Source organism: Butyrivibrio hungatei (genome assembly GCF_900101605.1).
GTDB lineage: Bacteria > Bacillota > Clostridia > Lachnospirales > Lachnospiraceae > Butyrivibrio > Butyrivibrio hungatei_B.
The window spans coordinates 1-115,343 of sequence record NZ_FMUR01000012.1 but is presented as its reverse complement, the minus strand read 5'-3'; the positions used below and the strand labels follow the sequence as shown (position 1 = coordinate 115,343).

General features: G+C 41.4%; 116 protein-coding genes, 1 pseudogene and 1 other annotated feature (1 of these 118 running past the window's edge). Of the genes and pseudogenes, 11 read left to right on the top strand and 106 right to left on the bottom strand.

Annotated features, from left to right (window positions below; translation table 11 throughout):
* From BLP87_RS10815 to BLP87_RS10805, 3 genes are all read right to left on the bottom strand, one after another.
* Positions 1-172 carry the 5' portion of a hypothetical protein gene (locus tag BLP87_RS10815; protein ID WP_015550817.1) on the bottom strand. Its footprint begins 62 nt before the window's first position, so the window shows 172 of its 234 coding nt (coding positions 1-172); its start codon is at positions 170-172; its stop codon lies beyond the left edge, outside the window.
* A 107-nt stretch (positions 173-279) separates the two neighbouring features.
* On the bottom strand, positions 280-1,254 hold the full coding sequence (locus tag BLP87_RS10810) for an AAA family ATPase (protein ID WP_015550818.1): 975 nt from the start codon (positions 1,252-1,254) through the stop codon (positions 280-282).
* A gap of 129 nt (positions 1,255-1,383) precedes the next feature.
* A complete protein-coding gene (locus BLP87_RS10805; protein ID WP_013280038.1) occupies positions 1,384-1,620 on the bottom strand; it encodes a hypothetical protein in 237 nt (78 codons plus the stop codon).
* A gap of 159 nt (positions 1,621-1,779) precedes the next feature.
* Between BLP87_RS10805 and BLP87_RS10800 the strand changes: the two genes are divergently transcribed.
* Positions 1,780-2,307, top strand: coding sequence for a helix-turn-helix domain-containing protein (locus tag BLP87_RS10800; protein WP_049973101.1), 528 nt, complete (start codon positions 1,780-1,782; stop codon positions 2,305-2,307).
* 54 nt (positions 2,308-2,361) lie between these two features.
* Positions 2,362-3,414, top strand: coding sequence for a tyrosine-type recombinase/integrase (locus BLP87_RS10795; protein ID WP_074462696.1), 1,053 nt, complete (start codon positions 2,362-2,364; stop codon positions 3,412-3,414).
* Between the two features lie 156 nt (positions 3,415-3,570).
* Here the strand turns inward: BLP87_RS10795 and rpsI are convergent, their stop codons facing one another.
* The 6 genes from rpsI to BLP87_RS10765 form a co-directional block, all read right to left on the bottom strand.
* Complete coding sequence (gene rpsI / locus BLP87_RS10790; protein WP_026515580.1) at positions 3,571-3,969, bottom strand: 30S ribosomal protein S9; 399 nt, start codon at positions 3,967-3,969, stop codon at positions 3,571-3,573.
* Positions 3,970-3,990: 21 nt separating this feature from the next.
* Positions 3,991-4,419 (bottom strand): 50S ribosomal protein L13, encoded by a 429-nt coding sequence (rplM, locus tag BLP87_RS10785; protein ID WP_026655596.1) that lies wholly within the window; start codon positions 4,417-4,419, stop codon positions 3,991-3,993.
* 259 nt (positions 4,420-4,678) lie between these two features.
* Positions 4,679-5,446, bottom strand: a complete 768-nt coding sequence (gene truA, locus BLP87_RS10780; protein WP_074462705.1) for a tRNA pseudouridine(38-40) synthase TruA — start codon at positions 5,444-5,446, stop codon at positions 4,679-4,681.
* 14 nt (positions 5,447-5,460) lie between these two features.
* On the bottom strand, positions 5,461-6,264 hold the full coding sequence (locus BLP87_RS10775) for an energy-coupling factor transporter transmembrane component T family protein (RefSeq protein WP_074462695.1): 804 nt from the start codon (positions 6,262-6,264) through the stop codon (positions 5,461-5,463).
* 19 nt (positions 6,265-6,283) lie between these two features.
* A complete protein-coding gene (locus tag BLP87_RS10770; RefSeq protein WP_074462694.1) occupies positions 6,284-7,132 on the bottom strand; it encodes an energy-coupling factor transporter ATPase in 849 nt (282 codons plus the stop codon).
* A gap of 13 nt (positions 7,133-7,145) precedes the next feature.
* Positions 7,146-7,994: an energy-coupling factor transporter ATPase gene (locus BLP87_RS10765; RefSeq protein WP_074462693.1), complete on the bottom strand. Its 849-nt coding sequence runs from the start codon at positions 7,992-7,994 to the stop codon at positions 7,146-7,148.
* 84 nt (positions 7,995-8,078) lie between these two features.
* Here BLP87_RS10765 and BLP87_RS10760 point away from each other — a divergent pair, with 84 nt between their 5' ends.
* From BLP87_RS10760 to BLP87_RS10750, 3 genes are all read left to right on the top strand, one after another.
* Positions 8,079-8,990, top strand: coding sequence for a M15 family metallopeptidase (locus tag BLP87_RS10760; RefSeq protein ID WP_074462692.1), 912 nt, complete (start codon positions 8,079-8,081; stop codon positions 8,988-8,990).
* A 101-nt stretch (positions 8,991-9,091) separates the two neighbouring features.
* A complete protein-coding gene (locus tag BLP87_RS10755) occupies positions 9,092-11,083 on the top strand; it encodes a methyl-accepting chemotaxis protein (RefSeq protein ID WP_074462691.1) in 1,992 nt (663 codons plus the stop codon).
* 16 nt (positions 11,084-11,099) lie between these two features.
* Positions 11,100-12,092: a substrate-binding domain-containing protein gene (locus BLP87_RS10750; protein WP_074462690.1), complete on the top strand. Its 993-nt coding sequence runs from the start codon at positions 11,100-11,102 to the stop codon at positions 12,090-12,092.
* 107 nt (positions 12,093-12,199) lie between these two features.
* Here BLP87_RS10750 and BLP87_RS10745 read toward each other — a convergent pair whose 3' ends face one another.
* The 32 genes from BLP87_RS10745 to rpsJ form a co-directional block, all read right to left on the bottom strand.
* Complete coding sequence (locus tag BLP87_RS10745; RefSeq protein ID WP_074462689.1) at positions 12,200-12,736, bottom strand: bL17 family ribosomal protein; 537 nt, start codon at positions 12,734-12,736, stop codon at positions 12,200-12,202.
* Positions 12,737-12,906: 170 nt separating this feature from the next.
* Positions 12,907-13,866, bottom strand: coding sequence for a DNA-directed RNA polymerase subunit alpha (locus tag BLP87_RS10740; protein WP_026655607.1), 960 nt, complete (start codon positions 13,864-13,866; stop codon positions 12,907-12,909).
* Between the two features lie 48 nt (positions 13,867-13,914).
* On the bottom strand, positions 13,915-14,508 hold the full coding sequence (gene rpsD, locus BLP87_RS10735; RefSeq protein ID WP_026655608.1) for a 30S ribosomal protein S4: 594 nt from the start codon (positions 14,506-14,508) through the stop codon (positions 13,915-13,917).
* 144 nt (positions 14,509-14,652) lie between these two features.
* Positions 14,653-15,060 (bottom strand): 30S ribosomal protein S11, encoded by a 408-nt coding sequence (gene rpsK / locus BLP87_RS10730; RefSeq protein WP_026655609.1) that lies wholly within the window; start codon positions 15,058-15,060, stop codon positions 14,653-14,655.
* A gap of 83 nt (positions 15,061-15,143) precedes the next feature.
* Positions 15,144-15,512: a 30S ribosomal protein S13 gene (rpsM, locus tag BLP87_RS10725; protein WP_026667352.1), complete on the bottom strand. Its 369-nt coding sequence runs from the start codon at positions 15,510-15,512 to the stop codon at positions 15,144-15,146.
* 137 nt (positions 15,513-15,649) lie between these two features.
* Positions 15,650-15,763 (bottom strand): 50S ribosomal protein L36, encoded by a 114-nt coding sequence (gene rpmJ, locus BLP87_RS10720; RefSeq protein ID WP_013280022.1) that lies wholly within the window; start codon positions 15,761-15,763, stop codon positions 15,650-15,652.
* A 133-nt stretch (positions 15,764-15,896) separates the two neighbouring features.
* On the bottom strand, positions 15,897-16,709 hold the full coding sequence (locus BLP87_RS10715) for a GGDEF domain-containing protein (RefSeq protein ID WP_176756638.1): 813 nt from the start codon (positions 16,707-16,709) through the stop codon (positions 15,897-15,899).
* A gap of 337 nt (positions 16,710-17,046) precedes the next feature.
* The gene (infA, locus tag BLP87_RS10710; protein WP_013280019.1) at positions 17,047-17,265 is read right to left on the bottom strand and encodes a translation initiation factor IF-1; all 219 of its coding nucleotides are present in this window, start codon (positions 17,263-17,265) and stop codon (positions 17,047-17,049) included.
* Positions 17,266-17,288: 23 nt separating this feature from the next.
* On the bottom strand, positions 17,289-18,041 hold the full coding sequence (gene map / locus BLP87_RS10705) for a type I methionyl aminopeptidase (protein WP_074462687.1): 753 nt from the start codon (positions 18,039-18,041) through the stop codon (positions 17,289-17,291).
* A gap of 15 nt (positions 18,042-18,056) precedes the next feature.
* On the bottom strand, positions 18,057-18,701 hold the full coding sequence (locus BLP87_RS10700) for an adenylate kinase (RefSeq protein ID WP_074462686.1): 645 nt from the start codon (positions 18,699-18,701) through the stop codon (positions 18,057-18,059).
* Between the two features lie 87 nt (positions 18,702-18,788).
* Complete coding sequence (secY, locus tag BLP87_RS10695) at positions 18,789-20,108, bottom strand: preprotein translocase subunit SecY (RefSeq protein ID WP_074462685.1); 1,320 nt, start codon at positions 20,106-20,108, stop codon at positions 18,789-18,791.
* A complete protein-coding gene (gene rplO, locus BLP87_RS10690) occupies positions 20,108-20,548 on the bottom strand; it encodes a 50S ribosomal protein L15 (protein ID WP_026655616.1) in 441 nt (146 codons plus the stop codon). The genes secY and rplO overlap by 1 nt, the downstream gene beginning before the upstream one ends.
* Before the next feature lie 117 nt (positions 20,549-20,665).
* Positions 20,666-20,854: a 50S ribosomal protein L30 gene (gene rpmD, locus BLP87_RS10685; protein WP_026655617.1), complete on the bottom strand. Its 189-nt coding sequence runs from the start codon at positions 20,852-20,854 to the stop codon at positions 20,666-20,668.
* Between the two features lie 27 nt (positions 20,855-20,881).
* Positions 20,882-21,391 carry a 30S ribosomal protein S5 gene (rpsE, locus tag BLP87_RS10680; RefSeq protein ID WP_026655618.1) on the bottom strand — a complete coding sequence of 170 codons (510 nt, stop codon included), beginning with the start codon at positions 21,389-21,391 and terminating at the stop codon, positions 20,882-20,884.
* A 17-nt stretch (positions 21,392-21,408) separates the two neighbouring features.
* On the bottom strand, positions 21,409-21,777 hold the full coding sequence (gene rplR / locus BLP87_RS10675) for a 50S ribosomal protein L18 (protein ID WP_074462684.1): 369 nt from the start codon (positions 21,775-21,777) through the stop codon (positions 21,409-21,411).
* Positions 21,778-21,797: 20 nt separating this feature from the next.
* On the bottom strand, positions 21,798-22,337 hold the full coding sequence (gene rplF, locus BLP87_RS10670; protein ID WP_026655620.1) for a 50S ribosomal protein L6: 540 nt from the start codon (positions 22,335-22,337) through the stop codon (positions 21,798-21,800).
* Positions 22,338-22,352: 15 nt separating this feature from the next.
* Positions 22,353-22,754, bottom strand: coding sequence for a 30S ribosomal protein S8 (rpsH, locus tag BLP87_RS10665; protein WP_026655621.1), 402 nt, complete (start codon positions 22,752-22,754; stop codon positions 22,353-22,355).
* A gap of 193 nt (positions 22,755-22,947) precedes the next feature.
* A complete protein-coding gene (locus tag BLP87_RS10660) occupies positions 22,948-23,133 on the bottom strand; it encodes a type Z 30S ribosomal protein S14 (RefSeq protein ID WP_026515606.1) in 186 nt (61 codons plus the stop codon).
* Positions 23,134-23,154: 21 nt separating this feature from the next.
* The gene (gene rplE, locus BLP87_RS10655) at positions 23,155-23,694 is read right to left on the bottom strand and encodes a 50S ribosomal protein L5 (RefSeq protein WP_026515607.1); all 540 of its coding nucleotides are present in this window, start codon (positions 23,692-23,694) and stop codon (positions 23,155-23,157) included.
* Positions 23,695-23,716: 22 nt separating this feature from the next.
* The gene (rplX, locus tag BLP87_RS10650) at positions 23,717-24,046 is read right to left on the bottom strand and encodes a 50S ribosomal protein L24 (RefSeq protein ID WP_026655622.1); all 330 of its coding nucleotides are present in this window, start codon (positions 24,044-24,046) and stop codon (positions 23,717-23,719) included.
* A gap of 12 nt (positions 24,047-24,058) precedes the next feature.
* Positions 24,059-24,427, bottom strand: a complete 369-nt coding sequence (rplN, locus tag BLP87_RS10645; RefSeq protein ID WP_022764361.1) for a 50S ribosomal protein L14 — start codon at positions 24,425-24,427, stop codon at positions 24,059-24,061.
* A gap of 21 nt (positions 24,428-24,448) precedes the next feature.
* Complete coding sequence (gene rpsQ, locus BLP87_RS10640; RefSeq protein WP_013280005.1) at positions 24,449-24,703, bottom strand: 30S ribosomal protein S17; 255 nt, start codon at positions 24,701-24,703, stop codon at positions 24,449-24,451.
* Between the two features lie 33 nt (positions 24,704-24,736).
* Positions 24,737-24,946, bottom strand: coding sequence for a 50S ribosomal protein L29 (rpmC, locus tag BLP87_RS10635; protein WP_026515609.1), 210 nt, complete (start codon positions 24,944-24,946; stop codon positions 24,737-24,739).
* The gene (gene rplP / locus BLP87_RS10630) at positions 24,936-25,373 is read right to left on the bottom strand and encodes a 50S ribosomal protein L16 (RefSeq protein ID WP_026655623.1); all 438 of its coding nucleotides are present in this window, start codon (positions 25,371-25,373) and stop codon (positions 24,936-24,938) included. The genes rpmC and rplP overlap by 11 nt, the downstream gene beginning before the upstream one ends.
* Positions 25,373-26,044 (bottom strand): 30S ribosomal protein S3, encoded by a 672-nt coding sequence (rpsC, locus tag BLP87_RS10625; RefSeq protein WP_022778093.1) that lies wholly within the window; start codon positions 26,042-26,044, stop codon positions 25,373-25,375. The genes rplP and rpsC overlap by 1 nt, the downstream gene beginning before the upstream one ends.
* 19 nt (positions 26,045-26,063) lie before the next feature.
* Complete coding sequence (gene rplV / locus BLP87_RS10620) at positions 26,064-26,459, bottom strand: 50S ribosomal protein L22 (protein ID WP_420314844.1); 396 nt, start codon at positions 26,457-26,459, stop codon at positions 26,064-26,066.
* A 28-nt stretch (positions 26,460-26,487) separates the two neighbouring features.
* Positions 26,488-26,778 (bottom strand): 30S ribosomal protein S19, encoded by a 291-nt coding sequence (gene rpsS, locus BLP87_RS10615; RefSeq protein ID WP_026515612.1) that lies wholly within the window; start codon positions 26,776-26,778, stop codon positions 26,488-26,490.
* A gap of 11 nt (positions 26,779-26,789) precedes the next feature.
* Positions 26,790-27,632 carry a 50S ribosomal protein L2 gene (gene rplB / locus BLP87_RS10610; protein WP_026655625.1) on the bottom strand — a complete coding sequence of 281 codons (843 nt, stop codon included), beginning with the start codon at positions 27,630-27,632 and terminating at the stop codon, positions 26,790-26,792.
* Positions 27,633-27,774: 142 nt separating this feature from the next.
* Positions 27,775-28,074, bottom strand: coding sequence for a 50S ribosomal protein L23 (gene rplW, locus BLP87_RS10605; RefSeq protein WP_026515614.1), 300 nt, complete (start codon positions 28,072-28,074; stop codon positions 27,775-27,777).
* On the bottom strand, positions 28,074-28,697 hold the full coding sequence (rplD, locus tag BLP87_RS10600; RefSeq protein ID WP_026655626.1) for a 50S ribosomal protein L4: 624 nt from the start codon (positions 28,695-28,697) through the stop codon (positions 28,074-28,076). The genes rplW and rplD overlap by 1 nt, the downstream gene beginning before the upstream one ends.
* A 26-nt stretch (positions 28,698-28,723) precedes the next feature.
* Positions 28,724-29,407, bottom strand: a complete 684-nt coding sequence (rplC, locus tag BLP87_RS10595; protein WP_026515616.1) for a 50S ribosomal protein L3 — start codon at positions 29,405-29,407, stop codon at positions 28,724-28,726.
* Positions 29,408-29,578: 171 nt separating this feature from the next.
* Positions 29,579-29,890, bottom strand: a complete 312-nt coding sequence (gene rpsJ / locus BLP87_RS10590; RefSeq protein ID WP_013279995.1) for a 30S ribosomal protein S10 — start codon at positions 29,888-29,890, stop codon at positions 29,579-29,581.
* Between the two features lie 507 nt (positions 29,891-30,397).
* Here rpsJ and BLP87_RS10585 point away from each other — a divergent pair.
* Positions 30,398-31,264, top strand: coding sequence for a class I SAM-dependent methyltransferase (locus BLP87_RS10585; protein WP_074462683.1), 867 nt, complete (start codon positions 30,398-30,400; stop codon positions 31,262-31,264).
* Positions 31,265-31,398: 134 nt separating this feature from the next.
* On the opposite strand, the gene BLP87_RS10580 is transcribed toward BLP87_RS10585, so the two are convergent.
* From BLP87_RS10580 to BLP87_RS10460, 25 genes are all read right to left on the bottom strand, one after another.
* Positions 31,399-32,109, bottom strand: coding sequence for a GTP pyrophosphokinase (locus tag BLP87_RS10580; RefSeq protein WP_083334574.1), 711 nt, complete (start codon positions 32,107-32,109; stop codon positions 31,399-31,401).
* 117 nt (positions 32,110-32,226) lie between these two features.
* Entirely contained in the window at positions 32,227-32,514 is a 288-nt protein-coding gene (locus BLP87_RS10575; protein WP_074462682.1) for a LiaF transmembrane domain-containing protein, read from the bottom strand.
* Between the two features lie 43 nt (positions 32,515-32,557).
* Positions 32,558-33,124, bottom strand: a complete 567-nt coding sequence (locus BLP87_RS10570; RefSeq protein ID WP_074462681.1) for a hypothetical protein — start codon at positions 33,122-33,124, stop codon at positions 32,558-32,560.
* Positions 33,114-33,512: a hypothetical protein gene (locus tag BLP87_RS10565; protein WP_074462680.1), complete on the bottom strand. Its 399-nt coding sequence runs from the start codon at positions 33,510-33,512 to the stop codon at positions 33,114-33,116. Before BLP87_RS10565 ends, BLP87_RS10570 begins: the two co-directional genes overlap by 11 nt.
* On the bottom strand, positions 33,509-34,033 hold the full coding sequence (locus BLP87_RS10560; protein ID WP_074462679.1) for an RNA polymerase sigma factor: 525 nt from the start codon (positions 34,031-34,033) through the stop codon (positions 33,509-33,511). The genes BLP87_RS10565 and BLP87_RS10560 overlap by 4 nt, the downstream gene beginning before the upstream one ends.
* Before the next feature lie 179 nt (positions 34,034-34,212).
* Positions 34,213-36,450 carry an ABC transporter substrate-binding protein gene (locus BLP87_RS10555; RefSeq protein WP_074462678.1) on the bottom strand — a complete coding sequence of 746 codons (2,238 nt, stop codon included), beginning with the start codon at positions 36,448-36,450 and terminating at the stop codon, positions 34,213-34,215.
* Positions 36,451-36,633: 183 nt separating this feature from the next.
* Entirely contained in the window at positions 36,634-37,764 is a 1,131-nt protein-coding gene (locus tag BLP87_RS10550) for a DUF3048 domain-containing protein (protein ID WP_143002131.1), read from the bottom strand.
* Positions 37,751-39,160, bottom strand: coding sequence for a permease prefix domain 1-containing protein (locus tag BLP87_RS10545; protein WP_074462677.1), 1,410 nt, complete (start codon positions 39,158-39,160; stop codon positions 37,751-37,753). Before BLP87_RS10545 ends, BLP87_RS10550 begins: the two co-directional genes overlap by 14 nt.
* Before the next feature lie 2 nt (positions 39,161-39,162).
* Positions 39,163-39,492, bottom strand: coding sequence for a PadR family transcriptional regulator (locus BLP87_RS10540; protein ID WP_074462676.1), 330 nt, complete (start codon positions 39,490-39,492; stop codon positions 39,163-39,165).
* 55 nt (positions 39,493-39,547) lie between these two features.
* Entirely contained in the window at positions 39,548-40,951 is a 1,404-nt protein-coding gene (locus tag BLP87_RS10535) for a permease prefix domain 1-containing protein (RefSeq protein WP_074462675.1), read from the bottom strand.
* 255 nt (positions 40,952-41,206) lie between these two features.
* Complete coding sequence (locus BLP87_RS10530) at positions 41,207-42,592, bottom strand: permease prefix domain 1-containing protein (protein WP_026667364.1); 1,386 nt, start codon at positions 42,590-42,592, stop codon at positions 41,207-41,209.
* A gap of 47 nt (positions 42,593-42,639) precedes the next feature.
* Positions 42,640-42,969 carry a PadR family transcriptional regulator gene (locus BLP87_RS10525; protein WP_074462674.1) on the bottom strand — a complete coding sequence of 110 codons (330 nt, stop codon included), beginning with the start codon at positions 42,967-42,969 and terminating at the stop codon, positions 42,640-42,642.
* 5 nt (positions 42,970-42,974) lie between these two features.
* The gene (locus BLP87_RS10520) at positions 42,975-44,315 is read right to left on the bottom strand and encodes a permease prefix domain 1-containing protein (RefSeq protein ID WP_074462673.1); all 1,341 of its coding nucleotides are present in this window, start codon (positions 44,313-44,315) and stop codon (positions 42,975-42,977) included.
* A gap of 51 nt (positions 44,316-44,366) precedes the next feature.
* Positions 44,367-45,815, bottom strand: a complete 1,449-nt coding sequence (locus BLP87_RS10515; protein ID WP_074462672.1) for a permease prefix domain 1-containing protein — start codon at positions 45,813-45,815, stop codon at positions 44,367-44,369.
* A gap of 26 nt (positions 45,816-45,841) precedes the next feature.
* The gene (locus tag BLP87_RS10510) at positions 45,842-46,105 is read right to left on the bottom strand and encodes a PadR family transcriptional regulator (protein ID WP_074462671.1); all 264 of its coding nucleotides are present in this window, start codon (positions 46,103-46,105) and stop codon (positions 45,842-45,844) included.
* A 51-nt stretch (positions 46,106-46,156) separates the two neighbouring features.
* Positions 46,157-47,608, bottom strand: a complete 1,452-nt coding sequence (locus BLP87_RS10505) for a permease prefix domain 1-containing protein (protein WP_074462670.1) — start codon at positions 47,606-47,608, stop codon at positions 46,157-46,159.
* A gap of 54 nt (positions 47,609-47,662) precedes the next feature.
* A complete protein-coding gene (locus BLP87_RS10500; RefSeq protein WP_074462669.1) occupies positions 47,663-47,977 on the bottom strand; it encodes a hypothetical protein in 315 nt (104 codons plus the stop codon).
* Positions 47,978-48,076: 99 nt separating this feature from the next.
* Positions 48,077-48,406 (bottom strand): PadR family transcriptional regulator, encoded by a 330-nt coding sequence (locus tag BLP87_RS10495; RefSeq protein ID WP_074462668.1) that lies wholly within the window; start codon positions 48,404-48,406, stop codon positions 48,077-48,079.
* Positions 48,407-48,566: 160 nt separating this feature from the next.
* Complete coding sequence (locus BLP87_RS10490; protein WP_074462667.1) at positions 48,567-49,577, bottom strand: beta/alpha barrel domain-containing protein; 1,011 nt, start codon at positions 49,575-49,577, stop codon at positions 48,567-48,569.
* A 31-nt stretch (positions 49,578-49,608) separates the two neighbouring features.
* Positions 49,609-51,066: an MBOAT family O-acyltransferase gene (locus BLP87_RS10485; RefSeq protein ID WP_074462666.1), complete on the bottom strand. Its 1,458-nt coding sequence runs from the start codon at positions 51,064-51,066 to the stop codon at positions 49,609-49,611.
* A 204-nt stretch (positions 51,067-51,270) separates the two neighbouring features.
* On the bottom strand, positions 51,271-52,923 hold the full coding sequence (locus BLP87_RS10480) for a ribonuclease J (RefSeq protein WP_074462665.1): 1,653 nt from the start codon (positions 52,921-52,923) through the stop codon (positions 51,271-51,273).
* Positions 52,924-52,957: 34 nt separating this feature from the next.
* Positions 52,958-53,545 (bottom strand): hypothetical protein, encoded by a 588-nt coding sequence (locus BLP87_RS10475; protein ID WP_074462664.1) that lies wholly within the window; start codon positions 53,543-53,545, stop codon positions 52,958-52,960.
* A gap of 195 nt (positions 53,546-53,740) precedes the next feature.
* The gene (locus tag BLP87_RS10470) at positions 53,741-54,043 is read right to left on the bottom strand and encodes a hypothetical protein (protein WP_074462663.1); all 303 of its coding nucleotides are present in this window, start codon (positions 54,041-54,043) and stop codon (positions 53,741-53,743) included.
* Positions 54,044-54,160: 117 nt separating this feature from the next.
* Positions 54,161-55,198 (bottom strand): hypothetical protein, encoded by a 1,038-nt coding sequence (locus BLP87_RS10465; RefSeq protein ID WP_074462662.1) that lies wholly within the window; start codon positions 55,196-55,198, stop codon positions 54,161-54,163.
* 470 nt (positions 55,199-55,668) lie between these two features.
* Entirely contained in the window at positions 55,669-57,015 is a 1,347-nt protein-coding gene (locus BLP87_RS10460) for a PASTA domain-containing protein (RefSeq protein WP_074462661.1), read from the bottom strand.
* A 383-nt stretch (positions 57,016-57,398) separates the two neighbouring features.
* Between BLP87_RS10460 and BLP87_RS10455 the strand changes: the two genes are divergently transcribed.
* Positions 57,399-58,376: a polymorphic toxin type 44 domain-containing protein gene (locus BLP87_RS10455; RefSeq protein ID WP_074462660.1), complete on the top strand. Its 978-nt coding sequence runs from the start codon at positions 57,399-57,401 to the stop codon at positions 58,374-58,376.
* Positions 58,366-58,893 (top strand): hypothetical protein, encoded by a 528-nt coding sequence (locus BLP87_RS10450; RefSeq protein WP_074462659.1) that lies wholly within the window; start codon positions 58,366-58,368, stop codon positions 58,891-58,893. Before BLP87_RS10455 ends, BLP87_RS10450 begins: the two co-directional genes overlap by 11 nt.
* A gap of 167 nt (positions 58,894-59,060) precedes the next feature.
* Here the strand turns inward: BLP87_RS10450 and BLP87_RS10445 are convergent.
* The 18 genes and pseudogenes from BLP87_RS10445 to BLP87_RS10365 all read right to left on the bottom strand — a co-directional run.
* Positions 59,061-59,684: pseudogene (locus tag BLP87_RS10445) on the bottom strand (type II toxin-antitoxin system PemK/MazF family toxin); the annotation flags it as partial.
* A 64-nt stretch (positions 59,685-59,748) separates the two neighbouring features.
* Positions 59,749-59,922: a hypothetical protein gene (locus tag BLP87_RS16065; RefSeq protein WP_176756637.1), complete on the bottom strand. Its 174-nt coding sequence runs from the start codon at positions 59,920-59,922 to the stop codon at positions 59,749-59,751.
* A 419-nt stretch (positions 59,923-60,341) separates the two neighbouring features.
* On the bottom strand, positions 60,342-61,532 hold the full coding sequence (tuf, locus tag BLP87_RS10440) for an elongation factor Tu (RefSeq protein ID WP_026655662.1): 1,191 nt from the start codon (positions 61,530-61,532) through the stop codon (positions 60,342-60,344).
* A 102-nt stretch (positions 61,533-61,634) separates the two neighbouring features.
* The gene (fusA, locus tag BLP87_RS10435) at positions 61,635-63,752 is read right to left on the bottom strand and encodes an elongation factor G (protein ID WP_074462657.1); all 2,118 of its coding nucleotides are present in this window, start codon (positions 63,750-63,752) and stop codon (positions 61,635-61,637) included.
* Between the two features lie 37 nt (positions 63,753-63,789).
* Positions 63,790-64,260 (bottom strand): 30S ribosomal protein S7, encoded by a 471-nt coding sequence (gene rpsG, locus BLP87_RS10430; protein WP_026515646.1) that lies wholly within the window; start codon positions 64,258-64,260, stop codon positions 63,790-63,792.
* Positions 64,261-64,456: 196 nt separating this feature from the next.
* The gene (rpsL, locus tag BLP87_RS10425) at positions 64,457-64,876 is read right to left on the bottom strand and encodes a 30S ribosomal protein S12 (protein ID WP_026515647.1); all 420 of its coding nucleotides are present in this window, start codon (positions 64,874-64,876) and stop codon (positions 64,457-64,459) included.
* A 125-nt stretch (positions 64,877-65,001) separates the two neighbouring features.
* Positions 65,002-68,721 carry a DNA-directed RNA polymerase subunit beta' gene (gene rpoC, locus BLP87_RS10420; protein WP_074462701.1) on the bottom strand — a complete coding sequence of 1,240 codons (3,720 nt, stop codon included), beginning with the start codon at positions 68,719-68,721 and terminating at the stop codon, positions 65,002-65,004.
* A gap of 53 nt (positions 68,722-68,774) precedes the next feature.
* The gene (locus BLP87_RS10415; protein ID WP_074462656.1) at positions 68,775-72,647 is read right to left on the bottom strand and encodes a DNA-directed RNA polymerase subunit beta; all 3,873 of its coding nucleotides are present in this window, start codon (positions 72,645-72,647) and stop codon (positions 68,775-68,777) included.
* A gap of 300 nt (positions 72,648-72,947) precedes the next feature.
* Positions 72,948-73,322: a 50S ribosomal protein L7/L12 gene (rplL, locus tag BLP87_RS10410; RefSeq protein WP_026655666.1), complete on the bottom strand. Its 375-nt coding sequence runs from the start codon at positions 73,320-73,322 to the stop codon at positions 72,948-72,950.
* 68 nt (positions 73,323-73,390) lie between these two features.
* Positions 73,391-73,969 carry a 50S ribosomal protein L10 gene (gene rplJ / locus BLP87_RS10405; protein ID WP_074462655.1) on the bottom strand — a complete coding sequence of 193 codons (579 nt, stop codon included), beginning with the start codon at positions 73,967-73,969 and terminating at the stop codon, positions 73,391-73,393.
* Positions 73,970-73,993: 24 nt separating this feature from the next.
* Positions 73,994-74,128 (bottom strand) — a sequence feature (ribosomal protein L10 leader region).
* A 48-nt stretch (positions 74,129-74,176) separates the two neighbouring features.
* Entirely contained in the window at positions 74,177-75,421 is a 1,245-nt protein-coding gene (locus BLP87_RS10400) for a CapA family protein (RefSeq protein WP_074462654.1), read from the bottom strand.
* A gap of 103 nt (positions 75,422-75,524) precedes the next feature.
* Complete coding sequence (rplA, locus tag BLP87_RS10395; protein ID WP_026515652.1) at positions 75,525-76,214, bottom strand: 50S ribosomal protein L1; 690 nt, start codon at positions 76,212-76,214, stop codon at positions 75,525-75,527.
* Positions 76,215-76,227: 13 nt separating this feature from the next.
* Positions 76,228-76,653: a 50S ribosomal protein L11 gene (rplK, locus tag BLP87_RS10390; protein ID WP_074462653.1), complete on the bottom strand. Its 426-nt coding sequence runs from the start codon at positions 76,651-76,653 to the stop codon at positions 76,228-76,230.
* A gap of 144 nt (positions 76,654-76,797) precedes the next feature.
* Positions 76,798-77,424, bottom strand: coding sequence for a transcription termination/antitermination protein NusG (gene nusG, locus BLP87_RS10385; RefSeq protein ID WP_081670765.1), 627 nt, complete (start codon positions 77,422-77,424; stop codon positions 76,798-76,800).
* Between the two features lie 12 nt (positions 77,425-77,436).
* Positions 77,437-77,694: a preprotein translocase subunit SecE gene (secE, locus tag BLP87_RS10380; RefSeq protein ID WP_074462652.1), complete on the bottom strand. Its 258-nt coding sequence runs from the start codon at positions 77,692-77,694 to the stop codon at positions 77,437-77,439.
* 33 nt (positions 77,695-77,727) lie between these two features.
* On the bottom strand, positions 77,728-77,877 hold the full coding sequence (gene rpmG / locus BLP87_RS10375) for a 50S ribosomal protein L33 (protein ID WP_026515656.1): 150 nt from the start codon (positions 77,875-77,877) through the stop codon (positions 77,728-77,730).
* A gap of 135 nt (positions 77,878-78,012) precedes the next feature.
* Positions 78,013-79,068 (bottom strand): glycosyltransferase, encoded by a 1,056-nt coding sequence (locus BLP87_RS10370; protein ID WP_074462651.1) that lies wholly within the window; start codon positions 79,066-79,068, stop codon positions 78,013-78,015.
* Entirely contained in the window at positions 79,061-80,968 is a 1,908-nt protein-coding gene (locus BLP87_RS10365; RefSeq protein WP_074462650.1) for a hypothetical protein, read from the bottom strand. The genes BLP87_RS10370 and BLP87_RS10365 overlap by 8 nt, the downstream gene beginning before the upstream one ends.
* Positions 80,969-81,215: 247 nt before the next feature.
* Between BLP87_RS10365 and fliD the strand changes: the two genes are divergently transcribed.
* Complete coding sequence (gene fliD, locus BLP87_RS10360; protein ID WP_074462649.1) at positions 81,216-82,526, top strand: flagellar filament capping protein FliD; 1,311 nt, start codon at positions 81,216-81,218, stop codon at positions 82,524-82,526.
* Between the two features lie 83 nt (positions 82,527-82,609).
* On the opposite strand, the gene glf is transcribed toward fliD, so the two are convergent.
* From glf to BLP87_RS10320, 8 genes are all read right to left on the bottom strand, one after another.
* On the bottom strand, positions 82,610-83,806 hold the full coding sequence (gene glf, locus BLP87_RS10355; RefSeq protein ID WP_074462700.1) for a UDP-galactopyranose mutase: 1,197 nt from the start codon (positions 83,804-83,806) through the stop codon (positions 82,610-82,612).
* A 153-nt stretch (positions 83,807-83,959) separates the two neighbouring features.
* Positions 83,960-84,295: a hypothetical protein gene (locus BLP87_RS10350; RefSeq protein ID WP_026515661.1), complete on the bottom strand. Its 336-nt coding sequence runs from the start codon at positions 84,293-84,295 to the stop codon at positions 83,960-83,962.
* A 366-nt stretch (positions 84,296-84,661) separates the two neighbouring features.
* A complete protein-coding gene (locus BLP87_RS10345) occupies positions 84,662-85,402 on the bottom strand; it encodes a hypothetical protein (RefSeq protein WP_074462648.1) in 741 nt (246 codons plus the stop codon).
* A gap of 36 nt (positions 85,403-85,438) precedes the next feature.
* Entirely contained in the window at positions 85,439-87,055 is a 1,617-nt protein-coding gene (locus BLP87_RS10340) for a glycosyltransferase (protein WP_074462647.1), read from the bottom strand.
* A gap of 112 nt (positions 87,056-87,167) precedes the next feature.
* Complete coding sequence (locus BLP87_RS10335; protein ID WP_074462646.1) at positions 87,168-88,109, bottom strand: NAD-dependent epimerase/dehydratase family protein; 942 nt, start codon at positions 88,107-88,109, stop codon at positions 87,168-87,170.
* Positions 88,110-88,115: 6 nt separating this feature from the next.
* A complete protein-coding gene (rfbH, locus tag BLP87_RS10330; protein WP_074462645.1) occupies positions 88,116-89,498 on the bottom strand; it encodes a lipopolysaccharide biosynthesis protein RfbH in 1,383 nt (460 codons plus the stop codon).
* A 16-nt stretch (positions 89,499-89,514) separates the two neighbouring features.
* Positions 89,515-90,606 carry a CDP-glucose 4,6-dehydratase gene (gene rfbG / locus BLP87_RS10325; protein WP_074462699.1) on the bottom strand — a complete coding sequence of 364 codons (1,092 nt, stop codon included), beginning with the start codon at positions 90,604-90,606 and terminating at the stop codon, positions 89,515-89,517.
* A complete protein-coding gene (locus BLP87_RS10320; RefSeq protein WP_034462050.1) occupies positions 90,606-91,628 on the bottom strand; it encodes a tetratricopeptide repeat-containing glycosyltransferase family 2 protein in 1,023 nt (340 codons plus the stop codon). The genes rfbG and BLP87_RS10320 overlap by 1 nt, the downstream gene beginning before the upstream one ends.
* A 226-nt stretch (positions 91,629-91,854) precedes the next feature.
* On the opposite strand from BLP87_RS10320, the gene BLP87_RS10315 reads away from it, so the two are divergent.
* On the top strand, positions 91,855-92,961 hold the full coding sequence (locus BLP87_RS10315; protein ID WP_074462644.1) for an NHL repeat-containing protein: 1,107 nt from the start codon (positions 91,855-91,857) through the stop codon (positions 92,959-92,961).
* Positions 92,962-93,056: 95 nt separating this feature from the next.
* Positions 93,057-94,139, top strand: coding sequence for a GGDEF domain-containing protein (locus BLP87_RS10310; protein WP_027209483.1), 1,083 nt, complete (start codon positions 93,057-93,059; stop codon positions 94,137-94,139).
* A gap of 569 nt (positions 94,140-94,708) precedes the next feature.
* Here the strand turns inward: BLP87_RS10310 and prfB are convergent.
* The 14 genes from prfB to BLP87_RS16200 form a co-directional block, all read right to left on the bottom strand.
* On the bottom strand, positions 94,709-95,851 hold the full coding sequence (gene prfB, locus BLP87_RS10305; RefSeq protein ID WP_026655680.1) for a peptide chain release factor 2: 1,143 nt from the start codon (positions 95,849-95,851) through the stop codon (positions 94,709-94,711).
* A gap of 68 nt (positions 95,852-95,919) precedes the next feature.
* Positions 95,920-98,484 carry a preprotein translocase subunit SecA gene (gene secA / locus BLP87_RS10300; protein WP_026655681.1) on the bottom strand — a complete coding sequence of 855 codons (2,565 nt, stop codon included), beginning with the start codon at positions 98,482-98,484 and terminating at the stop codon, positions 95,920-95,922.
* A 152-nt stretch (positions 98,485-98,636) separates the two neighbouring features.
* Complete coding sequence (locus BLP87_RS10295; protein ID WP_074462643.1) at positions 98,637-99,176, bottom strand: hypothetical protein; 540 nt, start codon at positions 99,174-99,176, stop codon at positions 98,637-98,639.
* A gap of 894 nt (positions 99,177-100,070) precedes the next feature.
* Complete coding sequence (locus BLP87_RS10290; RefSeq protein ID WP_074462642.1) at positions 100,071-100,862, bottom strand: ABC transporter ATP-binding protein; 792 nt, start codon at positions 100,860-100,862, stop codon at positions 100,071-100,073.
* A gap of 37 nt (positions 100,863-100,899) precedes the next feature.
* Complete coding sequence (locus BLP87_RS10285) at positions 100,900-102,090, bottom strand: ABC transporter permease (protein WP_074462641.1); 1,191 nt, start codon at positions 102,088-102,090, stop codon at positions 100,900-100,902.
* Complete coding sequence (locus BLP87_RS10280; protein ID WP_074462640.1) at positions 102,068-102,481, bottom strand: DUF4418 family protein; 414 nt, start codon at positions 102,479-102,481, stop codon at positions 102,068-102,070. Before BLP87_RS10280 ends, BLP87_RS10285 begins: the two co-directional genes overlap by 23 nt.
* 29 nt (positions 102,482-102,510) lie before the next feature.
* Positions 102,511-103,581 (bottom strand): ABC transporter substrate-binding protein, encoded by a 1,071-nt coding sequence (locus tag BLP87_RS10275; protein WP_026655687.1) that lies wholly within the window; start codon positions 103,579-103,581, stop codon positions 102,511-102,513.
* Between the two features lie 19 nt (positions 103,582-103,600).
* Positions 103,601-104,380, bottom strand: coding sequence for an ABC transporter ATP-binding protein (locus BLP87_RS10270; RefSeq protein ID WP_026655688.1), 780 nt, complete (start codon positions 104,378-104,380; stop codon positions 103,601-103,603).
* Entirely contained in the window at positions 104,374-105,327 is a 954-nt protein-coding gene (locus BLP87_RS10265) for an ABC transporter permease (RefSeq protein ID WP_074462639.1), read from the bottom strand. Before BLP87_RS10265 ends, BLP87_RS10270 begins: the two co-directional genes overlap by 7 nt.
* 201 nt (positions 105,328-105,528) lie before the next feature.
* Positions 105,529-107,304, bottom strand: a complete 1,776-nt coding sequence (locus BLP87_RS10260) for a carbohydrate-binding protein (RefSeq protein WP_074462638.1) — start codon at positions 107,302-107,304, stop codon at positions 105,529-105,531.
* Between the two features lie 419 nt (positions 107,305-107,723).
* Positions 107,724-111,842, bottom strand: coding sequence for a carbohydrate-binding protein (locus BLP87_RS10255; protein ID WP_074462637.1), 4,119 nt, complete (start codon positions 111,840-111,842; stop codon positions 107,724-107,726).
* A 762-nt stretch (positions 111,843-112,604) separates the two neighbouring features.
* A complete protein-coding gene (gene amrS, locus BLP87_RS10250) occupies positions 112,605-113,453 on the bottom strand; it encodes an AmmeMemoRadiSam system radical SAM enzyme (RefSeq protein ID WP_074462698.1) in 849 nt (282 codons plus the stop codon).
* 32 nt (positions 113,454-113,485) lie between these two features.
* Positions 113,486-114,871: an AmmeMemoRadiSam system protein A gene (amrA, locus tag BLP87_RS10245; RefSeq protein WP_074462636.1), complete on the bottom strand. Its 1,386-nt coding sequence runs from the start codon at positions 114,869-114,871 to the stop codon at positions 113,486-113,488.
* Between the two features lie 289 nt (positions 114,872-115,160).
* Positions 115,161-115,343, bottom strand: a 183-nt coding sequence (locus BLP87_RS16200) for a hypothetical protein (RefSeq protein ID WP_074462635.1), incomplete at its 5' end; no start/stop codon positions are given.

Below are 115,343 nucleotides of genomic sequence, written 5' to 3'. Positions count from 1 at the left end.
TCTCCTCTTCTGTGGGTGCTGTCTTGAACTTTGAATAGATTTCATGCCTCACTAGTTTTTCCATCTTGTCTTCAAGTTCTTTTTTGATCAGATCAGTATCTTCATCAAACTCAAAGACCAGTAATCGTACCAGCCTTATAAATAATTCCTGTGATATCTGTACGTTTTTCATTCGTCCCTTTCTTCTAGTCCGCAACAATGCAGTGTCTTTATCTTTTTACAACCTTGCAATCTTAAGAGTGTAACTTCAGATACCTTACATTGTTGCGGTCTTGATTATCATTCGTTCTCTTTCAATATCCAGTACCAGGTATTGTTGATTCTCCTGGCTTTTATCCCAAGTTCATTTTTGGCTATCTCCAGAGTTCTTTTTGATATATCCTCTTCTTTAGCCAGTTCTACTGCCTCGTTACTTGGGATCATATTATGGTCTTCAGCCAATTCTCTCAGAAGAGCTATCGCCTTTTCCTGCTTATTCGCTTTCGGTGCAATTCCTCCGAGAACTTCGTCTGCGGTTATTTCATAATCTCCAATCCACTCGAATCCCTTTTCTGATAATCTGAAGGCCTTTGAATGTCCAAATGCTGCTAAGTTGTTCTTTATTTGGACTATTGCCCTTAGTTCCGGTTCTCCTTCTATCCTTCCTACCAGCAGGACACTTCTTGCTACTGCGTAGAAGTCAATTGATCCCATCCCTCTATAGGCTGCCTTGTTTCCGGAAGCCTTGTTCATGTGTCCGATTAGGATGATTGCACATTTGTACTTCTCCGCCAGAGCTCCCAGCTTCTTAGTCATATCTCTTGCTTCGTTAGCTCTATTCATATCCATTCCGCCTCCGAGATATGCCTGTAGTGGATCCAGAATCAAGAGTTTTGCTCCAGTCCTTATGATTGCCTGTTCAACTCTCTCATCTACCATTGATAGCGATTTATCACTCTCATCTATCACATGGATTTTGGAGCAGTCAGCCCCGGCACCTTCAAGTCTTGGCTTTACTGTATCAGCCAGTCCGTCTTCTGCTGTCTGATATATGATGTTTATTGGTTCCTCACTCTGCAGACCTGTATCTAACGAAATTCCTTTTGATAACTTCGCTGCTGCATTTAGTACAAAAGTTGTTTTTCCATCTCCGGGATCTCCCTGAATGATGGTAAGCTTTCCATATGGTATAAACGGATACCATAGCCAGGAAACTTCTTCAGCTTCTACATCTGACATCTGGATAAGCTTTAATTCTGGTTTGCTTGTTTCCATTTTGATTCCTCCAATCTTACTTTTTTGTTGAACTTGGCCGGAACCCTTGCTATACTTTATTTAATCGAATTTACAAAAGCTCCGGCTTTTCATTCACTCTCTTGTTACCAGCAAGAGAGTTTTTTCATTTTAGACTGCTTCTGGACTAAAGTATCCAATCTCTTCCCATACCTTTCTGTCTGGACAATAGTAGTTGTATTCACTGGAATTCTCTTTCTTCATGGCATATCCAAATTTGAATATCCCCTGCTGGATTCCAATTCTTACGAACTGTGCATCCTTGTGCATTGCCTCGGCAACCTCAGTTATAGGAACATTTCTACCGGTAAATCTTGGTAGTTCTACATATAACTTTTTGTCTTCCATACTTTTCACCTCCCTTCTTTCAAAATACGAATTATCAGTTCGTATTTTGATAATACGTCTTAGTAATTCATTTGTCAACACAAAATATGTATTTATAATTCGTATTACGTTCTTGCAATTCGTATTACTACATGTTACAATTCACACAAGGAGGTCAGTATGATGAATAATAGATCTGATATTGGAAATAGAATTAAGCAGGCCCGCAAAGCTCAGCACCTCAGTCAGACTGAACTGGCTAACAGGCTAGGCAAAACTATGCGTACCGTACAGAAATATGAAAGCGGTGAAATAGAACCTTCAATAGGTATACTGAATGAGATCGCAAATATTCTTAATATCTCCCCAGCAGAACTAATTGGATATCAGAAGAAGAACATCACTTTAGATACTCTCTCAGATGTCCTCTATGTTCTAAACGAATTAAATAAAAAAGCAGGTCTTCACTTCAATATAGACGTAAATCGCCCACCAAAAACTGAAGAGTGGAGCTGTAGCCTTAAATTCATGGGAAACGATGAGATAGCAGAAAACAACGCAGATCTCTGCCTTTTTCTGGAAAGATACGCAGATGAACGAGAAAGCCTTGAACAAGGCCTATCAAATGAAGATAGATTTAATCACTGGTTTGAAACAGAACTTGCATACTACGCAAATGTAGCATTGCCCGATAAGAAAGGTGATTAAGGGACTATCCCCTTTTTCATAAATTACCTGAGCATCAAAGGAGGTCGATAATACTTGAAATTACCAAACGGATATGGAAGTGTTATGAAAATGTCCGGGAAACGCAGAAAGCCCTATATGGTAAGAATAACCACCGGATGGACCATTGATCCGGAAAAAGGTACCAAAAAGCAGACGTACAATGTCATAGGATATGCTGAAACCAAGCAGGAAGGATTGCAAATGCTATCAGATTATCATCAGAATCCATTTGATACAAAAGCAGCCAAAATGACATTCACAGACGTATATAATGCCTGGTCTGAAGCAAAGTATCCTACCATCTCTAAATCCAATGTGCATGGGTATACAGCCTCATATAACGTATGTGGCACCCTTTACAACAAAACTTTTAGAGATATAAGGCTGGCAGAGCTTCAGAATGTCATTGATACCTGCGGAAAAAATTATCCTACACTTCGTAAGATCAAAGTCCTTTTCAATCAGCTTTACGATTACGCTCTTAAGAACGATATCTGTAACAAGGACTATTCCGAATTTGTAGATATCCTCAAGTATAAGGATAAAAATCCAAACAAGGTTGAGAGAGATATCTTTTCAAAAGCTGAGATTGACAGGTTATGGGAACTCAAGGATGATCCGTTCTACCAGACAGTACTGATGCTGATTTACAACGGCTGTAGAATATCTGAACTACTGGATTTGGAAAAGAAAAATGTTCATCTTGAAGAACAGTATTTCGATGTGATACTAAGTAAGACTGAAAATGGTATCAGAAAGGTTCCTATAGCAGATAAGGTTCTACCATTCTACAAAGCCTGGTATGAATCCTCTGACTGTGAATACCTTCTTCACACAGATGACAACAAAAAATTCACCTACAGGAACTATAAAGACAGCTACTGGACACCACTAATAGAAAACCTTGGTATGGAGCACAATCCTCATGATACTAGGCACACCTGCATATCAATGCTGGCGGAAGCTCATGTGGATCCTACAATGATCAAGAAAATCGTAGGACACTCCGGAGCAATGTCTCTGACAGAGAAAGTGTACACACACCTTGATATTCAGTCTCTGGTAGAAGCAATAAATAAAATCTAAGACTTGATAATTTTGCTGTCTACCTGCTGTTTACTCGCTGCTTACGGTACAAAATTTTCTGCGTTTCACCACAACTGAATACAATTATAGATAAAAGAAAAACCCCAGAAACACTGAGTTTCTGAGGTTTGTAAATTCTTTTTGAATCTCGAAAGATTATCTCTTTGAGAACTGAGGAGCACGACGAGCTTTCTTCAAACCGTACTTCTTTCTTTCCTTCATACGAGGATCTCTTGTAAGGTATCCGGCCTTCTTAAGTACAGGTCTGTACTCATCTGAGTCAGCCTGAAGAAGTGCTCTTGCGATACCGTGTCTGATAGCACCGGCCTGGCCTGTTGTGCCGCCACCTCTAACTGTTACTACAACATCGAACTTCTCAGATGTCTCTGTAGCAACAAGGGGCTGTCTAACGATAACCTTGAGTGTCTCAAGTCCGAAATACTCGTCGATAGGTCTCTTGTTGATTGTTATATTTCCATTTCCGGATACAAGGTATACTCTAGCGATTGATTTCTTTCTTCTACCTGTTCCGTAATAATTAGATGACTTTGCCATTTTTACTATTCTCCTCTCCGATTAAAATGTTAATACTTCAGGCTTCTGAGCTGCGTGTGGATGCTCTGCACCTGCGTATACATGGAGCTTTGTGTACATTTCTCTACCAAGAGAGCCCTTAGGAAGCATTCCCTTAACGGCATGCTCGATAACTCTTTCAGGCTTGTCCTGGATCATCTGACGGAGTGAGAACTCCTTGTGATGTCCAACATACTCTGTGTGATGCCAATACATCTTCTGATCAAGCTTCTTACCGGAAACCTTGATCTTCTCAGCATTGATTACGATTACATAATCACCTGTATCAATGTTGGGAGTATAGATGGGCTTGTTCTTACCTCTGAGAACGTTTGCTACGTTTGAAGCAAGACGTCCAAGTGTCATATCGGTAGCATCAACTACATACCACTTCTTCTCAACTGTAGTTGCACTAGGCATATAAGTTTTCATTGTATTTCCTCCAGTAAATAATTACTTGATTGGTTACTTATGTGAAAACCCTTCACCTGATTCTCACATTATATATGATGTACATATTGAAGCTTACCGGGACAACAATATGACATTTTCACCTAATTGTGGACATGACGTCACACAGTAAGATATTATATATCGCATACAGTCTTATTGTCAACACCATTTGCATCAATCAAACTGCCTTGAAACAAAGATTTTAGATATGATCAAATTTACTATAAAAGTCCGCTGTTTATACGGTCGGAACACCATCAAGGAATTTGTATTTTATAAGAAAAAGCCCTTCCGGTGGCGCTGTCGGACCGGCCGCCTTCCTATCTCTACTCTCAAGCATACGTTTAACTTCAGAAGGTTCTTTTTTCCCTCGTCCCACAAGTATCAGCGTACCTGCGATTATGCGGACCATATTATATAGGAAACCGTTGCCGGTGACACTGATTATCACTTCATCGCCGTTTCGGGTGACCGTAATATCTTTTATTGTCCTTACATGGCTGGCCGCCTGCGATTCAACATTACAAAAGCTGGTAAAATCATGCTCTCCCACAAGATACTCAGCCGCTTCCTGCATCTTTTCTTCATCAAGAGGCATACTGAAATGATATGTGTACAATCGCCTTATCGGAACAGGCATCTTGGTGTTTAAAACCCTATATTCATACGTTTTCTCGGTATCACAGTGCCGTGGATGAAACTCCGGCGCAACTTCCATGGACTCAACTACGCGCACGTCCTCCGGAAGTATATGATTAAGGGCAAAAGAAAACCTGTCTCCGGGAATCGTCGAGCAGGTATCAAAAACAGCTACATTTCCGTAGGCATGGACTCCCGCATCCGTCCTACTTGCGCCTATTACCGCAATATCCTCTCCCGTAAGACCATGAATTGCCCTGTTCAGAACACCTTCGACCGTATTAGGAGTTGAACTTTGAAGCGCCCATCCGCTGTAATTTGTGCCATCATATGAAACTGTCAGCATTATTCTGCGCTTTTTTGCCATATCCTTATCATCTCTCAGAATTTCATTCTTCCAACCGCAACACATATTATAAGGAAAAGAACAAGCACAACATATGCCACCTTGTCTTCCTTATGATAAACAAGCGGCTTCATCTTGGTTCTGCCCTCGCCGCCGCGATAACACCTTGCTTCCATTGCCATTGCAAGATCCATCGCTCTTCTGAACGCCGATATAAAAAGCGGCACTAAAAGAGGCACCATATTTTTTGCCCTGTTTATGATCGATCCGCTCTCAAAGTCCGCACATCTCGCCATCTGAGCTTTCATGATCTTGTCTGTTTCTTCGAGCAAGATAGGAATAAATCTAAGCGCGATCGACATCATCATTGAAATCTCATGTACCGGAACATGCACCAGTTTAAGCGGCTTAAGTATACTCTCAAGTCCGTCAGTCAGGTTATTGGGCGTCGTAGTAAGTGTCATAAGCGACGATCCCGTAATCAGAAATACCAGTCTTACAGCCATCTTTGCTGCAAGTTTAAGGCCTTCTTTTGTAACTTTAATCTTCCAAACGGTAAACATCGGATCTCCGGGCGTCAGGAACAGATTAAACAGCACAGAGATCATGAGCAGTAAAAAGATTGATCTCATTCCCCTAAAAATAAATCTAACCGGAACATTAGACAGTTTAATGTTCATGGCAAGAAACAATCCCGCAATAGCATACCCTATCGCGTTGTTTACCATAAAAATAGCCACAAGAAATACGAACGTGCCTACTATCTTAACCCGCGGATCAAGCTTATGTATTATTGATTCAGTTCTGTAATATTGTCCTAATGTAATATCTCTAAGCATCTTTTTGCCTTACACATATTTATTTTGAAAAAACTCTCAATATCTCGTTCTTGGCTTCATCAAGCGTTGTGACATCTATGTCAACATCAAATCCTGAAGCCTTCAGTTCCTGCATAACATATGTAACCTGCGGAGCGGCAAGCCCTATACTCTCAAGTTCCTGTCTGTGCCTGAAGACTTCCTTCGGAACATCGTCAAACACAACCTTTCCCTTGTTCATAACAATTATCCTGCCCACATAATCTGCCACATCATCCATGCTGTGGCTTACAAGTATGATGGTTATGCCTACTTCGTCGTGAAGCTTCTTAATAAGACCAAGAATATCCTCTCTGCCTTTCGGATCAAGACCGGCTGTAGGCTCATCAAGGATCAGTATCTCGGGCTTCATGGCAAGTACGCCGGCTATTGCAACTCGTCTCTTTTGACCGCCCGAAAGATCGAACGGTGACTGATAAAAATAGTCATCATCAAAGCCTACCTGTTTAAGAGCCTCATAAGCCCTAAGCTCTACTTCTTTCTGTGAAAGTCCCAGATTCTTAGGCCCAAAACATACATCCTTAAAGCAATCCGTTTCAAAAAGCTGGTGTTCCGGATATTGGAAAACAAGTCCAACCTTAGCTCTCAATGCCTTTCTGTCAAACTCGGGATCACTTATATCTTTTCCGTCAAAATAAACCGTTCCGCTTGTGGGCTTGACCAGACCGTTCATATGCTGGATAAGCGTAGATTTACCGGATCCCGTATGTCCTATAAGCCCGATAAATTCGCCCGCGTCAATCTTTATATTCACATCCGTCAATGCAGCATGCGCCATCGCGGTATCTTCGTCATATATGTAATTTACATGGTCGAGAATTATAGACATTTCTTTCTCCGTATTATCTCTTTAATTTCTTAAGTTCCTCAACAAACTCTTCCTTTGTGAGGATTCCGTCAGGAAGCGGCAATCCGCTCTTTTTAAGTTCGTGTGCCAAAAGAGTAACCTGCGGAACACCAAGTCTCAGCTCTTTGAGCTTGTCAACCTGTGAAAAGATCTCCTTAGGCGTTCCCTGCATCTCAACATGCCCCTTATCCATGACAAAAACTTTATCGGCGTAGATAACTTCTTCCATATAATGTGTTATCAGGATGACCGTTATGCCCTCAACGCTGTTAAGCGCTCTGGCAGCCCTAATAACGTCTTTTCTTCCGTTGGGATCGAGCATCGCTGTAGGCTCATCCATAATAATGCACTTAGGATGCATTGCTATGACTCCGGCGATTGAAACTCTCTGCTTCTGTCCTCCCGAAAGATGATTTGGCGATGATTTCCTAAAATCAAGCATATTTACAGCTCTGAGGCTCTCATCAACTCGCTCCCAGATTTCCTCCGTCGGAACGCCCATGTTTTCAGGTCCAAATCCAACATCTTCCTCGACAACCTGTCCTATTATCTGGTTGTCGGGATTCTGGAAGATCATTCCGGCCTCCTGCCTGATATCCCATATCTTCTCAGAGTCTCTCGTATTCATTCCGTCTACGATAACTTCGCCATCTGTAGGATATAAAAGAGCGTTAAAATGCTTGGCAAGCGTCGATTTGCCCGAGCCGTTATGCCCAAGAACAGCTATAAACTGCCCCGGTCTGACATCAATATTGACATCATCGACAGCCCTTGTAATGCCCTCGACATTTCCCTCTTCGTCTCTTCTAATATATTCAAAAACAAGCTTATCTGTACGTATCATCTCATTTTACCTACCATATCGAAATATTATAGCATAAATGTGGTAATATTGATTTATAAAATTAACATCGGAGATATATTTAAAATGAATAATAAATATGTAAAAGATCTGATTCTTCTTTTGGGCGTTATCATTTTTTGCGCAATCGCCGCAAGACATCTTGCAGGTCACGAAACTCTCGAAGATTATGCCAATTCCCACTCATCAGAAAAGACACAGGAAAATACCGCTTCTTCCGCATCTTCCGAGGAATCGACAGACGTATCGGAATCGTCTTCTTCCTCTTATGCCGCTACAGACAAAGCATTACTAAGTGCAACTGAATCATCGACTGAATCGGTCAATTCAGATGTCACCCTTGCTCAAGATCTCCCCTACGACAAGGACGTATATGACACGAGAGTCATGTACTCTGAAGGCTTTTACTATGAGGATATTCCGGATTCGATTGTATCAAAGATAACAGACGTATCATATCCTCATGATTGCAAAATCCCGCTTGACGATCTCAGATATTGTGTTATCAGTTATATCGATTTCGACGGCGCGTCGCAGATTGGTGAAATGATATGCAATAAAGCAATAGCAGACGATGTCATGGATATTTTCCACGAACTGTATGAAAACGATTATCAAATCGAAAGTATCAAACTTATCGATGAATTTGGCGCAGATGACAATACATCTATGGAAGCAAACAACACCTCGTGCTTTAACTACCGTCCTATCGGAAACGGGCACAAACTCTCCAAACACGCTCAGGGACTGGCCATAGATATAAATCCGCTTTATAATCCGCAAATTAAATACAAAAACGGCGCGACCGTCATAGCACCGTCAGGCGGCGAAAAATACGCAAACAGAAACGCTGATTTTCCTTATAAAATTGATAAAGACGATCTTGCATATAAGCTTTTTAAAGAACACGGTTTCTCTTGGGGCGGCAATTGGAATTCCTCCAAGGATTACCAGCACTTTGAAAAAAAGAAAAAATGACACAATTTAATGTTTTTATATTATTTCGCACACAAAATCGTAGAATATAGTAAAATATTGTATATAATCTGTTTTTATATAATTTTAAGGAGATTTTTCTAATGGAAAAAGTAAATGGAAAGAGACATGCAAAGATCAAAAACAAGCTTCTTTTGTTCTTAGTCCCTGCCGTAGTTGCCACCATTCTTATTTTGGTGCTCATTTCAGGGTATCTGTCCAGCAGAAGCATGACCCAAATGGCAACATCAGCACTAAATTCTTCTATTTCCAATCAGGCAGACAATATCGAAGCCTGGCTCAATTACAATCTTCAAAATTTTTCCACAGTAAAACAGCTTGTTGAAAAAGATAAGCCATCGGATTCCGAATTATCCGCAATAATGGACGCATATTATGGTTTCAATCCGTATTGCAAAAACGGACCATATGTCGCAACCAAGGCCGGAAAAGTTTTTAAAGCTTCAGAATCAACCAAAAACACGGATAATGTCACAGAACAAGAATGGTTCAAGCAAGGCATGACACGTGTAAACATGGTGTATGGCAGTACCTACAAGGATGTTGACGGAACTAATGTAATAAGCGCTTCAGGTATAATCAACGACGGTTCCGGAGAACTCAAGATCATGGCTGCCGATCTTTCTCTTGACCAGATCAGTATCATTGTAAATTCAAAAGTAAAGATGGATCAGGCTGCATCGTTCCTTGTTGACATCACTGACAAAACTATCCTTGCACACCGTGATAAAAACAGGGTTTCTACCAAGCTTGACACAAGTGACAGCGACAACCTCATGTCCGCTATAGCCAAAAAGGTTAATGAAAGAAATTACTCAACAGTCACACTTGCAAATAATGTAGTTGCATTTAAGCCAATATCCGGAACAGACTGGATTCTTATTTCGTATGTCCATAACAGCACTATCATGAAAGACGTAACAAAGCTTGTTACTACGCTTGCCGTGATAGGCGTTATCGCAATCGTACTTATTGTTTTACTTATCAATCTCATGGTTACCAAGGTTATTGCACCTCTTGGCGGAATCACCAAGAACATTACAGATATGTCAGCAGGTGACTTCACTATTGATGTCAGACACGAAGGCAATGATGAGATCGGTCTCATGAGCGATAAGGTGAGCGAATTCGTTTATTCAATGAGAAATATGCTCTCGGTTATCAATGATGAGTCCAAGAAGCTTAAAGAGCAGTCTGACAACTCTGACACCGTATCAAAGAGCATGTACGAAGCATCTCAGTCACAGTCTGAAGCAATGAAGAATCTTAATTCTACTGTGGATCAGCTCGCTGTTGCAGTTAATGAGATTGCCCAGAGCGCAACTACTCTTGCAATGGTAGTTGCAGATACAAGAGATAATTCAAATCAGGCCAATGAGAGCATGAAAGAAACTGTCGAAATCAGTAAAAAAGGCCGTAATGATATGGAACAGCTTGCTGATGCAATGCAATATATCAAGAGTAGCAACGATGACCTTGTCACTTCCATCAATGAAGTTGGTAAGGCGTCTGAAGAAATCACCAATATTGTCGGTCTTATCAGCGAGATTGCTGAACAGACAAATCTGCTTTCTTTGAACGCTTCTATCGAAGCTGCACGCGCCGGAGAATCCGGAAAGGGATTTGCTGTTGTTGCTACTGAAATCGGAAAGCTTGCCCAGAACTCAGCTTCCAGCGCAGATAGCATTGCCAAGCTGATCAATGATGTAGGAAAAGCAATTGACAGTGTTGTCGCACAGGCTCAGACAAGTGCAAAGAATATTGATACAAACAGCGAGCTTATTCAGACTGCTGTTCAGACATTTGATAGGATCTACCAGAACATTGAAAAGTCCAATGAACTTATCGAGCTCATGATCAAAGATGTTGAAAAGGTTGATGATGTTGCCAGCAATGTTGCTGCTATCTCTGAAGAACAGGCTGCAAGTACAGATGAAATCCTCGAGACCAGCCGCAGAATGGTTGAACAGGCTAACAGCATAACCAAGAACAGCCAGGATGTAGCCGACAACTCCCATGAATTGGCTAACACATCAGAAATGCTTACATCCTATGTTCAGAAGTTCAAGATTTGATAAGGAGATACATATTATGAAAAATCGAATTAAACGCTCAATGGCTTTTCTACTTTGCGCTGTTCTATTAACTGTTTCACTCACAGCTTGCGGCAAATCCGGTTCAGGATCGTTTTCAGGCAACGGCGTAAAGATACTTATGATACTACATGCAGATGATGACGGGTTCCTTAATACTCTTGCCGATGCAATCGTTGCTAAAGCAAAAGAAGTCGGTGCTACAATTGACATTGTTTACAGCCAGAACAGTACAGAAACTCAGATGGAACAGATTGCAGGTGCCGCTTCCGGCGGATACGATGCGATAATCTGCAGATTATGCGATACAAGTACCGCTCTGCAGATGGAAAATGCAGCCGGTGATCTTCCTGTCGTATTTATAAACAACGAGCCTGAAAGCGACTATCTAAAAGGTGATCAGTTTGTCTATGTAGGTTCATACGAGCAGGACGCAGGAGCATTCCAGGCTGAATATATATGGAGCGGTCTCGGAAAGCCTTCAACTTTAAATGTTATTATCCTGATGGGTGAAAAACTTCATGCCGCTGCTCCTAAGAGAACAAATGCCGTTAAATACTATTTCCTTGATAACAAAGTAAATGTAAATTATGTATTTGTTGATAACGGAGATTGGTCCGATTCCGTGGCATATGACAAGCTTAATGTATTTAAGATAACAGGACAGCCGTTTGATTGTATCTTCTGCAATAACGATACTATGGCAATGGGTGCCATTAAATGGATGAAAGATAACGGATATGATACTCACAAATTGCTCGTAGCGGGTATTGATGCCACAAATGAAGGATGTGCCGCTGTAAAGGACGGCGATCTGTATATGACGGTACTTCAGGACACAACCGGTCAGGGTAATGCCGCTGTAGAAAGTGCTGTTGCACTTGCCAAAGGCGGATCCGTAGCATCTGTTTCAGGTGTTTCAGAAGATCACAAATATATTTGGGTTCCATTTGTTCCTGTAACCCCTCAGAACGTCGATCAGTACAATTAATCGATTACATACCGATGTTTAATAAAAATCTAAATAAGCGAAGAAAAAGAGGTTTCAGAGCATATACTCTGAAACCTCTTTTTTATGGTTTAAATAATCAAAAGCTATTAAACAAGCTCAAGAACAACCATCATAGCTGCATCGCCTTTTCTCTGACCGATCTTGATGATTCTTGTATAACCACCCTTACGATCTGCGTACTTAGGTCCGTACTCATCAAAAAGCTTTGCTACAAGGTCAACTTCCTTAGTATTTCTCTTTCTTCCCTTGTTCTCCTGAGGAACATCAACTACAGGGTAAAGAGTCTTAAGAAGCTGTCTTCTTGCGTGCATACGTGTAGGAAGATCCTTCTTGATTTCCTTTGTAACAGTTGTGAACTTAGTAACTTTCTTACCGTCAACAACTTCCTTTACTCTCTTTCCGTTACTATCCTTCTCAGGAATCTTAACTTCAACGGAAACTGTCTCAAAATTGTCCTTTTCCTTAGCTGCAAGAGTGATCATAGGCTCTACGATCTTCTTGATTTCCTTAGCTCTTGCCTCTGTAGTAACAATCTTTCCATTGTAAAGAAGTGCTGTTACCTGGTTACGAAGAAGTGCTCTTCTGGGCTTTGTTGCTTTTCCAAGCTTTCTGTACATTGCCATAATTATTTACATCCTTTCTCATTTGCGGAGTTCCCTCCGCTGTAGGTACATCATAAGATGCGCATCGGTCTTACTCTCACAATGCAGTTTCATAATCCTATGAGAATCCGCATCAGTACACATCGGATTTACCTTCCGCGGACATTCATACTGTTGTATATTTCGTGATATTACTGTTCGCCATCTGACTTAAGTGAAAGTCCAAGCTCATCAAGCTTAGCAAGAACCTCCTCAAGTGACTTACGTCCAAGATTACGAACCTTCATCATATCATCAGAAGTCTTGCTTGCAAGCTCCTGAACGGTATTGATGCCTGCTCTCTTAAGGCAGTTGAATGAACGAACTGAAAGTTCAAGCTCATCAATTGACATCTCGAGAACTTTGCCCTTCTCATCGTCTTCCTTCTCGATCATAACTTCTGCTGTCTTAGCATTCTCAGAAAGGTCGATGAAGAGGCTCAAATGCTCACTGAGTACCTTTGCTGCAAGGCTTACAGCCTCATCGGGAGCAAGTGTTCCGTCAGTGTGAACATCTAATGTAAGCTTATCGAAATCAGTTACCTGACCTACACGAGTATTCTCGATGGTTATATTTACTCTCTCTACAGGTGTGTAGATAGAATCGATTGCGATAACTCCGATTGGAAGATCGCCTGTCTTATTCTTATCAGAGCTTACATAACCTCTTCCCTTTGTGATGGTGAGCTCCATGTAGAGCTTAGCATCCTTTCCGGAAAGTGTAGCGATAACCTGATCAGGATTCATGATCTCAATATCCTGGTCTACCTGAATATCTGATGCTCTGACTACTCCTTCGCCGTTGAACTCGATATAAGCTGTCTTAGGTTCATTAGTATCAGAGGAATTCTTTATAGAAAGATTCTTGATATTCATAATAATTTCAGTTACATCTTCCTTTACTCCGGGAATTGAACTGAATTCATGCAGCACGCCTTCAATCTTAACCTGACTTACTGCTGCACCAGGTAATGATGAGAGCATAATCCTACGAAGGGAATTGCCCAGTGTAATACCGTAACCTCTCTCGAGAGGCTCTACTACGAATTTACCATATTTCTTATCATCTGAGATTTCAGCAACTTCAATATTTGGTCTTTCAAAATCAAACACTGATATACCCTCCTTACGTGACTAGTTAACAAGTTTCTATTTAATAGATTACTTAGAATACAACTCGACGATAAGCATCTCATCAACAGGAACGTCGATTACTTCTCTGGAAGGAAGTTCCTTTATTGTACCCTTAAGTCCTTCCTTGTTAACGTCAAGCCACTCAGGAACAAGTCTGCTTGCAGTGATTTCTGAAATATCCTTAAATCTCTGAATGTTCTTAGCTGCCTCTTTAACTTCGATGACATCACCGGCCTTAATGAGGTATGAAGGAATGTTGATTACTTTTCCATTAACTGTGATGAACTTGTGAAGAACAACCTGTCTAGCTTCTCTTCTTGTTCTTGCAAAGCCCATTCTGAAGATAACGTTATCAAGTCTTGTCTCAAGAATAGTCATAAGGTTGGAACCTGTCTGACCCTTCATTCTGTCTGCTCTGTCGTAGTAATTTCTAAAAGGCTTCTCAAGGACGCCATATATGAATTTAGCCTTCTGCTTCTCGCGGAGCTGAAGTCCATACTCACTCATTTTCTTACCAGCGTTAGCTGATGTTCTCTTAGACTTTTTGTCATATCCAAGAAATGTAGGATCCAAATCAAGTGATCTGCATCTTTTTAATACGGGAACTCTGTTTACTGCCATTTTAGGCTCCTTTCTTTTTCTCAGGCAACAATCTGTTGTCTGATGTTGTTTACAGTGTCATACACCTTCGTCCAACGCGTTAAAAATACATATCTATTTGCACATGTATTCTGCAATGTAGGATCAACGCGATATAGAAATCGATTAAACCCTACGACGCTTGGGAGGTCTGCATCCGTTGTGCGGTACAGGTGTTACGTCTGTGATAGATGTAACTGTGAGTCCACTTGCAGCAAGAGCTCTGATTGCAGCTTCTCTTCCTGATCCCGGTCCCTTAACGAATACATCAACAGTCTTAAGGCCGTGAATAAGTGCAGCCTTAGTTGCTGTCTCTGCAGCTACCTGTGCAGCATAAGGAGTAGATTTCCTTGAACCTTTAAATCCGAGACCGCCTGCACTTGCCCAGCTAAGAGCATTTCCTGCAGCATCTGTCAAAGTAACGATTGTGTTATTGAAAGATGACTGGATGTGCGCCTGTCCGTGTTCAACGTTTTTCTTGACACGTTTCTTTGCAGCTGACTTTTTAGCTGCAGTTGATTTCTGATTTGCCATTTTAAACTAACCTACTTTCTTCCTAATAATTACTGGTTATATTGTTACATCACTGATCTGCCATGCTCAGACATCAAGAAAAATTATTTCTTCTTGTTAGCGATTGTTCTCTTGGGTCCTTTTCTGGTTCTTGCATTTGTCTTAGTTCTCTGACCACGGCAAGGAAGTCCTCTTCTATGACGCATGCCTCTGAAACATCCGATCTCTGTGAGTCTCTTGATGTTCATAGCGATTTCTCTTCTGAGGTCACCTTCTACATCGTAGTCGTTACCGATAATCTCGGCAATTCTCTTTACTTCTTCATCTGTAAGATCACGAACACGTGTGTCCGGGCTTACTTTTGCTGCTTCAAGAATCTTGTTTGAGCTTGTTCTACCGATTCCGTAGATATATGTCAAACCGATCTCTACTCGCTTATCTCTAGGTAAATCTACACCTGCAATACGAGCCATTTTTTATTCCTCCATAACTTAAAATAATATTACTTGTTTGATTGGGGCCATAATCCTACAGCCCAACCGGACAAAGAATGATCCGATCTTTCCAATACACATTGGTATCAAAAAGTAATCCACCTAAACGGCTCGGATTATCCCTGTCTCTGTTTGTGCTTAGGGTTGTCACAGATAACTCTGATAACGCCCTTTCTCTTAATAACCTTGCACTTTTCGCACATAGGTTTAACAGAAGACCTTACTTTCATTGTTACTCCTTTCCTGCATGGTAAACAGTTAATGCTTAAAGAAGGGCATAATAACCCCTCTACCTAAAAAGACCATTTGATATCATAACATATCCAAAGTCAATAATCAAGCTGTTTTTTCAGCTTTTTTCAATCAGGATGTCCTTGAGTTTCTTTTTTCATTTTCTTCGTGAAGATTAAATGTGGCTTTTCCACTCTCTTTAGCTATATACAGAGCTTCATCTGCCTTCTTATACAACTCGGTAAAACTTGCACAATCGTTATCGCTCACAATACCGATACTGCATGTAAGACCTGATACCTGATTGATACGTGCAGTCTTAAACTCGTGAAGAATACTTCTGCATCTCTTTTCCGCAAATCCTTCCGGCATCTCGCCCATCACGAGTACCATAAATTCATCGCCGCCAATCCTTCCCATTATGTCATAGGGATGGAAATAGCTCTGAAGTATCTCCGAGAATTTCTTTAATACGTTATCTCCTGTCTGATGGCCGAATGTATCGTTTACTTCTTTGAAATTGTCAAGATCGAAGATAAACAAAATGCATCTGGCGCCGGGTTTTCTTTTCTTTAAATATTCATTACACTTCTCTTCAAAAGAGAGCTTATTATAAATGCCCGTAAGAAGGTCCGTCGTACTCTTTCTTTCAAGGATACGCCTGTCTTCTCCTTTATTTATCGCAAGATCCACTATCTCAAAGTAGCTGAACAGTGATGCGATAATGGCAACGCCCGCAACGAAGAGATCTCTTTTTACACCATAATGGGGACGAATCATAGAATCCATTATGCAATATATGATGGTAAGCACGATCTTGTACACTGTAGTGGCCAAAAAAGTGTCCATATATATTGCGGTTATCACGATAATGGCACAAGGAAACACAACGCACCTTGATGTCATATTCATGATAATATCAGCATAGGAGTAAGCAAGTATCATTACTCCGTAAAAAAAGAAGGAATACATTCTAGATAATTTAAAGCTCTCAGATATATTACTAAGAAAAACTTTTTGTACCAAATGTATTCCAACAAGAACAAACAATATTGCAATTAGAAAAAAACAAAAATAACTACTTCCCGATAACAGTAAAATAAGAAATAGCAGGAACGCGCTAACACCGGATAAAAACATCACAGTGTCAGCAGTGTTTCGGATATTATCCTCCGCTATCTTATTCTTGTTATAATGTATGAACGAAATACTATCGAAATGCCTATCCAGAATTTTTTGTATCATAAATCCCTCACACACATACAGTCAACAGATTATTATATTACTTGTCTCTCCAAATTATTCTTCCTTTTGTAAGATCGTAAGGTGATAACTCAAGTGTTACCTTATCACCGGGTAAAATTCTGATAAAGTTCTGGCGAAGCTTACCACTTATATGTGCCAAAACAACATGTCCGTTTTCAAGTTCAACCTGGAACATTGTATTTGGAAGCTTCTCAATTACCTTTCCTTCAATTTCAATTACATCAGCCTTTGACATCTACATCTCCTCTTAATTTACTTCTATATTACAGTTAATATCTCCGGTTCACCATCCGTGATGGCTATTGTGTTCTCATAGTGTGCCGCAAGTGATCCGTCAAGCGTAACAACAGTCCAATCATCTTCAAGCCAGCCGATCTTACGGCTTCCCATCGTTATCATGGGCTCTACGCATATGGTCATACCTTTTTGAAGTTTCACACCTCTTGTAAGTTTCCTGTAGTTAGGCACCATGGGATCTTCGTGTAAGCTTGTTCCGATCCCGTGTCCAGTAAGTTCCCTTACAATGCCGTAACCGTGAGGTCTGATATATTTATCGATAGCAGCGGATATATCATGAAGTCTGTTTCCCGCTTTAGCTTTCTTTATTCCTTCAAAAAAGCTCTCTCTGGTAACATCGATAAGCTTCTGAGCTTCATCGCTTATCTTACCGACGCCCCAGGTCCTTGCCGCATCAGAATGATAACCTTTATATATAAGTCCTGTATCGAAAGAAACAATGTCTCCTTCCTGCAGGATGCGCTCACTGCTTGGTATTCCGTGAACAACCTCATTGTTCACAGAAATACACACCGAAGCAGGAAATCCCTCGTAATCTTTGCAATTCGGAATTCCGCCCAGAGCACGGATAGTTCTCTCACCAATCTCATCAAGCTCAAGAGTTGATATACCGGGTCTGAGAGCAGCATGAAGTTCTTCATGAACTTTTGCCAAAAGATGCCCTGACTGTCGCATAAGATTGATTTCTTCATCTGTTTTGATACTTATAGCCATTTTAATACACCAAGATCATGCATTCAATATGCTAACAATATCACTGAAGACTTCCTGCATATCCTTTGTTCCGTCTACAGTTTTCAAAATGTTCTTTTTCTCATAGTAATCAATAAGCGGCTGAGTCTGCTCATGATAAACCTTAAGTCTGTTCTGAACTGTCTCAGGCTTGTCATCGTCTCTCTGAACAAGCTCGCTACCGCACTTATCACAGATTCCATCTTTCTGTGGTTTAATATGTTCAATATGATAGGTTGCGCCACACTTAAGACATGCTCTTCTGCCTGACATTCTGCGAACGATATTTTCATCGGGAACGTCAACATTTATAGCGTAATCAACCTTATCACCAAGCTTTGTAAGTTCTGAATCAAGAACATCAGCCTGGGGAATTGTACGGGGGAAACCATCAAGTACGTATCCGTTCTTGCAGTCATCGTTTGCTACTCTGTCAAGAAGAAGCTCAACTGTAAGTTCATCGGGAACAAGCTGTCCCTTATCCATGAATTCCTTGGCCTTCTTACCAAGTTCTGTTCCGTTCTTGATGTTTGCTCTGAAAATATCTCCTGTTGAGATATGCGGAATGCTGAATTTCTCCGCGATCATCTGAGCCTGTGTACCTTTTCCCGCACCGGGGGCACCCAACATAATAATCTTCATACTCTAATCCCTTCCATAAAGTAGAAACAAGAGGTTGCAGAGCCCACCCCTAGTGTGGGTCTCTGTACCTCTTTCATTAATTTTTAATCAGTCTTCCAAAAATCCCTTGTAATTACGTACAAGCATCTGTGACTCAATCTGCTTAATTGTTTCAAGTACAACGCTTACCACGATGATAAGGCTTGTACCGCCGAAAGAAACACTTGCTTTGAACATACCACTGAAGAAGTAAGGGATTATTGCGATAATAATAAGTCCGCATGCTCCGATAAAGATGATATAGTTCAAAATACTTGTAAGATAATCGCTTGTAGGCTTTCCGGGTCTGATTCCCGGTATGAAACCGCCCTGCTTCTTCATATTCTCTGCAATCTCAATAGGATTGAAAGTAATTGACGTATAGAAATACGCGAAGAAGATAAGCAATAATATGTATACTACAAGACCAATGGAATATTCCCAATGGTTTGGATCAAACCAATTGTCCTGTCTTAAATACTCCAATATCGTTGCCCAAACGCCAGGTCCTTTATAACCTGTAAAGTAGGTTATAACGCTGGGGAACTGGAACAATGACATTGCAAAAATGATAGGCATAACGCCCGCTGTGCTGACCTTAAGCGGAATCTCCGAACGATTACCACCATAAGTTCTTCTTCCCTGAATCTTCTTTGCATACTGAACAGGGATTCTGCGCTCTGCGCCGTTAAGAACCACGATCAGAACTACCAATGCAATAATAACCGCTATAATTATTACAGCTGATACTACTCCCCTTGCAATAGGCTTCCCACTCACAAAACGCTCGAAAAGCGAATGAATGTCTGACGGAATTCTCGAAAGAATATTTATCGTCAGAACTATAGAAATACCATTCCCAACACCGTTTTCCGTGATTCGTTCACCAATCCACATGAGGAATGCACTACCTGCTGTAAATGCAACTACAACCTGAATTGCCAAGAAGATTGATTTATCTGCAAGGGAATCGCCTTTGTAGAAATTAACAGCCATTGCAATGGATTCGATAACAGCCAAAACTACAGTAATGTATCTTGTCATTGCTGTAAGTTTCTTTCTTCCATCTTCTCCATCCTTCTGCCACTCCTCAAACTTGGGAATAGCAATTGTAAGAAGCTGAACAATAATGGAAGATGTGATATAAGGTGTGATATTGAGAGCCAGGATTGAAGCATGCTCAAACGATCCACCTGTAAATCGATCCACAAAGCCAAACGCATCGTTACCGCTCTTTAAACTTTCAAACCAGCTCTTAAAAGCCTGGACATTAATTCCGGGAACCGGAATTGTTGTACCAAATCTGATAACAGCAAGCATTGCAAGAGTAAAGAGAAGTTTCAATCTGATTTCTTTGACTTTTAATGCATTCATTAGGGACTTAAACATTAGATCACCTCTGTTGTTCCACCAAGTGCCTCGATTTTCTCTTTTGCTGCTGCGCTAAACGCATTTGCCTTAACCGTAAGCTTCTTGGTAAATTCTCCGTTTCCAAGAATCTTTACACCATCAAGTTCTTTCTTGATGATTCCCTGATCCTTAAGTGCCTGAACATCTACTACTGCTCCGTTATCAAATACTTCAAGAGCGCTTACGTTAATTCCCACGATGTTTTTATGATTGATATTCTTGAAGCCTCTCTTAGGAAGTCTTCTGAAAAGTGGCATCTGTCCACCTTCGAAGCCAAGTCTGGGAGCACCTGAACGAGCCTTCTGACCCTTATGTCCCTTACCTGCGGTCTTACCGTTTCCTGAAGCATGACCACGGCCTCTTCTAAAATTATCGCTCTGTACAGAACCTTCAGCAGGTCTTAAGTTTGATAATTCCATGATAATCCTCCTTTAATTAACTCCGGAGCTTATACCGCTACACGCAATAAACATTTCTGCCTATCACTCGCGCATACATACTGCAGCTCCGGATACCATTTACTTTTGCTTTTGAGATTAGATCTCTTCTACCTTTACAAGGTGTCTGATCTGCTGAATCTGTCCTCTTGTTGCGGAATTATCAGGAAGTTCAACAGAGCTGTTAAGTTTCTTAAATCCCATTGATTTTACTGTTGCCACCTGCTTAGGAATAGCACCGATAGTGGACTTAACCAATGTGATCTTAAGCTTTTTCTCGTTTGCCATTGATTTATACTCCTTATTTACTAAACCTTAAGCTGTTACTTCAGCAACGGACTTACCGCGCTTAGCAGCAACTTCTTCAGGTGTCTTCAACTGAGCAAGACCGCTGATTGTTGCATAAACAACGTTCTGCTTGTTGTTTGAACCAAGTGACTTTGTTCTGATATTTCTGATTCCTGCATATTCACATACCAAACGAGCAGGACCTCCGGCGATGATACCTGTACCTTCAGGAGATCTCTTAAGTAAAACTTCAGCAGAGCCGAACTTACCTACGAAATCATGTGTAATACTGTTGTTCTCATCAAGAGGAACAGTAATGAGGTTCTTAGTAGCATCTTCCTTACCCTTACGGATAGCATCCGGGATTTCAGTAGACTTACCCAGACCTACACCAACGTGTCCGTTCTTATCACCAACTACTACAAGTGCAGTGAACTTCATGTTACGTCCACCCTTAACAACCTTAGTAACACGCTTGATGGTAACAACTTTATCTGTCAATTCGAGCTGACTTGCATCAACTATTGTACGCTTCATTTGTGTTTTCTCCCTTCTTAGAATTCAAGGCCAGCTTCTCTGGCAGCATCAGCAAGAGCTTTAACTTTTCCGTGGTAGATATAACCACCTCTGTCAAATACAACAGCCTTAATGCCCTTTTCCAATGCTCTCTTTGCTACAACATCACCAACTTTTGTAGCAGCTTCAATATCGTCTGTATTCTTGAGTTCTGCCTTGATATCTTTTTCAAGAGTAGAAGCAGATACAATTGTCTTGCCGGCTACATCATCAATAACCTGTGCATATACATGACTATTGCTTCTAAATACTGCTAAACGTGGTCTCTCAGCTGTACCGCTGAAACGATTACGAATCTTCATATGCTTCTTAGCACGAATTTTCTGTCTTGATTCTTTACTAACCATTTTGCACTCTCCTTATCTTATTACTTCTTACCTGTCTTACCAACCTTACGCTTGATAACTTCATCAACATACTTGATTCCCTTGCCCTTATAAGGTTCAGGAGCTCTCTTCTCTCTGATGATTGCAGCGTGCTGGCCAACAGCCTCTTTGTCGATTCCCTTAACAGTGATTATCTGTCCCTCAACTACTGTCTCTACTCCTTCAGGATCAGCAAGTTCTACGGGGTGAGAATAACCAAGTGTAAGAGAGAGTGTCTTGCCATTCTTAGCAGCTCTGTAACCTACACCGTTAACCTCGAGCTTCTTCTCGAAACCATCTGTAACACCAACTACCATGTTGTTAAGAAGACTTCTTGAAAGACCGTGTAATGCTCTTGTCTTCTTCTGATCGTCAGGTCTCTTAACTTCGATCTGACCATCTGCCTGTGAGAAAGAAATCTCAGCAGGGAAAACTCTTGTAAGGGTACCCTTAGGTCCCTTTACAGTCACCTTATTATTTTCTGCAACTTCTACTGTTACTCCAGCAGGAACTGCGATTGGCATTTTTCCAATTCGTGACATGCCCGTACCTCCAATTTACCAAATGAATGCAAGAACTTCGCCACCAACCTGCAGCTCTCTTGCCTTTTTGTCAGTTACAACTCCCTGGTTTGTTGAAATGATTGCGATACCAAGTCCGCCCAATACTCTGGGAAGCTCGTCCTTGCCTGCGTATACACGAAGACCGGGCTTAGAAATTCTCTTAAGACCTGTGATTACCTTGTCATTTCTATCAGCGCCATACTTAAGAGTGATGTGAAGATTCTTAAAAGCTCCGTCCTCAACAACATCAAGCTTCTTAATATAACCTTCGTCAAGAAGAATGTTTGCAATTGCAAGCTTCATCTTTGAAGAAGGAACGTCAACTGTGTCATGCTTTGCAGCGTTTGCGTTACGAATTCTTGTAAGCATATCTGCAATAGGATCGTTCATTGCCATTTTAAATTGCCTCCTTAATTATTTTTGCTTCGCCTTACTACTCCCCGAATTGAGCAGAGACACGAAGCCGCAATGCGCGCTTATGTGTTTCTCTTTTTATAATTATACGAAGAATAATAACTTTGTAAATACGCGGTTCCCATCCTGAACCGCTTATGTTACATATTCCCCCGAAAGGGGGAATTCTACAGAATTACCAAGATGCTTTACGTACTCCCGGAATTTCGCCCTTGTATGCAAGCTCACGGAAGCAAATTCTGCAGATTCCGTACTTTCTAAGATAAGCATGAGGACGACCACAGATCTTACAACGATTGTACTCACGTGTAGAGAACTTGGGCTTCATCTGCTGTTTCAACTTCATGGATAATTTAGCCATGTGTGCATTTCCCTCCTATTATTACTTTGCAAAAGGCATATTGAACAGTGTGAGAAGCTCACGAGCCTCTTCATCTGTCTTAGCTGTTGTTGTGAAAATGATATCCATACCTCTTGTCTTGTCAATCTTATCATACTCGATCTCAGGGAAGATAAGCTGCTCCTTGATTCCAAGTGCATAGTTTCCTCTTCCGTCGAATGAGTTAGGGTTGATTCCTCTAAAGTCACGAACACGAGGAAGTGCGAGGTTTACAAGACGATCAAGGAAATCGTACATCTTGTCGCCACGAAGTGTAACCTTACATCCGATAGGCATACCCTCTCTCAATTTGAAGTTAGCGATTGACTTCTTAGCCTTTGTGTAAACAGGCTTCTGACCGGAAATAATAGCCATATCATTTGCAGCGTTCTCGAGAAGCTTAGCATTTTCCTTTGCTTCACCAACTGCCATATTGATAACGATCTTGTCGAGCTTAGGCACCTGCATTACGTTCTTGTAACCGAACTTCTTTGTCATAGCATCAACGATCTCGTTCTTATATAAATCCTTATATCTACTCAACGTTAAATACCTCCTTCCTTAATTAGTCGATAACCTCACCGGTCTTTTTTGCGATGCGGTTCTTCTTTACAACCTTACCATTCTCGTCCTTCTCAACCTTGAATCCGATTCTGGTAGGCTTTCCTTTGTGAAGATACATAACGTTGGAGATATCAAGAGCTGCTTCGCTCTCTACAATTCCGCCATTGGGGTTCTTTGCAGAAGGCTTCTCGTGCTTAGTTACCTTGTTAAGACCCTCTACAACAACCTTTCCGTTCTTTGTATCAACAGAAAGGACTTTTCCTTCCTTGTCGATTTCTCTTCCGGCGATAACCTTAACCATATCGCCCTTCTTAATCTTACTTGTTGACATCTGGGCGCCTCCTTATAATACTTCCGGAGCGAGAGAAAGGATCTTCATGAATTTCTTCTCACGAAGTTCTCTTGCTACGGGTCCAAAAATACGTGTTCCCTTAGGCGTACCATCTTCATTGATAACAACAGCAGCGTTTTCATCAAATCTGATGTAGGAACCGTCCTTACGACGTGTCTCTTTTACAGTACGAACGACAACAGCCTTAACAACATCACCCTTCTTTACAACTCCACCGGGTGTTGCTTCTTTTACAGATGCAACGATTGTGTCGCCGATTCTCGCATATCTTCTTGTAGATCCACCCATAACACGGATTGTAAGAAGTTCTTTTGCACCAGTGTTATCAGCGACTCTAAGTCTACTTTCCTGCTGAATCATGATATTTCTCCTTTTTTTGTATTACTTTGCACGTTCAATAATGGATACAAGTCTCCATCTCTTATCCTTGGAGATAGGCTTTGTCTCCATGACTTTAACTGTGTCACCAATACGGCACTCATTATTCTCGTCATGAGCCTTAAGCTTATATGTTCTCTTTACGATCTTCTTGTAAAGAGGATGCTTCACATGGTCCTCAATGGAAACTGTGATGGTCTTGTCCATCTTATCGCTTGTTACTTTTCCAACACGCGTTTTTCTTAAATTTCTTTCCACGATCATTTCTCCTTTTTAAACCAAGCAAAAGGCTTAGTTAGCAGCCTTAGCATTCTGTGTGATTACAGTCTGGATTCTTGCAATATTTCTTCTTACTTCTTTAATTCTTGCTGTATTATCCAGCTGGTTTGTAGCGTTCTGGAATTTTAAATTGAAAAGTTCCTTTTTAGCTGATACAAGCTCAGTCTGAAGTTCATCAGCAGTCTTAGCTTTCAGCTCGTCTACATACTTATTAGTTTTCATTAGATACACCGCCTTCCAAATCAGCCTTTGAAACGATCTTGCACTTGCAAGGAAGCTTGTGTGTTGCAAGACGAAGAGCTTCTCTTGCGTCGGCCTCGGCAACTCCACCGATTTCGAACATTACACGACCCGGCTTAACAACAGCTACCCATCTATCAACAGCACCCTTACCGGATCCCATACGAGTTCCGAGAGGCTTTAATGTGATAGGCTTGTCAGGGAAAATCTTGATCCAAACCTGACCACCACGCTTGATGAAACGTGTCATAGCAACACGGGCTGCCTCAATCTGGTTTGAATTGATCCAGCAAGGCTCAAGCGCAACAATTCCAAATTCACCGTAAGTGATCTTTGTACCACGAGTAATTTTATGAGCCATTGAACCGCGGAACTGCTTGCGGTGCTTAACTCTCTTCGGCATTAACATTATTTATCGCTCCCTTCCTTATCTGAATTCTCACCTGCTTTGGTCGGAAGTACTTCACCCTTGTAGATCCATACCTTAACACCAACCTTACCGTAGGTTGTATCTGCTTCTGCAAATCCATAATCAATATCTGCTCTGAGTGTCTGAAGAGGAATAGTTCCCTCGCTGTAGAACTCTGAACGAGCGATATCTGCTCCACCAAGACGGCCTGAGCAGCAAGCCTTGATACCAAGAGCATCTGTCTTCATTGTTCTGCTCATGCAAGACTTCATAGCTCTTCTGAATGATACACGGTTCTCAAGCTGCTGAGCAATGTTCTCTGCAACAAGCTGTGCATCCTTATCGGGCTTCTTGATCTCTTTGATATCAACAAGAACCTTCTTATCTGTAAGCTTTGAAAGTTCCTTCTTAGTTACCTCGATCTCAGCACCACCCTTACCGATAACAACACCGGGCTTAGCTGTGTAAACGATAACTTTTACTCTATCTGATGCTCTCTCGATCTCGATCTTAGAAACACCAGCTGCATATAACTTCTTCTTCAGAAATTTTCTGATATTGTAATCTTCTACAAGATTATTGGCGAAATCGCCAGATTCAGCGTACCACTTGGAATCCCAATCAGCGATAACACCGACTCTGAGTCCATGAGGATTAACTTTCTGTCCCATTCTTCGCTTCTCCTTTCAATTATCTCTCGTCCAAAATAACAGTCAGATGACTCATTCTCTTGTTGATTCTGTATGCTCTGCCCTGTGCTCTAGGCTGAATTCTCTTCATGATAGGGCCATTGCTTGCAGTACATTCAGCAACGAAAAGATTTGCTCTGTTCATTCCCTTGTTGTTCTCAGCGTTTGCTACTGCGCTGCTAAGGAGCTTGTAGATTACGCTTGAAGCATATCTGGGATTATACTGAAGGATTGCGAGTGCTGACTCAACATCCTTACCTCTGATAGCATCCATGACAAAGCATGCCTTCTGAACAGGTATTCTTGCGTAAGATAACTTTGCAAAAGGTCTTGTTTCTTTATTGTCACGATTTCTTTCTCTTTTAATTTTAGATCTATGCTTGATTTCCATTTCCATGGATTTGACCTCCTTTCATTGGCACTACTTAGTGAACGCTGCTCTTTCTCTCAACGGGAGAACTTCCAGCATGTCCTCTGAATGTTCTTGTGGGAACAAACTCACCAAGCTTGTGTCCAACCATATCTTCAGTAACATATACAGGAATATGCTTTCTTCCGTCATGAACAGCGATTGTGTGTCCAACAAAAGACGGGAAAATTGTAGAACGACGTGACCAAGTCTTAACTATCTGCTTCTGGCCCTCAGCGTTCATAGCATCTATCTTCTTGAGCAGGCTTGCGTCTGCAAAAGGTCCCTTTTTAAGTGATCTAGACATTTTATTCCTCCTTATTTGATGGCCTTACCGTTTCTTCTTCTTACGATCAGCTTGTTAGAAGCCTTCTTAGCTTTACGTGTCTTATAACCAAGAGCGGGCTTGCCCCAAGGTGTGCAAGGGCCTGAACGTCCAATAGGTGCTCTACCTTCACCACCACCATGAGGATGGTCGTTGGGGTTCATAACAGAACCACGAACTGTAGGGCGGATACCCATGTGACGGATTCTTCCGGCTTTACCATAGTTAATAAGGTTGTGATCGCCATTTCCTACAACACCGATTGTAGCTCTGCACTCGATAGGAACCATTCTCATTTCGCCTGAAGGAAGACGAAGTGTTGCATACTTACCTTCCTTAGCCATGAGCTGTGCAGCGTTTCCGGCTGAACGAACCATCTGGCCGCCCTTTCCGGGATAAAGCTCAATGTTGTGTACGTTTTCACCGACAGGAATAGCTGAAAGAGGGAGGCAGTTACCAACACGAATCTCAGCGTTAGCTCCGTTCATAACTGTCATACCGTCTGTCAATCCGTTAGGTGCAAGGATATAAGCCTTTGTGCCATCCTCGTACTGGATAAGTGCGATATTTGCTGATCTGTTAGGATCATACTCAATTCCGATAACCTTTGCAGGCATATCGTCCTTATTTCTTCTGAAATCTACGATTCTGTACTTAACTCTGCCGCCGCATCCACGATGTCTTACAGTGATCTTACCCTGGTTGTTACGACCAGCCTTGCTGTTCTTAGAAACAACGAGTGACTTCTCGGGAGTCTTCTTTGTGATCTCTGAGAAATCAGATCCGGTCATGTTTCTTCTGGATGGGGTATATGGGCCGTACTTCTTAATTCCCATGATTATTTCTCCTTTTTTGTTTATCACGTGACTGATGTTAAAAAACATCTGAATCCCGGACTTTTTATTGGATTCGCACGTATAGTCTTTAGTGGTAATGCAGACTTCGCTAAGTTCGAAACCACCTAGCTAAGTGTTCTGCTTAAAGTCCCTGGAAAATCTCAATATCTTTGCTGTCTTCAGTAAGCTGAACGATTGCTTTCTTAGTCTTAGCTGTGAAACCGATTGTCATTCCACGTCTCTTCTTTCTGCCGTTGGCATTAAGAGTGTTAACCTTAGCAACCTTAGCTCCTTCAAACATTTTCTCTACAGCTTCCTTGATCTGTGTCTTGTTAGCTTCAGGATTAACAAGGAAAGTGTACTTTTTCTCGCCCATGCCGGCCATGCTCTTCTCTGTAAGAACAGGCTTAAGGATTACGTCATAATACTGTAATGCTGCCATTAGCAATACACCTCCTCTATCTTTGTAACTGCGTCCTTAGTAAGAACGAGTGTCTTAGCGTTTACGATATCATACACGTTAAGTGTGTTTGTAAGTGTTGTGCTTGCTTCTGCAAGATTTCTTGCTGAAAGAACAACGTTCTTATCATTGTCTGCAAGAACAACAAGAGCCTTACGTGTAGCCTTGAGGTTGTTCATAACCTCAGCAAACTTCTTAGTCTTGATCTCATCAAACTTGAGCTCGTCAACAACGATAAGGTTGTTGCTCTGAGCCTTGTCTGTAAGTGCAGACTTAAGAGCAGCTCTCTTCTCTTTCTTGTTCATCTTGAAAGAATAATCTCTCGGAACGGGAGCAAATACAACTCCGCCACCCTTCCACTGAGGAGCTCTGATAGAACCCTGTCTTGCATGACCTGTTCCCTTCTGTCTCCAAGGCTTTCTTCCGCCTCCTGAAACTTCAGAACGTGTCTTAGCTTTCTGTGTACCCTGGCGTTTGTCAGCAAGCTGCTGAAGAACTGCCATGTGTACGAGATGTTCGTTTATTTCAACACCGAAGATAGCATCGCTTAAATCAAGCTTACCAACTTCTTTGCCTTCCATATTATAAACAGATACGTTTGCCATCTGTTTGGTCCTCCTTTCGCGTTCTATTAACCGATAACCTTAACGGTTTCCTTGATTGTAACAAGTCCCTTCTTAGGTCCGGGAATAGCGCCCTTTACAAGAATAAGATTCTTGTCTGCATCTACTCTTACAACCTCGAGATTCTGAACTGTTACCTTAACACTACCCATGTGTCCGGGCATTCCCTTGCCTTTAAATACGCGGCTGGGATCTGAACTTGAACCATTAGAACCCTGATGACGGTGGAACTTGGAACCGTGAGCCATAGGTCCTCTGTGCTGACCATTCTTCTTAATAGCGCCCTGGAATCCTTTTCCCTTTGAAATAGCTGTTGCGTCAATCTTGTCGCCTTCAGCGAAAACGTCAGCCTTGATCTCTGCACCAAGTGCATACTCAGAAGCATTCTCAAGCTTGAACTCTCTTACATATCTCTTGCAAGAAACTCCTGCCTTCTTGAAATGTCCCTGCTCAGCCTTTGTTGCTCCATGGCGATGAATAATTGTCTTATTTCCGTTCTTGTCCTTGTTGACAATCTTTTCCTTCTTATCAACAAAGCCAACCTGTACGGCACTGTATCCGTCGTTCTCAACAGTCTTGATCTGTGTTACAACACAAGGTCCTGCCTGAAGAACTGTTACAGGAATAAGTGATCCGTCCTCTTTGAAGATCTGAGTCATTCCGACTTTAGTAGCTAAAATAGCCTTCTTCATGTTTCTACCTCCTTATTACATCTACAGCGGATGCGTACTACGATCGCAATGTCGTTTAATTACCTGCAACGTTTTTGGTAATTCTCCAGTTATCACGGCATCATGCGCCTTGCATCATACTAGTAGAGGTGTGAATAGTTTCTGTATTCGATAAATATGATATATTTTATATCATTTCATCTTTATATTAATATTTACACCTGCAGGCATCTCGAGTCTCTGAAGAGCCTCAACTGTCTTAGATGTAGGTGTGATGATATCGATAAGTCTCTTGTGTGTTCTCTGCTCGAACTGTTCTCTTGAATCTTTGTATTTGTGAACCGCTCTTAAGATAGTAACAACTTCCTTCTTAGTAGGAAGAGGCACCGGTCCGCTAACCTGAGATCCGTTCTTCTTGACTGTCTCGATAATCTTCTTGGCTGATGCATCAACAAGCTGATGATCGTAAGCCTTAAGTGTAATTCTCATTACCTGATTTGCCATAAAAAAAGTCGCCTCCTTTTCGCACTTTTATATACAAGTACGACAAGCGGTGACTGTACACTCTCCCGTGTGTGTCCTATGTCTTAACACAAATTAAGGCCATAGAATCCCTACACGTCGTTTCTGCCTTGGGTTAGTAGGCAGACTTAATTGTCTGTACAGTGACTTGTCGTCAGTTTGTTTGACCACATCAGTGGTCTCTAGACATTCGCTCCACGGAAAACCTGCTTAACTGGATGAAAGCAGCAACCTCACGCTTCATAGCTATCATGTCACAGCGTATATGATTGTAAGACATTTTAAAAGTATATGCAACTACTTTTTATAAATTAATGACTTTTATCGTAAAATCAGCGTTTTTAGCCAGTCTTTCTTGATGTTTTTTAACATTAATACGCAACTCACAAATTCTGCACCATCCGAAAGCTTCTTTATATTATAATAGGACGAAGGTGTCATAGGTAAATCTTGATATCTTATGAAAAGTTTAGTCAAAAGGAAAAAAATATGTGGATTGCAAACGGATGGAAAGACTATGAGGTCATAGATACCTCTTCAGGCGAAAAACTTGAGCGTTGGGGCGACTATATGCTGGTAAGGCCCGATCCTCAGGTAATATGGAAAACGGATAAAAAACATTTCGGATGGAAAAAATGGAACGGCCATTACCATCGCAGCAGCAAAGGCGGCGGTGAATGGGAGTTCAGAAACCTCCCCGAAGAATGGACTATTAATTATAAGGAACTTACTTTTAACCTCAAGCCTTTCAGTTTCAAGCACACGGGACTGTTTCCCGAGCAGGCTGCAAACTGGGATTGGTTCTCTTCATTAATAAAGGAAGCGAATCGTGAGATCAAAGTTCTGAATCTTTTTGCCTACACAGGCGGAGCCACCGTTTCCGCTGCAAAAGCAGGCGCTAAGGTGACACACGTAGACGCAGCCAAGGGTATGGTAGCCTGGGCAAAAGAAAATGCGGCTTCATCGGGGCTTTCGGACGCCCCTATTAGATATCTCGTTGATGACTGCGTAAAATTTGTAGAGCGCGAGATACGAAGAGGAAACAAGTACGACGGAATAATAATGGATCCGCCCTCATACGGAAGAGGACCCAAAGGAGAAATCTGGAAAATTGAAGACTCAGTATTCCCTTTTATCGAACTGACATCCAAGCTTTTGTCAGATAATCCTCTCTTCTTCCTTATAAATTCATACACAACAGGTCTACAGCCCGCCGTATTGTCATATATGCTTCATACCGTACTCGATCCCATCCATCCCGGAACAATCGAAGCAAATGAGATCGGACTTCCCGTTAAATCAAACGGACTTGTCCTTCCCTGCGGCGCAAGCGGACGCTGGACAGCAAAGAATTGATGCGCGCAGGTCGCATCAATAGCGGAGCGTTTTTTATCTAATAGAAATTTCCTCGTGTTCAATAAAAAGCACAACCCCCGTATAGCTCTTTTATAAGCACTACGGGGGTTGTTATATAAATAAAATCTCCTGCACTATTCTTCTTCGCCGTCAATCTTACGACGAATCTGCTGCATCCTTAGATCAAGCTGATTGATAAGATCCGCACTGAACTTAAGATCGTCGGAAATAACTTCCTGATTGATATTGTCTTTTTTATACTTCATCTTATGTTCAAGACTTGCCCAGAAATCCATGGCTATTGTTCTGAACTGCACTTCGACTTTCATGTACTCTTTTTCCTGAACAAGAAAGATCGGAACCTCTATTATGAGATGAAGGCTTCGGTAGCCGCTCTTCTTTGGCTTATCGATATAGTCTTTTCTCTGGAGCACCCTGATATCATCCTGATTTGCAAGACAATCCGCCAACATGTAAATATCGTCCACAAATGAACACACAACTCGTATTCCCGCAACGTCCGATATATACTTATCTATATTCTCAATAGAAAAATCAACTCCCTTGCCGTTTAGCTTCTTGTATATGCTAAGAGGAGTCTTGATCCTCATCTTTATTGCTTCAAAAGGATTTCTGTTATTTCTAAGAGACAATTCCTTGTTTAATACATCAAGCTTGGTACGAACTTCAAGTAGTGCACTGTCATACTTCATCATAAGAGTACGAAACTCTTTCACCTGGTCTTTTTGCCTAAGAAGATTCTCGAGGTCTATTAAAGTAACGTCATCCCAATCATCGTTTTTATTGTAGCTGATTTTTGAATAGTCAAAATGCTCTGCTGCCATAAAACTAACTCACTTTCATGTATTTCTTATATTGTCAGTATATCAGCATACGTTAAACGCAATATGAACGATTTATAAAAATTCTACAAATCTTTGACATAGTTTTTTTATAAAAGATCACAGAAATTCTTGTATCACGCATCTATCCCAGCATGCCATAAACATTGCAAAAGCGATCATCGCAAACATGACCAGCATAGCCGCTTTATCATAGACCACTTTGCTTTTTTCAAAGCTTGAAATAAGTATCTCAACGCCCACACCTATCAATATGATTGGCCACAGTCTTGTTACCATGGTAATCTCAAAATATCCAAAAAAATTAAGAATATAAGCGGCTCCCAAAACTATAAGAGTAATCCCCGCAGTTATTGTACCGACTCTATGTATTCTTACCGTTTCCATCTTTTACCTCCCGCTCAGAATGATCGTACTTTCAAAATACAAGTCAATTATTTTCTCCGGACACATCGGAAATTCCAAGCTCTTTCTTTTTTCCCTTGATAAGTCTGATTCCAACGTATATAAACGCTACCGATATGACGATCTGCGGAACGTTGTACAATATTTCACTAAAAGCGCGCCAGATATCTGCAGAGACATAATTAACAATAATATCGCGAAGGTATTCCAAAATATTGTCCCACAACGCACTTGCCCCGACCAAAATAAATGCAATAGCAAAAACTCTGCGAACCTTTTCCTCTTTTATCTCAAATTCTTTGGGAAGTCCGAATTCCGTCCAGATATACCTGTCCTCCATTCCCATCAGGATATTTCCGCTTAACCTATACATATTCCATGCATGAAAAAAAGCATAGAACCAGGTTACCACGACAAGTCCGGCCGCAAGTCCCGAGAGCAGTGAAAAATCAAGCATTAACCCAACGCAAAACACCATAAATGTTGCCATCAGCGATACACCGTTTTTCATAAATCCCATATACATCTCCACCGCTCCGGGTATAAACGAGAAGCAAAAAACAAAAAATCCGTTTCTTTTCTTATATTCCATCATCAACCTCCACATCACCAGCAAAAATGCTGTATATTTTACTTTTTATATCATCTTTTTTCTTTAAGATCTCATCCCTAAAGGAAACATCTCTTTGAAAATCTGTTTTATCCATTGAACAAAAATCTCTATTTGCAACAGGAACGCCGGGAACAATGAACATTACCACTATTGCTGCAGCAACAGCGAGAGCCACTTTCAGGCTGTATAATCTGTATTCGATTATCTTTTGTTTTTTGGTTTTCGCGATATTACCTGCTTTGTCTGCAGCATCAACTGCATCAAGCACTTTTTTCTGAAGATTTGCAGGCGCCTTGGTCATATCATTAAGCTCAACGTCCATGATAAGCTTCTGCAATTCTTCATCACTCAGATACTCATGACTCATGCCAACAGTTCCTCCTTCCTGATTATTTTCTTTAACATCTCACGTGCTCTGTAAATATGGGACTGCACCGTTTTAAGAGGTATCCCCCTCTCAAGGCTCAGCTCTTTTGCGGTCTTGCCCCGGATAAAGTGGCCGACGGCCGCAGATCTGTACGGCTCATCAAGTTCATTGCAGCGGTCAAAAAATCTTTTTTCCACATCCCTTGCAATGTACGTTTCAAGCGGTCCGTCCCTGCCCACATCCATGGAAGCCTCGAGCTCATCATCGCCCACCGCCTCTTCTTTCATTTCACTGCTTCTTAAAAAGTCGATACATTTATTGCTCGCGATCCTGCAAAGCCATGCCTTTTCATTCTTTCCGTCAAAATCATCAAGATGACTGTATGCAGCAATAAACGTTTCCTGCGTGATATCCTCCGCGGTAAAATAATCGCCGGTAAGTTTAAGGCAAACCGAAAAGACCAGATTTTTGTACCGATCCATAAGTTGTATTAACTTTTCTTTCGAATCAATCTTCCCCAACTTACCCTCCTAATTTTCTCTCTTCATATAATATAACGATTCAAACAGAAAAAAGTCTGCAAACTTTTTCAAAAAAATTTGCAGATTCCAAAACTTCCAACCGATGGCGTGCAGATGCAGCATTTTTAATGCGTCATCATGGGGTTGGAAGTTTTGCTAATCCTTACCATTAACCCTCATCAGCTGTTTTCGGCGATATAGTTGCTGACTCTGTTCTGAATGACCTCGGCAACCTGCTCAGCTGTTTTTTGTCCGGCAAAAAATGATGATGCTTCTTCCAGGACTATACTTGAAACCTGCATATCAATTCCTGCATTTGTGTTTATGGAAACGGCATAGTCATAGAACTTCTTGATATCTTCTTCTGTCAGCGGATTTATCTTTTTCCACTCTCCGCTTACAGGATCGTACAATTTCGCCCTCTTGTTACTATCGCTTGCCTCAACGGCAGCTTCGTGAAGCTCTTCTTCAAACTTAGATTTCACCGAAGAAAAACCATTATCTGATTTCTTATCCGAAGTCATAAGCTCTCTGATAAGATCATAGATAACATCAACGTTTTCCGTCTTACTGTTTACGGCGAATGTTGTCGTATTAAGCGCAGCCAGATTTTTTCCGAGGTTATTTGGAAATCCTACAAGCTCAACATCACCGGCAAGCTGCTTTGTCTCGGCATATTCCCAAATATCCCAATAATTCGCAGCATAGAATATACTTTTTCCCGCTGCAAAATCGTCAAGGATATCATCTCCGATAACATAATCGACAGGTTCTTCATCGGGGAACTTATTGGCAAAATTCAGGAATTCCGTAAACTCAGGAGTATTGAAATTACACTTTTTACTCTTAAGGTCAAAAAACTCATCTCCATACATCATCCAGAAATATTCGCAGATCTGATCTCTGGTGTAATATGAACCAAACGCCGTTTTATAATCCATACCTTTACCGGTTATCAGTTCATCACAGTCCTTGTAGCTCAAAGTCTGCTTTCCGCTTGCATTTTCGGATTTGGTTGCAAATGTAGAAATGTCGAACGTAGGCATAAATGTATAAATCTTATCGTTATACTTCATCATCTCTTTTATATTCGGAAGAATCTCTATATCTCCAAGCGGTCCTCCGTTCTCAAAAGCAGCCGAAAGATCGAGAAGAGTCCCCTTATCGGCATATTTCCTTACAGATGATTCAGCGCCCGAAAAGCATATAATATCCGCAGCTTTGCCCGATGTGATATCAAGATTAAACTGCTTTTGCAACTGTTCAAAATCATCATAGAACTCGCTGTAATCCAGTATCTTGATCGCATACTTATCACTGGACCTGTTAAAATCCATAATCTGTTTGACAATATCCCTGTCAACATACATACCCGATAAGGTGATGACTGTTTTATCACCGACATCTTCCGGATTTACCTTTGTAAGCTTCACAAGAGAGTTGACCTGTTCATCACCTACGGAAGTATCCGCGATTATTTCTTTTTCATTTAATGCAACAAATCCGGCCTGCGCATTCATTTCATCAAAACTTATGGATGCATCCCTGAAATCAAGCAGTTTCACAAGTTTATCCGCTTCAATGTCACATTTGTAGATACCATAGTCATCTTCTGCATACAGATTACCTGCTTCATCCTCAAAAAAGCTATAAAAGCCGTGCTTCTGAAAACCACTGAGCTTTTTATCCACCTTATTATTATCTGCATCGGCTACCACAAATCGCCCTTCGTAACTGCTGTCATCAAAATAATTTATAAACAGCTTATTGTCCGCAAGTTCATCAATACTCAGGATTCCGCCCATGCCATTCATGTTTTTTCTATCCACAAGGACTTTCAGGCCGTTCTTCTCATCAAAGGTCTGGACACCGTCCATAGTTCCGCACAGAAGCCCGTATTTATCCGACCATGCAAAACACCTGATAAAGAACGGATCCTCGTCAAACTCTTTTGAAAAATCATATTTGTAAGCTATATTTCCCGTCGGCTCGATCTTTTCAAGAAATGAACCGTATGAACCATCGGCTTCTTTGCATTCTTTATAAATGACGTAAGCATTTCCGTCTTTATCGAAGGTACCGGTGACTATGTAATCGTCCTTCCCGCCTCCGATCTCGGCAGAATTTACATCCGATCCGTCCGGGTTAAAAGACATATATTTAAACGGTCCTGCCTGAGTCTTACTTACAGCAAGTATCTTATCGCCGTTTCTGCCAAGTACATCCACGCTGTCGCCGGCTTCAAGAATATCCTTAAATTCCTCCTGTTTAAAAATGCAGTTCTTATCAATCTTTTTGATATTCGCAAAATCCTCATCCGTAAGTTTCTTTCCGCCACAGCCTGTAAAGGTCGTGACGCAAAGAGTACATGTCAGGATCACACTTATTGCTCTTCCAATAATATTTCTTTTACTCATCTCTTCTCTCCATTCTGTATACGCAACATTTTCGTTCCGCACAGCATTTGTATTACTGTATTAATTATCTAGTACAATAATACAATACCTCAAGAGAGATTCTTTTGTCAATATGTGTACAGAAAAAGGAACCTCACTTTTTAAGTGAAAGTTCCTCTCTGCATTTGCAATAAATCTATAATTTTATTTCATTGTGAGCGAATCCCACGTATCTGACGGAACAAGTGTGATATATGTCTTACCTGTGTTGATCTGAATCTCCTCACCCTTGTCATCATAAAATCTGGTCAGATGAGTTGCATCATCTTTTACCCATGTGATACTCTTGGCAACGCCGTTTGTGACATACCATCCGGGTTGACCTGCTGCGATACAGTTATAAATAAGATAACCATTCTCATCAAGCTGGTTGAAATCACACTTCTGTATAAATACATTCTTAAAGCTAAGAGGCTCTCCGTCCTCCGCATCCTCATGGCGCGCCCCGTACTCGTAATACTCATATTCCTTAGTTTCGGCATTATACTTAAGTGTAGAAGTATTGTGCCAGAAAGGAAGTCCGATCTCCGTTACGGGATATGTCTTGTCATAAACCTTTGTAAGGTCAACTTCTTTGCCGTAAGGAGCAAAGTTGAAATGACTTCCCTCGTTTCTGTACTCGGTATAAGTTGTTGAATATGCGGGATCCTTCTTCATACTTGAGAAGTTACTCTCCATATCACCCGAACAGACATACTCTGTAAACTCCTTTGGCTTTCCGTTCTTTACTCTGGAGAAAGTTCCCGAAAAATGCTGTGCCCAGGGATTCTTAAAATATGCCGTGATATGAGCCGCGGGGCCTCCGTCATGGCAGAGCACCGCATCCCACTCAGCAGCAAGAAGAATATTGGTGGGACGTGTACTTCTGATACTTCCAAGCTGTTCTATCTTGCCCCAATCCTTTACAATACACATAAGTCTTGTAATTCGGTCATTCTTAGTACTGTTCATTATTTCATAAACAACATCCGCTTCTGCTGTTCCAAAGTGCGGAAGCGCGGTCTTTTCGTTATCAACCATTACAGCGATAGGACGCTGATCTTTAATATCTTCGCTTATTGGCTCACCTGTGATCTCGCTAAGGTACATTCCTTCCGGAATCTCGAAATTCTTCACTCCATCCGATGAAGCTTCCGCAGCAGTATCACCGATAACTACATCTTCGACAGAAATTGAAAGAGAAGAATCATCCGCTTCCTTTTTGCCACAGGCAACATCTGAAAGCACCATTAGCATGCACATTGCAAGCGCAACGATCTTTTTACTTTTTGTCATAGATAATTTCTCCCATTTTTTGTTTTATTAAAGCCTTTTTTTCTTCCTTCACCTCCTTACGTAGTCTGATGTCAAGCTCATAATTCAAAAGTTTCAGTTGAACTCCCGATTGAGCTTTAATGTCTACATGCTGTGAATAAGCATTCTTGTATTTATATATACTGAGAATTATCCCCAGGAAGACATACGATACTATAACATTGCTGTCTGATATAAAAGGAAAAAAAGTATCGCCTACATATGTCGTAGAAAATAATCCAAATCCCAAAAGTAAATTTGCAACAGCATTTGCCGTAAGCCAAATGAGACAACCGCTTCCCATTGCGATTCCCACTTGATTCTTTATCTTAGATAAAGCGATAAATCCAAAAACAATCAATCCGACAACGCTTAAAATAACTGTTAATCCTATAAGCCATCCCCAATCTGAACATATATACAGAAGGACATGCTCTCCTGTCTTTACACCAAAATAACTGCTTGCGGCCATAGTCACATTTTCGCCAAGATTAAGATATACTACCCCGCATCCAAGCGGCTTAAGTCTATCCATAACATGTCTTACATTTATTAATTTACTGCTGGGAAAACAATTCCTTAGTTCAATCATCAAATTTCCGGGAAAAATCGCAAACGCAGCCCACAAATATGCAATCACCTTCTTTTGTGGAATTTCAAACCAGCCCTTCTTTATTGCTATTGTAAGCTGAGCCAGCAAACTTAATGCGATCATCATAACATGCAAGGCCGCATGCCCCTCCAGTCGCGAACTCATATACATGCACGGAATAACAATCCAAAGAACCGCCTTGATCAGCCCTTTATACGCCTGCCCTCTATACCTATAGATTATTCCGGAATATAGAGGAATAAATAAGACAAACAACGTTGTAAAAACAACCCTCGTAATGGAATATGGCTGCCAGAAAAAGTTTCCTTCCGGTCCATGTGAGTAAATAGCCTGATTAAGTACCATTCCCACTATCAATACAGCCGCCAGCAACTTAGAATATTTTAATATAGTCGTATAATCCACAAGAAATACAAGCAACATCAAGGAAATACCAAAAAAAGCATTAATAGCAATTACGAAGTCATCATACTCAGAATATGCTACCGTCATCCTGATCATCGCTCCGACAGCTCCAATGGTCATTGCCGCGATTATCAAGCCCCATGCAATTTGCGGCCTGTGAACCCTGTCAAGCGACATTCCGACTTCCATGGGATCCCCCATGTCCTCGACAGCTTTTTTCTCCGCGGTCACACGGTCCATTCCGTCCGAAACATTCGCTTCTATCTGCTCTTCTATATGCGCCCTGATCTCATCACCTATAGCCTTGTGCGCCTTCTCAAAACGCACCTGCTCCAGTAACATTTTGATATATTCTTCCATACTCATACCCCGTAGGCCAGAACGTTTGCTATCGCGCCGGAATAAACCTCCCACTCCTGTGTCTTTTCCTTTAATAGCTTTCTGCCCTCTTTCGTTATGCTGTAATATTTTCTTGTCTTGCCGAGATACTCCTGCTCGTAAACCTTGAGAACACCTTTCTCCTCCAGTCCGTGAAGAAGCGGATAAAGCGTTCCCGCCTTAAATTCAAAGACATTCTGTGATCTCTTTCTTAATGTGTCGATCATTTCATACCCATACATGTCTTTTTCCGAAAGTAACTTCAGAACCAACATTGTACTGCTGCCTGTTAAAAGAGATTTATCTACTGCCATTTTATCCTCCTTGAAGCGCGACAACGGCGCTAACTTATCTATACTAAACCTTTCCCTAATTATCTTTTAAGGATTGCAATCTTTTTTCCTTATTGCTCCGAGCCTTAATATCAACATGCTGCGGATAGGCGTCCTTATATTTGTACACGCTTATCAGTATCCCCAAGAATACATACGAGATCACAATATTGTTATTAGATATGAATGGGAAAAAAGATGCATAAAACTCCGGAACAATTCCGAATCCCACAACGATATTGGCAATAGCATTTACCGCGATCCACATCATGCAACCGCATCCCATAATCTGTCCGAGCTGGTTCTTTGACTTTGCCATACTGACAAATCCAAAAACAATCAGCGCTGCAACTATCATAACAACCGCAAGTCCTATAACCAGCCCCCAGGTCGCCGAGATATAAGTCAAAACATAACTCCCCGCAGGAGAATTTACACATCCCCTTGACTGCATTGATGCTGCGCCGCCCCAAGTATATATTTTCCCTTCTCCGAATATCTTCATTGAATCCATGATTGTTTTTATTTCATTACTGCCACTTCTTATGAATCCTCCAACCTCAGTCCGGATAAAGTAGACCAGATAAAATACATAAGCCAGCCATATAGATATGATTGAAGGAATCTTTCGCACTTTTATCCAGCCTTTTCCTATCGCATACGTAAGCTGAATAAGCATGCTGCCTACAACTATAAAGGCACGCATATTATAATATCTTGTTGATACAAACGGTATGAGCCTTGGCACAAAAACCCAAAGAAGAGCCTTTATAAGCCCCCCATACGATTGTCCTCTGTATTTGTAGAGAATTCCCGCATATAGAGGAATCAGCAAAAACATCAATGCAAAAGAAACGCTGACACAACCATTTAAAACCCCCATCAGTGATTCCAGTTGGTCATAATTTAACGCTTCTCCGTTTAATTCACTCTTATCCGCTACCAATCTATAAAACTTATAACTTCCGTAGTACGCAATCAGATATCCCGCCACCAATACAGTTGCGATCACTTTGGAATACTTGGCAACAGTTGTGTAATCCACAAGATACATGAAAAACATTGCGCCAATCCCCAAAACAGTAAAAAGGATATAATATCTGTCATCGGCTGCAAAAGGCGGCTCACTTATAGAATCGATCACTAGTTTGTCCTTCGCAATATAGGTATGGATTATTATTCCTATAACGCCGACAAGCACCGCCGCGATTATAACGCCCCACGCTATCTGCGGCCTGTGAACCCTGTCAAGTTCAATACCTGTAGCAACCGGATCTCCCATATCTTCTACAGCTTTTTTCTCCGCAGTATCTTCATCCATTCCGTCTGAAATATTTGCTTCTATCTGATCTTCAATATGAGCCTTAAGCTCATCGTGTATCCCCTGATGAGCCTCACGGAACCTCACTTGTTCCAATAGCTTTTTTATATATTCTTCCATTGTTACAACCTCTGTACCCCTGTAAATCCAACAATACTTATATCATACACCGTATGCCAATACACTTACGATAGCGCCCGAATACTCGTTCCACTCATCGGTCTTAGCCTTTAAGAGCTTTCGTCCCTCTTTTGTTATGCTGTAATATTCTGTCCTGTATTTCCTGATTCGATTTTTTTTGACTTACTGCAAAATTTTATATCTATGCGCTGTAGGTAAGCGTTTTTATATATGCCAAGCACCACAAACATCCTTTTACAGATTCAAATCTTTTAATAAATTTCTTATCCCAAAACGCTCAATTTCCACATCTTGTGAATATGCATCCTTATACTTATATATGCTGAGCAGTATTCCGAGCGCCGCATATGCATAAATAAGAGAATCAGAATTATCAGTTGATACAAACGGCAAAAAAGCACCAACGAAAAACCATTCCGGAAAAACTCCAAATGCAGTGAACACATTAACAATAGTATTTACTGCAAGCCACATCATACACCCCATACCCATAACATGTCCCAACTGATTTTTTGACTTAAATAAATTCATAAATCCCAATACGATTATTCCAACTACAATGGCAATAATCACTATTCCCCAAAACGCTCCGTAAGTCGATGAAATATATGTCAAAAAATATGTTCCAAATGGCCGATCTATAAAGCAACTTGAAGGTTTTTGAAAACCATCGTGTCCGTAATATATTCCTGAGCCAAACAAATATATTGAATCAACAACTTTTTTTAATATCTCCTCTTGCACACTATCTCCATAGCATTTAAACATACGTCCGTAAGACAATGATGTGATTATTATAAATCCCCCATATAGGTGTACCAGTACCTTCTTTTGTAACTTTATCCATCCTTTCATTATTGCAACTGTAAGCTCTGCAAGCATACATATCGCGATTATTGTAGCATCACCCCTTATCAGGTAATCTCCAAAATATATGTAAAAAACAGGAATAAAAATCCACAAAAGCGCCTTCGAAAAAGTCTTTTTTCGTTCCTTATACTCATAAAGAATTCCGGCGTAGAGAGGCACCAATATGAGCATCTTGTCAGAAAGCCTCCATGCAATCTCATTTAAAATACCAATTCCAAATGGCGTTTGCTTAAACGTCAATACTCCTGTATTGATCAATAAAGCATCCGGCAACGATGTAATCAAATAACCTGATGCCCATACAATCCCTATAATTCGGGAATACTTTGCAATAACCGTAAAATCCAAAAAATAAAAAAGGAGCATCAAACATATCCCCATAATGGTATATGAAAAAAAGTTATTAACAATATAATTTCTATCTGGGTTATAATACTGCCCATCTTTTATCAAAACCTGATCATTCCGCAAAAGAAACTGGAATATTGCGCCAACAATCGCAACAGCTAATACTGCTACGATTACCCCCCACGCCATCTGAGGTCTGTGAACCTTATCAAGTGCAATTCCCGTCTCAACGGGATCACCCATATCTTCGACAGCTCTTTTCTCAGCTGTCTCTTTATCCATTCCCTCGGAAATATTTGCTTCCGCCTGGTCTTCTATATGTGCTCTGATTTCATCCCCGATAGCTTTATGCGCTTTTTCAAAACGCACCTGCTCAAGTAATTTTTTAATGTACTCTTCCATTTTGTAAAACCTATCTGTCATTTTTATTTAATGTATTGCTTAGTCTGTCATACACCGTATGCCAATACGCTTACGATAGCGCCCGAATACTCGTTCCACTCATCGGTCTTAGCCTTTAAGAGCTTTCGTCCCTCTTTTGTTATGCTGTAATATTTTCTGGTCTTACCGAGGTATTCCTGCTCGTATGATTTGAGCATTCCTTTTTCCTCAAGGCCATGTAAAAGAGGATAAAGAGTCCCTGCCTTGAATTCGAAGACATTCTGCGACTTCTTCCTCAAGGTATCGATCATCTCATACCCATACATGTCTTTTTCCGAAAGTAATTTTAGAACCAGCATTGTACTGCTGCCGGTTAAAAGAGATTTATCTACTGTCATAATTCTCATCCCCCAAAATCTTTTGATCTTACGTGAAGACTTATGTCTACGTGCTCTGCATATGCATTCTTGTATTTGTATATGCTAAGTATTATACCAAACATTGCATAGGACGCCAGTAATCCATCATAGGCAAGTCCGCCTGAAATAAACGGTAAAAAAGATACACTATCACCGCCGTCATACATTCCAAATCCGCATGCTATATTAAAAATGACTTTTCCGATAAGCCAGATAATGCAGCCACCCCCCATAACAAGCCCCAATTGATTCTTAGTTTTTGTAATAACTATCAGTCCGTAAATGATCAGCCCGAGTACAACGGCTGCAATCGCTATTGCGACTCCTATTCCCATTGTTGTCGATATATATGTCAAAATACTTGTATCTTCAGCCAGTTCAATGTTATCCCCTGATATCATTCCTCTTCCGAATAGCCTTGAAGACCTGATGATTAACAATATTTCATTTTCCCTCCAAAAACATTCATACCTGCATAAAGTTTTGACAATGCCTACAACTCGCAGTATCAGCAATGACCAGATAAAAATAATGGTCGGCGTCTTACGTACCTTTATCCACTCTTTTTTTATAGCAATTGTTAACTGAGAAAGCATAGCTATCATTACTACTATCATTTCCTCAAAAGTATATCTTCCATCCTGGATTGATAACAGATCGGCACTTATGAGCACCCAAAATATTGCCTTTATAAGTCCGCCGTACTTCTGCCCTCTATATTTGTAAAGTATACCTGCATAAATCGGAACCATCAAAAACATAAGCAAAGTTGCCCGACTATGTAATCCATCCAAGAACATCCAGATTTCATAATCTAATGAATCCGGATTATCCATAACTATCCAACAAATCGATATAAAATAAAACGCCAGCAAAATTAATCCGGCCACCTTAGAATACTTGGCGATTGTTGTAAAATCTATAAGATAAAATAGCATCATTACAGCCACTCCAAGTATAGAATAGAAAACAAACATGGTACCCTCTTGAACAATACAATTCGGAGTTATCTGTATAGCTAAGCCCCAACTTAACTGCTTTGTCATAAAAATATGAAGTACCACAGCCAAGAATGTCACAGCCAAAGTTGCAACAACAAACTCCCACGCCAGTTGCGGTCTGTGAACCTTATCAAGCGCAATTCCCGTCTCAACGGGATCACCCATATCTTCGACAGCTTTTTTCTCCGCTGTAGCTTTATCCATTCCCTCGGAAATATTTGCTTCCGCCTGATCTTCTATATGTGCTCTTATTTCATCCCCGATAGCCTTATGCGCTTTCTCAAATCGGATCTGCTCAAGTAATATTTTGATGTATTCTTCCATACAATCCTCCTTAGTACAAACACTTGCTGTCGTGACAAAATATAATTCACACTACTTTAGTTTTTTTAATCTCAGTTTCTTAAGATCAATGCGAAGATTTATATCTATATGCTGTGAATAAGCATTCTTATACTTATAAATACTGAGCAATATTCCAAGTAATGCATATGACTCAACCAACTTATCATTTGAAACAAACGGCAAAAATGCCCCTCCGCCTTGATCATCGATAATTCCTGTTCCAACAAGAATATTAACAACGGTATTTGAAATAAGCCACATCATACAGCCGATTCCGATTACCATTCCCAGTTGATTCTTAGTCTTTAAAACTGTAACAAGTCCATACACAATAAGTCCGACTACAGTAGCTATAACCACTATTCCAACAATCAGTCCGCCTGTCGTCAGAATATATGTAAGGATCATACGGGTTCCGGGATCTGAAATACTATACTGGGCAGGCGAATATGATTTTCCTCCCAAACTGCTTAACAATGCATTTCCAAACAGCTTTACCTGCTTCATATATGCCCTGACTATATCTATATTTGCATTAATGGTTGGTCGTTCATACAGATTTCCATCCTCGCCGCCCCATCTAAGAACAGTTCCGCTTGCGCGCTCATATTCTTTTTTAGCAACAAATCCCAAAAACACCGAGAAGGTAGTCCATAACGTTATAAGTACAGGTATCTTTGATACTTTCAGCCATTCTTTTTTTATTGCAAACGTGAGCTGAACAAGCATGCTGAGCACAAATATCAAACATATTACATAGTTATGTCTATAACTAACAATATAACTTGGAATAATTAACCAAAGAACTGATTTTATAAGTCCATCATACTTTTGTCCTTTGTACTTATAGATTATCCCTGCATAGAGCGGAATAAGTAACAGCATAGGCGGATTCATAAAAGATGAGGTTAAATCCAGCACTTTTATCGGTAACGGAAAGTCTGCGTTTTCCCATCCCGTCCTATGCCCCGTCTTATCGAGCCACTCCAGTTGCATGAAGTAAACTTTATCACGCAAAAAAATTCCAAGCATATACACGGCTATCATACATGTTGCTACTACCTTAGAATACTTTGCAACTGTTATATAATCCAAAAGATAAAGCAGCAACATTACTGATATTCCGCTGACAGTAAACATGATAAATGAACCGATATCATTACGATACTTTAAATACTCTAAAGCCGGATCTTTTGCCATAAGGACATGAATCAATGTTCCCACGATTGCAACAAAAAGAGCTACGATTACAACTCCCCATGCCATCTGTGGTCTGTGAACCTTATCAAGTGCAATTCCCGTTTCAACGGGATCTCCCATATCTTCGACAGCTTTTTTCTCCGCTGTTTCTTTGTCCATTCCGTCTAAAACATTCGCTTCTATCTGATTTTCTATATGTGCTCTTATTTCTTCCCCAATAGCCTTGTGCGCTTTCTCAAAACGCACCTGCTCAAGCAGTTTTTTAATATACTCTTCCATCTTAAAAACCTATCTGTAACGCCTTATTACTCTTCCTGTTTTTCCTCTTTGGCGATACTGTAATACTTTCTCATCTTCCCGCGGCAATATTGCTCATATGAGTTAAGAGTCCCGTTGCTCTCAAGCCCATGAAGCAGAGGATAAAGCATTCCGGCCTTCTTTTCAAAAACATTCTGTGCTCTCTTTCTAAGAGTTTTTATCATCTCATATCCGTACATATCTTTTTCCGAAAGTAATTTTAGTACCACTGATTCGTTATTTTCATTTTCATGAGACAGTTCTTCAGCCATTTCTTCCTTATCCTCCTTGTATCGTGCCATTTGTCATTGTGTCTTTATTATTTAGTCTTGTATTTCACGACTCGAGATTTTTGACTTACTGTAAATTGTTATGTCAATGTGCTGCGGATAAGCATCCTTATATTTGTATATACTGAGTATTATTCCAAGAAAGGCATAGGATGCGACTACCTTGTGGTCTGATATGAACGGTAAAAAAGATGTGTGATAAAATGAAGGCAACAATCCGGTACCTACACCTATATTAAAAATCGCATTTATGATCAGCCACATCATACAGCCACTTCCCATTACAACTCCCAACTGATTCTTTGTCTTTGCGGTTGTTACAAATCCAAAAACGATCAAAGCTACTACAGCGGCAATGACAGCAAATGTCAATGCACCTCCAAGAACCGCCGCAATCTTAGTGATAACATAGCTTTCTCGTTCAATATATTGGGAAAAAACTCCTGAACTTACAAGCGAACTTGTTGATGCAGTCAGCTTTCCTCCGAAGTAACTCACTGTGCCGCTGCCAAAAGCCTTTACACCACTCAAGATCTCTTTTGCCTGATTCTTGGAAGTAGTGGGAGCCAAAAACGCTCTTACAACATCCATTTTATGTACGCTTAAAAGCCTGCTGTTATACATGAACCTGATTATTGCTATGGGAATTATTGCAAATAAAGACCATATTGATACGATGGTCCTTGCTTTCGGAACTTTTATCCATTCTTTCTGTATTGCTATGGTAAGCTCCGCCAGCAAACAAATTACGATAACTGTCGCACGAAATTGCTGATATCTTCCGATAGAAACCAGGCCTATAACCACTATCCAGATAAGTGATTTTATAAGTCCCTTGTATTTCTGTCCCCTGTACTTATAAATTATTCCTGCAAAAAGCGGTACAAGTAAAAAGACTCTTGATCCCGATCCGCTAAAGAATCCTGATAAAGATCTATATATGTTTGGAATCACATCACCGTTTGCTTCTAAATTTGCTATTCTTTTATCTATAAAAGTGTCCATTGAGTAAGAAAAAAGTAGTATAACCGCTATTATCTCGGAATATTTCGCAACCGTTGTATAATCTACAAGATACATGATCAGCATTACAGCGATTCCGTAAATGACATAGTGTATGTAATAACCGGTATCATCTGCAAGTATCATTTTCCCCGGTATGTAAATGGCCATTCCATCGTACGTTGATGAGGGTACATTGCTTAAAAAGAACTTAATTACTATTCCCACGATACCAACGAGAATCGCTGCAACAATAACTCCCCACGCAACCTGCGGTCTGTGCACTTTATCAAGTGCAATTCCTGCTTCAACCGGGTCTCCCATATCTTCGACAGCTGTTTTTTCCGCTGTCTCTTTATCCATTCCTTCCGATATATTGTTTTCTATCTGGTCTTCTATATGCGATCTGAGTTCGTCACCTATTGCCTTGTGAGCTTTTTGAAATCTCACTTGCTCAAGTAACATCTTTATATATTCTTCCATACGAGCCCTCCATCGCCGATGCTTTTCTCTCTTTTCTATATACTATATTTTCTATCAGACTGCTTTTTTATCTACAGTTTGCGGATTACTCCCGCAATCCTCTTCTTGTTCTTCTTTTAGTTTTTTCCTCAATTTAGTTTTATCACTGTCTATATATTTATCTCTCGTTTGTTGTACATTCTTTTCTTCTTTTCGTACAGAATCCTCGGTACAAATTCCTTCAATACTTGCAAGTACGTCACTTCTCATATCATAGCGATCGCCTGTTATACAAAATATACACAACCACACAAGCAAAACAGCTACCAAGAACATCTGACATAAACCTATGCTATTGCCAAACACTATTACCGAAATTAATGCTGACATAACGTTTGCTCCTCCTTAATATTCTCAGTACATCTCTTTTTCTATATCTATCCTCTACTTATATCTACATGCTTCGAATAAGCATTCTTGCCGGCAGACTTATACACCATAAGCCAATACGCTTGCAATTGCGCCGGAATATTCCTTCCACTCCTCTGTCTTGCTCTTTAAGAGCTTTCTTCCTTCCTTGGTGATACTGTAATACTTTCTTGTCTTGCCTAGAAATTCCTGCTCATATGATTTGAGCATTCCTTTCTCCTCAAGTCCATGGAGAAGGGGGTAAAGAGTGCCCGCCTTAAATTCAAAGACGTTCTGTGATTTTTTTCTTAAAGTATCTATCATTTCATATCCGTACATATCTTTTTCCGAGAGTAGTTTTAAAACCAGCATTGTACTGCTACCTGTCAAAAGAGACTTATCTACAGCCATATTGACCTCCTTATATATTGAATACTTATATCGCAAATCTATATATATCGTTCATCTACATACTATATCGGGTTCCGATACATGTCAAGGGTAATATTTTTTAAAAAAAAAGAACCTTGCCTCATTTTTTAATGAAACAAGATTCTCTCATTCTATAGCTTCAGTCGCTTACACTCTTTTTTATCTCACGGCTGTTCTCTTCCCATGATTTATACTTCTTATCTCCGCGGTGGTCGGGAAGATCAAATCTTTCTGTGATATCTTTTCCGAGATACCCTGTAAACTTATCTGCCCCATAATAATTTAGGTGCGATTCATCCATAAAGTCTTTTTCAAAATCAAGTCCTATCTCGTCGTAATCATGGTTGTAGTTTGTAAATCCGATATTATTCTCCTGCGCGATCTCTTTTAACCTGTTATATACAAGCTCCTGTTCATCGGTAACCACATACGGCGTCACGATCATGTACATATCGATGCCTTTTTCCCTCGTATAGTCGATTATCTTCCGAAGGTAGAGCGCGGATTTCTCAGTCAGATCTTCGCTGTTTGTCTGCGTTATCGTCGGCCTTGTCTGCGGCGTCACCTTGGTCATTGGCTTAAAGCCCTTAAAGTTCCTAAGATACTTATATTTTCTGAACGGATATGTGAAGTCATCTGCGGTAAGCCCGCTTAACCTCCCATGATAGACTGCAAAGCTTGGGAAAAACTCAGAAAAATGCTCTTTTTCAACGCTTGCCTTAAACATCTCCATCTTATTTAGCGAAAAGCGCATACCAAGTGCATTTGGAAGCATCCATTTATACTGATAATCATCTTTTTGGAATGCAGGCGAATACATGTCAAGCACAAGAACCTTGGGCTTCTGCGACTTGCATAGTTCCTTCAGATAGTAATATGTGATCCAAAGCGGCTGCTCGGCGGCGCTGTAGTCATATGCCGAAATACCATAATCGTCCCAGAGCTTGCCCGTATCTATCGCATAGTGAACGTGACTTGATCCCATCATCACAACATCAACAGTGCCTCGCGGCTGATGATACATGGCTGCAGCCTGCATAACACCGTCGTCATTTTTTATACTCAAAACGCCGTCACAATACCATACGGAAAAGATTGTGACGATCACAAACAAAATCCTAAATCTATTGTCAAAAAACCTTTTTAACATCTAATTCCACCAACATGCTTTTTATCGCATTTTAAAAATTCACATACATAAAACTGCTTGCATTGTACCCCGGTCCATATATTCCAAGCAGCAGGATTGCCATGATCATTCCATACAAAACAGCATATCGTGCAACATCAGGAATCCCCTGCATAGCTCTTCCTATCCTCTTATCTTTTCTTGCTATCAGCAGATCGAGCGCAAGAACAACCACGCCATAGATCGGTAGTATCATATCTCGTCTCGATGCTCCGATATCTGCCGCCTGTGCCGCAAAAGAATCAACCCCGGGTGTCATTGACAACATTCTTCCGACATAGCAGGCACCACTTCCAATATTTGGCGCACCGAAAAAGATCCATGCAAACGAAACAATCAAAAATGTGAAAACCATTCCTGCAACATTCATGATAGATGCCGGTTCTTTACCGGTCGCTCGCTTTCTTTTTGCTTCAGAATAAAGTCCAAATGCCATCACATAGAATCCGTGAAGCAGTCCCCATGCAAGAAAACTTGCATCTGCTCCGTGCCAGATACCACATATGATAAACACGATCGCGGTATTCAAAAATCTTCGTGCATTTCCCTTCCTGCTTCCTCCAAGCGGAATATATATATAGTCCCTAAGCCACCTTGATAGGGATATATGCCACTTTCTCCAGAACTCGCTGATATTCCTTGAAAGGTACGGAGCATGAAAATTCTCGGTAAGTTCTATTCCAAAAAGATTTGATATTCCTATCGCAACCGCACTGTATCCCGCAAAGTCACAATATATCTGGATCGAATACATGACCATTCCAAGAAACAGCCATGCCGCTCCGAATCTTGCGGAATCATTTAATAATCTTGTTGTAAAAAAAGCCAGTCTGTCAGCCACAACCACTTTAAGGAAGTATCCGTAGATTATGGTTGAAAAAGAAATTGAAAAGCGTTTATTTCCAAATAATCTGACTCCCGAAAGCTCTTTTACCCGCACTAAAAAGGTATCGGATCTCTCAATCGGTCCGCTTACGAACTTTGGAAAATAGCACATATAAAGTGCGAAATTTATCGGATTCTTTTCCGCTTTGGCCTTACGTCTGTACACATCCACAATATAGGATATTGCCTGAAAGATATAGTATGAAAAACCGATAGGTAAAAGGATTTTTATAAGAGCATCATCCCGCTCTCCCCATCTTGCGATATTTTTTAGGGCAAAAAGAAGTACCGCACACAGCACAACGCTTGCCACTACCAAAATCTTCAGTGTAACCTCACTCTTATCTTTCTTTTTTTCTATGCGCTCAATGAGCTTATCTTCTGCGATTCCAACACCGTAAACTATCGCCGTTACCGCCAAAATCCATATAAATGAGCCTACATCAAGGTGATAAATAAATACCAGACTTGCCGCAAGTAATATCACTGCCCTTGCTTTTTTTATCAGATAGAACAATATTAATATTATTGTAACAAATAAAAATGTCTCAATAGAAAATGACATTGCCGCTTCCGCCTTCTTATATCAAAAAAATGACAGAACATGAAAATAAGGCATACTAAGCCCCCTCTTCATATTCTGTCACATATATATATTTCTTTTCACGACTCGAAATACTCGATTCCGAATAAAAAACCGACGTAATCCGCTTCATAAAAGCATTGCCTTTCAGCTATATATTGTAACCAATTCCATTTTGTATACAAATTATAGCATGACATTTGTTACAAAAGCAATAACTATTGGTGTTTTTTCGCATTTTTCTTTGATAAAATTTTCTGCTAAAGCGGTAATGCCATTACTGATGCGCTCATCCCTTACTCCCTGCCCAAGAAACCTTGATATTTCCTTCATTGAGAGGTCCTTTAGCTCGTCCGATATCTCACTGAATTTCTCTTCATCAAGAAATCCTCTGCACCTGATGTTAAGATCTGACACGCATCTTCCGGTTTTTTTATCAATACATATCTCGATTATGACTACGCCTGACTCCGACAGTCTCATTCTGTCGCAGATAACCAGGTTGTCAATCTTACTCTTTTCCCTGCCATCAATAAGTATCTCATTTAAAGGAATCTTGCCTACGATCTCGCATTTGTCCTCTTTTAGCTCAATAATATCGCCATTCTTTATGAGAAATACATCATCAGACGATATTCCCACTTCCATGGCTATTCTCTTGGCTTCACGCCTGTATCTGTACTCACCGTGAGCGGGGATAACAAATTTTGGATGAAGCATTGTAAATAACAGCTTTAGCTCTTCGGCGCAAGCATGTCCCGTAGCATGAAGATCCTGAAATTCTATTCTGGCCCCCTGCTCCTCAAGGCTGTTTATAGTATGACTAAATTCAAGCTCACTTCCATGTATCGTGACCGAACTGAAAAGGACCACATCATTTTTCTTTATCCTGATGACGGGATTATTCCCTGCCGCGATCTCAGAGATACATTTTACGGATTCGCCGTGGTTTCCCGTAGTAAGGAATATCAGCTCTTCATCCTTGCATTTATCAAGCATATCGTTTTCCACAAGCATATTATCGGGAATATTGATATATCCCAGCTTTCGGGCCGCCGAAAAGACATCAAGCAGAAGATCTCCTTCAAGCGCTATTTTACGCCCGTATTTAAGAGCGAGATTTATTATCTGCTGAACTCTTTCCATGTTGGTCGCAAAAGTTACGATGATAAGCCTGTTTTTTCGATACATATTAAAAAATCTGTCGAGCTGATCGTTTACATATCGCTCCGATCTAGAAAAGCCGCTCTGCATGGCATTTGTGCTATCAGATAAAACTGCCAGAACGCCCTTGGTTCCTATCGCCGTTAATCTGGCAAGGTCTGCCGTTTTGCTCATTACAGGGGACATGTCAAATTTAAAATCGCCTGTGTTAAAGATTATTCCTTGAGATGTATAGATTGCCAGCATAGCCGAATCCGGTATGCTGTGATTTCCTCTGATGAATTCGATCTTGAAATCACCTACAACTATTGTACTTCCAAACTTTATCGCTTTCGTCTTTACTTTTTTTATCCCAAAGTCCCGAAATTTCTTTTCCACCATGGCAATCGTAAGCGGAGTGCCATAAACAGGCACATTGATTCCATCAAAAACATACGGAAGCGCGCCTATATGATCCTCATGCCCGTGCGTAAGAATTATTCCTTTAAACTTATCGCTATTCTCACTAAGATAGCTCACATCGGGTATTATCGCCGCAACACCGGGCAGATTATCGGGCGGAAAAGACATACCGCAGTCGATGGCGATTATGCTGTCCGAAGACTCTATCAGAGTTATATTCATACCAATCTTGTCAAATCCGCCAAGCGGAATTATCTTAATACTGTCTTCCATGCATAGTCCTCTGTTTCACATCTCATTTAAAATATCATTCTTTGTTAAGTCCATCCCAGTCATAATTTTCGTTATGGATTTCATGTTCGAAATTCTCGTAACAGGAAATTGCAGTAGCTACATCAGCAAAATAGATAAAGCTCGCCAACGAATATTTGATGCGCTCTTTATCGGTAATAAGTCCTGTCTTGGCAAGAACACTATATACACCCACAGAGCAAATCCCGGTAACAATGATACTTATAAAATCAAAAAATGCCAAAGCCAGCGAGATTCCTATAGTAAAAATCGTTAGAACTCCGATCACACCTGCAATAAAAATAATGACAAATGCCGGTATCTGCGCCACTCTGACAATCATCTGTATTCTTGCAAGTGAAATTGCCTCTTCTCTTCCATATTTACGAGTTGATGTTAAACAGCGCATTGTGGCACCAATCGTCACAATAGCCATGATCATTTCAAACAACAAGCAGACGCTCAGCGGGAAAAAAATATTACCTCCGAAAACATTTTCCCAAAGCCATGCTATCGGCGGTATTTTATGAAAAAACAACGCCAGAAGCATAAAAAGTATCATATATATAAAAATTCCATCTAAAACTATAATCTTCTTTTTCATCGCCCTACTCAAAATATGTATGTATGTTTATATCAAGCAGGTTTTATTATACAGTATTGTTTACATCATTTGTAGAGCGACCGGGATTCAATATAATCTCTCCCTCATAAACATCTTCTACTTCGTTATCTTCCGTCGATACCGTAATTCGGCTATCATATGTTTTCCATTCAAACTGAGACCAGTCAACGCCTTCTACGCTTCTTTGATGAATTTGAGGTTTATGATCACCATTTCCGGATCCGCAAAGTGAATTATAAATGTGTTTTCTTTATCTCCCTTTGATATTCCCAATATATCTTCACCTGAAGTTGCAGTAATTTGATTATCTTGCTGTGCTGCATAAGCTTCATCTGATATTTCAATAGTATCCCCATCTATATCTAATTTATCCTTATTGGTATGAGGAGTACCTCCTCTGTTTTCATTTGAATAATACTCTGCTTTACCAACTTTTTCCCTAAAAATACCATTTACATTCATTAAAAACATATCCATTCCAATACCCCCGTTGATGATTGTAAAGTTTATTCATGTTTTTGTTCCAATATCCTGTATTCTTGTTGTATTTATTTTTTTATATAAAATGTATCGGCATTTTAGAGCCAACGGCCATCACAACTGACTATCTATAGCACTTCCTTTTACATCATTCGAAAGAAGGCTAAGCTTGTTGAGGATATTCGTAATTTCAGAATTAACAGCATTTTGAGTATCCTCCATTGATGCACCCTCAGAAATAACAGTTCTCTGGGCATCCTCTGCTCCAATGCTGTCAGCTTCGGCTCGTTCTCTTCTTGCAACGGCTCGTTTTGTATCAGCACTGGTCCTCTGGCTCTCTGCAGCATGTTCCTTGATGTTCTCTATCATTTCCTGCTGCATAGCTTCTTTTTCGAGTTTCTTTGCTTCTTCCTTCTTCTCTTCTTTCTTCTTTTCGGCAGCTTCTTTGGCTTCTTCCTCACGTTCCTTCTGCTCTTTATCAACATGCTCGACCGCTTCCTGTGTCAAAAGAGCTATAGCCTCTCCGTTAGCCGCCTCCATTATTTCCTCAGCTGCATCCTGGGCTTTTTCCATATCCTGTGACTTAGCTCGCTCTCTTTTCATATCTGCGTAGCCCTGAACATTTCCCATCTGCTGAGCCTTAGCTTTGTCTATATCAAGAGAATTCTGCTGATTTGCTGCCACATAGTAAAGTGCTTTCTGCTGATACTCCGACATTTTACTGATTTCTTCATCATATAATCCGTCTTTGGAATTATTCATCTTGAATGCCAGTTTTGACAGTTCCTTGCTCTCTTCACCATCGGGATCAATACCATATTCTTCCTGAAGCTCTTTTAACTTAGCGTCATTCTCCATAGTGTTCGCTGTTTTTTCGTTGATCTCGTCCTGAAGGCGCTTTATCTCATCTTTAATAGACTGCATCTGAGCATCCAGCTTCTTTTCTCCGCCAAATGCATCGGAAACCACCTTAAGTGCCTGCTTTCTGGCAAGTCCCTGTCTCTGCTGAACAAGACTTTCACCCTTCAGATTAGCACCGGATACTGAGGACAAATTACCATTCTTATTCGCCACTTTGCCATTAGCAATTTTGGCATTGTCCTGATTCTGTAAAGGATTGATTTGAACATCCGTGTTCTGTTGTATTCTCATAAAGCACCTCCAAAATATAAACATCCATGAATATGATGCCGAATTATGGTAGATACAAAAGCAATCATTTATGCATAGTTATAGTTTTCTTTATCTTTTATCGTCATAACTCAATGCATAAATAACCTTATCTGGATAAAAAAAACATAAACTCAATCATTTCGATTTTTGAGTTCAACATAAGTCAATTTGCCACATGCTTTTCATGACTATCAATAGTTAGGATTTAATATAAATCCAAAAAGAAAATATGAAGAATATTTGGCTGAACAAAAAGAATCCGGTTCTCAGAATTAAGGTAATGGTTCATTCTAAAGACACTCCGTCGGGGTGTCTTTCATTTTTTTGAGCCAAAATAGAGCCATTTTAGAGCCAGGCGTCAATTATAGCAAGAAAAAAAGAACACCGAAGTGTTCTTGGTAAATCGGGTACCAAAAAAACAGCCGACATTCCTACACCATCTAGACTCTTTATCTTATATCAAAATGCTCAACTTTTATTTTGGGGACATAATATGAATCCACAGTTTTATTATATGAAAAACCAATCAACAGGCTCCCTTGATACTCTTTCTGCTTAATATCTATAGTGGATTTTCCATCGCCATATCCATATGCTGTTATCTTGTCGCCAACTTTTAACGTAGGCTCCTGAACCGACCTGTCATCGTATAAGATAACTGTCTCTCCTTCGTATGTTGCCCAATATGAAAGATTATAAGTTATTCCAAGTAATCTTGAGTCCTCTATTTTTGTTATTGTTGCATTTATTTTCAATGGGGTCTCTTCATATGTCTCTGGATATCTGTAAAGGTCCTCATATCCTATAACCTGCGTTGAGTCTTTAAATGCTTGCAAGCTTCCTTTTGATACTTCTACATCTACAGAATACTCATCTGACAAATCTGTTCCAGGATCAAATTCAGCTGCAACAATTGTATTTTTGTCACTCTCGCTAAAGATTTCTGTTGTATACATACTAATATCCATATCAGAAAGTAGTTGTTCAGCACTTTCAACATCCATCCCAATTAAATTGGGCATTATTTTTTCTTTTCCCTTCGACGTATATAATGTAACAGTCGCTCCTTCTCCAACCATCGCTCCAGCAACTGGCTCTGTGCGTACTACAACGCCCTTTTCATAAATATCGCTATATACTAATTCTTCATCAAAATCTACATAGCTTCCAAGTGCGTTCCTAATATCACTTTTTGCATCATACTTTTCAAGTCCTAAAACATCAGGCATAATCCTAGTTACTTTTGAAGAATTATAATTATCACTATCAGTATTTGCATTAGCTACCGCTTGCTCATAATTATATTGCGAATTGGTTTCTGTACTATTGCGAGCTTCTATCTGAGTTTGTGAAGCATCGTCCTTTGCATTTGGCAAAAAAACTGACACCCATCCCATGCATCCCAAAAAACCGATGATCATAGCTGCAATAGATAATCCATGTTTATGTTCGTCATCTTTTTTCGCTATATCAATTATACTAAGAATAACAGCTACTGGACCTGTAATGAATAATAATGAACAAACTAATGCAGCCACGCTAATCCATGAGTTCTTCTTTTTTTCCACTTTGCTTGGAGTTTGCTTTGGCTGATTAGCACTTTTTGTAGCATTATTACCATTAACCACAGCTCGATTAGCTGAGGAATTCTGGGGACTTACAGCTCTGCTCTGTGCCGTTCCAGTTGAAGTTGAGGTGCTTCTTTTAAAGCGAGTACCACACTTAGGACAACTGACTGACTGTGCAGGAATTATCGCCCCACATTTTGGGCATTTAGCCATTGCAGTAGTAGCCATATTTCATCAAACTCCTTTCATTCATCTACATCTAAGATTTATCATTGTAATTTGTGATGACCATACTCATCCAATTCAACGTTTCCATCACTTCCAGTAAATTCATACTGTTGTGTCTCAGATTGATTATCATTATAGTTTTCTTCAGAATTGGAGGTATTATCTAGATTTCTAATAACGCAGGTGTTATTAGTTTTTATATGTATATGGATAAAATAAAAAAAGCTAATGATGTTCTTTTAGAATATACAATTTTTGAACCCCAAGGTCAATGACTTTTTTACATCCTAAATATTACTTGATATGGATTACATGTACATGGTATTATCTTAATAATATATTTACAATATTTAATATCTTGATAACTAAGAGAGTACTGATATATGGCTAAAGAAGACAAGGTTTTTATGGATACCGGCGTATTTACAGATATTGTTGAAGATATAAGAGGTGCGGCTTCTGAATGTGTGTTTCCTGATAACGCATTAAGACAGGCAAACCGCATAGGCACTTTTAACGCAGGAAGGAAGATGCAAGAAATCTTAAAAGAGATACACAAAACGGATGAAATGTATAGACGCGAGACATCTGAATCGCTTCCGACAGCTTTTCTTAAGATGCGCGACAGTATGATTGCGATAGACGATGCTTGTGCAAACAGTCTTACAGTTGAAAAAATCTCGGCAAATAATTTATCAGCCGCATCCGCAAGCATTCCGATTGGTCAAAGATATGCTCAAAAGCAATTACAAAAGGGCCTCGAAAAAGGAAAAGAAAAAGCTAAAAAGAATTATGACAACGAATATGATTATAATCGGTCTAAGAACACCGGCAAAACTCTTGCAGAATTGCAGGCGTTAAATATTCCCGATGCCAATCTTCCGGATCACACCGAGATGATTGATAAATGGCTAGCTGATCAAGAAAAATATTTTGACAAACTAAATCCGGGAGATCCTAATCCGATAACTGGTGCGCCTATTGCTGGAAAAGCGGTCCTTACTGTTGCATTTTACAATAAAGTAAAAACCGGTGGTGATATGGATATTAAACAAAAGAGAAAATGGGAGGATGCTTTTGGAATCCCTTATCCAGAAGGAGATAATTCTTATTTTATTTATCATGGGCAAGTCATGGATGCTGCAACTCTTGGTAATGTGACTTATTCATATATAGGTGCAAAATATTATTCTGATTTTGCATTATATTCAGGAGGAGCTGCCGTTCAAACCAAAAGACGTGATCCAAGCGATCTACCATATATGTATACATTGCCTGATTATGGTGATATGCCTGAAGATCATGAGTCAATTGGACTTGGGATAAAATGGAGAAAGGAAGGCTTCCCAAATGGTAATTAATACCCAAAAAACTCCTAAAAGTATAGTGAAGATATGCGTTATCGTTATTGCTATTTTATGTACTGTATTCTTTGTTTATCGACAAGTACATTTTGTGAAATTGTCAGAAGTCAAGCAATACGTAGAAAATAATAATCAATATTTAAACAGTATAGCTGAGCAACTTCTTACCGAACAAGAAGAAACAGTAGAGATATACTATAGCAAAAGTTCTTTACCAAAGAGTATCGATGCTCACAAAATGTATTTTGATTTAAGAGTTCAAGAAATTTTTGTAAAGAAAAATTTTTATGACGATAAGGATACTGTGTGCATTCTTTTAAAAAACAAAAATGGTAACTACTCATGTGGTATATACTACTCGCCTGATGACCTTCTCATGGAATATGGAACACCTAAAGAAGGAACAGGAGATACTTATGAATATGATGGTATGCAAGAAGGAATCCGTCATAGATATAGGTCTGAAAAAATATGCGATAACTGGTACTATTACGAAGATGATACTTGGAATTAACGCTATAAATATGTTTCCTTTACGGATACCGCCTTATGAAGAATACCTGACTGAACAAAAAAAGCAATAATCGAGTGCTCAAAATTGGTAAATCTTCAAGAACGGAATTGATGCTGGCACCGCTTCCGCTGAAAACCTCGAAGGTTTTCGTTCGTTGTAAAAGTATATCACAAACACTTAGTCTTAACAAAGGCAATTATATCATCGTTTTTTTCCATAATTGCCTCATCTGACTCTAAATCTTCGATAGACATCCATTTATACTTATCACCAGATAAGTTATCAGGGATATCGTCAATCTGAACTTTATAAAGCTTATGATTATAAATCTTATCGCTCACAGAATACTTGCAATGTTTAGCAGTTGTAACATAGGTGGTATCTATATCCTTATGAAGCAACTCACTAGCAAAGCTATCCACATTTGCTTTATTATCTTCTGTCGTCCTTGTATAGGGAAACAGCCAGCTTTCCCATCTATCATCATATATTTGCAAGTAGCGACCTTGCACGTCCTGTACTGCTAAAAGTGAAAACTCATGAAATTTTTCAGTTAATATTTCAGCAACTAATTGCAGAATTTTAGTAGAATCATTCTCAGAAAGTGCACCAATCTTACAATCCATAAACATTTCACTAATACTAACTATTCTATCAATGATTGCCCATGATGGCTTTGTAAGCCCTGCACTTTGCCATTCTTCAATAAATATGCTGTAAGGATTATCCTTTTCTTTACTTGTAACCTTTATAGCCAGGATGGCAATTGTCTCATCGTCTACTATAATTGCAGGTCTTCGTTTCTCCTAATCCTTATCTTCAAAAGGAAAATGAACCCACCAAACATCCCCAATTTCATACTTTTCCACGCTTTAAAACCTCTTGTTCATAGATTTCATCCCATTCATCATCGAGAATCCAATCATCATCAGGAGGAAGATCTTCGATTCTTACAGCTTTTTTATGTAATAGTTCTCTGTTGTCTTTAAGAAATTCCTTAAAATCTTGAACAGATCTAATATTAGCCATAGAATCCTCCTTTCTGGATACTCATGAAGAATAAACAATGATTTTAACAACCATTGTTATTTATTTTAACACATAACAAAAACAAGTTGTATATATAATTATTTTCGACAAAACATAGCTAGAATTGGCACCATGACTCCACCTTACAAAGGCGCATAAATACTGAATATAATCAGAGTCAAGACTCGGAAACGAAATCGTTTCCTCGTTGGCGGATATCCGCCAAATGAAAGTATTTCAAAATCCATTTGTTCGAGCGAGCTCGACATATGAATTTTGAAATACTTTCGCTTGACTCTGAATTTATCCAAATTTTTAGAGCCAAATTAGAGCCAAAAACCATTTTTAGCAAGATTGTATACAAAAAAACAGCTTCCAGAGAAACTCTGGAAGCTGCATAAAATCTAGGTTTGTTAAGATTACTCAACGATTGTAGCAACCTTACCTGATCCAACTGTACGTCCACCCTCACGGATAGCGAACTTAAGACCCTGCTCCATAGCGATAGGGTGAATAAGCTCGATTGACATTGTTACGTGGTCACCAGGCATGCACATCTCAACACCATCGGGAAGGTTGCAGACACCTGTAACGTCAGTTGTTCTGAAGTAGAACTGAGGTCTGTAGTTTGTGAAGAAAGGTGTATGACGGCCACCCTCATCCTTTGTAAGAACGTAAACCTCAGCAGTGAACTTTGTGTGGCAAGTTACTGTGCCGGGCTTTGTGATAACCTGACCTCTCTGGATTCCATCACGGTCTACACCACGAAGAAGAAGACCTACGTTGTCACCAGCTTCGCAGTAATCCATTGTCTTACGGAACATCTCGATACCTGTTACAACAGACTTAGATGTCTCTTCCTTGATACCAACGATTTCGATTTCGTCGTTGAGGTTAAGAGCACCTCTCTCTACTCTACCAGTAGCAACTGTTCCACGTCCTGTGATTGTGAATACGTCCTCAACAGGCATAAGGAAAGGCTTATCTGTCTCACGAGTAGGTTCAGGGATGTACTCATCAACTGTGTTCATGAGCTCGATGATCTTGTCACCCCACTCGCTCTTAGGATCCTCAAGAGCCTTAAGAGCTGAACCACGGATGATAGGTGTATCATCTCCGGGGAACTCATACTCTGTAAGAAGGTCTCTGATCTCCATCTCTACGAGGTCAAGGAGCTCTTCATCATCAACCATATCGCACTTGTTCATGAATACGATGATGTAAGGAACACCTACCTGACGAGCAAGAAGAACGTGCTCCTTTGTCTGAGCCATAACACCGTCAGTTGCAGCAACAACAAGGATTGATCCATCCATCTGAGCTGCACCAGTGATCATGTTCTTTACATAGTCAGCGTGGCCAGGGCAGTCAACGTGAGCATAGTGTCTCTTCTCTGTCTCATACTCGATGTGAGCTGAGTTGATTGTGATTCCACGCTCTTTCTCTTCAGGAGCCTTATCGATCTGATCGAATGCTACTGCAGGGCTGAATCCTCTATCAGCAAGTACTGCTGTGATTGCAGCTGTAAGTGTTGTCTTACCATGATCTACGTGTCCGATTGTACCGATGTTAACATGCGGTTTGCTTCTGTCAAATTTAGCTTTTGCCATTTCTAAATATCCTCCTTAAGGTTAAATGTTAAGAGTAACATTTACATACATAATTTCACATACTATATCGATTATAGCCAAATTTTAGCGTTTAATCAATATTTATTTTCCCTTATTCGAAAGAACTTTCTCCTGAACGTTCTTAGGAACGGGCTCATATTTTTCAAAGAACATTGAGTAGTTACCACGACCCTGTGTTCTTGAACGAAGGTCTGTAGCATATCCGAACATCTCAGCAAGAGGAACATAAGCTCTTACGATCTTTCCGCCTCCAAGATCATCCATTCCTTCTACACGTCCACGACGAGAGTTAACGTCACCGATAACGTCTCCCATGTACTCTTCAGGCATTGTAACTTCAACCTTCATGATAGGCTCAAGAAGTACAGGTGATCCCTTAGCCATAGCATCCTTGAACGCCATTGATCCGGCGATGTGGAATGCCATTTCTGATGAATCGACTTCGTGATATGATCCGTCGTATACAGTAGCATGTACACCTACAACAGGATATCCACCAAGTGTTCCGGCCTTCATAGCCTCTTCGATACCTTCGCTGATAGGCTGGATGAATTCCTTAGGAATAGCACCACCGACAACTTCGCTATCAAACTGGTAAAGGTTATCTCCGTTGGCATCCATGGGCTCGAAACGAACTTTACAGTGTCCGTACTGACCACGTCCACCGGACTGCTTAGCATACTTAGACTCGATATCAACAGCCTTTGTAAGAGCCTCTCTGTAAGCAACCTGAGGTGCACCAACGTTAGCCTCAACCTTATACTCACGAAGAAGTCTGTCTACGATGATATCAAGGTGAAGCTCACCCATTCCGGCAATAATTGTTTGACCTGTCTCAGAGTTTGTATGAGCTCTGAATGTAGGATCTTCTTCAGCAAGCTTCTGAAGAGCCTCATCAAGCTTCTGCTGACCGGCCTTAGTCTTAGGCTCGATAGCAAGCTCGATAACGGGATCAGGGAATTCCATAGACTCAAGGATAACAGGATTCTTCTCATCGCAAAGTGTATCACCTGTTACAGTGTTCTTAAGACCAACTGCAGCAGCAATATCACCGGAGAATACCTTATCAAGGTCAGATCTCTTGTTAGCGTGCATCTGAAGAATACGTCCGAGACGTTCCTTATTATCTTTTGAGCTGTTAAGTACGTATGAGCCTGAATTTGCAGTACCACGATATACACGGAAGAATGCAAGCTTTCCTACGAAAGGATCGCTGACAATCTTAAATGCAAGAGCTGCAAACGGGCCATCGTCTGTTGACTCAATCTCAATCTCATTGCCATCCATGTCTGTACCCTTACAAGCAGGGATATCAACAGGTGAAGGCATGAATTCGATAACTGCGTCGATAAGCTTCTGAATACCTCTGTTTCTGTGTGCTGATCCGCAGCATACAGGGAAAGCCTTACATTCGCAAGTAGCCTTACGAAGTGCAGCCTTAAGAGCTTCCTTAGAAGGCTCATTACCCTCAAGGTATTCCATCATAAGATCCTCATCAAGATCACAGATCTTCTCAACGAGTTCACCGTGATAAAGCTCAGCATCATCCTTAAGGTCTGCAGGAATCTCACCGATTGTGATATCCTCACCCTTATCGTCATTGTAGATGTATGCCTGCATCTCGAAAAGGTCAATAACTCCCTGGAACTGATCCTCAGCTCCGATAGGGATTTCAATCATAATTGCATTTTTCTTAAGTCTGTTACGAATCTGCTCTACAGCTCCGTAATAGTCTGCTCCGATGATATCCATCTTGTTGATGAATGCCATACGGGGAACATTAAATCCATCAGCCTGACGCCAAACATTTTCAGACTGAGGCTCAACGCCTTCCTTAGCACTAAATACGCCTACAGCGCCATCAAGTACTCTAAGTGAACGCTCAACCTCAACGGTAAAGTCTACGTGACCGGGTGTATCAATGATGTTGATACGATGCTCAAGAGCACCAGGCTTAGTCTTTCCGTTTTCCTGAAGTGTCCAGTGGCATGTTGTAGCTGCAGATGTGATAGTGATACCTCTCTCCTGCTCCTGTTCCATCCAGTCCATGGTAGCAGTACCTTCATAGGTCTCACCAATCTTATAGTTTACACCGGTATAGTAAAGAATACGCTCTGTAAGTGTAGTCTTACCTGCGTCGATATGCGCCATAATACCGATGTTCCTGGTTCTCTCCAATGGGTATTGTCTATCAGCCAAAGGTTCTTCCTCCTAAAAAATCTGAAATCTCACCAGATTAGAATCTGTAATGTGAGAATGCCTTGTTTGCTTCTGCCATCTTGTGCATGTCTTCTTTTCTCTTTACAGCTGCACCAGTGTTATTGTATGCATCCATAATCTCTGAAGCGAGTCTGTCAACCATAGTCTTCTCGCCTCTTGCACGTGAAAATGTGACAAGCCAACGAAGTGCAAGCGCCTGACGTCTATCGGGTCTAACCTCGATAGGAACCTGGTAAGTAGCACCACCAATACGTCTAGCCTTAACCTCGAGAGCGGGCATGATGTTATTCATAGCTCCCTCGAAAATTTCAAGAGCAGGCTTTCCGCCCTTCTCTTCTACCTGTGCAAATGCACCATATACGATCTTCTGAGCAACACCCTTCTTACCATCAAGCATAACCTGATTAACAAGCTTAGTTACTACCTTGTTATCGTATAAAGGATCTGCTAATACGTCACGTTTTACAATATGTCCTTTACGCGGCACGGTTCTTCCCTCCTTTAGAATCGCTGGTGAAGAAAAAATCTTCACCGCTTACTATAAATCATCGGTACTCACTAATTTAGTGTACGTGCGGTTTTCTAACTTTAGAACAATAATACTGCCCGTAATACAGGCGTGTTACTACTATATCTATACAGAATAGAATCCCAACACTTAAAAAATTAGATCAATTAATAAATTACTTGGCAGCCTTAGGTCTCTTAGCGCCATACTTAGAACGAGCCTGTTTTCTGTCGGCTACGCCTGCAGTATCAAGAGTACCTCTGATGATGTGATACCTTGTACCAGGCAGATCCTTAACTCTTCCACCACGGATGAGAACTACGCTATGCTCCTGAAGGTTGTGTCCTTCTCCGGGAATGTAGCTTGTTACCTCGATACCGTTAGAAAGACGTACTCTGGCGATTTTTCTCAGAGCAGAGTTAGGCTTCTTAGGGGTTGCTGTCTTAACAGCTGTGCAAACACCACGCTTCTGAGGAGAAGCTGTTGCAGTTGCTTTCTTATGAAGAGAGTTAAAACCCTTCTGCAACGCAGGTGCTGTAGACTTCTTAACAGATGTCTGACGACCCTTTCTAACTAACTGGTTAAATGTTGGCATTCCTTTCACCTCCTGTTTTGATGTAAAACATATATGCATACAACAAAGGGGTAAAAAATCACCCCTTTGAAAGTACACGCAATTATAAAGTATAAGTATAAATCAAAATAATGTCAACTTTTTTATTATTCGTCTTCAGATACAGAAACTTCTTCGTCGAAATCATCTTCATTGACAATTACTTCGTCGTCAAGATCTCTCTTCTTTTTCTTAAGAATGAGCTTCTCAGAATCAGCGAAGTTAGCATCGGTATTAAGAGGTGTATTTCTATATCTCTTCATACCTGTACCTGCAGGGATCAACTTACCGATAATAACATTTTCCTTAAGTCCGATAAGTGGATCAACCTTTCCTTTGATGGCAGCATCTGTAAGAACCTTGGTTGTCTCCTGGAATGAAGCTGCTGAAAGGAATGAGTTTGTTGCAAGAGCTGCCTTTGTAATACCAAGTATTACCTGCTTGCCCTCTGCAGGTCTCTTACCTTCAGATGTAAGTGCTTCATTGCTGTCTTCAAAGTCAAGCACATCTACAAGTGTTCCGGGAAGGAAATCTGTGTCTCCGCTCTCGTCAATTCTTACTTTCTTGAGCATCTGACGAACGATAACCTCGATATGCTTATCGCAGATATCAACACCCTGTAAGCGGTAAACTCTCTGAACTTCTCTTAAGAGGTAATCCTGTACTGCACGAATTCCCTTAATCTTAAGAAGATCGTGAGGGTTAACAGAACCTTCTGTAAGTTCGTCACCGGCTTCAATGGTTGTTCCGTCCTGAACCTTGATACGTGATCCGTAAGGAATGAGATAAGCTTTTGACTCACCTGTCTCATCGTTTGTTACGATAACTTCACGCTTCTTCTTTGTATCTCTGATCTCAGCTCTTCCGTCAAGCTCTGAGATAATAGCAAGTCCCTTAGGCTTTCTTGCCTCAAACAACTCCTCTACACGGGGAAGACCCTGTGTGATATCACCACCGGCAACACCACCTGTATGGAATGTTCTCATGGTAAGCTGTGTACCGGGCTCACCGATTGACTGAGCAGCGATAATACCTACTGCCTCACCGACCTGTACAGCCTCACCTGTTGCCATGTTAGCACCGTAGCACTTAGCACAGATTCCGTTATGTGAACGGCAAGTAAGGATTGTACGGATCTTAACCGCCTCAACAGGCTGTCCCTTTGCATTAACACCTACTGAAAGGATCTTAGCAGCACGGGAAGGAGTGATCATATGATTCTTTTTAACAATTACGTTTCCGTCCTTGTCCTTTATAGTCTCACATGAATATCTTCCTGTGATTCTGTCCTTCAAAGGCTCAATGGTTTCCTTACCATCCATGAATGCCTTAACTGTCATTCCGGGGATAACATCCTTATCGGCACAGCAGTCAATGTCACGTATAATGAGTTCCTGTGATACGTCAACCATTCGACGTGTAAGGTATCCTGAATCGGCTGTTCTAAGAGCTGTATCTGACAGACCCTTACGTGCACCGTGAGCTGACATAAAGTATTCCAAAACATCAAGTCCTTCACGGAAGTTTGACTTGATAGGAAGCTCGATGGTACGACCTGTTGTATCAGCCATAAGTCCACGCATACCTGCAAGCTGCTTGATCTGCTGGTTACTACCACGGGCACCGGAGTCAGCCATCATGTAGATGTTGTTGTACTTATCAAGACCTGCAAGAAGCACATCTGTAAGTTCCTTATCGGTCTCCATCCAAGTATCAACAACCGCACGATAACGCTCTTCGTCAGTGATGAGACCACGACGATAGTTTGCTGCGATCTTATCAACTGTAGCCTGTGCTTCATCAAGCATCTGCTGCTTCTGCGGAGGCACTGTCATATCAGCGATTGAAACGGTCATAGCTGCTCTTGTTGAGTAGTGATAACCTGTAGCCTTAATATTATCAAGAACTTCTGCTGTCGCAAATGTTCCGTGTGTATTGATCATAGCGGTAACAATCTGCTTAAGCTGCTTCTTACCAACCATGAAGTCTACTTCAAGCTTAAATGCATTCTCCGGAACGCTTCTGTCTACAAATCCAAGATCCTGAGGAATAATCTCGTTAAAGAGGAATCTTCCGAGAGTTGACTCTACGATTCCGCTCTCAACTGTTCCGTCAGGCTTATTTCTATCCATTCTGATCTTGATTCTGGTCTGCAATGTGCAGTATCCGTTCTCATAAGCAAGGATTGCTTCGTCTACGCTCTTGAAGAACTTGCCTTCACCCATAGCACCGGGTCTTTCCTGTGTAAGATAGTAGATACCAAGTACCATATCCTGTGTAGGAACGTTTACAGGGCCACCATCTGAAGGCTTAAGCAGGTTATTGGGTGAGAGCATAAGGAATCTACACTCAGCCTGCGCCTCTACAGAAAGAGGAAGGTGTACAGCCATCTGGTCACCGTCGAAGTCGGCGTTGAAAGGTGTACATACAAGAGGATGAAGCTTAATAGCCTTACCTTCTACAAGGATAGGCTCGAAAGCCTGAATACCAAGTCTGTGAAGTGTGGGAGCACGGTTAAGCATAACAGGATGCTCTTTGATAACGTCCTCAAGGACATCCCATACCTGCTCGTCAAGTCTCTCAACAAGCTTCTTGGCATTCTTTATATTCTGTGAAATTCCTCTGGAAACAAGCTCCTTCATAACGAAAGGCTTGAAAAGCTCGATAGCCATTTCCTTGGGAAGTCCACACTGATAAATCTTAAGTTCAGGTCCTACAACGATAACCGAACGTCCTGAATAGTCAACACGCTTACCGAGAAGGTTCTGACGGAATCTTCCGGACTTACCCTTAAGCATGTCTGAAAGTGACTTAAGTGCTCTGTTTCCGGGACCCGTAACAGGTCTTCCTCTTCTTCCGTTATCGATGAGGGCATCAACAGCTTCCTGAAGCATTCTCTTCTCGTTGCGAACGATGATATCAGGCGCACCGAGATCAAGAAGTCTCTTAAGTCTGTTGTTTCTGTTAATAATTCTTCTGTAAAGATCGTTAAGATCTGATGTTGCAAAACGTCCACCGTCAAGCTGTACCATAGGACGAAGATCCGGAGGGATTACAGGGATGCAATCCATGATCATCCATGCAGGAAGATTTCCTGATTCTCTGAAGGCTTCAACAACCTCGAGACGCTTGATGATCCTTGTTCTCTTCTGTCCGCTGGAAGTATCAAGGCCTTCTTTAAGTTCCTGATACTCTTTCTCAAGATCGATATCAAGGAGAAGCTCTTTGATAGCCTCGGCACCCATTCCTGCACGGAACTTAGGTCCCCACTCCTCTCTCGCATCCTGATATTCTTTCTCTGAAAGTACCTGCTTGTACTCAAGTGTTGTCTCACCGGGATCGAGTACTATGTATGAAGCAAAGTACAATACCTTTTCAAGTACACGAGGTGAAAGATCAAGGATAAGTCCCATTCTGCTGGGAATTCCCTTGAAGTACCAGATATGTGATACAGGAGCTGCAAGCTCGATGTATCCCATTCTTTCACGACGTACGCTACTCTTTGTAATCTCTACGCCACAACGGTCGCAGACAACACCTTTATATCTAATCTTCTTGTACTTACCGCAGTGACATTCCCAGTCCTTGGTAGGTCCAAAGATTCTTTCACAGAACAAACCGTCTCTCTCAGGCTTTAATGTTCTGTAGTTAATTGTTTCAGGCTTGGTAACTTCTCCGCTCTTGGGATCGTTATCAATTCTATGTGCCCAGCTTCTGATCTTCTCAGGAGAAGCAAGACCGATCTTGATTGAGTCGAAAGTCATCGGCTGATAGGTCTGCTGCTGGGTTGTTCTTCCACTTGAAGCCTCATTTATTGCTTTATTCATTGTTGAATCAGACATTCGTAACCTCTTTTCTTTGCTTTGTTAGTTACTGCAAATCACTCGTCATCAGATGCATCGCCAAAGTCATCAAAACTGTCATCTGAATCAAAGTTTCCGGAATCTTCAACTTCCGATACAAGTTCACCACTTTCATCGAAACGCTGCTGTGTATATCCGTTTGCCTCAAATGATTCCTGTCCATAGTCACGACCTGCGTTATCGCCTTCAATCTCTGTGCGATAATCAGAATCTGTATAATCAACGCTCTCTTTGATTTCAACTTCTGTGTTGTCTTCGCGAAGAACTTTGATGTCAAGTCCGAGTGACTGAAGTTCCTTTAAGAGAACCTTGAATGACTCAGGTACTCCGGGTTCAGGTATATTGTCACCCTTGATAATTGCTTCATATGTCTTAACACGTCCAACAACATCATCAGACTTAACTGTAAGAATCTCCTGCAATGTGTATGCAGCACCATATGCTTCCAACGCCCAAACTTCCATCTCACCGAAACGCTGTCCACCGAACTGAGCTTTACCACCCAGAGGCTGCTGTGTAACAAGTGAGTAAGGGCCGGTTGAACGAGCATGGATCTTATCGTCAACAAGGTGATGGAGCTTAAGGTAATGCATGTGTCCGATTGTTGTCGGGCTGTCAAACTTCTGACCTGTTCTACCGTCACGAAGCTGAACTTTTCCGTCAGATCTTATCGGAACACCCTTCCAGAGCTCTCTGTGATCTCTGTTCTCGTATAAGTAATCCATAATCTCAGGAACTACAAGATCTTTGTACTTAGCTTCAAAATCTTCCCATGAGTTGTTAACGTAATCGTTAGCCATCTCAAGTGTATCCTGAATATCAATCTCGTTAGCACCGTCAAAGATAGGTGTTGCGATATTAAATCCAAGTGCCTTGGCAGCAAGTGAAAGATGTATCTCGAGGACCTGTCCGATATTCATACGTGAAGGAACGCCGAGAGGGTTAAGCACGATATCGAGAGGTCTTCCGTTGGGAAGATAAGGCATATCCTCGATAGGAAGTACGCGGGAAACGACACCCTTGTTACCGTGACGTCCTGCCATCTTATCACCTACGGAAATCTTTCTCTTCTGTGCTATATAAATACGAACTGCCTGGTTAACACCTGGTGAAAGCTCGTCTCCGTTCTCTCTTGTAAATACCTTTGCATCAACGATGATACCGTATTCACCGTGAGGAACCTTAAGAGATGTATCTCTTACTTCTCTAGCCTTCTCACCGAAGATTGCTCTGAGAAGTCTCTCTTCTGCTGTAAGCTCTGTTTCTCCCTTAGGAGTAACCTTACCTACAAGGATATCACCGGCACGAACCTCAGCACCGATACGGATAATTCCGCGATCGTCAAGATCCTTGAGTGCATCATCACCGACACCGGGAACGTCTCTTGTGATTTCTTCAGGTCCAAGCTTTGTTTCACGGGCTTCTGCCTCATATTCCTCAATATGTACAGATGTAAATACATCATCACGTACAAGTCTCTCTGAAAGAAGGACAGCATCCTCGTAGTTATAACCTTCCCATGTCATGAATCCGATGAGAGGGTTCTTACCAAGTCCGAGTTCTCCCTGTGAAGTTGAAGGACCGTCGGCAATAACCTGTCCTGCTTCAACGTGGTCGCCCTTAAATACGATAGGTCTCTGGTTGTAGCAGTTACTCTGGTTAGATCTCTGGAACTTAATAAGATGGAATTCTTCTTTTTCTCCATCATCATATGTCATCTGAATAAGCTTACTGTCAACAAAATCAACAGTTCCGGCTTTTCTTGCGACTACGCAGACACCTGAGTCAACAGCTGCCTTACGCTCCATTCCTGTTCCTACTGCAGGAGCTTCTGTTGTAAGAAGCGGCACCGCCTGACGTTGCATGTTTGATCCCATGAGCGCACGGTTAGCATCGTCGTTCTCAAGGAAAGGAATAAGTGCTGTAGCTACAGAGAATACCATTCTCGGAGACACGTCCATATACTCAAATGCAGTCTTAGGATATGCTGATGTCTCCTCTCTGTAACGACCGGAAACTGTGTTGTTCTTAAAGTATCCGTTTTCGTCAAGAGGTGTATTAGCCTGAGCTACATGATAATTATCTTCTTCATCTGCTGTAAGGTATTCAACCTCGTCAGTTACTCTGGGATTCTCCGGATCTGACTGATCTACCTTACGATAAGGAGCCTCTACGAAACCATAATCATTGACTCTTGCATAACTTGCAAGTGAGTTGATAAGACCGATGTTAGGTCCTTCAGGTGTCTCGATAGGGCACATACGTCCATAGTGTGTATAGTGTACGTCTCGAACCTCGAATCCGGCTCTGTCTCTTGAAAGACCACCGGGTCCCAATGCTGAAAGACGTCTCTTGTGAGTAAGCTCACCAAGAGGGTTGTTCTGATCCATGAACTGTGAAAGCTGTGATGAACCAAAGAATTCTTTAACAGCTGCCTGTACAGGCTTAATGTTAATAAGAATCTGAGGAGAAACTTCCTCTGTATCATGAGTTGTCATTCTCTCACGAACAACTCTCTCAAGTCTTGAAAGACCGATACGATACTGATTCTGAAGAAGCTCACCTACGCAACGGATACGTCTGTTACCCAAGTGGTCGATATCATCGTCATTACCGATACCGTATTCAAGGTTGATGTTATAGTTGATAGAAGCAATAATGTCTTCTCTGGTAATGTGCTTAGGAATAAGATCATGCACACGCTTCTTGATTGTCTCAGCAAGTCCCTCAGGATCGTTCTTAGCTGTGTACTCATCAAGGATTTCCTTGAGCACAGGATAATAAACATCCTCATTGATTCCAAGTTCTGCAGGATCACACTCAATGAAGTGTGTAATATCAACCATCATATTAGAAAGAACCTTTACATTGCGTTCTTCCTCCTGAAGGTAAACATAAGGAATAGCAGAATTCTGGATTTCTGTTGCAAGCGCGCGGTCAACCTTGGTACCTGCAGATGCGATCATCTCACCTGTAAGCTCGTCAACAACGTCCTGTGCAAGCACATGACCATTAATTCTGTTCTTGAAATGTAATTTCTTATTGAACTTATATCTTCCAACCTTAGCAAGATCATATCTTCTTGAATCGAAGAACATTGCATTGATAAGGCTCTCTGCGCTCTCTACAGAAAGAGGCTCACCGGGACGGATTTTTCTGTACAGTTCAAGAAGGCCGCTCTGATAATCCGATGAAGCGTCCTTTGAAAAGCTTCCCTGAATCTTGGGCTCATCGCCGAAGAGTTCGAGAATTTCTTCATTTGTACCTATTCCGAGAGCTCTGATAAGAACTGTTACGGGAACCTTTCTCGTTCTGTCAACTCTTGCGTAGAATACGTCATTGGAGTCTGTCTCATACTCAAGCCATGCACCTCTGTTAGGAATAACAGTACATGCTATAAGTTCCTTTCCAACCTTATCGTATGTGATATCGTAGTAGATACCGGGGGAACGTACCAACTGACTGACTATAACTCGCTCGGCGCCGTTGATAACGAACGTGCCCGTCGCAGTCATAAGAGGAAGGTCGCCCATAAATATTTCATGTTCCGTAAATTCGTTCTTTTCCTTGTTGTGAAGGCGAACCTTTACCTTTAAAGGTGCAGCAAATGTTGCATCTCTCTCCTTGCACTTCTCAATCGTATTCTTATTTTTGTCAATCTCATCCTCGCAAAGCTTGAAATCAACAAATTCCAGACTGAGTTTGCCACTGTAGTCCTCAATAGGAGAGATATCGTCAAAGACTTCTTTCAAGCCTTCGTCGAGAAACCACTGATAGGAATTCTTCTGAACTTCAATCAGGTTCGGCATCTCCAGGACTTCCTTCTGGCGCTGGAAGCTCATTCGGATGTTCTTACCAGAGCCGGTAGGATGTAATCTGTTTTTTTCCATTGACATTCACCCCGTTCTTTAAGTTTTTTTGATATTGATAAAGACTCTTACCTGCAAGACAGTATAAAAATGCACAGTAAGACACACTACACCATAATAGTGCATCATCCATTGTACTTCTATAGAAACTTCATGTCAAGCAAAATTTAATATTTACTTTCAGAAATTTTAGAAAATTTAGATTTTATGAAGCCTAAAGATTATCAGCTTCAGGAACAGAACCCTGAAAGAGCTGATTTAAAGAAAGTAAAAGACGGACTGCTTATAGCAATCCGCCTTTGAATTTGCATAAAAATCAAATTACTTAAGAGTAACCTTAGCGCCTTCAGCCTCAACCTTAGCCTTGATCTCATCAGCCTCAGCCTTTGAAGCGTTCTCCTTGATTACCTTAGGAGCGCCCTCTACGAGATCCTTTGCTTCCTTAAGTCCAAGACCTGTGATCTCACGAACAACTTTGATAACCTTAACCTTGTTAGCACCAACCTCTGTAAGCTCAACGTTGAACTCAGTCTTCTCTTCAGCACCTGCTGCGCCAGCGCCTGCTGCTGCAACTACTACTCCAGCTGCTGCAGATACACCAAACTCTTCCTCGCAAGCCTTTACAAGATCATTTAATTCAAGAACTGTTAACTCTTTGATAGCATCAATAATTTCTGCTGTAGACAACTTTGCCATTTTTATACCTCCGTATAGTTTTATTCATAAATATTATATGTTTCGTTTTTTACGAAGCCTTGCACAGATTACTCTGCTGCAGGTGCTTCAGTTGCAGCTTCTTCTGCTGCGGGTGCTTCAGCTGTTTCAGCCGGAGCAGCTTCCTCTGTTGCAGGAGCTTCCTCGCCACCCTTCTCTGCGATCTGCTTGATAACGCGAGCGAAGTTTGTGATAGGTGACTGCATAGAGCCAAGCAACTTTGAAAGAAGAACATCCTTTGAAGGGATCTCAGCGATCTCAGTCATTGCTGCCGCGTCATAGAATTTACCTTCTATAACACCACCCTTAATCTCAAGGGCCTTAGCCTGCTTAGCGAAATCATAAAGAACACGTGCAGGAGCTGCAGGATCTGTTGTAGATACAGCCATTGCACTAGGTCCGTTGAGGAGATCTCCAAGCTGTTCAAAATCTGTTCCCTTGAACGCGAAGTTCATCATTGTGTTCTTATAAACCTTGTAAGTTACGCCTTCTTCACGAAGTTTCTTACGAAGCTCTGTGTCCTGCGCAACAGTAAGTCCGCGGTGATCTACAAGAACAACTGCCTGAGCGTCTTTGATCTTCTCTGAAATCTCTTCAACTACAGGCTTTTTAAGTTCAACCTTTGCCATTTTTTTACCTCCTTATTAGAATAAAATCCCGAAAAAAAACTCTCGAAGACATCGAGAGTTGAAAAGTCTGAAACTTTAACTTTTCCTCGGCAGGCGAATAATAATCATTATGTTCTGTAAAAGAACACCTGCTGTCTTCGGCTTTAGTTCTGCGTTTTCACACAAAACCTCATATATACTAACACGCAATAGGCGCATTGTCAACATCTATTTAGAACTAATATTACCTTTTTCATCCATGTTTATTCCGGGAGACATACTGCGCATCGAATCCATAATACGTATCTTCTCCTCTCCGCTTGCGGCAAATACAGTGCATCCCTGCTGAATTCCGGGAATAAACTGAAGATTGACGTTTCCGTCATTACTAAATGTTGCTTTCACCATACATGTATCCTGCGTCTTTGAAGTAAAAATATAATTTCCGAGACTATATACAACAGGAACACCTTTGACATAATCTATCGGCTGAAGCACATGCGGATGAGATCCGATTATAAGATTTGCTCCCGCATCTGCAATTTCTACCGCCTGATCTCTCTGGAGATAATCAATCTCTGTGGTACTCTCCGTGCCCCAATGAATGAATACGACAACATATGCATTTTTCGCCCTGGCTTCTCTGATCCTGTCAAGCAAAAGAGAATCATCAAGGCACCTGAAAACTCCGGGTGATGTTTCGGTCGCTTCCTTAGTATCCGGATTTGAAAGTCTCTCAATCTGTGTTGCGCAGATAATCGCGATCTTCATTCCGTTTTCGGTAAAGTAGTATATAGGGTGCGATGCTTCCTCAATGTTTCTTCCCGCTCCTCCGTATATGACACCTGCATTTTTCAGAGCATCAAACGAATCAACAAGCGCCTGCTCCCCATAGTCATACGCATGATTATTGGCAAGCGATACCATATCAACGCCCATCTCTTTAAGAACCTTTGTTGTCTCCGGTCTTGCTCTGAACGTATATGTCTTATCCGGAGTCGGTTCTCCGCCTGTAGAGTAAGGAAACTCATTATTAACGAGCATTACATCAACATTCTTCATCTCAGACAGAAGTCTTTTTCCGAAAACTCCGCGCACGGAATCACCGTGTTTCTTGAATGCCTCTCCAACTGCGTAATTTTCATCAAAGAGAATATCTCCTGCAAAACCGATCGTCACGGTATCTTTGTCTTTTGTTTTGATGAAATACGAATATCCTTCATCACCTTCAGGTATTTCTGCAACATTTCCTGCATTATCTTTTTCGGAAATTGCAGTATTTTTGACCTGACCGGCTTCCGGTATAACATCCCATACCGAAAGGATACTTTCGCTATCATTCGGTGTTCCGCTCAATAAAGCAACTATTCCGATTACAATAATCCCACTAAATACCACAATCAGGAATGTTGCCGCAAACGCGAACGATGCATTTCTTAAAGTTTTTGTGTTTTTAGCAAAATGTTGTCTCATAAAAAAGAGTATACCACAATATATAGTTCAAAGGAACTTCCGCTTGGCAAGTGCTCTGCTCAAAAAAAGAACGAATCTTTCGATTCGTTCTTTAGTGTATTTATCAATATTTGTTTGCTACAACTTTTACGCCGGGGCCCATTGTTGTTGCAAGAGTGATGCTCTTGAGGTACTGACCCTTTACAGATGAAGGCTTAGCCTTTGCGATTGCATCCATAAGTGCGTTGAAGTTCTGCTCAAGCTGTTCCTCTGAGAAAGAAGCCTTTCCAACAGGAACATGAATGATGTTAGCCTTGTCAAGTCTGTACTCGATCTTACCGGCTTTGATATCATTGACAGCCTTAGTTACATCCATAGTAACTGTGCCTGCCTTAGGGTTAGGCATGAGACCCTTAGGTCCGAGAACCTTACCGAGACGTCCTACAACACCCATCATGTCAGGTGTAGCAACTACAACGTCGAAATCAAGCCATCCTTCGTTCTGGATCTTAGGAATAAGCTCCTCACCACCAACGAAATCTGCTCCGGCAGCCTGAGCCTCGTCAAGCTTTGTTCCCTTAGCAAATACAAGAACCTTAACAGTCTTACCTGTTCCGTTAGGAAGAACAACAGCGCCTCTGATCTGCTGATCAGCGTGACGGCTGTCACAACCTGTCTTGATATGAACTTCTACAGTTTCATCAAATTTAGCAGTTGCTGATTTCTTAACAAGAGCTATTGCATCAGCGGCTTCATACTGCTGTGTCTTATCAATAAGCTTAGCAGCTTCTAAGTATTTCTTTCCGTGTTTCATCTCTCATCCTCCATCAGTCTTCTACTACGATTCCCATACTACGTGCTGTTCCGGCGATCATGCTCATAGCAGCATCGATATCAACAGCATTAAGGTCAGGCATCTTTGTCTCTGCAATCTTTCTAACTTCTTCCTTAGAAATTGTTGCAACCTTAGTCTTGTTAGGAACTCCTGAACCCTTCTGGATCTTAGCAGCTTTCTTAAGAAGAACTGCTGCAGGTGGAGTCTTTGTGATGAATGTGAAACTTCTGTCTGCATATACAGTGATAACTACAGGGATGATAACGTCACCCTTGTCTGCTGTACGTGCGTTGAACTGCTTTGTAAATTCACCGATGTTTACACCGTGCTGACCAAGTGCGGGTCCAACCGGTGGTGCTGGTGTTGCTTTACCAGCCTGGATCTGTAACTTAATGTATCCTTCGACTTTCTTTGCCATTTTGGCACCTCCTGAAAATATGTGGTCGGCGCATCATCTCCTGGAAACGATGCTCCCACTCCAGTGACACGCCCTAAAAGGGCTATATATCCAAACGCTCACGCGCTCAAATATCAAAAATAAACTATTGATCTGCTACACAGATCAGCTGTCAATTCTTCTTACTTCAGCAAAGCTGATCTCTACAGGTGTCTCACGTCCAAAGAGATCTACGTTAATGGTAGCTGTCTGCTTACCAAAATCCATTCTCTGAACAACACCCGCCGTATCCTTCCAAACTCCGGCTACAACTGCGATCTCATCACCAACACCGAAATCAACAGAAACTGTATCTGTCTTAATTCCGAGAGGCTTGATCTCAGCATCTGTAAGAGGAACCGGCTTACTTCCGGGACCCACAAAACCGGTAACACCACGTGTATTACGCACTACATACCAGGTCTCATCGTTCATATCCATGTTCACGAGGACATAGCCGGGGAACATCTTTCTCTGAACGTTCTTGCGAACACCATTCTTAACCTCAACCACATCCTGAAGAGGAATCCTTACTTCAAAGATCTGATTCTCAAGATGTCTGTTGATAATGGCACTCTCAAGATTATCCTTAACCTTCTTCTCGTATCCGGAATATGTGTGCACTACATACCAATGAGCGTTTTCGTTTGTATCAGTACTCTGTGTTTCAGCCGCTGCCTCATTATCTGCGGAAGCGGTTGAATCTGATAATACCTCATCAGATTCAAAAGACTTTTCCATCTCTTCTGACATATTATCTCCTTATTATTTAGAAACAGACATTAAAAGGTTAATGCCTTCTTCAAACGCATAGTCCAATACAGCTATCAAGATACAGCAAACAATAGAAGCAACCACAACTGCGGTTGTCTGCTTAACAACATCATCTTTTGTAAGCCAGATAATCTTGCCAATTTCCGCCTTTACGCCTTCAAAAAAGTCTCTGATCTTGCCAAAGAATGACTTACCGGATTTATTTTTTGAAGTTTTGGACTTGTTCTCTACTACCTTGGTCTCTTCCATACCCGCAGTCTACCTCCTATACAAGGCTGAAAATTACTTTGTCTCTTTATGTAAAGTATGAGCTTTGCAGAAAGGGCAATATTTCTTCATCTCAACACGATCAGGATGTGTCTTCTTATCCTTTGTTGTGTCATAGTTACGATTTTTGCACTCTGTGCAAGCCAATGTAATTCTTGTACGCATTATCTCACCTCCGGGCGTAATAGTCGTTGTAACATCAATACTTAAACAACTTATTTTTAAGCATAAAAAAAAGACATAAATCTTTTGTCGCCTACTCAATATATCATACAGACATACCTTCGTCAACGAATTTTTTTATCTATAGATAAACTCCCTCTGCACATAAAAACTGAGAAGGAAAAGTATTCCGTCAACAGCTATTTTTATGCACACTTCCGGGACCATCGGCAAAATGCCGTGTCCGGCCGTTACAAAAAATCCACTTAGCAGCATGATAGCCACCGCCAGCGCAAAATAAGAAACCGCCGCTTTCGATCTTTCTTTTCCACCCGAAAAAACAATTTCATAATTAATAAAGAAATTATATGTTGCGGATATAACTCTCGCCAATATGGTAGAAAGCATGATATATCCCATCTTTACAGGTGCGTTTGCAAATATGGCACAAAAGAATCCGAAAAGCACCATATCAAGAAGACTCGATGAAACAGACGAAAGCAAAAATTTAAAGAAGACCGCATAAATCCTGAGTGAATCCAATAAAGGATTAAAGTGGCTCGACTTATTTTCCTCAAGATATATGGTATCAACCGGAACTTCTATTATTTTGATGTCCTTTTCCTTCGTGGCGATGAGCATATTCGTCTCAAACTCAAAACGCTCCCCTTTTTCGGTCAAAAGATATTTCATAAAGTCCGCACCGATTCCGCGAAGCCCTGTCTGTGTATCACTTATCTTAAGTCCCAGAAGAAGATTCATAACACGACTTGTTGTCTTGTTTCCAAACACGCTTCTTGCAGGGATTCCGGGCTTTCCAAAATCTCTGACACCGAGAATGAGCGACTTAATGTTAGCCGCAAGAACTTCGCCGCACTTGCAGATATCTTTTACCGAGTGTTGTCCGTCCGAATCCGCGGTAACAACCCCCACAAGATCCTCATATTCATTGATACAGTGATTAAAAGCCTCTTTAAGTGCCCTGCCTTTTCCCATATTTACAGCATTTCTCAAGGTCACGGCGCCAAGCTTCCTGACCTCTTCAAAAGTGTGTCCGTACTTTGCCGGATCCGAGCCGTCATCAACCACGATGACCGGTTCCGGTGTTGTTTCAACAAGCTCTTTTACCAATCTGATAAGTTCTTCCCCCGGTTCATACGCCGGAATGACTATAGGAACAGCACCTTTACTCAAGAGTTACTCCCCTCCCACTATTTTCTATTTTGTATATTCTGCAACTTTCGAACTTACTCCCTTCTTTTAAAAGGGGTAAAAAAAGATCTTTCGAGATTTCATCATTATCTTCAATGTACAGATATGAAGCGTGGCTTGCAAGCAATTTACTTACGATTGACGACGGATCATCGGATTCGGTCATAAATACGTCATAAACAAGTGCAACGGGTGACGCCGCCTTGTTGATGTATGCATTGTGAACCCAGTAGGATAAATGCCCGTCACGCATGACAAGAACTCTTTTCCCCGGTAGCTCATCCACAGATGATACGGTATCCACAAGCTTTTTCCCGTTTTCACCGATCATATCCTCTATGTAAGCCCTGTTTTTCTCCGCAACATCTCTGTATCCGTTTATATAAAAAAGAAAACCTTTATAATCCGCAGTCAAAAAGACAAATACAAGAAAAGCCGCCGCAAGCGCCTTTGTATTTTTTAATACACCCGACTCATTATACAATACCCCGGCCAAAAGATACACCCCGCCAAGCATAAACGGGCAACCGTACCGTGCGATTGAAAGTGACATCGCATAAGCATCAAGGTACTGATCTTCCGTCTGGAAAATCGAAATATGCGCAAGGAAAATTATCCCATAAGCCACAAGTGCCGTAGCTACGACAAATATCGCAAGCTTTGCGGTATCTTTTTTGCCCGTCACATTAATATGACACAGATATACAATAAACAAGATCATTACGATCAGCATTGCACCCGCAGAAACATCTATTGTCGGATTGCTGTCCCCGTGCATGGGAAGAAGCCAAAATCCCTTCATGAAAAAGCCCGCTTTATCCATAGTATTTGCAGGGACCACATAGTCGCCCGAAGTTGCAAAGCGTATTCCCGCTCCCGTCAGCTTCGCAACCCTCCTGTTGATAAAGCAAAAGCACAGCCATGAACCGTAGACCATAAAACTTGAAGCAGCGGAAACTATATACTTTCGCATATTCTTTTGCCCAAAAACAATTCCGAAAATAAACGCAAATGCCGCCCATTCGGCTCCGACCGATTTGGTCAAAAGAAGTACCGATGCGTACAAAAAAATCTTTATATAGTAAAAATCTTCGTTTCCCGTGTTCTCTTTGCCGCGTCTGCCGCTCCAAAGTGTCAGAAGAAGCGCCCCGTACACAATTGCCATCGTCACGTCCGCCGGGGTTCCGTAGTAGATTATTCCGTTGAAGATTCCGGGAAAAAGAACCATCGCCGCAAAGCAGAACACCGTAAGCACATTCTTTTTTGCCCCGGAGAACTTATCCGCCGCTTTCTTCACAACTCCAAAAAGAGGCATCATGAATATTGTATTGGTCACGAAATATCCGAGAAACTGCAGGTTTTCTCTGTACTTACCAAGTCCCGTAAAAAGAAACATGCACTTATACAATGAGCCCGCGGGCGGATAATCACCAAACTCAGGCGATACATTGCCATACTTTCCCGCAAATCCGTTCAGATAAAAAATCTGCTTGGCATCCTGTGACCAGAAATTAATGTCATCCCACCACGAAAAAGCAAGTCCCGACGTAAGAAAGCCCATTATCACAGAAGTCACGATAAGCCCGATAACTTCGGGAGATAAGATACTTTTCCCAAGTGCCTCAAGCCTTTTGCTCTCAGCATTTTTCTTTTTATCCATAAAAAAAGAAATAACGCTCAGCACTATATACAGAGAAGCCTCAACAAACACGCCGCGCAGCGTGCCAATGATGGCAAGAACATACATGGTAAGCCCCAGAGCCGCATATGCTACAGGAAGCGTACTTGCCATATTCTCCTTATATCTGTATGAAAAATTTGCAGCCATTAGAATTACTGCGGCCGCGCACAGAATGAATCCGATAAGATTGACAGTCCACATACTATGTTTCCTATTCCCAAATTAGTATTTTCAGATAAAAAGAAAAACAAAATTATTATAGTATTAATATTCCATTAAATCATCGCTTTTCACTATTTTTTCACTAAAAAACGATTGACATTTGCACAATAATATATAAAATGTAAGTAACTAAAGGTGGCTAAGTATGCCCTCGTGCGTCTGATGTCAATGGAATGACAGAATCATTATACCGCACGTATATCAAGGAAGAAAGGAGGGGCATCGCATGGCAGGAATATCTCTAAATGGTGTTTATAACCATTTCATACAGGACCACGTGTCCAAAGATGTTACACAGGCCGACGCACATCGAAAGGATGAGCTTAGGGATGTGTATAAGTCGATTGCAAAAATAAACAAAAACTCCCCTCTTTATTTACTTTCAAATGATGACGATGTGCGTATTGACGCAATAGATATAAAAGAGCGCGCAAGACAGCTTCAAAACAGTATCTTTAACCTCAGCGATCAGGAAGATAAATCTTCCCTGAATCACACTTCTGCTTTCTCGACAGACCCTGATACGGTTGTTGCTTCTTATATCGGCAAGACTCCGAACGAAGATGTCGGAACTGCAGGTTTTGATATTGAAGTATCTCAGCTCGCTTCTCAGCAGGTTAATACGGGACTTATGCTTTCAACGGATTCATCGAGCGTACTTCCTCCCGACAATTATTCATTTGATGTAAAGGTCGGCGAGCAGGAATTTGAATTTCAGTTCAGTATTTACGGTACCGACAAGAATATAGATGTTCTCCAGAAACTCGAAAAACTTATAAACAAGGCTGATATAGGTCTTTCGGCAGAAATAATAGAAGGAACCAACAGCCGCTCCGCACTCCAGATCTCATCGAAGCACACAGGTCTTCATCCCGGAGAACTCAGTCAGTTCGAGATTTATGAGACTGACGGAGAGCTTAAAAGCGGTGCAGTTGCCGCACTTGGTCTTGATATGGTCTCCGCTCCCGCTTCAAATGCGCACTTTGCACTAAACGGTGATGAGAAAACAGCCATTTCAAACCACTTCACAGTCGGCTCCAAGTTCGACATTCACTTAAACGGTGTCACAGAGCCCGGCGATTCGATACATGTCGGTGTAAAAAAAGACAACGAGGCGCTTGTAAACCATATAACCGCCCTAATCGACAACTACAACAGTTTTGTACAGGACGTTGCGCAGGAACACGATTCCAAATACAAAGGTGATAAACTCAGATCTGAAGCAATCTCAATTGCAAGACAGCACATAAAAGATACCGATGCACTCGGAATCAAACTCGAAGGCGACGGTATAATTTCGATAGATACGGACGTGCTCAAGGAAGCTGTTACAACAAGCAATAACACCGACGCACTTGAACCAATCAAGAAGTTCTCGGAATCACTTCTTTCGATGGCAAAAGAAATCTCGGTTAATCCGATGAAGTACGTTGACAGACCTGTCGTTAATTACAAAAACCCCGACAACAAGGAAAATGTGGCATCGCCATACATCACAAGTGAATATTCGGGTATGATGTTCAACAATTATTGTTGAAGCCCGGTTTTACATAGAGAAACAGCCCGCATGGTACATCATCTTAAGATCAAATGCACCGATTGCGGGCTGTTTCTATTTATTTATGCGTTATTCTTACTTAAATCCAGCGCTTCTCTTATGACCTGATCCATATTGTAATACTTGTACTGTCCAAGTCTTCCTCCAAAGAGAATGTTTGGATATTCTTTTGAAAGCTCTGTATATTTCTTAAAGAGCTCGTTATTCTTATCATCATTCATCGGATAATAGGGCTCATCGCCGTGTTTCCACTCAGCGGGATATTCTCTTGTTATAACAGTTCCTTTTCCCGTTCCGTACTCAAAATGCTTATGTTCGATTATTCTGGTAAAAGGAATCTCGCGCTCAGTGTAGTTCACAACTGCATTTCCCTGATAGTTATCGACTTCGGGAAGTTCCTCTGTCTCGAACCTAAGCGATCTGTACTCAAGAGTTCCGAGCTTATATCCAAAGAATTCATCTATCATTCCGGTGAAAAGAATCTTTTCAAAACTGTCACCCGTCACCGAAGTATACGGTTCCGCGGGAACGTTGCCGCTCATATTTACAAAGTCATAGTAATCAACCGATGTCTTTACCGCTATTGTTCCCGAAAGCTTCTCCGAATCTGCACTGAGAAGAAGGAGTTTGGAAACAAGTTCCGTATATCCGCCGATCGGAATACCCTGATATCTGTCATTGAAATAATTGTTGTCATATATAAATCTCATCGGGAGACGTCTTATTATAAATGCAGGAAGTTCCTTGCAATCCCTTCCCCACTGCTTCTCGGTATATCCCTTTACAAGCTTTTCATAAATATCTCTTCCCGCAAGACTAAGCGCCTGCTCTTCGAGATTGTCCGCAGAAAAAGTATCAGTGCCCTTCTCTTTGTTTATTCTCTCGATTTCTTCCTGCGCCTGCTTGTCGATAATAGCCTTTGCTTCTTCGGGAGTCTTTATGCCCCACATCTTGCTGAAGGTATTCATGTTAAACGGAAGATTATAGAGTTCATTTCCATATACGGCAACAGGGCTGTTGATATAATTATTAAACTCCGCAAATCTGTTAACATATTCCCAGACTTCTTTGTCCGAGGTATGAAATATATGTGCTCCGTACTTGTGCACATTGATTCCAAGCTTATTCTCGGTATATATATTTCCTCCGATATGCTCTCTCTTATCAATTACAAGCACATCTTTTCCATTGGCAGCCATCTCATGTGCAAATACAGCACCGAAAAGTCCCGCTCCGACAATCAAATAATCGTATCTCATATCCCCAATTGCATGATATAAGCTAAAACCATGCTTTCCTTTCTCTGATATTCCCCTATTATACCTGTTCTTGTGCAAAAAGCAAAAAACAAACGGAACAAAGAAGAACTCATCCTCTTTGTTCCGCCAATTAATCATTTGTTAAATTTCGAATCAGTCAGCCTGATACTTGTCAAGCTGTGAAAAATCTCCCATCATGTCAAGGATTTTCTTACGTCCTGCTTTATTAAGCTTAACATACTGCTGCATAACACGGTTCTCTACAATCTTCTTTCCAAGATCTGCGCCCTGCTCAAGTGTTGAAAAATCAACAGGGTTAAGATTCAAACGATCGCACATTTTGATAACTGTTCCGTATGCCATTCCCTCAATTCCTCTATCAAGTGCTGTAACCAATGTGCTGTATGGTATAGACATATCTATAGCAAACTGTCTTACGCTCTTATACTGCAGAAGAATTTCCTTCTTCAAAATTTCAGCTTTTGTCATGTTGCATAACCTCCTAAATCTTTTCTCTTTTGCGTCTCTTTTCTTTTGCATCCCCTAGTCTATCACATAGACGTTATTTCGTCATTCCTTTTTAAGAAAATTACCTGCTAAAATTTTCTTAAGAATAACGATACTTTTTCGGCAATTTAACGAAATTGTAGGAGGAAACATTTTTTTGCGAAAGTGTTCACACATTCATCACATTTTATTGTTAAAATATGAGACTTTTTCCCGTTCACCCCCTCCAAAATCTTCCGATATTGCCTAGGATTTCTATATATTATTATACGAAAAAACAAATAGTACGCAAGTACTATTTGTCGTAAATTTTTTTATGCTTTTCTGTTGTATCAAATAGCGTGAACCCTATACCCCACGTACATCTTCAATTCTATTGTTTAAAAAAGACATAACCTCGTTGTATATATCTTTCGGAATACTGTATATTTTGTGAATATTTCCGTCACACAAAATATCAATCGTACCCATTTTCTTTTTTACCGAAACGATATTTTTGAAATCAACGATTTCCTTGCCCATATCATTATTTCCCTTGAATTCAAGGCGTTCCGAAAAAATGCTGAGCACTCCCTCTTTAAAGCCTTCCGTAGCTTTCACCTCATATTCGGGGTCGTCAACTCCAAGAACCGAGTCAAATCCGCGCGCTCCCGTCTCAGATACCATGACAGGTGCCGTAAGATCTGCCTCTCTGACTCTTTTCTCCGATGCCTCTTCATCATCGTCATCAAATTTTATGACATTTGTCTCGATAAGCCCCGACACCGTATTGTATGCCGCTTTAATCGCATATCCCGAATTTACCAGGAGTGTGATATTCTTACTCCTTATCTTTTGCCTGAACTTAAGCGCATGGAATCCCGCCTTGACCGCAAAACATATAGTCTCTCCGGGTTTTACCTCATATAGCTGCCTCTCGTCGAGAAATACCATCATTACATTTCCGTCAGAGCTTCTGTGTCCGGCGCATGCAATCTGGATCAGATAGTCCTTTCCGTCCTCAAAAAGCTTTTTACCACACAGCGGGCAAAAATTTATTCTAAGGCTGATATTATCCGGCAACACTCTTTTACAATTAGGGCAATTCATATGTACTCACCTCATAAGTTTTTTATCTCAAAAAAATCACTCATTAAGCAGTTTATCAAGACGCTCCGAATCAAATCCCGCATCAGCGTTGGATTTTATGATGTCCATAAGCTCGTCATTTTCGTTATTTATCTTCTCGCTGAGGAAAAGACCGTCCGCCTTAAGATACCGCATGATCTGCCCGATACTGACATGTTTTCTCTCTGCTATTACTATGTCAAAAGACCTGTCCGCCCACGGAAGTCTCATGGTATTTATGTCTCCGAATGCCACATCGTCCGCGATAAGTTCGGAAATACCCGCTTCAAATGAATTTGTACAAACTCCTGCAATAAACGTATCGGGGCAACTGCTTTTTATGTAAGATGCATTTGCTCCGAAGCCACAGGTAAAATCGAGAATCCTGAGCCCTTCTTTTCTCTTTTCATATAAGTCTTTGACGGCATTTGCGACTTCAAACCACGGAAGGCAATAACCCCAAATATCAAATCCCCACTTATCCACAAATTTATTTCTGCTCTCCGTCATGGCATTTTCATTTTCCGCAAATCCCGTTCCGCCGTTGTGATAAATAAAAGCATTTTTGCAGACATATTGCTCAAATCCCGCTCTGGCAAGTCTGATTCCCAGATCGTCATCTTCAAAGTATCCCGGAGAAAAAAGTTCATCAAAAACTTTATAATCCTGCGCAACGCACCTTACAGCCTCCCTTGACAGCATCATCGCAAATCCCGTAAGTCGAAACCTCTTGATATATGGCCTTTTCATCGGATATGTATGCTCATAAGCGTAGTCTTTGAATATATTGACACTTCTGTCAACTCCAAGCTTCCTGTGCCAGAGCTCTCCGAGCTCCTCTCCCGCATACGTTGACAGCTCCTCAGGCGTTACTTCCTGAAGTGACGCACTGTTTGAAAGCGCACCGACAGCACCGACGTTTCTATTGTCATAAAGCCCCATTCTCAAGAAAAGTACTGCATTCTGCGTAAGGATTGCATCATTGTTCAGATAAAAAATATCATTGTTCCTGTCACAGCACACGCTTCCTATATTGCAGCCTTTGGGAAATCCCGAGTTCTCGTCGTTTAATATGAGCTTGAACCTGTAATTTACACTCTTGGCTTTTTCTTTAAGATATTCTCTTACACCCTCTTCAGTCGAAGAATTATCCACAACCACGATCTCATATGCACCCTCAGGCACATATTTTTCAACCGAGTCAATGCATCTTTTCAAAAGATCGAGGTCATTGTGCGACAAGATCATAATGCTCAGTTTTCTGACTCTGAGTGCGCGATTTTCTTTAAGTTCGTCCATCGCATTTTTTATGACTTCTCTGTCATTTTCATCCGCGCAATACGCCAAAGCCGCCTCAAAAGCGAGGTATGCCTGATTGACATTGATGTCTGCATAGTACAATCCAAGCATATAAAAAAGCTCGTAGTTACCTCCATCGTAGGCAATTCCTCGAGCTATCGCATCATATTCAGCTGTTGAGTCAGCGAGCGCCTCCCACAAAGAAGCCTCCAAAAGACACAACTTAGCTGCATCCTTCGGCTCTTTTTCACTGATATGTAAATATTCTTCCTGAAATTCGTATAACGCTTCCCTATAGTCTCCTGTCGCTATAAGCTCCGTCAGCTTCTCATACATTTTATTCCCCACCCCTGACATAATCGCACACCGCGGATTACCTTATACTTACATTTATGGTATCTTTTGAAAAAAATAATGTCAAGCGCGATGCCGTTTAAAAGAAATTTGTTTATTGATAATATTTTATTGATTCCTCAAAGCTGACTTTTGGCTCCCAGCCGGTGTCTTTTTTTATCTTTTCACCCGAAACTTCAAGTGATACAAAAGGATTCGCCCTGTTCCCGTAGCTGATAAGGCTTTCATCGGCGCCGACACACTTTGCTGCTCTTACCACAAAGTTCTTTAACCTGTCATAGTCACCGTTTGCGATATTATAAACCTCTCCGGTCACTCCTTTTTCAAAAAGAGCTATTATCGCATCCGCCGCATCTCCGGCATCAAGATAATCCCAGAACTGCTCGCAGGAACTTAAGCTGACTTTTTCGCCTGCCGCAAGTTTCCTGACAACATCGGGAAGCATCCTTCCTTCCGGCTCATATTTGCCGATAAGGCTGAATATTCTGCCCCATATAAAATCAATCCCAAGTATCCTTGCTTTTGACTCCATCAGATAATAAGCTGCCGCCTTGCAACTTCCGTACGCCGAAAAAGGCTCAAGCGAAAGCTCTTCCGTTATAAGTCCGCTCTTAACTCCGTACTCAGCCTGCGAACCTATACCTACCACCCTTATCGAAACGTCCATATTTTTGCTTTTAAGGCATTTTTCTTTAATATCGCGCGCAGAATCCAGCAAGCACAGAGAACCGTCTATATTTCGCCTCTGAGCATCAAAATCATCCCTTTGGCCTCCCCATGACAGATGGAAAAGAGCAATCGCCTCTGCACTTCTTATATCACCCTCGTCGATATAGCCGCATATCTTGTCATAATCTTCCATATCGATGAGCACTTTTCTCAAAGACTCACTCTCCTCAAATCTTTCGTTGTGAGCCGAGCCTTTTCTTCCTATCGCATAAACTTTATACCCATAATCTAACAGGTGCTCTGTCAGATTAGCTCCCGCAAATCCAAAGGCACCTGTCACTATGGCAATCTTACCATTATTTTTCATATTTGATTAAACCGCTCTCCCGCATGCTTTCTTGATAACGTTTGCCATGAACTCGATCTTGTCGTCGTTAAGTCCGGGATATACTCCGATCCAGAACGCATTGTTCATAACATAATCAGTCACGGACAGATCTCCGATAACTCTGTAATCACCGGCATCTTCAACATTCTTCTTGCATACAAACTCATCAAAGCAAGGATGTTTTGTAACATTTCCGCTAAAGAGAAGTCTTGTCTGAATGTTGTTATCCTCAAGAGCCTTGGTAATGGCATTTCTTGTAAGTTCGTTGCCGTTTCCGTCCTTAGCTCCCTCTTTCACGCCCATGATAAATCCAAACCATGAAGGATTGCTGTTTTCGGCAGGTTCGGGAAGAATAAGAACATCGCTGAGACACTCAAGCTTCTCATGAAGCAGCTTCCAGTTCTTTCTTCTTGCATCCGCAAATCCGATCAGCTTATCAAGCTGCGCACATCCGACTGCCGCCTGCATATCGGTAGCCTTGAGATTATATCCCAGATGGCTGTAAACATATTTGTGATCGTATCCAACGGGAAGCTTACCAAACTTGCCGTCAAATCTGTGGCCGCAGAAATTGTCTTTTCCGGGAGGACAGATGCAATCGCGTCCCCAGTCTCTGTAACTTCTTACAAGCTTGTGAAGAAGGGCATTGTCTGTATATACACATCCGCCTTCTCCCATTGTAATGTGGTGCGGAGGATAGAAACTTGATGTTCCTATATCGCCCCATGTTCCCGTAAATGCTGTCTTTCCGTCAATAGTATACTCTGAACCGAGCGCATCACAGTTATCCTCAACAAGCCAGAGTCCGTGCTTGTCACAGAACTCTCTTACAGCCTTAAGATCAAAAGGATTTCCGAGCGTATGCGCGATCATAACAGCCTTCGTTCTTGAACTAAGTGCCTCTTCAAGCATTGTAACGTCAATATTGTACTGAGGTACGGTAACGTCCACAAATACAGGCACTGCTCCATACTGCATGATCGGTGCTACTGTTGTTGGGAATCCGCAGGCAACAGTGATAACTTCGTCGCCTCTCTTTATCTGTCTGTCACCGAGTTCCGGCGCTGTAAGCGCCATAAAAGCAATAAGATTCGCAGAAGATCCGCTGTTTACAAGGCTTGCAAATCTGACATTTAAAAGCTCCGCAAATCTCTTTTCGAATTCATCCGTATATCTTCCCGCTGTAAGCCAGAAATCAAGTGAAGAATCCACAAGATTTATAACTTCCTTCTCATCAAAAACCCTTCCCGAATAAGGGATTCTGTCTCCCTTGGTAAAGCTGTCATTATCTTTTTTCAAAAAACGGTTATAATAATCCGCAACCAGGTTTAAAATCTGCTCCCTGGCCTGCTGTTCGCTATTACTCATCTCTTACTCTTTTCTCCTATACCTGTTTATAATACTCGTTTATCTGATCCATCATGCATTTTACGGCTTCGCCCTTAAAATATGCACAAGTCCACTCTGCGGTCTTTGCCACCGCGTCGTCAATATTCCATTTCGGCGACCACTTAAGTCTACTCTTTATCTTGGAACAGTCAAGTTTTAAGAAATTCGCCTCGTGAGGACCGCCATCCGGCCTTATCACGATCTTTATTTCATGCCCCTTAAAATTCTCATTTCCTGCATTTTCGGCCGCAAGCCTGTTCCATGAGTTGACAAAAGCCTCCGCAAGTCTTCCCGCAGTCACCGCGTCATCGTCATTTGGTCCGACATTGTAATATCCCGCATAAGCCTTATCCTCATACTGCTTCTGCGCCAGCAATATATATGCAGAGAGCGCCTCAAGCACATGCTGGAACGGTCTTGTCGAATCGGGATTTCTAAGAACTATATCATCGCCCTTCTGCGCAGCTCTCACGCAATCAGGAATAAGTCTGTCATTGGCAAAATCGCCGCCTCCTATGACATTTCCTGCTCTCGCTGTAGAAACGGCAATTCCAAGCTCATTAAAAAAAGAATTTATATAAGAATGTGTCACGAGTTCGGAACACGACTTACTGTTTGAATAGGGATCGAATCCGTCCAGCTTCTCATCCTCGCGGTAGCCCCATACCCACTCATTGTTCTCGTATACTTTATCCGTTGTCACATTCAAAAAAGACTTAACACTCGGGCAATTTCTCACACATTCGCACACATTTACAGTTCCCATGACGTTTGTCTCATAGGTATAACGAGGATCCTTGTATGAATCCCTTACAATAGGCTGCGCCGCAAGATGAAAAACGATCTCAGGCTTTGCCTTTTCAAAATATTCCTTAAGCTCCTCATAATTTCTGATATCGCCGATATGTGAATCCATCTCATTTGCAATACCTGAGATATCATACAGGTTCTCTTTTCCCTCTAAAGGCGCAAGAGAATATCCGTAAACATCGGCTCCCGCCATTATCATGATCTTGGAAAGCCAACTTCCCTTAAATCCCGTATGGCCCGTTATAAGCACTCTTTTCCCTTTGTAAAAATCTAACATCATTCACCTTTCTCTATCTCGGCAGCTTCCTTTTCATAATCCGCTGCCTGTTCTTCGTTGCCAAGCGCCTTGTAGCACTTTGCAAGCGCAAGTCTCGGAATTTCCTTGCCGGTCTTGATATCAATTATGCTCGCGCACTCATACGCCGCGTTGTAGAACCAGACTATAGCTTCGTCATAGTCCTCTTTTCCGTAATAATACTCTCCGAGTTCGCAGCACATCTCACTGCACATCTCGGTTGCGGCATCCTTAAGCGAATACTTAAGAAGCGCTTCGGCGTCTTTTTGAAGAACGGCCACATGCGCAAGTACGCAGCTCGCCTCCTTTATTTCATCAACGCTTCTCGTACTGTCTTTTACAGCTTCCGCAAAAAAATCTTTTGCCAAAATAAAATCTTCATCTTTTCCCGCCATAAAAAGCTCTCTGGCGTACATTCCGTGAAGCCTTTTGGAGATGCGTCTTCCGCCGGCAACAGCCTTCCTGAACGAAGAAAGGTCGCGCTCCGCATGGTTTTCTTTTGGCCGATGTATTATCTCAACCTCGCTGTTACAGATAACGGGATCGATGACCACCTGCTCGTGGATTGGATCCTCCCACCTGAAATTCCGCACTCTCTTAAAGAGCTTCGGACGAAGTTCCCTGTCATAATTGTAGACCGTCCGAAATGACAACTGATTGCAATAATACATCTGAACAATATCTATATCAAGTTCTTCAATATCTTTCTTTAGCCTGATGAACCTCTGCCTGTTGTCCTCATCGAGCTCCTCATCTGCATCCGCAGAATAAATGTAATCGCAAGTTGCAAGTGAAAAAGAATAATTTCTGGCCTCGCTGAAATCTCCCGTCCACTTAAAATCATAAACCTTTGCGCCGAACTCTTTGGCAATATCAACGGTCCTATCCTCGGAGCCTGTATCCACAACAATCATCTCGTCAACAATTCCCTGAAGGCTCTTAAGGCATTTCCCAAGATTCTCTTCTTCATTCTTAACTATCATGCAAAGACTGACTGTTATCATATTCTCCTCCGCTTTTTATCCCCTTTTAAAAAGATACCTCTTGCTCCACTTAATAATTTTACCTTAAAAACATATGTCTTTCTATATTTTATTGCCCGCAAAAGTGTATTAATGTACAATTTAAGTTAATGGCTGCATGCAGGTATGTTGACTTTAGATCAATTATTTCGCAGATAATTTATCCGACCGTCACCGTTCCGGCACAGCGGATTTGGTGGAAGGATCGATGATACAAAAAAGTTTTTGCAAAAAAATAATCTATATATTTATTCTGGTATTTGCAGTTATGCCGACGTCTTTTGGCTGTTCAAAACCAACAGAATCCACAGAAGTAAGCGCGCAAAAAGCATTGGAAAATCCTGTGCCCGCGCCTACTCCCTATAACAGCGAAAGTTTCATCGAAGAATCCTCTCTTACATGTGACGGCGAAGATCCAATCGCCGCTGCATCCGAATATACTCCCGGAAAAAATTACGATTCAAAACTAAGCGTTCCGACATACTTAACGAACATCGATGACACATGGTTTATTGTTGATTGTTACCACAACAGGGTGATCTATTCGGATTCGCTCGAAACACCTCTCAACGAGTGGAATATAATGACATCCGATGCCACAAGGCCTCATACGATTGCAAGTGACGGAAAAGTCTACATGATCGACGATACTGACAATAACAGAATTCTTATCTTTGAAAAAGTAGACGGTAAATTCATTCACACCCAGAGCTTCTACGACATAGGAATACGCCCGCACTACACAGTTTACGACGAAGCTACGGATACATTTTATGTGTGGAGTTCAATGACGGGTGAGCTCTTTTGCTTTAGGACCGACTCATCCACAGGCAGAGTTTATCTGACGGATAAAAGAAAGATTGATTCCCTTGACGGTATCTACATCCGCTCATTTTCTGTAATAGACGGCGATATCTACCTTGTATCGGGCGTCTCAGAAGAAGGAGCCGAGGCAACCATTCTTCAATGCGATCTTGCAACATTTGAGGTTAAGCAGATTTACGCCGTTCCCGACGAGCTTGCAGGAATGGTTCAGATAACCAAAATACAGGACTTCTACTACATCTCTGTTTCAACAGACAAGACCGGCAATCAGGATGTTGCGACTATCGTGCGCACCAAGTCTCTTAACGATCTTGCCGCAGGTGAATATGAAGATATCTACTCAAAATATTTTATCGGAGGAGGCACTCCATACTATATTTCTTCAGTAGGTGATACATATTTTCTTACAGAACACCGCCTTAAAGATCATTCTGTCTGGTCTTTCAAAGTTGAAGACAACGAAATCGCAGATGTACAGCCGATTTTCTAATGTACCTTTAAAATATCATCAATTTTTATAAAAATTTAATTTTTTTCTTTATCTCTGAACAATTTCCTAGTAAAATTGAATTAGGAGATATGAAAATGAGAATATTCGCAAACGTCAAAACGTCAATCAATCGATACAAAGACTATCGCACTATGACCAAAGACGATTTAGCGGACTTCTATCAGTCAAAGTGCGACTACTACCAGGAATATGTATGGGTATGCCTGGTAGTCGGAACTATTCTTTCAGTCTTTTACATAGTTCCGGATTATATGCTTAACGGCAGTATTATCCCCACGCTCATACCAAGACTCACGGTATTGGGTATTCTTTTGTTGTTTCTTATAGTCCTTCATTTCTCACACAGCAGGGCTGCCATAGTAACAGCGGACTATTTCCTTGTTCATTCCATAATTGTCACCACAATATGCGCAGCACACTTTCTGGGGCATAAGACTCTTGCAAGTGAATTTTTCCTGATAATGAATCTCATCTTTCTTATTGCCGGCTTTGTTGCAAGGATTAGGGAAATAACCGTTTCATATATCATTTTCTTCCTCGAGATTCTGATATCGCATTTCATCATACGCTATGAGAATTTTCCAATCATTATGATACTTATAATCCCATGTGGTCTTGCAGTCATCTTCTCTCACGTTATCCTGACATTCTTATATCTTGACCATTACAGGCTAAGCCAAAAACTTGAACTTGCAATGATCACAGACCCTCTGACTCAGGTTTACAACAGACATCTTTTGGAAAAAATAGTTACCAAAAATGCTCTTATGAACATGGAAGAACCCATTGCGATCGCAATGCTCGACATAGACAATTTTAAAAAGATAAACGACGAACACGGTCACTACACAGGTGATCTGACTCTCCTTTACATAGGACAGAAACTTTCAAAAGAAACTCATTCGGACGACTACGTTATACGCTTCGGCGGCGAAGAGTTCATCGTGATTTTTAAAAAGTGTGATATAAACAATGCCTGCGCCCGCATGGAGCAGTTCAGACAAGACGTAGAAAAAGCGGAAGATTCACCCGTTCCGTTTACAATATCAGTCGGCGTCTCCAAATACACCGGCGACTTCTCCAAAACAATCCAGAACGTAAATCACGCACTTACCAAAGCCAAAGATTCAGGCCGCAACAGTGTGGTTGTGGTGTAGTGAAGATGTGACGTAACCAAACAGGCAGATGTATATAATCTTTTGCTCAGGTTGTGCTAAACACTCCAATGAGCCCAAAACAGTAATCGATTCGTGCAATGGCACTCACGATTACTTGGTCTCATTTCCGTAGCACAAATTCGCAAAAGATTATATACATCTGCCTGTTTGGTTACTGCATATTCTCACACTGTACTTAACTACATACCAGATCATTTATTCATTTCACAACACTTAAAAATATATTCTTGCATCACTTTACCACTAAATCCTTAGCTAATATGGTTTTCTATATTTCTTCCTATAATATTCCCAAAAAGTCTGCAGTAAATTCAGATTCCCACAGTATTATCTAACGGATACACTCCTTAAGCGTCATAGAGGATGTAATATTTCCCTCTTCTACAACGTAAAAAATCATAGTATATAAGAGTTGAATGGGCCTCTGAGCTCGTCGGTACTTATGCCACGTCTTTTGTGGCATTAGTACCGCTACGAAGCGAGGGGAGCGAAAGCGTCCCTGAAACTCTTATATACTATGATTTTGTATTCTATAGATGTGTAAATTCTTACTCCTCAGATGTGTCTCCAACCGGCTTTCCACCTGTTGCGAGCCACTTAAGGTACGCATTGATGAAAGGATCGAGTTCTCCGTCAAGCACACCGTCTGCATTTGATGCCTTAAAGCCTGTACGTGTGTCGTTTACCATTGTATAAGGCTGAAGCACGTAAGAACGTATCTGGCTTCCCCAAGCATTATCTTTTACCTCTCCACGGATTCCGTCAAGCTTAGCCTGATTTTCCTCCTGTTTCATGATAAAGAGTTTTGCTTTGAGCATCTGCATAGCCTTGTCCTTGTTCTGGAACTGTGAACGCTCATTCTGACAGGCAACTACAACACCTGTAGGAATATGTGTGATACGAACAGCGGATGATGTCTTATTGATATGCTGTCCGCCGGCACCACTTGAACGATATGTATCAATTCTGAGGTCATCGGGATTGATCTCGATATCAACGTCTTCTTCGATATCAGGCATTACGTCACATGATACAAAAGAAGTCTGTCTCTTAGCCTGCGCATTGAAAGGGCTGATACGTACAAGTCTGTGAACGCCGTGCTCAGACTTAAGAAGTCCGTAAGCATTTGTTCCCGAAATCTGGAATGTAACAGATTTGATACCTGCTTCGTCTCCATCAAGAAGGTCAAGTACTTCTGTTGTGAAGCCCTTTCTTTCAGCCCATCTTGTATACATACGATAGAGCATGCTTGCCCAGTCGCAAGCCTCTGTACCGCCTGCGCCGGCGTTAAGTCTAAGGATTACGTCATATTTGTCATAAGGCTGGTTAAGAAGGTTGCTGATCCTGATATTCTCAAGAGTATTCTCAAACTCATCAAGCTCTGCTCTTATCTCTGCAGCCATATCATCATCATCGACGCCCTCTGCGTTCTGCATATCGATAAGGTCGATTATATCGCCGTACTGCTTGTTGAGCTTATCAATTCCCGCAACAAGATCCTGCATGTTCTTAAGATCTTTGGTCTTCTTATTTGCCTTCTCTGCGTTATCCCAAAATCCGGGCTCCTCCATTTCACGGCTGAGCTCTTCTATTATCTTTTTCTTATTATCCAGATCAAGAGAAGCCGTCACTTCTTCAAGTGTGCCTCTGAGATTCTGAATTTCAACTTTCATCTGATCAAGTATTACCATTATGTTCTCCTATGTCCTATTCGCGATACGTTAGATTATTCGGTATTTCTTTTGCCAAAACGTATCACTTATACCCTGCCGCAACAATTCTTGTATTTCTTGCCGCTTCCGCAAGGGCAGGGATCATTGGGATAAACTTTGGCTTCAACTCTCTTAACGGGAGCTTTCTGAGCTGTATCATCCTTATTTGTGCCTGTAACTTTGGCAACCTGCTCACGCTCTACCTTCTCTTCGATATGAACATGGAAAAGAAGTCTCACTGCATCTTCCTTGATTCCCTTTGTCATATCATCGAACATCTCGTAACCGGCAAGCTTATACTCAAGCTTAGGATCTCTCTGTCCGTATGCCTGAAGGCCGATTCCCTGACGAAGCTGATCCATATCGTCAATGTGATCCATCCACTTTCTGTCGATCACTTTCAAAAGAATAACTCGCTCAATCTCTCTTATTGTCTCAGGCTCGGGGAATTCAGCTTCCTTGGCCTCATAGAGCTTAACAGCCTCTTCCTTAAGCTGCTGGATAAGTCCTGACTTTGTAAGATTGTCGATGCGTCCTCTGTTAATCTTCTTAAGAGGAATTGTAGGAAGCAGGATCTCATTGAGCTCGTTGAAATCCCAGTTATCCGAATCAGTCTCTTCACCTACAACAGTCTCAACAGACGATTCAACAATATCTGTAATCATCTTGTAGATGGCATCTCTCATTGATTCTCCGTTAAGAACTTTCTTACGCTCAGCATAAATAATCTCTCTCTGCTCATTGTTTACCTGATCGTACTCAAGAAGATTCTTTCTGATTCCGTAGTTGTTGGACTCGATCTTCTTCTGTGCGGTCTCAATAGCCTTAGAAAGTGATGAATGCTCGATTTCCTGACCATCGGGAATTTTGAGCGCATTAAACATAGCAATAAGTCTCTCTGAACCAAAGAGTCTCATGAGGTTATCTTCAAGTGAAAGATAGAACTTAGACTCACCGGGATCTCCCTGACGTCCTGAACGTCCGCGGAGCTGATTATCGATACGTCTGCTCTCATGCCTCTCTGTTCCGATTATCTTAAGTCCGCCTGCTGCCTTTGCTTCTTCATCAAGCTTAATATCGGTACCACGGCCGGCCATGTTTGTAGCGATTGTTACAGCGCCGTGCTTACCTGCCTCAGCGACGATTTCAGCTTCCATCTCATGGAACTTCGCATTAAGTACCTGATGCTGGATTCCTCTCTTTTTAAGGAGCTTGCTGAGTTCCTCAGATGCCTCGATTGTGATCGTACCAACAAGAACAGGCTGTCCTTTCTTGTGAGCCTCTTCTACAGCATCACAGATAGCCTTAAGCTTTTCTTTCTTGGTCTTGTACATTGCATCCTGAAGGTCCTTACGGATAACAGGCTCATTTGTAGGGATCTCTATAACGTCCATTCCGTAAATATCACGGAATTCTCTTTCTTCTGTAAGAGCAGTACCTGTCATACCACATTTCTTTTCAAACTTATTAAAGAAATTCTGGAATGTGATTGTTGCAAGAGTCTTGGACTCTCTCTTAACTTTAACATGCTCTTTTGCCTCTATTGCCTGGTGAAGTCCGTCTGAATAACGACGTCCCGGCATAACACGACCTGTGAATTCATCAACGATAAGAACTTCGTCATTCTGAACGATATAGTCGTGATCTCTCTGCATTAAGTTATTTGCTCTGAGAGCAAGGATAATGTTGTGCTGGATCTCAAGATTCTCGGGATCTGCAAGGTTTTCAATGTGGAAGAATTTCTCAACTTTGGCAACACCCTGCTCGGTAAGATTAACGATCTTATCCTTCTCATTTACGATGAAGTCACCGGTTTCTTCTCTCTCAATGCCCATGATGGCATCCATCTTGGAGAGTTCTTCCATGTCTTCACCTCTTGTCATCTGCTTTGCAAGAATGTCGCATGCTTCGTAAAGCTTTGTAGACTTATCAGACTGACCTGAAATAATAAGAGGGGTTCTTGCTTCGTCGATAAGAATTGAGTCGATCTCATCGATGATCGCGTAATTAAGTCCGCGAAGAACGCACTGCTCTTTATAAATAGCCATGTTGTCACGAAGATAATCAAAACCGAGCTCATTGTTTGTAACATATGTAATATCACAAGCATAAGCAGCTCTTCTCTCCTCAGAATTCATGCTGTTAAGTACAACACCTACCGTAAGTCCGAGGAATTCATGTATCTTACCCATCCATTCAGCATCACGCTTTGCAAGGTAATCATTTACTGTAACAACGTTTACACCCTTTCCTTCAAGTGCATCCAGATAAGAAGGAAGTGTGGCAACAAGTGTCTTACCTTCACCTGTTCTCATCTCTGCAATACGACCCTGATGCAAGATAACACCACCAATGAGCTGTACTCTGAAGTGCTCCATTCCAAGCACTCGCTTACCGGCTTCACGAACTACCGCATATGCCTCAGGCATGATATCATCAAGTGTTGCGCCATCGGCAAGTCTCTTTTTGAATTCTTCAGTCTTTCCTCTAAGTTCCTCGTCTGACAAAGACTGCATTATAGGCCTCATAGCCTCTATAGAGTCAACCGTGCTACGGATTCTCTTAAGCTCCCTCTCACTATGTGTTCCTATTATTTTGTTAATAATACTCATCTCTTTATTTCTCCCTAAAAAAGGGTATACTGACCCCTTTTATTTAGCAAAAGTCCGTTGTACATTGTAACAGATTTGCATAAACTATTCAACTTTCTACATATAAAAAGCAGCTACAGGAGTTCTGTAGCTGCATATCAACTAATTATCACTTATCCGTGGAAATTTGAGTTACTGTACAAAATGCTTTTTACCTGACCGCCTTTTATTGTGAAACTAAAGCTATAACCGTCGCATTTGTATGCATATATTTCTTCTTTTTTAAGCTTAGTCCTCTCATTAGGATTGCCATAAGCTGCCTCTACCTCTTCTGCCTTGCTTCCTATACCGATTCCTTTTGAAGTCTTAAATTCGCCGCCGTTAACAAGCATTGAACCGATAATTTCATTTCCTTCATCAGCAGATGTCGATATAGACAAGTTATAGTTTTCTCCGTTTTTATCGAAATCATAAGTTTTTCCGCTTGACTCTGCGCCATCTACTTCATCAGCCAATTCCGCAACAGACTTTATAGCCTCCACAACAGTCTGCGGATCATCCGTAAATGAAACGGTCTTTCCGTTATATTCAAAAGACGGATCTGCCTGCGTTATTTCTGTCGATATTGCTCCTGCTGAGCCGTTTCCGCATCCCATAAGTGCAAGCACCATTGCCGAAGCCATAATAATTGTTGTAATTCTTTTCTGTCTCATTTCTCTTTCCTCACTTAAAAATATATTTCACCAAAGGTGTTTTTTAAACTGTACTAATCATTCTAATACACTTATACACCCTCTTCTTATTTCTGTCAACAACCTGAATATTGTGGAGTGTTCTTTTCCAGCGACGATGGATTTGCTTGTATGCTACTTCTAATGCCTATGGCTACGCTTATTTGCTTCTTTCAATGCTTCCGGATTCACCTATGACCGTGAATCCCCCTACGGCAATGCTACTCAAGTATCATCGAGAACTGTAAATTCACGCTTCTCTCTTATACTTTTCATTTATCGCATCTAATCCGATATTGCCACCATTTTCTCCGAAGCAATGTTGCTATCCGTGCACTCCACTTTCCAAAGCACCTATGACCTGTTAGCTGCTTTTTGCTCAAATGGGTCATACATACTCTTGGTTCTGCATTTAATTTTCCACGGGACATATGACCTGTTCTACTCTTTTCCCCCAAAAAGGTCATGTGTACTCTCTGTTATGCGCCCAGATTTCTACAATTCACATGACCTTTTCGCCACTTTTTGCCCAAATGGGTCATGTGTACTCTCTGTTATGCACTCAAATTTCCACAATTCTCATGACCCTTTATCCGCTTTTTGCCCAGAAGGGTCATGTGTATTCTCTGTTATGCACTCAAATTCTAAAAAAAGCTTGATGCAAGGCATCATGTAGAAGACAATTCGCTAAAATGTGAAAAATATGCCTTAAGAAGAGCAAATCCTTAATGTAAGGCATACTTTGTGAAGAAATCGCTGCTCTGTAAAAAGCGTAGAAAGAAAAAAGATGCTGAACTATAGAAAACATGCAAAAAACGGCCCGAAAGCCGTTTTGTATTATCCGTATTAAATGGTATTACCCTTATTTTTTATAAATCAAGTAGTATGTTCAAGTTCATATTTGAAGTCAGCTTCCGCAATAGCTTCCTGCTCGTGGGAGCTTATGATAACGGTACTTCCCTGCGTGCTGAAACGCTTTAGGAGTTGAAGAACCGCCCTGACGTTTTTGCGGTCAAGATTTGCGGTTGGCTCATCCATGATTATGAGATCAGGCTTTGTAATAAGCGTTCTTGCAATTGCGGCACGCTTTATCTCGCCGCTCGAAAGACTCGACGGATACTCGTTCCGGAGCTGACTTAACCCAAGGGCGTCAAGAAGCTCCGCCGAAAAGCTTGTAGGTTCCTCTCCCTCAGGCGACTCCTTGCCAGTTTTATTGCCTTTGCCAGTGTTATTACCATTGCTAATGTTTTCTCCATTACCGATATTATCGCTAGTGTCATCGCTATCGCCAGTGCCATCACCAATAAGATTTTTATTTTTTCCACCTTTGGCACTTATATCATATGCAAGTTTTAGATTTTCAATGAGAGTAAGATAAGGGATAAGCTCGCAGTTCTGCGTCATAACGCCCATAAAGCCGGTCCTTAACTTCGCCAGTTCTTCATCTCCGAGCGCCGTAATCTCCTTTTCCCCGTAATACACCTTGCCTTCCGTAGGTTTACTGAGACCTGCCACTATATTAAGGAGTGTGCTCTTCCCGACGCCGCTGTCTCCGCTTATAACCGTGAACTTCCCCTGCGGCAATGTTACGCTGATATTATCGAGAACCGTAAATTCACGCTTATCTCTCTTATACTTTTTAATTATCGCATCCAATCTGATATCCATACTTATTTCTCCGAAACGATATTATTATCAGTGCACCTCACAAATACACATTCTCCGGGCACAGCTTCTTTATGCTAAACAACGCGCACAGCGGCCCAAGCACCGTGGTAAGCAAAAATGACACAGCCACAACCGCAACTTCTTCACCGATATACGGCGCGGTAAAAGGAATCTTCGTAGCCGCCTCAATAAGCTGCAGCATCACAACAAATGAAAGGAATCCAAACGCTGTACCTATAAGCGCGCCGGGAAACGCTGTCCACAATACTTCGCGCATAAGGAACGCTCCGATCTTCTTCCTACTGATTCCAATCGTCCTAAGTATCTCAACTTCTTTTTTCCTGTCATTTAGTGTGATGTAATGAATTATGAACAGTAAAACAATGCTGATAATTACCATGAGCACGATCACAACCGCATAGACGATGTATGTGTCTTTAAGGCCTGAAAAGAGCTTTGAAGACACGCTCTCTGCAGTAACTATATCGACGTTTTGAAGCCTTGAAAGCCCCGCAACAACCCTTGAAACCTTATCTTTATCCGCAACTTTCACACAGACCGCAGATACGTCTTTGGAATTGACTTCAGCGATAACGCCCTGCCCCGCATTTTGCGCATTTTCCATGATCTCGCCGATAAGATTTCTGCTCACAAAAACAGTCGCATCCATGGAAGATCCGCTCTCATCAAGAGTTGCCGCAACAGGGTATTCTTTTCCAAACATCTTAAATGTCCCGCTTGTCACATTCACCTTGCTTCCGGCAATAAGCGCACCTTCTTCAAGCGACCTTATATACTTCCTGTCGATCCACGGTGTCACGACAAAATCCGAATCCATATCGATTCCAATTATCTGAACAGGCTGATCGCAGCAAGATGACTCAAGTGTCATAAGAAATGTCTGCGGCGACGCCGTTTCTACGCCTTCAACCTCTCTGATGCCGTCAATGACAGAACTGTCCATATAGAAAAAACTCTTTTTCGTGGTCAAAAGAATCCCCTCCATATCATCGCCGTGTCCTTTGGGTGTCACGATTATATCCGCTCCCATGCGCTGTGCGGCATTCTGACTTCCGTGAGCCATGCCGAACGCGGTAAGAGAAATAATCACCATTGCAAAGGACAGCACCAGCCCGATAAGAATCAGGCCGATGCTGCGATATAGTTTTGAGGATATGCTTTTGAAAACCAACTTATCTAATTTATCAAATCTTTGAAGGGTTCCCATTCTTTTTTCCCCTTATAATAAAATCAACAACCGCTACTCCGGCAAGTACAATGCCAACAATCACAAGAAAAGGTCTTGTGTAAACGTAGCAGTGCATGCTCTTCATATCGCACACAGGTGCTATAACTCCGGGAAGGAGTGCAATAAAGATTCCGCCCACAATCTGGATTACTGATATAACTTTTTCCACAAGCAGTTTCTTGGCAAAAATCTGTACCGCCGCCAGAATCGCAAGAACTATACTCGCCGCAATGGCGAGAGCTCTAGTCTTATGACACTTTGCTTCCATATCTCCCATATCACCGCAAACATGTGCAAACGTAAATAAACCAACTATCACAAATGCAAGAATAAGCACTCTTAAAATATTTACAATCACTTTTGATCTCATAGTAATAATCTCCCGGTCCATTTTTTGTCTTAGCTGTTTTCAGTAAATTTCTTGCTTGAAGGATCATAAGTAAATGACTCAGGAACTCCCTCAAGATCTGGGAAAACAGTCTTTGTAAATTCATCCGCATTGAGCGAAGCGTCAAGATCGCCCGTCTTCTGAAGATCGTCGAATGATGCCTTAAATGTCTCTCTTCCAAGCTTTACAGAAGGCTCATAATTAAGACTTGCAAGGATCTCGCCGTATCTTGCGATGTCCTCTTCGCTCTCTGAAGGCATATATCCGTTCTCAACCTGAAGTCTTGCCGCTTCCTCGGGAAGTGCCTGAACGAAAGCTGCTGCCTTCTGGATTGCTCTTGCATACGCAGTTGCACCCTTTGGATTCTTTGCTATAAGCTCCTGTGATACATAAGCCTGGCAGCAATATTCCTTTGAAAAGACCTCGTCCTCACCGATATCAAGTATCTTGATAAAGTCATAGTTCTTCTCTGCGTTGTATGCCACGGGATCGTGAATTCCGATCGCATCTACGGCACCGTTATCAAGCGCTGTCGGAAGGTCTGTCATCGCATATGTCACAAACTGGATATCAGCATCACTTCCGTTTACCTTAAATCCTAAGCTGAACAGCTTTCTCTTAAGCTGAATCGGCGCAGAATCCGACAACGAAGCAACACCTATTGTCTTGCCCTTAAGATCTTCAAGGGAATTTACGCCCGAGCCGTTCTTTGAATAGAACTTTGTACATCCTCTGTGAAGTCCTGTCACAAAAGAGATTGAAAGTCCGTTTGATATAGGCTGCATGAGCGTACCGGTAAGTCCGTAGCCTGCATTGATCTCACCACTTGTTATCTGCTCCGTGATCGTATCTATATTGGAAGTTACAACTTCATACTTCTGCCCGATTGCTTCGAATTCCTCGTCAAAATAGCCGTTTATGATAGCTATATGAACCGGTGCAAGACACAAGCTTTCTTTGTTATTAAGAATCTTTACGGTAAGTTCTTCTCCTCCTTCGCTCTTTTCTGATTTAGCACCGCAGCCTACAAGCAGTGCCGCTGTCATGGTCAAAGCCAAAACACTTGCAATTACCTTTTTCATTTCTTTTCTCCTTAAAAAATTACAAATAATACTCCGGCTCTTTGTTCTCTCCGGCATAGTTCAGAATTTCCAGAATCTTCGTTCTGTATTTGATAAAGTCCGTTCCTCCTCTCGCTCTTGGTCTTCCAAGTTCTATATCAAGCACCTGCTCGATCTTCGCAGGTCTTGGCGTCATTATGACAACTTTGTCAGACAGATAAACAGCCTCGTCAACATCGTGTGTCACCATGATCATCGTCATCTTCTGATCCTTCCATATCTTTAAGATCTCATCCTGCATATTCATTCTTGTGAATGCATCCAGCGCACCGAGCGGCTCATCAAGCAAAAGAACTTTCGGATGTCCCACAAGCGCTCTTGCAAGCGACGCTCTCTGGTTCATTCCACCCGACAGCTGGTGCGGATAGGAATTTTCAAAGCCCGTAAGCCCGACCATTTCTATATATTCTTTTACATCTTCTTTTTTCTCTTTATATATCCCTCTCGCCCTCAGGCCAAAAGCGATATTGTTTTCAATAGAAAGCCACGGATAAAGATTTGCCTGCTGAAAAGCAAATCCTCTCTCATGCCCCGGTGCCGTAACAGGCTCTCCGTCAAGAAATACCGTTCCTTCATCTGCAAGTCCAAGTCCCGCAATAGCTCGCAGGAGTGTTGTCTTTCCGCACCCCGACGGGCCTATAAGCGATATAAAAGATCCGGGTTCAATATCAAGGTTTACTCCATTCAGAGCATTTACAACACTTCCGTCAGGATTTGTAAAACTCTTGGATACGTTTTCAATTTTTATCTCTCCTACCATTTAATTACTCCCTTCTGCCATCCAAGCAGTCTGTCCTTGATCCTGAATAAAAGAGTGATTATCAGGTTACACAATACCGCAAGAAGTATCAGTCCCGCGTAAACGTTGGCATACAGCATCATGCTCTTTTGCCAGTTAAGATACCAGCCGATTCCCGATTTACAACCGAACATCTCGGCTGTCACAAGTGTTACAAACGAGCCTGTCGTCGCATAAAAAAAGCCGAGGAACACGTTGGGAAGCGCCGCAGGAATTCCGACTTTGAAGATTTTATATAACTTATTTGCTCCCAAAGTATCCGCAACCTCAAAATAAGTCTGTTGAACATTCTGTATTCCGTTACTTGTCATGACAGTTATCGGAAACCACACCGACAGTGCTATCATGAATACCGCCGCCTGATAAGATGTGCTAAAAAGTGAAAGCACGAGCGGTGACCATGATGTTGCAGGAATAGGTCCGATTATCTTGGTCAAAGGATTGATCCAATAAGCAACATTCTTGTTGAATCCTATAAGTATTCCCGTTGTAAATCCAAGCGCCGCTCCGACCGCAAATCCTATTATCAACAGCTTTCCGGATGATACTATGCATTCAAGCATGAGCGCTCTGTCATTTACGAATACCGCAAACACCCTGTCCAGAGACGGGAAAAAGAGAACCGGAAGAAGCGCAAATTTACTGCATATAAGATTTATGAAGTTTAGCAGCTGTGCTCCTCCTGCGAGTAGCGGCCCGCTTTTTAAAAGATATTCGTCTGTCATTTTATTAAAGAAGGAAGCTACATATAAACCTATGAATAATGCTCCTACTATATAAAGAAAGTATGTAAAGAACGGCCCTTTTGCATCAGGCTGTTTTGCCGAGTTCGGCACCGCAACCTGGATCAGCAACGTAAATATCACCGATATGATGGGGCTGATCTTCTTTAGTTGTTTTGTAACCAATTACTTTTTCCTCCTCAACTATTAATTATTGTGCTCCCGTTATAGACAACGAAAGCCGGAGGCTTCATTTTATTGAAACCTCCGGCTTTCCGGTCAGCTCAGTGCTTTATGATGTTCAAATCTTATCATACAAAGCACAAGCTGCATAATTCATGAATGTTATAGTTTGCAATCAGTTATTCTTATCACTCAACGTTTTGCTCAATCGTTAAAAGAATAATCCAAACCTCCGCTCGCATCGCCGCTTCCGATTATTCCGAACTCGGTGCTCTGTCCGGGGTTTAGAACAGCATTCCAGGAGAGAGGCGTAAATATGTAGTATTCGCCATCTTCATCCACATTTGTGCACCAGCTCTGCGCGACATTTATATATTTCTTTTTAATCTTTAATGTCCATCCCGAAGACTGCTCTTGTGATATATTGGTAATCTTGAAATTTATCTGATAACCGCCGTCCCAGATATCTCTTGAATATTTAAGTTCAAGCTTGCAGTCGCCCTGAATATCCGGCTGTTCGGGCTCTTCGGGAATCTCAGGTTGTTCCGGTTCTTCCGGATTTTCAGTTTTCTCCGGATCCTCAGGTATTTCAGGCTTGTCCGGGATCTCGGGTGATTCAGGTTTGTCCGGATTCTCGGGTTGCTCAGGTTGCTCTTTTTCCGGATCGTCATTTTCTTCTCCGCCCGATATAGGCTCATTGCCCGGAACCGGCATCATCTTACTCATGACTGTCCATTTATCGATCATACAACTTCCGACTTTGCAAACAAAATAAAGGTCATGTATTCCCTCTATATTAGGAGCTTTGGTTCTATAATGCAGATATTCACCGTCTGTATTCTCAACCTTTATAACGCCGAGAAGTTCTCCGTCAACGCTTCCTTCTCTTACCTCAACGGCTGCCGGCTTTTCACTCTTTGCAACAATAACAACCGATGTAAGGCCATATCTAAAGTTTACTTTTTGGGCTGAGATATATCCGTTTTCCTTGATTGATACAACCTTGTTCCAGTTATCTTCAACTATCTCGGCATTTTCTCTCGGGAAATCAATCTCTGCTTCGACATAGCCGTACGGACTAATCTTTTCACCGGGTGTCGGAAGCGGCCTGTCGGTGTTTCTGGGCGCCGCGCTCCAGGTATCAATGTTGCATTTTCCTTTTTTCCCAACAAAATAAATCTTCTGCATTCCTTCAAGGTTCGCCATTTCTCCCTCAAATGGCTTGTAGGAATCATCCGTGTCACGAAATTCTATCGTGCCGATAAGTTCACCCGCAGGAGAATCTTTTCTAACCTCGATTATTCCGTCATCTTCAGCTCTTGCCTCAATCGTAATGCTCTTTAGTCCCTTTTCGAAGTTGACATCCTTCATAAGGAAAAAATCATTTTCAGAAAAATCGACCAAAACAGTATGTCTTTTGTCCTTAACTACCCCTACTCCCGATGTACCGAAGTTAACTTCCGCCTCATTATCCTTGTACGGATCGATCTGAGGAACATCGCCGCCTTCGTAGATCTTGCCCGGAAGTGCCTTCCATGTCGCAATATCTATCGGATTGTTCGCCTCAAAATATATATCATGAACTCCCGAAACGTTTACTTTCGGAATCCCGGTACTTTGATTAAACGAATAAGCTCTGATAAGTATTCTTGCGATAGGCTCGCTCTTCGGATCATCTATATATACATAAATTTCTGAACCGCCCCATCTTGTCCTTGCCGTCACTTCTATGCCGACAAGCCCCTTTGAAAAATCCACATTCTCTGCTTTCAGTATCTTTGAACCTGAGATTGGCGAATATGATATATCATCCTCATAGAAACCTCCACCGTTTTCCATTATCTCCGTCTGTACTAATTCATACGGGTTTAAAAGAGCTTTCTCATTATTGGGTTCTGCTGCCTTTATTGCCATGCCCTGCAAAATCAGCATGACTGCTGCCGCCAAAAAACTTATTGCTACTCTCACTTTCCTTTTCATATTTTTTACCCCCGATACACTTTAACGACTCTGCTACATAATTTGTAGTCCGAACAGCTAGATTACAGATAACTCATCTTGTTTTCTATTTTCTTATCTGTGTTTTCTCACCTATTTTTCCCACGATGCATCCCTAAATACAGATAACTCATCTTATTTTCTCTCTTCTTATCTGTGTTTTTCATCAATTTATCCCTCTAAATCACAGATAATCGCTTCGTTTTCGCATTTCTTATCTGTGTTTTTATCAATTTTCTCCTGTTAAACCTCCGAAAGTCACAGATAATCGCCTTATTTTCACTTTTTTTATCTGTATAAAGAAAACCCGGTGACCGTCAAAAGACAGCCACCGGATTTCTCACCTTCTTTTAAAGAAGGTCATTAACCGCCCCTTTCTCTCTTTTTTATCTTTCTCTCTTTTACTCAAATACATACTCAATCTGGCTCGGCTCTCCACTTCCGATAATTCCGAATGTGGTAGACTGTCCGTTTCCAAGCGTAGAATTCCATGACATAGGAGTAATTACATAGTAATCACCCTGCTGCTGAATATTTACGCACCAGCTCTGAGTAATATTGATACCGTTTCTCTTGATTTTGAGCTTCCATGTGTTCACCGTATTACCTGAGCTATTGGTAACGGTGAAGTTTGTCTGATAACCGCCCTGCCATGTGCTTGTATTTTGAGTAAGCTTCATGCCTGTCTCAACTACAGGAGGCTCTACAACTTCCTTATAAGGATTTACCTTCCAGGAATCAAGTGTTACAGCGCTTCCACCACTCGGAACTACGAAGTAGATATCCTTCTTTCCTGTGATGTTCTTTGAAGCTGTGATTTTAAACTCTCGTGTGCTGCCGCTTACAGTTGCATATCCGATGAGGTCTCCGCTTGCTGAGCCAACTCTTACCTCAAATCTTGTAGAACTTGTTGCTCCGGCATTTACGATAAATTCTGAAATACCGTCAGAGAATACAACATTCTTTGCAACTGCATATCCGCCTGCACCAATGCTTACGCCCTGCTTATTAGGTGTAAGTCTTGCATTGCTGAGATCTGTAGATGTCTCACCCTCAACAGTGTTGTAAGGATTGATATCTTCGTAAACAGGAGGATCAACTATTGTGCCTGACGAAGGCATTGCCTGCCATGCATCAAATGTTGCTGCACCACCCTTTGCCTCAAAGTAAACATAATGCTTACCTGTGATATCTGTTGAAACTTTTACAAATGTTTCTTTTGTAATATCAGTACCAACGCTGATCGAGCCGATAGGTGTCTGCGCATCATCAATATAGATATTAAGCTTAACCTTAGGCTGTGATGCACTTGCAAGTACCTTGAATCCTGATATTCCCTTCGAGAAGTCAATATTCTGCACAAGGATATATCCGCCATCACTGATGACTATCGACTGCTTGTTAGGTGAAAGCATTGCATTTGTAAGATCCTTGGATACTTCTGCTTCTACCTTGTTGTAAGGATTGATTGTGTCACCTACAGGAGGTTCTACGATTGTTCCGTCAGAAGGTGTTACCTTCCATGAATCAAACGTTATGCTTCCGTCCATAGTTGCTACAAAGTAGATGTCATGTGTTCCTGTAACACTCTTTGCTGCAGTTACTGTTATATCCTTTGCATCTGTACTTACTCTGAAGTTTGCGATAAGATCTCCGTCTGCTTTATCAAGTCTTGCTTCAAGTCTGTTTGCTCCACTTGCTTTCGCATTAACTGTAAATTCCTTAATTCCCTTTGAGAAATCTACGTTCTTTGCTACTGCATATCCACCCTTCTGGATGCTTACAGCCTGCTTGTTAGGTGTAACCATTGCACTCTTAAGCTCTGCAGATGCTTCTGCTTCTACTGTGCTGTAAGGATTTACTGTATCACCTACAGGAGGTTCTACGATTGTTCCTGACTTAGCCATTGCATTCCAAGCATCGAATGTAACCGATCCGCCTGTTGCCTCGAAGTATACATCGTGTGTTCCTGTAAGGTCTGATGTAAGCTTAATGCCTGTTCCCGAAGCCATATTTGCGCCGACATTTGCTGTTCCAATCGCTGTCTTTGCATCATATCCGGACTTATCAATATAAACATTGAGTTTAACTCCGGGCTTTGATGACTGTGCATAAATCTGGAATCCGTTAAGTCCCTTTGCGAAATTAACGTTCTTAACTACTATATATCCGCCATCATTAACTACTACAGATGTCTTGTTTGGAGCAATCATTGCGCTGCTAAGCTCATCTGCTTTTTCTGCCTCTACCTTCTCATAAGGATCTACTGTATCGCCTACAGGAGGCTCTACGATTGTTCCGTCAGAAGGTGTTACCTTCCAGGAATCGAAGGTCAGACTGCCATCCATAGTTGCTACAAAGTAGATGTCATGTGTTCCCGTGATATTCTTTGCAGCACTTACTGTTATATCTTTTGCATCTGTGCTGACTCTGAAGTTTGCGATAAGATCTCCGTCTGCCTTATCAAGTCTTGCTTCAAGTCTGTTTGCTCCGCTTGCTTTTGCATTAACTGTAAATTCCTTAACGCCCTTGGAGAAGTCTACGTTCTTTGCTACTGCATATCCACCCTTCTGGATGCTTACAGCCTGCTTATTAGGTGTGATCATCGCATTGCTGAACTCTGCTGATGCTTCTGCCTCAACCTTCTCATAAGGATCTACCGTATCGCCTACAGGAGGCTCTACAACAGGAGGCTCTTCTGTTCCGTCTGAAGGTGTTACCTTCCAGGAATCGAAGGTCAGACTGCCATCCATAGTTGCTACAAAGTAGATGTCATGTGTTCCTGTGATATTCTTTGCGGCATTTACTGTTATATCTTTTGCATCTGTGCTGACTCTGAAGTTTGCGATAAGGTCTCCGTCTGCCTTATCAAGTCTTGCTTCAAGTCTGTTTGCTCCACTTGCTTTCGCATTAACTGTAAATTCCTTAATGCCCTTTGAGAAATCTACACTCTTTGCTACTGCATATCCACCCTTCTGGATGCTTACTGCCTGCTTGTTAGGTGTAACCATTGCGCTCTTAAGCTCTGCAGATGCTTCTGCTTCAACCTTCTCATAAGGATTTACTGTATCGCCTACAGGAGGCTCTACAACAGGAGGTTCTTCCGTTCCACCTGATGATTCCACTGCACGCCATGCATCAAGTGTTATAGCGCCACCGTCTGCCTGAATGTATACATCATGAGTTCCCTTGAGCTCTGATGTAACATCCACAGTTGACTCCTTGGCAATATCTGTACCGACATTGATCGAAGCCATGGGTGACTTTGCACCATCAATATAGATGTTTAATTTAACCTTAGGAGCTGACGCTTTTGCAAGTACAGCAAATCCCGAAAGTCCCTTTGAGAAATCAACATTCTTGGTGATCACATAACCACCGTCTTTAACAACTACCGACTGCTTATTAGGTGATAACATAGCCTCAGCAAGCTCAGTTGCCGCCTCTGCTTCTACCTTACTATAAGGATTTACCGTATCGCCTACAGGTGGCTCAACTACAGGAGGTTCTTCCGTTCCGCCCTGTCCTTCCAAAGCCTGCCATGCATCAATCTGTACAGCTCCGCCATTTGCTTTGAAATATACATCATGTGCCCCCTTGAGGTCTGATGATATCTTTACAAATGACTCACTTGCCATATCGGTGCCAACGCTGATAGAACCTAACTGAGTATCGGTTCCGTCAACATATACATCAAGTTTAACCTTTGGTGCTGAAGTCTTGGCAAGTACCTTGAATCCCGAAACACCTTTTGAAAGGTCAACATTCTTGGCTACAATATATCCGCCGTCATTTATAAGTACCGACTGCTTGTTCGGAACAAGCTTTGCATTTTCCAATGTAGCTGCTGTCTCGGCCTCAACCTTCTCATACGGATTTACAGCTGTCGGATTTTCCGGCTGATCGGGGTTCTCCGGCTGTTCCGGAATCTCAGGCTGATCAGGGTTTTCCGGCTGTTCCGGAACCTCAGGCTGATCGGGATTTTCCGGCTGCTCCGGAACCTCAGGCTGATCGGGATTCTCCGGTTGGTCCGGATTTTCAGGTTCATCAGGTGTTTCACCCGGTTCCGCTGTCCAACTATCTACCAAACTTGTGCCCATCGTCTGCACAAATGCAATGGTATCCGCTCCATCCAAATCTTTTACGGAAGTTGAAAATTCCCTGTATTCTCCGTCGGTACCACTAAGTTTAATGCTACCTACTACATCTCCCTTTTCTCCATCTTTATGAATAACAATAAGACCTGCCGAATCCGCTTTGGCTTTTATAACTATCTTAGAAACTCCCTGCGAGAAGTTCACACTCTTCACAGTGAAGTAATTTCCAGATCCAAGGCTGACAACTGTCGCGCCGGCATCTTCATCTGTGAAAACATCTTTTATATTACGTTCAAAGTCAAGTTCCGCCTCAACCGTACCGTACGGGTTAATACTTGGTGCCGCCGCTACTGTCAAGCCTGGTGATAACAATCCTGTTGCTAAGAATACACTTAATGCTACTGATAACTTTCGTTTAATCATAATAAAACCGTTCACCTCCTAGCCTAATAAAATTGTTTTGATTTTTACGTAAACGTTTTAGCGCCCGAGCACTTCCATTGTAACAGCGCATTATTTTTGTGAACAATGTGTAATATTACTCAAATAACTCAAATTTTAATAGTCATAATGACTTAATTGCTTTGCGTTTTTAAGTTAGTTTTAATATTATAAAAAGAAAATTATTAACTTAAATATTTATAAAAAATCGCTAAAAAATCATTATTTTCCGGCCCGGACATTTTTCTCCCATCTCAAACATGAATGTATGACTTTTTATAAAAGAATCATCAAAAAAGGTCATATTTTTTATCTCTCGAAAAATTACCATATGACTTTTTTGGAAAAAAACCGCATTAAAAGTCATGTATTTTTTCCATATTTTTTTGATAAAAAAACAAGTATATGACCTATATATGTAAAAATCCCTCAAAAGGTCATAAAATCTACGCTTGCGCAGTTTAAAAAGGCAAAAAAATATGACTTTTTCAGGCATTTTTTTCAGATAAGGTCATACATCTTTTTTTCAGCATACTCTACAAATAAAAAATGCATGACTTTTTAGAAGAAAAATCATCAAAAAAGTCATACATTTGCAAATCACACTTATATATCCCGTCACAAAACAAAAACCTGAATTTTTGTCATATCAGATTGGTATTCTTCGCCCCTCGGCAAGACAACTAAAAAAGGCAAATTAAAAAGCAAGCTAACTCCATATACTGCGTTGGCAAGCCAACAACACTAACAATTCCCCGTATAAACAATTTCAAGTTCTTCTCTTGCGACCTCGGCAAGACGATAGACCTTCCTCACATCGGTCGCGTTGCGGTCGGTCATCTTAAATCTTGGAAAAAATCTTGAAATATGAAGCGGTATGTTCTTCCCATTTGCCACTTCAAGCCCATGTATCCATGCGGACATCTCGCGCATTTCTTCCTCTCCGTCATTCTCACCGGGAATTATCAGTGTTGTAAGCTCAACATGGCAATGCTTTACCGCTTCCGCGATAAAATCCATCGCCTGTTTCCTGCTGCCCCCGAGAAGTCTATCATAATATTCATCCGTAAATCCCTTAAGATCAATGTTCATCGCATCAATGTACGGAACAATCTCCGCAAGAACAGACAACTCGGCTGTTCCGTTAGATACAAGCACTGTTTTTAGGTCACGTTCTTTTGCAAGCTTCGCTGTATCAAGCACAAACTCATATCCGACAAGCGGCTCATTATAAGTAAAAGCGATCCCGATATTTCCCTGCGCCCTCGTATCAAGCGCTGTCTCCACAAGCTCTTCAGGACTCACCATCTTCGCATCCTCTGCAAATATCCGCGCTTCCTCCGACCAGGAAATATCATTATTCTGGCAAAAAGGGCATCGCAGATTGCACCCGAAACTTCCTACCGACAGGATATAACTTCCAGGAAAAAAATTGTTCAACGGCTTCTTCTCAATCGGATCAAGCGCAAGTCCCGACACCTTGCCATAGTTATATGCAATTACCTTCCCGTCCCTGACCGTTCTTGCACCGCAAAATCCGATGTCACCTTCCGATAAGGAACAATGCCTGAAACACACTTGACATGCCGCCATAAAGCCTCCCGCTGCCATTATTCCACATTTCCTCAGAAATGCCTAACCACTTCAAACCTCTGCAAAGTATACGGCTCATCCTCAAGTATTCCGCCCTTTTGCCTTGCTATATCGATCTGCTCCTCCACGGAATCTATACCGTCAAGATTTGGAAGCAGCAGCCCTCTCTTAACTCCGTGACTAACAATAACTCCATACTTCTTTACATCAAGCTTATCAGGTGAATCTATATCCTCAGTCTCCCCGAGAACATCAACACTTATATCAAGAAACTTAAGCTCATCCTCGGTTATCGGATCAAAGCGCGGATCGTGCGTACTTGCACTTATCGCATTCTGAATTATCTCTTTTGCAATATTGTCCTGAGTTGCGGAGGTTGTACCTATACAACCGCGAAGCTGTCCCATCTTGTGAATTGATACAAAAGTACCTGCAGTTCTTGTAAGAAGATCATCTGAAAGACCGTCAGGAACCTGAATCTGCCTGTGTTCTTTTACCCACGACTCGACACTTGCCCTCGCAAGCCTCACATATTCATCATTCGCGTCAGCTTTTTCCTTGCATTCTTTTTCAAGCTTTTTTTCATATTCTTGTAAAAAATGTCTGCTCTCATCCGCTCCGTCCGGATAAAAAGTACAGATTCCGTAGCCCACTCCCGTTACATCCTCATGCGAAAGAGCCGTTGCCTTAACGCGAAGACCGTCAAAAACCCCAGCCATGATAACAAACGACCTGTGCCCGCACTCTGCGGCAAGTTTACACAAGCTCTCATCAAATTCAAACAGCCTGCCAAACTCTGCTTTTCCACACACCTCCATTATGTTTTCATCATATTCGGGGCCCTCTTTTGAAAAACCGTAAGGTCCGTATTCCTGCAACTTATGTGAAAGATCGCCGCTTGCGATCAAAACGACTTTTTTCCCCGATTCATCGATAGCTTTCGCAATTATCTGCCCCAGCCTGTAATGATATGTCAAAGGAAGCCCCGAAAGCCCTATACGAATAATCTTTCCGCCACTATATTTTTTGCGTATGAACCACAAAGGAACCATGGTTCCGTGATCGAGGGAAGACTCTCTTTCCCCCATCGTTCCCGCGGGAAAATTCTCTTTTTCTGCAAGAAGCGCAATCGCATCTGCAAGTTCTGTGTCATACTCTTCGGAAAATCTGACTCCGGATGCGCCGAAATCTGCAAAACTTCCCGTTGCTCTGTGCCCCGGCGATATATGAAAGTAATCCGCATACATCACGGAATGCGGACTCGTTATGATGATAGTGTCAGGTTTTAACGCCGCCACTTCTTCCGCAACCTTCTCATAAGCATTTGTTGTTGCAAGAATCTGTTTCTCTCCGCCTCTTCCGACTTCCGGAATTATAAGCGGTGGATGTGGAACCATAAAAGCTGCCGATACAGTCATTTTAGCCTCCTATCTGAAATTGCGGATTTCTGTAATTTCATTTAAATTATCATGCATTAAAAAAAATCTATGATCAACTATAAACGTGCATCTTACCTACATTCCGACACATATATCATATTACGATAAATCAGCATTTGTCCACCTTAACGTTTATTAATATTCGTTATTTCCGTTAGTATAAAACATATTCCCACACACCACCGCATATATCATAACTTCCAATGTTTTTACCACTCAATGACCAAAATAATTTCAGCCGGAATTGAACTCCAATCCCGGTTTCTGTTTATTGTTTTACGTTAGACCAGAAACAATCAAGCAGATATGGAAGATTAGCATTAAGCATCCTGACATGACTTGAATAACTATAAATGACTCCCGGCTGATCAAGACCTTCGGAATGAGCAACGCAAACAAAACCGTCCCCTTCATAACCTATATACGTATGAACTGCTTTTGTTTTACCAGC

Coding starts and splice junctions, on each gene's coding strand:
- rpmD (WP_026655617.1), bottom strand. CDS start 20,854: ATGGCAAACGAGAAAAAGCTTAAGATCACATTGGTTAAGTCCACTATC.
- BLP87_RS10750 (WP_074462690.1), top strand. CDS start 11,100: ATGAAAAATCGAATTAAACGCTCAATGGCTTTTCTACTTTGCGCTGTT.
- secE (WP_074462652.1), bottom strand. CDS start 77,694: ATGGAAGAGACCAAGGTAGTAGAGAACAAGTCCAAAACTTCAAAAAAT.
- BLP87_RS10535 (WP_074462675.1), bottom strand. CDS start 40,951: ATGGAAGAATATATAAAAAAGCTATTGGAACAAGTGAGGTTCCGTGAG.
- BLP87_RS10760 (WP_074462692.1), top strand. CDS start 8,079: ATGAATAATAAATATGTAAAAGATCTGATTCTTCTTTTGGGCGTTATC.
- rpmC (WP_026515609.1), bottom strand. CDS start 24,946: ATGAAAACTAATAAGTATGTAGACGAGCTGAAAGCTAAGACTGCTGAT.
- BLP87_RS10505 (WP_074462670.1), bottom strand. CDS start 47,608: ATGGAAGAATATATAAAGATGTTACTTGAGCAAGTGAGATTTCAAAAA.
- BLP87_RS10335 (WP_074462646.1), bottom strand. CDS start 88,109: ATGAAAAATAATGGTAAGATTGCCATAGTGACAGGTGCCTTTGGATTT.
- BLP87_RS10525 (WP_074462674.1), bottom strand. CDS start 42,969: ATGACAGTAGATAAATCTCTTTTAACCGGCAGCAGTACAATGCTGGTT.
- BLP87_RS10260 (WP_074462638.1), bottom strand. CDS start 107,304: ATGAAAAGGAAAGTGAGAGTAGCAATAAGTTTTTTGGCGGCAGCAGTC.
- BLP87_RS10340 (WP_074462647.1), bottom strand. CDS start 87,055: ATGTATGAGAAGCTGACGGAGCTTATAGCGACAGGAGACTATAGGGAA.
- BLP87_RS10400 (WP_074462654.1), bottom strand. CDS start 75,421: ATGAGACAACATTTTGCTAAAAACACAAAAACTTTAAGAAATGCATCG.
- prfB (WP_026655680.1), bottom strand. CDS start 95,851: ATGGTAATACTTGATCAGATGAAAGTTGAAATTCAGAATCTCAGAGGC.
- rpsC (WP_022778093.1), bottom strand. CDS start 26,044: ATGGGACAGAAAGTTAATCCTCATGGACTCAGAGTCGGTGTTATCGCT.
- BLP87_RS10470 (WP_074462663.1), bottom strand. CDS start 54,043: ATGGATATGTTTTTAATGAATGTAAATGGTATTTTTAGGGAAAAAGTT.
- rpsM (WP_026667352.1), bottom strand. CDS start 15,512: ATGGCTCGTATTGCAGGTGTAGATTTACCTAGAGATAAGCGAGTAGAG.
- rpsE (WP_026655618.1), bottom strand. CDS start 21,391: ATGAAGCGTACAATAGTTGATGCAAGTCAGCTCGAATTGACAGATAAA.
- BLP87_RS10570 (WP_074462681.1), bottom strand. CDS start 33,124: ATGGAATATAAGAAAAGAAACGGATTTTTTGTTTTTTGCTTCTCGTTT.
- rpoC (WP_074462701.1), bottom strand. CDS start 68,721: ATGAATAAAGCAATAAATGAGGCTTCAAGTGGAAGAACAACCCAGCAG.
- rplC (WP_026515616.1), bottom strand. CDS start 29,407: ATGAAGAAGGCTATTTTAGCTACTAAAGTCGGAATGACTCAGATCTTC.
- rpmG (WP_026515656.1), bottom strand. CDS start 77,877: ATGCGTACAAGAATTACATTGGCTTGCACAGAGTGCAAAAATCGTAAC.
- rplK (WP_074462653.1), bottom strand. CDS start 76,653: ATGGCAAAGAAAGTCGAAGGATACATTAAGTTACAGATCCAGGCTGGT.
- BLP87_RS10745 (WP_074462689.1), bottom strand. CDS start 12,736: ATGGCAATGTACAGAAAGCTTGGAAAAGCAACAAAGCCCAGAAGAGCA.
- BLP87_RS10700 (WP_074462686.1), bottom strand. CDS start 18,701: ATGAAGATTATTATGTTGGGTGCCCCCGGTGCGGGAAAAGGTACACAG.
- rplL (WP_026655666.1), bottom strand. CDS start 73,322: ATGGCAAAGTTGTCTACAGCAGAAATTATTGATGCTATCAAAGAGTTA.
- BLP87_RS10775 (WP_074462695.1), bottom strand. CDS start 6,264: ATGCTTAGAGATATTACATTAGGACAATATTACAGAACTGAATCAATA.
- BLP87_RS10580 (WP_083334574.1), bottom strand. CDS start 32,109: ATGGCAGCAGAGCATTTTGACTATTCAAAAATCAGCTACAATAAAAAC.
- rfbG (WP_074462699.1), bottom strand. CDS start 90,606: ATGTTAGATTTTTACAAAGGGAAAAGAGTGCTTATAACGGGCCATACG.
- rplW (WP_026515614.1), bottom strand. CDS start 28,074: ATGGCAGCATTACAGTATTATGACGTAATCCTTAAGCCTGTTCTTACA.
- BLP87_RS10480 (WP_074462665.1), bottom strand. CDS start 52,923: ATGGAAGACAGTATTAAGATAATTCCGCTTGGCGGATTTGACAAGATT.
- glf (WP_074462700.1), bottom strand. CDS start 83,806: ATGAGATACGATTATTTGATTGTCGGAGCGGGACTTTTCGGTGCTGTA.
- rpmJ (WP_013280022.1), bottom strand. CDS start 15,763: ATGAAAGTAAGGTCTTCTGTTAAACCTATGTGCGAAAAGTGCAAGGTT.
- BLP87_RS10550 (WP_143002131.1), bottom strand. CDS start 37,764: ATGACAAAAAGTAAAAAGATCGTTGCGCTTGCAATGTGCATGCTAATG.
- BLP87_RS10255 (WP_074462637.1), bottom strand. CDS start 111,842: ATGATTAAACGAAAGTTATCAGTAGCATTAAGTGTATTCTTAGCAACA.
- BLP87_RS10460 (WP_074462661.1), bottom strand. CDS start 57,015: ATGGCTACTACTGCAATGGCTAAATGCCCAAAATGTGGGGCGATAATT.
- rplO (WP_026655616.1), bottom strand. CDS start 20,548: ATGGAATTATCAAACTTAAGACCTGCTGAAGGTTCTGTACAGAGCGAT.
- BLP87_RS10295 (WP_074462643.1), bottom strand. CDS start 99,176: ATGAGACAGAAAAGAATTACAACAATTATTATGGCTTCGGCAATGGTG.
- nusG (WP_081670765.1), bottom strand. CDS start 77,424: ATGTCAGAAGAGATGGAAAAGTCTTTTGAATCTGATGAGGTATTATCA.
- BLP87_RS10515 (WP_074462672.1), bottom strand. CDS start 45,815: ATGGAAGAGTATATTAAAAAACTGCTTGAGCAGGTGCGTTTTGAGAAA.
- rpsD (WP_026655608.1), bottom strand. CDS start 14,508: ATGGCAGTAAACAGAGTTCCCGTATTAAAAAGATGCAGATCACTTGAT.
- BLP87_RS10310 (WP_027209483.1), top strand. CDS start 93,057: ATGAGAATATTCGCAAACGTCAAAACGTCAATCAATCGATACAAAGAC.
- rpsK (WP_026655609.1), bottom strand. CDS start 15,060: ATGGCAAATCAGAAATCAACTGCAGCTAAAAAGTCAGCTGCAAAGAAA.
- rplP (WP_026655623.1), bottom strand. CDS start 25,373: ATGTTAATGCCGAAGAGAGTTAAGCACCGCAAGCAGTTCCGCGGTTCA.
- BLP87_RS10755 (WP_074462691.1), top strand. CDS start 9,092: ATGGAAAAAGTAAATGGAAAGAGACATGCAAAGATCAAAAACAAGCTT.
- BLP87_RS16065 (WP_176756637.1), bottom strand. CDS start 59,922: ATGGCTAATATTAGATCTGTTCAAGATTTTAAGGAATTTCTTAAAGAC.
- BLP87_RS10290 (WP_074462642.1), bottom strand. CDS start 100,862: ATGGATATCAGATTGGATGCGATAATTAAAAAGTATAAGAGAGATAAG.
- rplD (WP_026655626.1), bottom strand. CDS start 28,697: ATGGCAAACGTATCTGTTTATAATATGGAAGGCAAAGAAGTTGGTAAG.
- BLP87_RS10455 (WP_074462660.1), top strand. CDS start 57,399: ATGGCTAAAGAAGACAAGGTTTTTATGGATACCGGCGTATTTACAGAT.
- BLP87_RS10350 (WP_026515661.1), bottom strand. CDS start 84,295: ATGACAAAAGCTGAAATTTTGAAGAAGGAAATTCTTCTGCAGTATAAG.
- secA (WP_026655681.1), bottom strand. CDS start 98,484: ATGAGTATTATTAACAAAATAATAGGAACACATAGTGAGAGGGAGCTT.
- rpsL (WP_026515647.1), bottom strand. CDS start 64,876: ATGCCAACATTTAACCAGTTAGTTAGAAAGGGTCGTCAGACATCTGTT.
- BLP87_RS10575 (WP_074462682.1), bottom strand. CDS start 32,514: ATGGAAACGGTAAGAATACATAGAGTCGGTACAATAACTGCGGGGATT.
- secY (WP_074462685.1), bottom strand. CDS start 20,108: ATGTTTAAGTCCCTAATGAATGCATTAAAAGTCAAAGAAATCAGATTG.
- BLP87_RS10415 (WP_074462656.1), bottom strand. CDS start 72,647: ATGGAAAAAAACAGATTACATCCTACCGGCTCTGGTAAGAACATCCGA.
- amrS (WP_074462698.1), bottom strand. CDS start 113,453: ATGGCGGCATGTCAAGTGTGTTTCAGGCATTGTTCCTTATCGGAAGGT.
- BLP87_RS10765 (WP_074462693.1), bottom strand. CDS start 7,994: ATGATACGTACAGATAAGCTTGTTTTTGAATATATTAGAAGAGACGAA.
- BLP87_RS10510 (WP_074462671.1), bottom strand. CDS start 46,105: ATGGCTGAAGAACTGTCTCATGAAAATGAAAATAACGAATCAGTGGTA.
- rpsH (WP_026655621.1), bottom strand. CDS start 22,754: ATGGCAATGAACGATCCTATTGCAGATATGCTTACAAGAATTCGTAAC.
- BLP87_RS10475 (WP_074462664.1), bottom strand. CDS start 53,545: ATGAAAAAGAAGATTATAGTTTTAGATGGAATTTTTATATATATGATA.
- BLP87_RS10565 (WP_074462680.1), bottom strand. CDS start 33,512: ATGAGTCATGAGTATCTGAGTGATGAAGAATTGCAGAAGCTTATCATG.
- rplF (WP_026655620.1), bottom strand. CDS start 22,337: ATGTCACGAATTGGAAAAATGCCAATCGCAGTTCCTGCTGGAGTAACA.
- rpsJ (WP_013279995.1), bottom strand. CDS start 29,890: ATGGCAAATCAGGTAATGAGAATTACACTTAAGGCTTACGATCATCAG.
- BLP87_RS10520 (WP_074462673.1), bottom strand. CDS start 44,315: ATGGAAGAATACATCAAAATATTACTTGAGCAGATCCGATTTGAGAAA.
- BLP87_RS10465 (WP_074462662.1), bottom strand. CDS start 55,198: ATGAGAATACAACAGAACACGGATGTTCAAATCAATCCTTTACAGAAT.
- BLP87_RS10545 (WP_074462677.1), bottom strand. CDS start 39,160: ATGGAAGAATATATCAAAATGTTACTGGAGCAGGTGCGTTTTGAGAAG.
- BLP87_RS10285 (WP_074462641.1), bottom strand. CDS start 102,090: ATGGGAACCCTTCAAAGATTTGATAAATTAGATAAGTTGGTTTTCAAA.
- rplB (WP_026655625.1), bottom strand. CDS start 27,632: ATGGGAATTAAGAAGTACGGCCCATATACCCCATCCAGAAGAAACATG.
- BLP87_RS10540 (WP_074462676.1), bottom strand. CDS start 39,492: ATGGCAGTAGATAAATCTCTTTTAACAGGCAGCAGTACAATGTTGGTT.
- rpsI (WP_026515580.1), bottom strand. CDS start 3,969: ATGGCAAAGTCATCTAATTATTACGGAACAGGTAGAAGAAAGAAATCA.
- infA (WP_013280019.1), bottom strand. CDS start 17,265: ATGTCAAAGGCTGATGTAATTGAAATTGAAGGAAAGGTAATTGAGAAG.
- rplA (WP_026515652.1), bottom strand. CDS start 76,214: ATGAAACACGGAAAGAAATACTTAGAAGCTGCTAAGCTTATTGATAAG.
- rplX (WP_026655622.1), bottom strand. CDS start 24,046: ATGTCAACAAGTAAGATTAAGAAGGGCGATATGGTTAAGGTTATCGCC.
- rfbH (WP_074462645.1), bottom strand. CDS start 89,498: ATGAGTAATAGCGAACAGCAGGCCAGGGAGCAGATTTTAAACCTGGTT.
- BLP87_RS10345 (WP_074462648.1), bottom strand. CDS start 85,402: ATGAATTGCCCTAATTGTAAAAGAGTGTTGCCGGATAATATCAGCCTT.
- rplM (WP_026655596.1), bottom strand. CDS start 4,419: ATGAAAACTTATATGCCTAGTGCAACTACAGTTGAGAAGAAGTGGTAT.
- rpsS (WP_026515612.1), bottom strand. CDS start 26,778: ATGTCTAGATCACTTAAAAAGGGACCTTTTGCAGACGCAAGCCTGCTC.
- BLP87_RS10770 (WP_074462694.1), bottom strand. CDS start 7,132: ATGTCTATAATTCTCGACCATGTAAATTACATATATGACGAAGATACC.
- BLP87_RS10715 (WP_176756638.1), bottom strand. CDS start 16,709: ATGATACTTGCTTACTCCTATGCTGATATTATCATGAATATGACATCA.
- rplV (WP_420314844.1), bottom strand. CDS start 26,459: ATGGAAATGGAAATCAAGCATAGATCTAAAATTAAAAGAGAAAGAAAT.
- rplR (WP_074462684.1), bottom strand. CDS start 21,777: ATGGTTAGTAAAGAATCAAGACAGAAAATTCGTGCTAAGAAGCATATG.
- BLP87_RS10800 (WP_049973101.1), top strand. CDS start 1,780: ATGATGAATAATAGATCTGATATTGGAAATAGAATTAAGCAGGCCCGC.
- BLP87_RS10275 (WP_026655687.1), bottom strand. CDS start 103,581: ATGAAAAAGGTAATTGCAAGTGTTTTGGCTTTGACCATGACAGCGGCA.
- rplN (WP_022764361.1), bottom strand. CDS start 24,427: ATGATTCAGCAGGAAAGTAGACTTAGAGTCGCTGATAACACTGGTGCA.
- BLP87_RS10490 (WP_074462667.1), bottom strand. CDS start 49,577: ATGTTAAAAAGGTTTTTTGACAATAGATTTAGGATTTTGTTTGTGATC.
- rplJ (WP_074462655.1), bottom strand. CDS start 73,969: ATGGCAAAGGTTGAACTTAAAAAGCCTGTAGTTGAAGAGATTTCAGAG.
- BLP87_RS10555 (WP_074462678.1), bottom strand. CDS start 36,450: ATGAGTAAAAGAAATATTATTGGAAGAGCAATAAGTGTGATCCTGACA.
- BLP87_RS10450 (WP_074462659.1), top strand. CDS start 58,366: ATGGTAATTAATACCCAAAAAACTCCTAAAAGTATAGTGAAGATATGC.
- BLP87_RS10495 (WP_074462668.1), bottom strand. CDS start 48,406: ATGGCTGTAGATAAGTCTCTTTTGACAGGTAGCAGTACAATGCTGGTT.
- map (WP_074462687.1), bottom strand. CDS start 18,041: ATGGCTATAAGTATCAAAACAGATGAAGAAATCAATCTTATGCGACAG.
- truA (WP_074462705.1), bottom strand. CDS start 5,446: ATGGCAAAAAAGCGCAGAATAATGCTGACAGTTTCATATGATGGCACA.
- BLP87_RS10365 (WP_074462650.1), bottom strand. CDS start 80,968: ATGTGGACTGTCAATCTTATCGGATTCATTCTGTGCGCGGCCGCAGTA.
- fliD (WP_074462649.1), top strand. CDS start 81,216: ATGGCAGGAATATCTCTAAATGGTGTTTATAACCATTTCATACAGGAC.
- BLP87_RS10585 (WP_074462683.1), top strand. CDS start 30,398: ATGTGGATTGCAAACGGATGGAAAGACTATGAGGTCATAGATACCTCT.
- BLP87_RS10320 (WP_034462050.1), bottom strand. CDS start 91,628: ATGATAACAGTCAGTCTTTGCATGATAGTTAAGAATGAAGAAGAGAAT.
- amrA (WP_074462636.1), bottom strand. CDS start 114,871: ATGACTGTATCGGCAGCTTTTATGGTTCCACATCCACCGCTTATAATT.
- BLP87_RS10280 (WP_074462640.1), bottom strand. CDS start 102,481: ATGAGATCAAAAGTGATTGTAAATATTTTAAGAGTGCTTATTCTTGCA.
- BLP87_RS10805 (WP_013280038.1), bottom strand. CDS start 1,620: ATGGAAGACAAAAAGTTATATGTAGAACTACCAAGATTTACCGGTAGA.
- BLP87_RS10485 (WP_074462666.1), bottom strand. CDS start 51,066: ATGTCATTTTCTATTGAGACATTTTTATTTGTTACAATAATATTAATA.
- BLP87_RS10530 (WP_026667364.1), bottom strand. CDS start 42,592: ATGGAAGAGTACATTAAAAAATTACTTGAGCAGGTGCGTTTTGAAAAA.
- BLP87_RS10270 (WP_026655688.1), bottom strand. CDS start 104,380: ATGGTAGGAGAGATAAAAATTGAAAACGTATCCAAGAGTTTTACAAAT.
- tuf (WP_026655662.1), bottom strand. CDS start 61,532: ATGGCAAAAGCTAAATTTGACAGAAGCAAACCGCATGTTAACATCGGT.
- BLP87_RS10500 (WP_074462669.1), bottom strand. CDS start 47,977: ATGTCAGCATTAATTTCGGTAATAGTGTTTGGCAATAGCATAGGTTTA.
- BLP87_RS10315 (WP_074462644.1), top strand. CDS start 91,855: ATGATACAAAAAAGTTTTTGCAAAAAAATAATCTATATATTTATTCTG.
- BLP87_RS10660 (WP_026515606.1), bottom strand. CDS start 23,133: ATGGCTAAATTATCCATGAAGTTGAAACAGCAGATGAAGCCCAAGTTC.
- BLP87_RS10810 (WP_015550818.1), bottom strand. CDS start 1,254: ATGGAAACAAGCAAACCAGAATTAAAGCTTATCCAGATGTCAGATGTA.